General features: G+C 71.7%; 93 protein-coding genes. 42 read left to right on the top strand and 51 right to left on the bottom strand.

Features of this window, described 5'->3' with window-relative positions; translation table 11 throughout:
* Nucleotides 1-107: 107 nt before the first annotated feature.
* Nucleotides 108-1,223: an alanine dehydrogenase gene (gene ald, locus ACFO60_RS16335; protein WP_380841132.1), complete on the bottom strand. Its 1,116-nt coding sequence runs from the start codon at nucleotides 1,221-1,223 to the stop codon at nucleotides 108-110.
* A 466-nt stretch (nucleotides 1,224-1,689) separates the two neighbouring features.
* Between ald and ACFO60_RS16330 the strand changes: the two genes are divergently transcribed.
* Complete coding sequence (locus ACFO60_RS16330; RefSeq protein WP_380841131.1) at nucleotides 1,690-3,096, top strand: excalibur calcium-binding domain-containing protein; 1,407 nt, start codon at nucleotides 1,690-1,692, stop codon at nucleotides 3,094-3,096.
* 76 nt (nucleotides 3,097-3,172) lie between these two features.
* Here the strand turns inward: ACFO60_RS16330 and ACFO60_RS16325 are convergent, their stop codons facing one another.
* On the bottom strand, nucleotides 3,173-5,350 hold the full coding sequence (locus ACFO60_RS16325) for a molybdopterin cofactor-binding domain-containing protein (protein ID WP_380841201.1): 2,178 nt from the start codon (nucleotides 5,348-5,350) through the stop codon (nucleotides 3,173-3,175).
* Between the two features lie 184 nt (nucleotides 5,351-5,534).
* Between ACFO60_RS16325 and ACFO60_RS16320 the strand changes: the two genes are divergently transcribed.
* The 5 genes from ACFO60_RS16320 to ACFO60_RS16300 all read left to right on the top strand — a co-directional run bounded on the left by ACFO60_RS16320 (nucleotide 5,535) and on the right by ACFO60_RS16300 (nucleotide 12,267).
* Nucleotides 5,535-7,226 carry a PucR family transcriptional regulator gene (locus ACFO60_RS16320; protein WP_380841130.1) on the top strand — a complete coding sequence of 564 codons (1,692 nt, stop codon included), beginning with the start codon at nucleotides 5,535-5,537 and terminating at the stop codon, nucleotides 7,224-7,226.
* A gap of 210 nt (nucleotides 7,227-7,436) precedes the next feature.
* Nucleotides 7,437-8,741, top strand: coding sequence for a helix-turn-helix domain-containing protein (locus ACFO60_RS16315; RefSeq protein WP_380841129.1), 1,305 nt, complete (start codon nucleotides 7,437-7,439; stop codon nucleotides 8,739-8,741).
* Nucleotides 8,742-8,981: 240 nt separating this feature from the next.
* Nucleotides 8,982-9,593, top strand: a complete 612-nt coding sequence (locus ACFO60_RS16310; protein WP_380841128.1) for a copper resistance CopC family protein — start codon at nucleotides 8,982-8,984, stop codon at nucleotides 9,591-9,593.
* Nucleotides 9,590-11,578: a bifunctional copper resistance protein CopD/cytochrome c oxidase assembly protein gene (locus ACFO60_RS16305; RefSeq protein WP_380841127.1), complete on the top strand. Its 1,989-nt coding sequence runs from the start codon at nucleotides 9,590-9,592 to the stop codon at nucleotides 11,576-11,578. The genes ACFO60_RS16310 and ACFO60_RS16305 overlap by 4 nt, the downstream gene beginning before the upstream one ends.
* Before the next feature lie 311 nt (nucleotides 11,579-11,889).
* Nucleotides 11,890-12,267 carry a sensor histidine kinase gene (locus tag ACFO60_RS16300; RefSeq protein WP_380841126.1) on the top strand — a complete coding sequence of 126 codons (378 nt, stop codon included), beginning with the start codon at nucleotides 11,890-11,892 and terminating at the stop codon, nucleotides 12,265-12,267.
* A 57-nt stretch (nucleotides 12,268-12,324) separates the two neighbouring features.
* Here ACFO60_RS16300 and ACFO60_RS16295 read toward each other — a convergent pair whose 3' ends face one another.
* The 4 genes from ACFO60_RS16295 to ACFO60_RS16280 form a co-directional block, all read right to left on the bottom strand.
* Complete coding sequence (locus ACFO60_RS16295; RefSeq protein ID WP_380841125.1) at nucleotides 12,325-12,504, bottom strand: hypothetical protein; 180 nt, start codon at nucleotides 12,502-12,504, stop codon at nucleotides 12,325-12,327.
* A 199-nt stretch (nucleotides 12,505-12,703) separates the two neighbouring features.
* Nucleotides 12,704-13,210 carry a GNAT family N-acetyltransferase gene (locus tag ACFO60_RS16290; RefSeq protein WP_380841124.1) on the bottom strand — a complete coding sequence of 169 codons (507 nt, stop codon included), beginning with the start codon at nucleotides 13,208-13,210 and terminating at the stop codon, nucleotides 12,704-12,706.
* 97 nt (nucleotides 13,211-13,307) lie between these two features.
* A complete protein-coding gene (locus ACFO60_RS16285) occupies nucleotides 13,308-13,514 on the bottom strand; it encodes a DUF397 domain-containing protein (RefSeq protein ID WP_380841122.1) in 207 nt (68 codons plus the stop codon).
* Nucleotides 13,505-14,323, bottom strand: coding sequence for a helix-turn-helix domain-containing protein (locus tag ACFO60_RS16280; protein ID WP_380841121.1), 819 nt, complete (start codon nucleotides 14,321-14,323; stop codon nucleotides 13,505-13,507). Before ACFO60_RS16280 ends, ACFO60_RS16285 begins: the two co-directional genes overlap by 10 nt.
* Nucleotides 14,324-15,276: 953 nt before the next feature.
* Between ACFO60_RS16280 and ACFO60_RS16275 the strand changes: the two genes are divergently transcribed.
* Both ACFO60_RS16275 and ACFO60_RS16270 read left to right on the top strand, forming a co-directional pair.
* Nucleotides 15,277-16,266 (top strand): LuxR C-terminal-related transcriptional regulator, encoded by a 990-nt coding sequence (locus ACFO60_RS16275; RefSeq protein WP_380841120.1) that lies wholly within the window; start codon nucleotides 15,277-15,279, stop codon nucleotides 16,264-16,266.
* 330 nt (nucleotides 16,267-16,596) lie between these two features.
* Entirely contained in the window at nucleotides 16,597-17,130 is a 534-nt protein-coding gene (locus ACFO60_RS16270; RefSeq protein ID WP_380841119.1) for a hypothetical protein, read from the top strand.
* 88 nt (nucleotides 17,131-17,218) lie between these two features.
* On the opposite strand, the gene ACFO60_RS16265 is transcribed toward ACFO60_RS16270, so the two are convergent.
* Both ACFO60_RS16265 and ACFO60_RS16260 read right to left on the bottom strand, forming a co-directional pair.
* Nucleotides 17,219-18,919: a thiamine pyrophosphate-requiring protein gene (locus ACFO60_RS16265; protein WP_380841118.1), complete on the bottom strand. Its 1,701-nt coding sequence runs from the start codon at nucleotides 18,917-18,919 to the stop codon at nucleotides 17,219-17,221.
* 270 nt (nucleotides 18,920-19,189) lie between these two features.
* Nucleotides 19,190-19,828, bottom strand: a complete 639-nt coding sequence (locus ACFO60_RS16260; protein WP_380841117.1) for a DedA family protein — start codon at nucleotides 19,826-19,828, stop codon at nucleotides 19,190-19,192.
* A 304-nt stretch (nucleotides 19,829-20,132) separates the two neighbouring features.
* Here ACFO60_RS16260 and ACFO60_RS16255 point away from each other — a divergent pair, with 304 nt between their 5' ends.
* On the top strand, nucleotides 20,133-22,247 hold the full coding sequence (locus tag ACFO60_RS16255; RefSeq protein ID WP_380841115.1) for an alpha/beta hydrolase: 2,115 nt from the start codon (nucleotides 20,133-20,135) through the stop codon (nucleotides 22,245-22,247).
* An 83-nt stretch (nucleotides 22,248-22,330) separates the two neighbouring features.
* Here the strand turns inward: ACFO60_RS16255 and map are convergent, their stop codons facing one another.
* Entirely contained in the window at nucleotides 22,331-23,179 is an 849-nt protein-coding gene (gene map, locus ACFO60_RS16250) for a type I methionyl aminopeptidase (RefSeq protein WP_380841114.1), read from the bottom strand.
* Nucleotides 23,180-23,286: 107 nt separating this feature from the next.
* Here map and ACFO60_RS16245 point away from each other — a divergent pair, with 107 nt between their 5' ends.
* The gene (locus ACFO60_RS16245) at nucleotides 23,287-23,469 is read left to right on the top strand and encodes a hypothetical protein (protein ID WP_380841113.1); all 183 of its coding nucleotides are present in this window, start codon (nucleotides 23,287-23,289) and stop codon (nucleotides 23,467-23,469) included.
* On the opposite strand, the gene ACFO60_RS16240 is transcribed toward ACFO60_RS16245, so the two are convergent.
* Nucleotides 23,466-23,726, bottom strand: a complete 261-nt coding sequence (locus ACFO60_RS16240; protein WP_380841112.1) for a CBU_0592 family membrane protein — start codon at nucleotides 23,724-23,726, stop codon at nucleotides 23,466-23,468. The genes ACFO60_RS16245 and ACFO60_RS16240 overlap by 4 nt on opposite strands.
* Before the next feature lie 381 nt (nucleotides 23,727-24,107).
* Nucleotides 24,108-24,692, bottom strand: a complete 585-nt coding sequence (locus ACFO60_RS16235; protein WP_380841111.1) for a hypothetical protein — start codon at nucleotides 24,690-24,692, stop codon at nucleotides 24,108-24,110.
* A 98-nt stretch (nucleotides 24,693-24,790) separates the two neighbouring features.
* On the opposite strand from ACFO60_RS16235, the gene npdG reads away from it, so the two are divergent.
* Nucleotides 24,791-25,462 (top strand): NADPH-dependent F420 reductase, encoded by a 672-nt coding sequence (gene npdG / locus ACFO60_RS16230; protein ID WP_380841110.1) that lies wholly within the window; start codon nucleotides 24,791-24,793, stop codon nucleotides 25,460-25,462.
* A gap of 102 nt (nucleotides 25,463-25,564) precedes the next feature.
* Nucleotides 25,565-26,740, top strand: a complete 1,176-nt coding sequence (locus tag ACFO60_RS16225; protein WP_380841109.1) for a trans-sulfuration enzyme family protein — start codon at nucleotides 25,565-25,567, stop codon at nucleotides 26,738-26,740.
* A gap of 74 nt (nucleotides 26,741-26,814) precedes the next feature.
* On the opposite strand, the gene panB is transcribed toward ACFO60_RS16225, so the two are convergent.
* A complete protein-coding gene (gene panB, locus ACFO60_RS16220) occupies nucleotides 26,815-27,666 on the bottom strand; it encodes a 3-methyl-2-oxobutanoate hydroxymethyltransferase (protein WP_380841107.1) in 852 nt (283 codons plus the stop codon).
* Between the two features lie 408 nt (nucleotides 27,667-28,074).
* On the opposite strand from panB, the gene ACFO60_RS16215 reads away from it, so the two are divergent.
* Together ACFO60_RS16215 and ACFO60_RS16210 are read left to right on the top strand one after the other, a co-directional pair.
* Nucleotides 28,075-29,586, top strand: a complete 1,512-nt coding sequence (locus tag ACFO60_RS16215; protein ID WP_380841105.1) for an MFS transporter — start codon at nucleotides 28,075-28,077, stop codon at nucleotides 29,584-29,586.
* A 7-nt stretch (nucleotides 29,587-29,593) separates the two neighbouring features.
* Complete coding sequence (locus ACFO60_RS16210; protein ID WP_380841104.1) at nucleotides 29,594-30,199, top strand: TetR/AcrR family transcriptional regulator; 606 nt, start codon at nucleotides 29,594-29,596, stop codon at nucleotides 30,197-30,199.
* Between the two features lie 110 nt (nucleotides 30,200-30,309).
* On the opposite strand, the gene ACFO60_RS16205 is transcribed toward ACFO60_RS16210, so the two are convergent.
* Both ACFO60_RS16205 and ACFO60_RS16200 read right to left on the bottom strand, forming a co-directional pair.
* The gene (locus tag ACFO60_RS16205; protein WP_380841103.1) at nucleotides 30,310-32,100 is read right to left on the bottom strand and encodes an NAD+ synthase; all 1,791 of its coding nucleotides are present in this window, start codon (nucleotides 32,098-32,100) and stop codon (nucleotides 30,310-30,312) included.
* A 127-nt stretch (nucleotides 32,101-32,227) separates the two neighbouring features.
* Nucleotides 32,228-33,469 (bottom strand): MDR family MFS transporter, encoded by a 1,242-nt coding sequence (locus ACFO60_RS16200; RefSeq protein ID WP_380841102.1) that lies wholly within the window; start codon nucleotides 33,467-33,469, stop codon nucleotides 32,228-32,230.
* Nucleotides 33,470-33,613: 144 nt separating this feature from the next.
* On the opposite strand from ACFO60_RS16200, the gene ACFO60_RS16195 reads away from it, so the two are divergent.
* Entirely contained in the window at nucleotides 33,614-34,576 is a 963-nt protein-coding gene (locus tag ACFO60_RS16195; protein ID WP_380841101.1) for an ArsR/SmtB family transcription factor, read from the top strand.
* A 251-nt stretch (nucleotides 34,577-34,827) separates the two neighbouring features.
* Here ACFO60_RS16195 and ACFO60_RS16190 read toward each other — a convergent pair whose 3' ends face one another.
* Nucleotides 34,828-36,405, bottom strand: coding sequence for an expansin EXLX1 family cellulose-binding protein (locus ACFO60_RS16190; protein WP_380841100.1), 1,578 nt, complete (start codon nucleotides 36,403-36,405; stop codon nucleotides 34,828-34,830).
* Between the two features lie 480 nt (nucleotides 36,406-36,885).
* On the opposite strand from ACFO60_RS16190, the gene glnA (ACFO60_RS16185) reads away from it, so the two are divergent.
* Nucleotides 36,886-38,247, top strand: coding sequence for a type I glutamate--ammonia ligase (gene glnA / locus ACFO60_RS16185; RefSeq protein ID WP_380841099.1), 1,362 nt, complete (start codon nucleotides 36,886-36,888; stop codon nucleotides 38,245-38,247).
* A 209-nt stretch (nucleotides 38,248-38,456) separates the two neighbouring features.
* Here the strand turns inward: glnA (ACFO60_RS16185) and ACFO60_RS16180 are convergent, their stop codons facing one another.
* A complete protein-coding gene (locus ACFO60_RS16180; RefSeq protein WP_380841098.1) occupies nucleotides 38,457-39,011 on the bottom strand; it encodes a mycothiol transferase in 555 nt (184 codons plus the stop codon).
* Nucleotides 39,012-39,395: 384 nt separating this feature from the next.
* On the opposite strand from ACFO60_RS16180, the gene ACFO60_RS16175 reads away from it, so the two are divergent.
* On the top strand, nucleotides 39,396-40,130 hold the full coding sequence (locus ACFO60_RS16175) for a hotdog fold domain-containing protein (protein ID WP_380841097.1): 735 nt from the start codon (nucleotides 39,396-39,398) through the stop codon (nucleotides 40,128-40,130).
* Nucleotides 40,131-40,170: 40 nt separating this feature from the next.
* Here the strand turns inward: ACFO60_RS16175 and ACFO60_RS16170 are convergent, their stop codons facing one another.
* The 9 genes from ACFO60_RS16170 to ACFO60_RS16130 all read right to left on the bottom strand — a co-directional run bounded on the left by ACFO60_RS16170 (nucleotide 40,171) and on the right by ACFO60_RS16130 (nucleotide 59,375).
* A complete protein-coding gene (locus ACFO60_RS16170) occupies nucleotides 40,171-42,252 on the bottom strand; it encodes a TRAFAC clade GTPase domain-containing protein (protein WP_380841096.1) in 2,082 nt (693 codons plus the stop codon).
* A 49-nt stretch (nucleotides 42,253-42,301) separates the two neighbouring features.
* Nucleotides 42,302-44,689 carry a GAP1-N2 domain-containing protein gene (locus ACFO60_RS16165; protein WP_380841095.1) on the bottom strand — a complete coding sequence of 796 codons (2,388 nt, stop codon included), beginning with the start codon at nucleotides 44,687-44,689 and terminating at the stop codon, nucleotides 42,302-42,304.
* A 93-nt stretch (nucleotides 44,690-44,782) separates the two neighbouring features.
* Nucleotides 44,783-45,952 carry a TRAFAC clade GTPase domain-containing protein gene (locus tag ACFO60_RS16160; protein WP_380841200.1) on the bottom strand — a complete coding sequence of 390 codons (1,170 nt, stop codon included), beginning with the start codon at nucleotides 45,950-45,952 and terminating at the stop codon, nucleotides 44,783-44,785.
* Nucleotides 45,953-45,959: 7 nt separating this feature from the next.
* Nucleotides 45,960-48,662, bottom strand: a complete 2,703-nt coding sequence (locus ACFO60_RS16155; protein WP_380841094.1) for a fibronectin type III domain-containing protein — start codon at nucleotides 48,660-48,662, stop codon at nucleotides 45,960-45,962.
* 12 nt (nucleotides 48,663-48,674) lie between these two features.
* Entirely contained in the window at nucleotides 48,675-50,258 is a 1,584-nt protein-coding gene (locus ACFO60_RS16150) for an Hsp70 family protein (RefSeq protein WP_380841093.1), read from the bottom strand.
* 3 nt (nucleotides 50,259-50,261) lie between these two features.
* A complete protein-coding gene (locus ACFO60_RS16145; protein ID WP_380841092.1) occupies nucleotides 50,262-51,206 on the bottom strand; it encodes a nucleotide exchange factor GrpE in 945 nt (314 codons plus the stop codon).
* Nucleotides 51,207-51,458: 252 nt separating this feature from the next.
* Complete coding sequence (locus ACFO60_RS16140; protein ID WP_380841091.1) at nucleotides 51,459-56,516, bottom strand: DNA repair ATPase; 5,058 nt, start codon at nucleotides 56,514-56,516, stop codon at nucleotides 51,459-51,461.
* 11 nt (nucleotides 56,517-56,527) lie between these two features.
* The gene (locus ACFO60_RS16135; RefSeq protein WP_380841090.1) at nucleotides 56,528-58,627 is read right to left on the bottom strand and encodes an SPFH domain-containing protein; all 2,100 of its coding nucleotides are present in this window, start codon (nucleotides 58,625-58,627) and stop codon (nucleotides 56,528-56,530) included.
* Between the two features lie 10 nt (nucleotides 58,628-58,637).
* The gene (locus ACFO60_RS16130; protein ID WP_380841089.1) at nucleotides 58,638-59,375 is read right to left on the bottom strand and encodes a hypothetical protein; all 738 of its coding nucleotides are present in this window, start codon (nucleotides 59,373-59,375) and stop codon (nucleotides 58,638-58,640) included.
* A 111-nt stretch (nucleotides 59,376-59,486) separates the two neighbouring features.
* Here ACFO60_RS16130 and ACFO60_RS16125 point away from each other — a divergent pair, with 111 nt between their 5' ends.
* From ACFO60_RS16125 to ACFO60_RS16110, 4 genes are all read left to right on the top strand, one after another.
* Nucleotides 59,487-60,278 (top strand): type 1 glutamine amidotransferase, encoded by a 792-nt coding sequence (locus tag ACFO60_RS16125; RefSeq protein WP_380841087.1) that lies wholly within the window; start codon nucleotides 59,487-59,489, stop codon nucleotides 60,276-60,278.
* A gap of 65 nt (nucleotides 60,279-60,343) precedes the next feature.
* Nucleotides 60,344-63,316 carry a bifunctional [glutamine synthetase] adenylyltransferase/[glutamine synthetase]-adenylyl-L-tyrosine phosphorylase gene (locus tag ACFO60_RS16120; protein ID WP_380841198.1) on the top strand — a complete coding sequence of 991 codons (2,973 nt, stop codon included), beginning with the start codon at nucleotides 60,344-60,346 and terminating at the stop codon, nucleotides 63,314-63,316.
* Between the two features lie 211 nt (nucleotides 63,317-63,527).
* Complete coding sequence (locus ACFO60_RS16115; RefSeq protein WP_380841086.1) at nucleotides 63,528-64,547, top strand: hypothetical protein; 1,020 nt, start codon at nucleotides 63,528-63,530, stop codon at nucleotides 64,545-64,547.
* 157 nt (nucleotides 64,548-64,704) lie between these two features.
* Entirely contained in the window at nucleotides 64,705-65,757 is a 1,053-nt protein-coding gene (locus ACFO60_RS16110) for a polysaccharide deacetylase family protein (protein WP_380841084.1), read from the top strand.
* A gap of 4 nt (nucleotides 65,758-65,761) precedes the next feature.
* Here the strand turns inward: ACFO60_RS16110 and ACFO60_RS16105 are convergent, their stop codons facing one another.
* Nucleotides 65,762-65,944, bottom strand: coding sequence for a hypothetical protein (locus tag ACFO60_RS16105; protein ID WP_380841083.1), 183 nt, complete (start codon nucleotides 65,942-65,944; stop codon nucleotides 65,762-65,764).
* Nucleotides 65,945-66,221: 277 nt separating this feature from the next.
* On the opposite strand from ACFO60_RS16105, the gene ACFO60_RS16100 reads away from it, so the two are divergent.
* Nucleotides 66,222-66,389, top strand: coding sequence for a hypothetical protein (locus tag ACFO60_RS16100; protein ID WP_380841082.1), 168 nt, complete (start codon nucleotides 66,222-66,224; stop codon nucleotides 66,387-66,389).
* Nucleotides 66,390-66,403: 14 nt separating this feature from the next.
* Here ACFO60_RS16100 and ACFO60_RS16095 read toward each other — a convergent pair whose 3' ends face one another.
* The 4 genes from ACFO60_RS16095 to glnA (ACFO60_RS16080) all read right to left on the bottom strand — a co-directional run bounded on the left by ACFO60_RS16095 (nucleotide 66,404) and on the right by glnA (ACFO60_RS16080) (nucleotide 71,911).
* Nucleotides 66,404-67,237 (bottom strand): helix-turn-helix transcriptional regulator, encoded by an 834-nt coding sequence (locus ACFO60_RS16095; protein ID WP_380841081.1) that lies wholly within the window; start codon nucleotides 67,235-67,237, stop codon nucleotides 66,404-66,406.
* An 85-nt stretch (nucleotides 67,238-67,322) separates the two neighbouring features.
* Nucleotides 67,323-68,252 (bottom strand): SDR family oxidoreductase, encoded by a 930-nt coding sequence (locus ACFO60_RS16090; RefSeq protein ID WP_380841080.1) that lies wholly within the window; start codon nucleotides 68,250-68,252, stop codon nucleotides 67,323-67,325.
* Between the two features lie 199 nt (nucleotides 68,253-68,451).
* Complete coding sequence (locus ACFO60_RS16085) at nucleotides 68,452-70,188, bottom strand: hypothetical protein (protein WP_380841079.1); 1,737 nt, start codon at nucleotides 70,186-70,188, stop codon at nucleotides 68,452-68,454.
* A gap of 298 nt (nucleotides 70,189-70,486) precedes the next feature.
* Nucleotides 70,487-71,911: a type I glutamate--ammonia ligase gene (gene glnA, locus ACFO60_RS16080; RefSeq protein ID WP_380841078.1), complete on the bottom strand. Its 1,425-nt coding sequence runs from the start codon at nucleotides 71,909-71,911 to the stop codon at nucleotides 70,487-70,489.
* Nucleotides 71,912-72,056: 145 nt separating this feature from the next.
* Between glnA (ACFO60_RS16080) and ACFO60_RS16075 the strand changes: the two genes are divergently transcribed.
* The gene (locus ACFO60_RS16075) at nucleotides 72,057-72,515 is read left to right on the top strand and encodes an RDD family protein (RefSeq protein ID WP_380841077.1); all 459 of its coding nucleotides are present in this window, start codon (nucleotides 72,057-72,059) and stop codon (nucleotides 72,513-72,515) included.
* Nucleotides 72,516-72,581: 66 nt separating this feature from the next.
* Here the strand turns inward: ACFO60_RS16075 and ACFO60_RS16070 are convergent, their stop codons facing one another.
* From ACFO60_RS16070 to ACFO60_RS16020, 11 genes are all read right to left on the bottom strand, one after another.
* Entirely contained in the window at nucleotides 72,582-73,388 is an 807-nt protein-coding gene (locus ACFO60_RS16070) for a class I SAM-dependent methyltransferase (RefSeq protein WP_380841075.1), read from the bottom strand.
* On the bottom strand, nucleotides 73,385-74,065 hold the full coding sequence (locus ACFO60_RS16065; protein WP_380841073.1) for a DUF4191 domain-containing protein: 681 nt from the start codon (nucleotides 74,063-74,065) through the stop codon (nucleotides 73,385-73,387). The genes ACFO60_RS16070 and ACFO60_RS16065 overlap by 4 nt, the downstream gene beginning before the upstream one ends.
* Nucleotides 74,066-74,399: 334 nt before the next feature.
* A complete protein-coding gene (lipA, locus tag ACFO60_RS16060; RefSeq protein ID WP_380841072.1) occupies nucleotides 74,400-75,329 on the bottom strand; it encodes a lipoyl synthase in 930 nt (309 codons plus the stop codon).
* A gap of 86 nt (nucleotides 75,330-75,415) precedes the next feature.
* On the bottom strand, nucleotides 75,416-76,111 hold the full coding sequence (gene lipB, locus ACFO60_RS16055; protein WP_380841197.1) for a lipoyl(octanoyl) transferase LipB: 696 nt from the start codon (nucleotides 76,109-76,111) through the stop codon (nucleotides 75,416-75,418).
* Nucleotides 76,112-76,178: 67 nt separating this feature from the next.
* A complete protein-coding gene (locus tag ACFO60_RS16050; protein ID WP_380841071.1) occupies nucleotides 76,179-76,916 on the bottom strand; it encodes a Type 1 glutamine amidotransferase-like domain-containing protein in 738 nt (245 codons plus the stop codon).
* Between the two features lie 101 nt (nucleotides 76,917-77,017).
* Nucleotides 77,018-77,995 (bottom strand): epimerase, encoded by a 978-nt coding sequence (locus ACFO60_RS16045; protein ID WP_380841069.1) that lies wholly within the window; start codon nucleotides 77,993-77,995, stop codon nucleotides 77,018-77,020.
* Nucleotides 77,996-78,121: 126 nt separating this feature from the next.
* Nucleotides 78,122-79,609 (bottom strand): 2-oxoglutarate dehydrogenase, E2 component, dihydrolipoamide succinyltransferase, encoded by a 1,488-nt coding sequence (gene sucB, locus ACFO60_RS16040; protein ID WP_380841068.1) that lies wholly within the window; start codon nucleotides 79,607-79,609, stop codon nucleotides 78,122-78,124.
* A gap of 33 nt (nucleotides 79,610-79,642) precedes the next feature.
* The gene (lpdA, locus tag ACFO60_RS16035; RefSeq protein ID WP_380841067.1) at nucleotides 79,643-81,022 is read right to left on the bottom strand and encodes a dihydrolipoyl dehydrogenase; all 1,380 of its coding nucleotides are present in this window, start codon (nucleotides 81,020-81,022) and stop codon (nucleotides 79,643-79,645) included.
* 167 nt (nucleotides 81,023-81,189) lie between these two features.
* Nucleotides 81,190-82,728 carry a leucyl aminopeptidase gene (locus ACFO60_RS16030; protein ID WP_380841066.1) on the bottom strand — a complete coding sequence of 513 codons (1,539 nt, stop codon included), beginning with the start codon at nucleotides 82,726-82,728 and terminating at the stop codon, nucleotides 81,190-81,192.
* A 117-nt stretch (nucleotides 82,729-82,845) separates the two neighbouring features.
* The gene (locus tag ACFO60_RS16025; RefSeq protein WP_380841065.1) at nucleotides 82,846-83,613 is read right to left on the bottom strand and encodes an adenosylcobinamide-GDP ribazoletransferase; all 768 of its coding nucleotides are present in this window, start codon (nucleotides 83,611-83,613) and stop codon (nucleotides 82,846-82,848) included.
* A 26-nt stretch (nucleotides 83,614-83,639) separates the two neighbouring features.
* Nucleotides 83,640-84,743, bottom strand: a complete 1,104-nt coding sequence (locus tag ACFO60_RS16020; protein WP_380841064.1) for a bifunctional adenosylcobinamide kinase/adenosylcobinamide-phosphate guanylyltransferase — start codon at nucleotides 84,741-84,743, stop codon at nucleotides 83,640-83,642.
* A 259-nt stretch (nucleotides 84,744-85,002) separates the two neighbouring features.
* On the opposite strand from ACFO60_RS16020, the gene ACFO60_RS16015 reads away from it, so the two are divergent.
* Nucleotides 85,003-85,209 (top strand): hypothetical protein, encoded by a 207-nt coding sequence (locus ACFO60_RS16015; RefSeq protein ID WP_380841063.1) that lies wholly within the window; start codon nucleotides 85,003-85,005, stop codon nucleotides 85,207-85,209.
* Between the two features lie 131 nt (nucleotides 85,210-85,340).
* On the opposite strand, the gene ACFO60_RS16010 is transcribed toward ACFO60_RS16015, so the two are convergent.
* Complete coding sequence (locus tag ACFO60_RS16010; RefSeq protein WP_380841062.1) at nucleotides 85,341-86,345, bottom strand: aldo/keto reductase family protein; 1,005 nt, start codon at nucleotides 86,343-86,345, stop codon at nucleotides 85,341-85,343.
* Nucleotides 86,346-86,659: 314 nt separating this feature from the next.
* Here ACFO60_RS16010 and ACFO60_RS16005 point away from each other — a divergent pair, with 314 nt between their 5' ends.
* Nucleotides 86,660-87,589, top strand: coding sequence for an SMI1/KNR4 family protein (locus tag ACFO60_RS16005; protein ID WP_380841061.1), 930 nt, complete (start codon nucleotides 86,660-86,662; stop codon nucleotides 87,587-87,589).
* A 401-nt stretch (nucleotides 87,590-87,990) separates the two neighbouring features.
* On the opposite strand, the gene ACFO60_RS16000 is transcribed toward ACFO60_RS16005, so the two are convergent.
* Nucleotides 87,991-88,614, bottom strand: coding sequence for a DUF3043 domain-containing protein (locus ACFO60_RS16000; protein WP_380841060.1), 624 nt, complete (start codon nucleotides 88,612-88,614; stop codon nucleotides 87,991-87,993).
* Nucleotides 88,615-88,847: 233 nt separating this feature from the next.
* Between ACFO60_RS16000 and ACFO60_RS15995 the strand changes: the two genes are divergently transcribed.
* From ACFO60_RS15995 to ACFO60_RS15965, 7 genes are all read left to right on the top strand, one after another.
* Complete coding sequence (locus ACFO60_RS15995) at nucleotides 88,848-89,669, top strand: PspA/IM30 family protein (RefSeq protein WP_380841058.1); 822 nt, start codon at nucleotides 88,848-88,850, stop codon at nucleotides 89,667-89,669.
* Nucleotides 89,666-89,944 carry a PspA-associated protein PspAA gene (gene pspAA / locus ACFO60_RS15990; RefSeq protein ID WP_380841057.1) on the top strand — a complete coding sequence of 93 codons (279 nt, stop codon included), beginning with the start codon at nucleotides 89,666-89,668 and terminating at the stop codon, nucleotides 89,942-89,944. Before ACFO60_RS15995 ends, pspAA begins: the two co-directional genes overlap by 4 nt.
* Nucleotides 89,945-89,953: 9 nt before the next feature.
* Nucleotides 89,954-90,862, top strand: a complete 909-nt coding sequence (gene htpX, locus ACFO60_RS15985; protein WP_380841056.1) for a zinc metalloprotease HtpX — start codon at nucleotides 89,954-89,956, stop codon at nucleotides 90,860-90,862.
* A 4-nt stretch (nucleotides 90,863-90,866) separates the two neighbouring features.
* Nucleotides 90,867-91,427, top strand: a complete 561-nt coding sequence (gene pspAB, locus ACFO60_RS15980; protein WP_380841055.1) for a PspA-associated protein PspAB — start codon at nucleotides 90,867-90,869, stop codon at nucleotides 91,425-91,427.
* A 138-nt stretch (nucleotides 91,428-91,565) separates the two neighbouring features.
* The gene (locus tag ACFO60_RS15975; RefSeq protein WP_380841054.1) at nucleotides 91,566-93,371 is read left to right on the top strand and encodes a phosphatidylglycerol lysyltransferase domain-containing protein; all 1,806 of its coding nucleotides are present in this window, start codon (nucleotides 91,566-91,568) and stop codon (nucleotides 93,369-93,371) included.
* 111 nt (nucleotides 93,372-93,482) lie between these two features.
* On the top strand, nucleotides 93,483-95,807 hold the full coding sequence (locus tag ACFO60_RS15970; RefSeq protein WP_380841053.1) for a protein kinase domain-containing protein: 2,325 nt from the start codon (nucleotides 93,483-93,485) through the stop codon (nucleotides 95,805-95,807).
* 72 nt (nucleotides 95,808-95,879) lie between these two features.
* Nucleotides 95,880-96,617: an SIMPL domain-containing protein gene (locus tag ACFO60_RS15965; protein ID WP_380841052.1), complete on the top strand. Its 738-nt coding sequence runs from the start codon at nucleotides 95,880-95,882 to the stop codon at nucleotides 96,615-96,617.
* An 81-nt stretch (nucleotides 96,618-96,698) separates the two neighbouring features.
* Here ACFO60_RS15965 and nadA read toward each other — a convergent pair whose 3' ends face one another.
* Entirely contained in the window at nucleotides 96,699-97,883 is a 1,185-nt protein-coding gene (gene nadA, locus ACFO60_RS15960) for a quinolinate synthase NadA (RefSeq protein ID WP_380841051.1), read from the bottom strand.
* Nucleotides 97,884-98,089: 206 nt separating this feature from the next.
* On the opposite strand from nadA, the gene erpA reads away from it, so the two are divergent.
* Both erpA and ACFO60_RS15950 read left to right on the top strand, forming a co-directional pair.
* Nucleotides 98,090-98,443: an iron-sulfur cluster insertion protein ErpA gene (gene erpA, locus ACFO60_RS15955; protein WP_380841050.1), complete on the top strand. Its 354-nt coding sequence runs from the start codon at nucleotides 98,090-98,092 to the stop codon at nucleotides 98,441-98,443.
* A 367-nt stretch (nucleotides 98,444-98,810) separates the two neighbouring features.
* Nucleotides 98,811-99,797, top strand: coding sequence for a carbohydrate kinase family protein (locus ACFO60_RS15950; RefSeq protein WP_380841049.1), 987 nt, complete (start codon nucleotides 98,811-98,813; stop codon nucleotides 99,795-99,797).
* Nucleotides 99,798-99,885: 88 nt separating this feature from the next.
* Here the strand turns inward: ACFO60_RS15950 and ACFO60_RS15945 are convergent, their stop codons facing one another.
* Nucleotides 99,886-100,158: a sulfurtransferase TusA family protein gene (locus ACFO60_RS15945; RefSeq protein ID WP_380841048.1), complete on the bottom strand. Its 273-nt coding sequence runs from the start codon at nucleotides 100,156-100,158 to the stop codon at nucleotides 99,886-99,888.
* Between the two features lie 92 nt (nucleotides 100,159-100,250).
* The gene (locus ACFO60_RS15940; RefSeq protein WP_380841047.1) at nucleotides 100,251-101,387 is read right to left on the bottom strand and encodes a cysteine desulfurase family protein; all 1,137 of its coding nucleotides are present in this window, start codon (nucleotides 101,385-101,387) and stop codon (nucleotides 100,251-100,253) included.
* A gap of 248 nt (nucleotides 101,388-101,635) precedes the next feature.
* Here ACFO60_RS15940 and ctaC point away from each other — a divergent pair, with 248 nt between their 5' ends.
* The 4 genes from ctaC (at nucleotide 101,636) to ACFO60_RS15920 (ending at nucleotide 105,955) form a co-directional block, all read left to right on the top strand.
* Nucleotides 101,636-102,391: an aa3-type cytochrome oxidase subunit II gene (gene ctaC, locus ACFO60_RS15935; protein WP_380841045.1), complete on the top strand. Its 756-nt coding sequence runs from the start codon at nucleotides 101,636-101,638 to the stop codon at nucleotides 102,389-102,391.
* Nucleotides 102,388-104,058, top strand: a complete 1,671-nt coding sequence (gene ctaD / locus ACFO60_RS15930; protein WP_380841044.1) for an aa3-type cytochrome oxidase subunit I — start codon at nucleotides 102,388-102,390, stop codon at nucleotides 104,056-104,058. Before ctaC ends, ctaD begins: the two co-directional genes overlap by 4 nt.
* Nucleotides 104,055-104,450 carry a cytochrome c oxidase subunit 4 gene (locus ACFO60_RS15925; protein ID WP_380841043.1) on the top strand — a complete coding sequence of 132 codons (396 nt, stop codon included), beginning with the start codon at nucleotides 104,055-104,057 and terminating at the stop codon, nucleotides 104,448-104,450. Before ctaD ends, ACFO60_RS15925 begins: the two co-directional genes overlap by 4 nt.
* 221 nt (nucleotides 104,451-104,671) lie before the next feature.
* Nucleotides 104,672-105,955 (top strand): L,D-transpeptidase, encoded by a 1,284-nt coding sequence (locus ACFO60_RS15920; RefSeq protein ID WP_380841042.1) that lies wholly within the window; start codon nucleotides 104,672-104,674, stop codon nucleotides 105,953-105,955.
* A 90-nt stretch (nucleotides 105,956-106,045) separates the two neighbouring features.
* On the opposite strand, the gene qcrB is transcribed toward ACFO60_RS15920, so the two are convergent.
* Genes qcrB through ctaE form a run of 4 tightly spaced genes read right to left on the bottom strand, consistent with a single transcriptional unit; the run spans nucleotide 106,046 to nucleotide 110,241 of the window.
* Nucleotides 106,046-107,707, bottom strand: coding sequence for a cytochrome bc1 complex cytochrome b subunit (qcrB, locus tag ACFO60_RS15915; RefSeq protein ID WP_380841041.1), 1,662 nt, complete (start codon nucleotides 107,705-107,707; stop codon nucleotides 106,046-106,048).
* Nucleotides 107,704-108,777, bottom strand: a complete 1,074-nt coding sequence (gene qcrA / locus ACFO60_RS15910; protein WP_380841040.1) for a cytochrome bc1 complex Rieske iron-sulfur subunit — start codon at nucleotides 108,775-108,777, stop codon at nucleotides 107,704-107,706. Before qcrA ends, qcrB begins: the two co-directional genes overlap by 4 nt.
* Nucleotides 108,770-109,600, bottom strand: a complete 831-nt coding sequence (gene qcrC / locus ACFO60_RS15905) for a cytochrome bc1 complex diheme cytochrome c subunit (RefSeq protein ID WP_380841038.1) — start codon at nucleotides 109,598-109,600, stop codon at nucleotides 108,770-108,772. Before qcrC ends, qcrA begins: the two co-directional genes overlap by 8 nt.
* A gap of 17 nt (nucleotides 109,601-109,617) precedes the next feature.
* A complete protein-coding gene (gene ctaE / locus ACFO60_RS15900) occupies nucleotides 109,618-110,241 on the bottom strand; it encodes an aa3-type cytochrome oxidase subunit III (protein ID WP_380841037.1) in 624 nt (207 codons plus the stop codon).
* 183 nt (nucleotides 110,242-110,424) lie between these two features.
* Between ctaE and ACFO60_RS15895 the strand changes: the two genes are divergently transcribed.
* From ACFO60_RS15895 to abc-f, 4 genes are all read left to right on the top strand, one after another.
* Nucleotides 110,425-110,823 carry a hypothetical protein gene (locus ACFO60_RS15895; RefSeq protein WP_380841196.1) on the top strand — a complete coding sequence of 133 codons (399 nt, stop codon included), beginning with the start codon at nucleotides 110,425-110,427 and terminating at the stop codon, nucleotides 110,821-110,823.
* Between the two features lie 96 nt (nucleotides 110,824-110,919).
* Nucleotides 110,920-111,993 (top strand): anthranilate phosphoribosyltransferase, encoded by a 1,074-nt coding sequence (trpD, locus tag ACFO60_RS15890; protein WP_380841036.1) that lies wholly within the window; start codon nucleotides 110,920-110,922, stop codon nucleotides 111,991-111,993.
* A gap of 2 nt (nucleotides 111,994-111,995) precedes the next feature.
* Nucleotides 111,996-112,283 (top strand): Lrp/AsnC family transcriptional regulator, encoded by a 288-nt coding sequence (locus ACFO60_RS15885; RefSeq protein ID WP_380841035.1) that lies wholly within the window; start codon nucleotides 111,996-111,998, stop codon nucleotides 112,281-112,283.
* Nucleotides 112,284-112,580: 297 nt separating this feature from the next.
* Nucleotides 112,581-114,209, top strand: coding sequence for a ribosomal protection-like ABC-F family protein (gene abc-f, locus ACFO60_RS15880; protein ID WP_380841034.1), 1,629 nt, complete (start codon nucleotides 112,581-112,583; stop codon nucleotides 114,207-114,209).
* A 133-nt stretch (nucleotides 114,210-114,342) separates the two neighbouring features.
* Here the strand turns inward: abc-f and pip are convergent, their stop codons facing one another.
* Nucleotides 114,343-115,326, bottom strand: a complete 984-nt coding sequence (pip, locus tag ACFO60_RS15875; protein WP_380841033.1) for a prolyl aminopeptidase — start codon at nucleotides 115,324-115,326, stop codon at nucleotides 114,343-114,345.
* Between the last annotated feature and the right edge of the window lie 17 nt (nucleotides 115,327-115,343).

Here is a 115,343-nt window from a genome sequence, read left to right as displayed (position 1 = left end):
CGGCCGGCCCGGGGCGGCGGAACCCCTCGTCCTCCGGCCTGGAGCGGCGGAACGCCTCGTCTCCCGGCCTGCCCGGAGCGGCGCCGCGCCCGCTCCGGGCGAGGTGGTCATTGCAGGACGCCGTCAGGGTCCACCGCCTCCATCGCGTGGGCCTCGCCGACCGGCCGGCTGGTGAGGATGCCCGCATGGGCGTTGAGCCCCAGAGCCAGCGCGGGATCGTCCCGCAGCGCCTCGCGCCAGCCCTTGTCGGCGATCGCCAGGGCGTACGGGAGGGTGACGTTGGTCAGCGCGTACGTCGAGGTGTGCGGCACCGCCCCCGGCATGTTGGCCACGCAGTAGAACACCGAGTCGTGCACCCGGTAGGTCGGATGCGCGTGGGTGGTCGGCCGGGAGTCCTCGAACGCCCCGCCCTGGTCGATCGAGATGTCCACCAGCACCGACCCCTCCTTCATCCGCGCCACCATCTCGTTGGTCACCAGCTTGGGCGCCTTGGCTCCCGGGATCAGTACCGCGCCGATCACCAGATCGGCGCCAAGGACGGCGCGCTCGATCTCGTAGGTGTTGGAGGCGACCGTCTGCAGATGCCCCCGGTAGATGGTGTCGATCTGGCGGAGCCGGTCGATGTTCTTGTCCAGAAGCAGGACCTCGGCCTGCATCCCGAGCGCGATCGTGGCGGCGTTGATGCCGGTCACCCCCGCGCCCAGCACCACCACCTTGGCGGGATAGACCCCCGGGACGCCGCCCATGAGCACGCCCCTCCCGCCGCCCTGCCGCATCAGGTGGTAGGCGCCGACCTGCGGCGCCAGGCGTCCCGCGACCTCCGACATGGGCGCGAGCAGGGGTAGCGCGCCGTTCGCCGTCTGCACGGTCTCGTAGGCGATGCCGGTGACCCCCGCCTCCACCATCGCCAGCGTGAGCTTCCTGGACGCCGCCAGGTGGAGGTAGGTGAACAGGACCTGGCCCTGGCGCATGAGGGGGTATTCCGAGGCGATGGGCTCCTTGACCTTGAGGATCATGTCGCCCTCCTGCCAGATCTCCTCCGCCGAGCCGAGGATCTCCGCGCCCGCCGCCTGGAAGTCCTCGTCGGGGATCGAGGAGCCGGCGCCCGCGCCTCTCTCGACGAACACCTGGTGGCCGTGGCGGGTCAGTTCGTTGGCCCCCGCCGGGGTGAGGGCGACACGGTGCTCATGGTCTTTCACCTCTCGGGGTATTCCGACCTTCATGAGATCCTCCTTCGACCCGGGGCGGCGGATCGCCCTCTCGTCATCCGTTGGTCTTCCGTGACCGGCTTCCTCGTTCCGCGTCCGACTGTCGTGGGGGGCTTCGCCTGATCGCGCCGGCCGCCTCGCCGACCGGCCCCTGTGGCGCCGGTGCGCCGCGACCGGCTCGCGTGTCATCTGATCGGGAAAGCACTGCCCGGGAGCGCCTTCGGCTCACCCGGGCCCGCCTGCCCGCCGCCGGCCGGCCATGATCCCGCCGCCGGGGCCCCGGACGCCCGGATCGGGACCGATCCAGACATCTGGGCGAATTGTCAGGTTATCTTCAGCCTAGGGCCCTCTCCTTGGACGCTCATCCTGCGGTTAGCTCGTACGCGCGAGCCTCGATAGGCTCGGCCGAGCGATGTCGGTCACCGACCATCAAGGGCGGACGCCTCGTCCTTGAGAGCGGGGTGATGTCAAAGGGGTGAGGATGCGCAACCGTCCGGCGGCCGGCGATCATGGTGATCCGGCCGGCGTGCTGCCCGGTCTCGCCGATCCACCTCCGGCCGACCCCGGAGAACCGTTCCTGATCATGGACGACTCCCGGCACGCGATGGACGAACCGGAGCAGCCGCCTCTCACGCGGGCGATCTCGCCGGAGGACGTTCCGCCCGCGGGCGAGGGCGATCCGCCGCCGGGCTCGGGGGGCGCTCCCCCTGGCGCGGAACCGCCGCCCGCCCCCGGCGGTCCGCCGCCGGGCCCCCCGCGGGCCGGGCGCGGCACGACCATCGCGCTGATCGCCGGGCTGTTCGTGGCGGTCGTCGTCACCGGCGTCCTCGGCACGATCGCCGTGCTGATGACCCGCGAGCCCAACCTGCCGCTCGGCGCCGATCCTCCTCGCCGGCTCGCCACCCCGATCCACTTCGCCCCCGTGACGGGGGTGCGCGCCGCTCCGTGCCCGGGCGCCGAGGCCGTGCTCGACGACGCCGGGACGACGTGTTACCAGGTCGCCCGGGGTGTCACCGTCACGTCGGTGGTCAAGGTCGCGACCGTGCCCGACCAGGACGGCACCTACTCCGTGCGCATCGTGACGGCGCCCGACAGCCGCGGCAAGCTGGCCGCGCTCATCGAGGACACGATCAACCAGCAGCTCGCCGTCGTGGTGGACGACAAGGTCGTCACGGCTCCCCGGGTGGCCCAGCCCATGACCGAGGACAGCCTCAGCATCGCGGGCCTGTCCAAGGAGATCGCGGAGGCGCTCGTGTCCCGCCTGCTCGGCACCGGGGGCCCCATTCCGTCCGCGTCCGCCACCGCTCCTGCCGGCGCCTGCCCCTCCACCCCGCCCCCCGGCGCCACGGCCGATCCCGGCACCGGCACCACCGGCAACCCCGGAACGGGCACGACCGGCGATCCCGGGACGGGCACGACGGGCGGCACGGGCACAGGCGGCGCCACGGTGAACCCCGGCACCGGCGGGACGATCGGCGGCCCGAACACCGGAGCGCCCGGCGGCTCGGCCGACTGCCCGCCCACCGCGGGAGCTCCGGCGGGTGTGCCCAGCGCCCCCGCCTCGCAGCCGGGCTCCATGCCCCTCGTCCCGCCGGCCACGACGCCCACCCAGGCCGCCGCGACGCCCACTCAGGCTGCCGCGACGCACACCCCCGGAGCCGCGCCCCGCACCTCATCGGCAGGTCAGGGCGCCGGCGTTCCCAGCGCCTCCGCGACCGGCGTGTCCGCACGCGACCCCCGGCGCACTCCCGACCCGCGCTTCTCGAGCTGCAAGCAGGCCCACGCCGCCAACTACGGGCCGTACACCAAGGGGGTCCACCCCGAGTACGACTGGTACGTCGACGGCGACCACGACGGCGTGGCCTGCGAACGCGGCGACATCACCTGACCCGCCTCGCGAGAGGCCTCTGACCGCCGGCCGGCGGCGCGGCCCCTCCCGTCCCCGCCTCGGCGGAACGGGACGGTCAGGGGGTGGATGGGGCGAGTGCTATGTCCTGGGGTCTGATGGGGACGCGGGGGAGGGTGAGGCCGGTGGCGGCGCGGACGGCGGCGGCGATGGCCGGGGTCGACGACAGGGTGGGCGGCTCGCCGGCGCCGCGCAGGCCGTACGGCGCCGCCGGATCGGCGTTCTCCATGATCGACAGCTTCATGGGCGGCATGTCGAGGATCGTGGGGATCAGGTAGTCGGTGAACGACGGGTTGAGCACGCGGCCGTCGCGGACCTGGATCTCCTCCATGAGGGCCAGCCCCAGCCCCTGCGCGGAGCCCCCGTGGATCTGCCCTTCGAGCGCGGGCGGATTCAGGATCTTCCCGACGTCCTGCACGGCGGCCAGCTCGACGACCTTGACCAGGCCGAGGTCCACGTCCACGTCCACGACGGCTCGGTGCACGCACAGCGCGAGCTGGGTGTGGGAGTCGCCCTGCCCGGTGACCGGGTCCATCGGATAGGTCGGCAGGTGGCGGTACTCCCGGGTCTCCTCGACCGGCCCGTGCTCGCGCAGCAGCTCCGCAAGCGCGAGATCGGGGCGCTCCGCGCGCAGCGCGGCGAGGCGCTCGCGCACGGCCTCGCACGCGGTCTTGACCGCGCCGCCGGTCACGTACGACTGCCGGGACGCCGAGCTGGAGCCGGCCGATCCGACCGAGGTGTCGGCCGGGGCGACGGTCACCCGCCGGATGCCGAACTCCGCCAGCTCGGTGCGGGCGATCTGCGCCTGCAGGGTGACCAGGCCCTGCCCGACCTCGGCGGCGGCGGTGCGGACGAGGACGTGCGGCTCGTCGCCGAGCAGCTCGACCCTGACGCGGGCCGTCGAGTAGTCGTCGAACCCCTCGGAGAAGCAGATGTTCTTGATGCCGACGCCGTATCCGACTCCGCGGCGCACACCCTCGCCGTGCGTCGTCTGGGCGACCCCGCCCGGCAGCGACCGCAGGTCGTATGAGCCCGGCGCGCCCGGCAGCGGCATGGCGGCCAGCTCGCGCAGCATGTCGGCGAGCGGAGCCGGGGAGTCGATCACCTGGCCGGTCGCCAGCCGCGACCCCTGCGAGACGGCGTTGCGCAGGCGGATCTCCACCGGGCCGAGCCCGCACGCCTCGGCGAGCCGGTCCATCTGCGACTCGTAGGCGTAACACGCCTGGACCGCGCCGAAGCCGCGCATCGCCCCGCAGGGCGGGTTGTTGGTGTACGCGCCGTAGGCGTCGATCGCGATGTTGGGCACCTCGTACGGCCCGACGCCGAGCGAGGCCGCGTTGCCGACGACGGCGAGGGAGGACGAGCAGTACGCCCCGCCGTCCAGCACGATCTCGGCCTTGACGTAGACGAGCTTGCCTTCGCGGGTGGCGCCGTGCTCGTACCGCATGCGCGCGGGATGCCGGTGGACGTGGCCGAAGAACGACTCCTCACGGCCATAGACGATCTTCACAGGCCTGCCGGTGCGCAGGGCGAGCATGCTCGCGTGGATCTGCATGGACAGGTCCTCGCGGGCGCCGAACGCGCCGCCGACCCCCGCCAGCGTCAGCCGCACCTTGTCCTTGGGGAGGGCGAGGCAGGGGGCGATCTGGCCCTGGTCGGCGTGCAGCCACTGCGTGGCGACGAACAGGTCGACGCCGCCGTCCTCGGCGGGGACGGCCATGCCCGACTCTGGACCGAGGAACGCCTGGTCCTGCATCCCGACCTCGTACTCGCCGGTGACCACGACGTCCGCCGACGGCGGGATGCTCCCCACCCGCACCGGCTGGTGGCGGACCACGTTGCCGCCGGGCAGGACATGCGGGCAGGCGGGGTCGAACAGCGCGCGGCGCGCGTCGGTGACGGCCTCGCGCGGCTCGTACGCGACGACGATGGCCGCCGCCGCCCGCCGCGCGGTCTCCGGGTGGTCGGCGGCCACGATGGCGACCGGTTCGCCCTGGTAGCGCACCTGGTCGATGGCCAGCACCGGCTGATCCTTGTGCTCCAGGCCGTAGAACCGCTCGCCGGGGACGTCCTCGTGGGTGAGCACGGCGTGCACGCCCGGCATCGCGAGGGCGGGGCCGACGTCGACGGAGCGGATCCACGCGGAGGGGTGCGGGCTGCGCAGGGTGGCGCCCCACAGCATGTCCGCCAGATACAGGTCGGAGGAGTAGGCGAACTCCCCGGTCACCTTCAGCATGCCGTCCGGCCGGGTGGCGCCGGTGCCGACGCCTTCCTCGACGTTGCTTCCGCGAGCGGTCTGGGTCACACCGGCAGTACATCAGCCCAGTTCAGAGGTTCCAATGGGCGCGGCCGTGAAACGCCGGGGCCCGGCCGGGCGATGAGTTGGAGGTTCATCCAAATCGAGTGGTTAGCCTTGATAAGTGCGTATACGTGATCTTATTGCGGTGGACGGCCTGCGCCTCACCCTCCTGTCGCACCAGAGCCATCTGGACCGGCGGTTCACCGGCGCGCACATCACCGACCTGCCAGAACCCGGACGCTACCTGTCCGGGGGAGAGCTCGTGCTCACCGGGTTGACCTGGCGCCACGGCCCGGGGGACTCCGCGCGGTTCGTCGAAGCCCTGGCCAAAGCCGGGGTGGCCGCCCTGGCCGCGGGGCGGGCGCTGCTCGGCCACGTGCCCGGCGACCTGGTCGAGGCGTGCCGCGAACACGACCTTCCCCTGCTGGACGTGCCCGAGGAGGTGTCCTTCCGCGCGCTGACCGAGGTCGTCGAGGTGCGTCTGGGCATCGGCGGGGCCGCCGACCTGCGGGGGGCGCTCGGCCGACACCGCCGCATCGTCGCGGCCGTCGCCGAGGGCACCGGGCTGGACGAGCTGTTCGCGGTGATCGTCCAGGAGCTCGGGATCACCGGCGCGGTGGTCTCGGCGAGCGGCGCGGTCGTCGCGGGACGGCTGGAGGGCGACCTTCCCGGCCTGCTCGCCCGCGAGTACCTGTCGGCGCCGCGCCTGCCCCATCTGGTGCGCACTCCGCGGGGGCCGTTCACGCTGTTCGCCGTCGACCGGTCGCACCGGGCGGCCGGCTGGGCGCTGGTCCTCGGGTCCGACCTGCTCGACCGCGCCGACACCGGGTTCGAGCTCGCGGCCTGCGTCGCCCTGCAGCGCGGCCGCACCGAGGAGGGCCGCAGGGTGGAGCGGCGGCTGGCCGAGGAGCTGATCGGGCTGGCCATCGCCGGATCGGGGAGCGAGCCGGAGCTGGCGGCCGGCCTGCGCACGTGCGGCATCGATCCGGAGGAGCCGTACGCGGTGGTGACGGCGGCCGTCCTCCGGCCCGGGGCCACAGACGGGCCCGACCCCGCCACACTGGGCGGCCAGGTGCTGGAGGAGCTGCTCGACCGGCGGGTCGTCGCGGCCCGGGGGGCGGACGGGGCCATCGCCCTCGTGCCGCTGCGGATCATGGCGGCCGGCGGGCGGTCCGCGACGGCCGATCTGGACGCGGAAGCGGCCCTGGACCGGGGCTCGGAGGTGCTGTCCGACCCCGAACATGAGCCAGGAGTCAGGTCCGCTGCCAAATCGATGCACATTCATCCGCAAGTGCGGGCGCAAGTGCATGGGCAAATGCACTTACATGTGCAAACATTGGTACACGCGTTGAGGGAACGCGTGACGGCCCTCTCGGACGGGATGCCGAGAGCGCAGGTGACCATCGGCGTCAGCGCCTGGCTCACCGGGGCCATGGGCATCCGGGGTGGTGCCGAGGAGGCCGGTCACGCACGGCGCCTTGCCGAGGCGCGAGGTGGAGGGGTGGTGACCAGTGACGAGATCTACACGCACGCCTTGTTGCTCGCCACGGTGCCGGCCGAGGTGCGCAGGTCCTTCTCCGACCGCCTCCTCGTGCCGCTGTTCGCTTACGATCGGCGGCACCGGTCGGAGCTGGTCCGTACGCTCGACGTCTTCCTTGAATGCGCGGGGTCATGGAACATGTGCGCAGAGCGGCTGCACGTGCACGTGAACACGGTGCGCTACCGCATCCGGCGGGTCGAGCAGCTCACCGGGCGAGATCTCGGGTCCATGCCAGACAGGGTGGATTTCTTTCTGGCACTACGTGCGAGCTGAGGGGCGGTTCGGAAGATCAAATGGAATTCAGCAGCAGAGAATGCCTGCCGGCGCACTGTCCGAAGCCGAGGTTCCGGTGATTGCCGTACCATTGCCCGACACACTAAAGATGGCCGAGAAGGCCGCGGTCAGAGCGATAAGCGCAAGGCGGCGGCGTCGCATGGTTGACTCCTGTCGGTGGCGGATTGTCGGGGCTTACATCTTGAAGGGATGCCGGTGAGCGGTCAAGATCTTATTGGACAGCGAATCAGAACGACCCGCCGCCAGCGGGGTCTTTCCCAGGCGCAATTGGCACATCCCGAACTCTCGGACAGTTATGTGTCACTGATCGAGAGTGGAAAGCGTACGCCCACGGCGGCCGTTCTGGAACTGCTCGCGGCCAAGCTCGAGTGCTCCCTAACGTACCTGATCAATGGCGTCACGGCCGAACAGATGCAAGATCTTGAGCTGCGTCTGGGCTATGCGAGCATGGCGCTCAACAACGGCGAGGTCGCCGAGGCACGGCGCCGTTACGCAGAGTTGCTGGAGGACGGCAGCCTCGTCGGGCTGCGCTCGCTGATGCAGCAGGCCGAGTTCGGCTACGCCCTCGCCAGCGAGGCGTGCGGCGACCTCCGTGACGCCATCGACGTGCTTCTCCGCCTGCGCGAGTCCGCCGGCGACAGCCTGCCCGCCGATCAGTCCATCGCCCTGGCGCTCGCCCTGTCGCGCTGCTACCGCGAGCACGGCGACCTCGGCGAGGCGGTGCAGGTCGCCGAGGAGATCCTGCTCGGCCCCACTCGGCCGATCTGGACCGACGAACTGGTGGAGCTCGGCGCCACCCTCCTCGCCGCCTACATCATCCGGTGGGACCTGCTCCGGGCCCAGCAGTTCGCCGCGGAACTGCTCTCCGCCGCCGAGGTGCTCGGCACCCCCAGGGCGACCGTCGCCGCCTGCTGGAACGCCGCCGAGGTCGCCGAACTGGTCGGCCGCGGCGACGAGGCGCTCTTCCTGGTCGAGCGCGCCCTGGCCGTGCAGTCGGAGACCGGAGACCAGCGCAACCTGGTGCGGCTGCGCGGGGAGTACGCCATCCTGATGCTGCGGGCGCGTCCGGAGGCGGCCGTCACCAGCCGCGACCTGCTGCTGCGCGCCGAGCGTGAGATGGCCGAGTCCTCCGCGGGCGCGGTCACCATGGCCTGGGCGTACATCTACCTGGCCAAGGCCGAGATGCTGCTCGGCAATGCCCAGAAGGCCGTCGCGTACGGCCGCCAGGCCAAGGACCTTCTGGTCGGCGACCGCGCCCCCGCGCTCCTCACCGACGCGCGTCTGGTGCTGGCCAGCGCCCTGCTGCAGGTTCACGAGACGACCGAGGCCGTCGCCGAGTTGGAGGCGGTGGAACAGTCGCTCGAGCATGCCCCCGCCTCGCCGAGCGCCGCCGAGGGCTGGCTGGCCGCGGCCACGATGCTGGAGCAGCTCGACGACGGCGGTGAGGCCAGCGTGGCCGCCTACCAGCGTGCTCTCACCAGCGTCGGCCTCTGACAGGTCGCCCGCCTCCGCTCCGCCCGGCGACGACGCCTGACCCGCCACCCGTCCCCGGCACCCGTCTCAGCGCCCCCGGACCGCCCCGGTCCGGGGGCGCCGGCATGTCCCGCCGGCGACGATCCGCCGGTACGCGGAACCAGTGCGCACGGCGGGCGGGGCGCGCACCGTGCCACGGTTTTCCATAGGCGGCGACGCGCGGTGAGGACTGGGCTCTCACATGAGTAGCCTTAGGGTGCTATGAGGACTTCCCCGCTCGCCGCCGCGATGGCATTCCTGGTCGCCGTCGTCTTGGGCACGGCCTTCGCCGCCCCCGCGCTGGCCCACACGGCGCTCAAGAGCAGCAACCCCGCAAAGGGAGCTACGGTCAAGGGCCTCGATTCGGTGAAGCTGACCTTCACCGAGACCGTGCGATTCCCGGTGGTGCTCGTCCGCGACGCCGCCGGGCAGAAGCACCAGGACGGCAAGCCCAAGCTGGACGGCCCGACGGTCACCCAGAAGATCTCCGGCCCGCTGCCCTCCGGGAAGTACACCATCGCCTGGCGCGTGGTCTCCGACGACGGCCATCCGATCGAAGGCGAGATCCCCTTCACGGTGAAGGCCCCCGAGGCGAGCGCGTCCCCGGGCGCGTCCTCACCGGCGGACGCTCCGTCCTCCTCCTCGCAGCCGCCCGCGACCTCGGCCGCGCCGGGCGGGGGAGCCGCCGAGAGCGCGCAGCCCGGCACTTCCGCAAGCCCGGTGTCGCAGGAGGACGGCCAGGGCGGCGGCATGCCCGCCTGGGTGTGGATCGTCATCTTCGGCCTGGCCGGCGTCGGCATCGGCATGGCCCTCACCCTCCGGAAGAAGTCGTGAGCAAGACCCTTCGCTTCGCGGTCGCGGGGGCGTGCGCGGCGCTCGGCGCGCTGGTCGTCGCCATGGTCGTGGGCGGCGCGGCCACGCCGCGCGTGATCCCCGGCCTGCCCGACGAGGGCACGCTGACCCGCTGGGCGCTGCCGGCGTCCAAGCTCACCATGGACGCGGCGGGCCTGCTGAGCGTCGGGCTGCTGCTGTTGGCCGCGGCCCTGCTCCCGAGCGACAAGGGCCTGCTCGGCAAGCCCGCCCTGACGTATGTCAGGGCCGCCTCGTGGACGGGCCTTCTGTGGGCCGCGGCCGCGGCGTCCACCCTGGTCTTCAGCCTCTCCGAGACCTTGGGCAGCCCCGTCGGCGACGTCCTCGGCGGCGACGAGCTGACCAGCTACGCCAGCCAGGTCCCGCAGGGCATCGCCCTGACCCTCGTCGTGCTGTTCGGCACGGCCATCGCCCTGTTCTCACGGGGTGCGATCACCGCCGGCGCGGCCGGCGGCCTGCTCGTCCTCGCCCTGGCGACGCTGATGCCGCCGGCGCTCACCGGCCACTCCGCCTCCGCGCCCAACCACAGCCTCGCCACGACCAGCGTCGCCCTGCACCTGCTGGTGCTCGCCCCGTGGGTGGGCGGGCTCCTGCTGCTGTGCGTGCACGCCCTGCGGCACGCCCCCCATCTCGACCTGGCCGCGCGGCGCTTCTCCCGCATGGCGCTGTGGTGCTTCATCGGCGTGGGCCTGTCCGGCCTGTTCAGCATGCTGAGCAGGCTGACGTCGATCGGCGACCTGTTCACCACCTCCTACGGCCTGATCGTCCTGGCCAAGACCGCCGCCTTCGCCGCGCTCGGGGTGATCGGCCGCGGGCACCGCGGCCGCACGCTGTCCGACCTCACCGCCGGGCGGCCGGGCGCCTTCACCCGGCTCGCCACCGCCGAGGGCATGATCATGCTGGTGGCGGTCGGCCTCGCGGTCGCGCTCTCGCGCACCGCCCCGCCGCCGCTCGACCTGCCCGTCGACCGTGCCTTCGAGCTGCTGGGCTACCTCGTCCCGCCGCCGATCTCCGTGGCCAACCTCGCCACGCTGTGGTGGTTCGACCTGTTCTTCGCGATGGTCGCCGCGCTGCTGGCCGGTCTCTACGGCGCGGGCGTCGTCCGGCTGGCCCGGCGCGGAGACCACTGGCCCGTCGGCCGCACGATCAGCTGGGGCGCCGGCGTGCTGCTGCTCGTCCTCGCGACCCAGAGCGGCATCGCGCGCTACGCCCCCGTGCTGTTCAGCGTGCACATGACCGAGCACATGATCCTTTCGATGCTCGTGCCCATCTTCCTGGTGCTCGGCGCCCCCGTCACCATGGCCCTGCGGGCCCTGAAGCCCGCCGCGCGGCGCGGCGACCGGGGCCCGCGCGAGTGGATTACCGTCATCCTGCACAGCAGGTTCGTCAAGGTGGTCACCCACCCGGCCATCGCCACGGCCCTGTTCATCGTGTCCACCTATGCCCTCTACTTCACGCCGCTGTTCGCCGCGGCCATGGAGGAGCACCTCGGGCACATCGCGATGACCGTCCACTTCCTGATCACCGGTTCCCTGTTCTTCTGGGTGATCATCGGGGTCGATCCGGCGCCGACCAAGCTGCCCTACGTCGGGCGGCTTCTGCTGCTCTTCGTCACCATGCCGTTCCACGCCTTCTTCGGCATCGCGCTCATGAACATGGGCACCCCGCTCGCCGGCGAGTGGTACGACCAGCTCGGCCGCACCTGGGGGGACTCCGGTCTCGCCGACCAGAGCACGGGCGGGGCCATCGCCTGGGCCTTCGGTGAGATTCCCACCCTGATCGTGCTCATCGCCCTCGCCTTCCAGTGGTACCGCGACGACCAGCGCACGGCCAGGCGGGCCGACCGCCGTGCCGACGCGCGTGCCGCCAAGGTGGGCGGCACCGGCGACGCCGAGCTGGACGCCTACAACGACTATCTCGCCCGGCTGGACCAGACCGGCCGCGAATGACCGTTCGCGGCAACTCGGCGACAGGTAGTGAGAAAGAAAAGGTCAGCCGCCTCCGCCGACGCGCCGTGACCTACCTGCGGGTAGCGTGGCATCAAGGAGTTCGGGCATAGACATCTTGGGCGGGCTCGCGGCAGACCTGCCTCCCAGGGTGGTCTCGCCTCCACTCCGAGGCGATTTTCTCAACCGCTCTTCAAGCACGCGCCGGTAGCGTCTCGTCGTCCCGTCGGCGGTGACGCGGTGGGGCCGGGATCACGCAGCCCTGAGCGGTGCGCGGCCCAGAAGGGTTGGGGGAGTTGTACGAAGAGTTGCGCATGCGCGGAAAGCGAAGTCTGGCGCGGGCGATCGAGGACTATCTGACGGAATGGTCGGAGCGCACAGGGATCACCGTCGAGGTATGGGCCATGCCCAAAGACGGGGTGAACGGGCCGGTGGCCGACGCCGTCTACGCCGTCGTGCTGGAGGCGCTGGCCAACGTCGAGCTGCACAGCGGAGCCCACACGCTGTCCATCGCGCTCACCACAGGGTCCGGCGGCCTGCGGCTGACCATCAGCGACAACGGCATCGGCTTCCCGCCAGGGAGCACCGGCCGCGGCACGGACACGATGAAGCGGCGGTTCAGTGAGGTCGGCGGCACTCTTACGATCAACAGCGTCGTCGGCGAGGGCACGACCGTGAGCGGCCACATCTGAGGGCCGCCGGAGACCGGGGCGGGGGCCGCGGCCAAGGACGTCCGCCGCGATCGGCGCTCAGGGGGCCGTGATGGGGAAGGCACCCGAGGCGCCGGTGGAATGCGAGATGTTGAGCTGGAGCTCCACGGCGTCCACCGGATCCGCCTTCGCCGTGAAGACGACGCCGGCCAGCGCGCCGATGAGCGCGATGAGGCTCAGGACCGGGGTGTGACCAGGTGTCCTCCGTGCGTCCGCCATCCACTTCTCCTTCCGTGCCGGGTGCGTTCCGCGGCACGGCGCCGGCTATGAGCCGGTGCCGCCGCCGCCCGGAGATACGTGGCACGGCGCCCGATCGTTCGACCCGTGTCGCACCGGCCGCGTCGGGCGGTGAGCGGCGCCGGTTCGGCGTGGTGCCCGGTGAAGCGCTTTCCGGTCGGCGGCGGGAAGGCGGCCGCGGTCAGAGGTCGCGGCGCATGCACACCCGGGGCCAGCGGTCCAGGCCGTGCGCGCGTTCGCGCCGGCGCAGGTCACGCAGCCCCGGGGTCAGCTCGGCGTCGTCCAGGCACCAGAACCCGCACCGCTCGTAGTAGGGGGCGTTCCATGGCACGCGGGTGAAGGTGATCAGAGTGAGGGCGGGGAGGCCTTCCGCCTTGGCGTACGCGGCGGCGTGGTCGATGAGCGAGCGTCCCATGCCGCGGCGGGCCGAGGCGGGATGCACCGAGACCTGGTCCAGGTGGAGGTTGTCGTCGATCACGTCGGCGAGGAGGTAGGCGACCGGCCGATCGCCGGCGTCGGCCTTGACCCATGCGCGCCCGGCGCGCTGGTAGCCGGCCAGGACGTCGACGGAGAGGGGTTCGTCCTCGGCGACCGGTGACATGCCCAGGTCGTGGAAGGATCGCCCGGCGGCGCGCTCGATCTCCTGCAGGAGGGGAAGCTCGTCAAGGGCGGCCATACGGATGCTCATCGGCTCATTCTCGCCGCCGTGGCCGCTGGTGAACAGTGTTTATGTGCCGCCCCCGCGCTCCGCGGACGCCGCCCGCGAGAGCGGTTCGCGTCTGCGGTCAGACGGTGATGGGGCCGGTCTTGAGGATGTGCACGAACGCGGACCACTCGCCGCAGGCGATGACGAGGGGAAGACCGTCGGGGTTCTTGGAGTCGCGGACCGCGATCGCGTGTTCGGCCGTCAGGTTGCTCGCCACTTCGACGCAATGGCCGCCGTTGTCACCAGACCACGAGGATTTGCGCCATAAGGCCTGACTCAGGTCCATTTGTCTACCGCTTCCTTGATGACTTTGAGCGAGAGGGACTGGGGGTACGCCTCCGCCCTGATGGCGTCGTAGCGAGCGGTGAGTGATGCGATCGCTTTTCGATCGCCCATCGTGCGTCCGTCCGGTACGGAATCCACATATACCGTATATGGAGTGCCGTGCTGTTCGGCTATAACAAATCCGGCAAGCAAACCGGGGATGGCCTCGGCGTCGAACGGAACGATCTGGATCGTCACCCGCGGATGCTCGGCCATTTCGACAAGGTGCAGCATCTGATCACGCATCACTTCCTTGCCGCCGATCGGCCGCCGGAGAACTCCCTCGTCCATCAGGCTGAGGATCAACGGCGGATTCTCCTTTGACAGGATGTTCTTGCGCTGCATCCTGCCGATCACCCGCTCCTCGACCTTTTCCGGCGTGCTGTCCGGCGCGCGGCCGAAGATGCGACGCGCATATGGCTCGGTCTGGAAGATCCCCGGAACGAGCAGCGGGTCCCAGGTTTGTATTGCCGTCGCCCGGCGCTCCTCGAAGGTGAAACTGCGGAAATGGTCGGCGACCGGCGGCGGTGGCGGCCAGCCTTCCAGATGGAGGGCCTGGAACACGCCTTCCAGGCCGAAGGCCTGATCACAGCGCTTGGCGAAGTCTTCGCCGGGGGTGCGCTTGAGGTTCTCCACCGCTCCGACGAGGCTGCCGGAGAAGCCCACCCGCCGGCCGAGCTGCCCCTGGGTGAGGCCGGCCAGTATGCGGTGGCGCTGGAGTTCGTAGGCGAAACGGGCGCGTGCGGATTCCTCGGGGTTGATTTTTGTCATATGTGGCATTTGAAGCATCCTCTCCATTTTGGGGGTGGTGACATGGGGCGACCACCGTTCCACGGACATCGTGGCGTCGGTGTGTAGTTAATCGGATACTCAAGGTAATGGATGGTGAGTGCCGCGGGAAGGCGGAATCCCTATAGCGCGCTCCGTCGCCTGGCGATGCGCGGGGAAACTCGTGCGGCGCCTAAGCGGACCGGCGGTCATAACCGCTCGGCATGGACGGGCCTTTCCGGGGAGCCCGCACGGCGAACTCATGCCGTTGTGATCCCCGGGCACGGCCGGCGTGGCGGAGGCCCGCGGATTCCATGGTCGTCCGGGCCGATTTCACTTATGGATCAGGCGTCATGCCGCGCCGGTTTCCACAGATTTGGCACAGATAATGTGCTGTGGTGTAGAACCTTGGGGCGCCCTCTGCGGTCCGCCATTCGCGGCAATATGGGTGCGAACGCCGGGCGGGCGCGCGCGGACGGCGCGCGCCTGAACGTGATTCGGTGCGTCCGCGCGGAGTCCGGGACATGCGAGCGGGGCCGGTTCGGTCCGCGACCCGGCCGCGTCCGCGCGGGGCTCGGCGGGCGGCGTGTCGCGTGGGCGGGCGCGCCCCGGCCGCGGTCATGGCCGTGACGCGTTCTCCACGGCGCGTCGCCGTTCTTGACTCCGGATCCCGGAATTGCAGTCAGGGGCGTGCGCCGCCGCTGTTTCGGGCGCCTCGCCACTTCCCGGGGCCCTCTTATAACGAAGCGGCATCGACCGAGGTCGCAGGCTTGTACGGCATCGTAAGACGTGTTCTCTGTCCGGGTATGGGAGTGCAAAGGATCACTTAATGGCACCAATCCCAATGAAATGATGGCAAGACGGACGTCAGTCAGTAAGGCTCGACAACTACGTCCTGATTTTGCGCGGGACGTGAGTCCATGGACGCCGAGCTGGTCAAAGGAGGACGAGTGTCGGTGGCTCGTTCGGACTCCGGGTTCTCGCCGGACGTCGCGGCGGCGCTGAACCAGGCTGACCGGGGAATTCGCATGCGGATGGGCAACCATCACGCGCTCTTCGACTACTGGCGCTTCGCCATGAGCACCATTTGCAGCGTGGACGCCTTCTATGTGGGGTTCTACCGGGAGGGGCGCAGGATCGTCTACCCGTACACCTACGACGACACGATCGCCGTCAAGAGGTACATGCCTCCCGAGGTCTTCGGGTACGGGCCGACGGGGCAGGCCGCGTGGATTCTGAAGCACAGGCGCCCGTACACCTACGACAGCGACGGGGGCATGCTCCTGCACCACGGCGTCGCCTTCGGTGACGAGCAGCGGACGTCGGCCGACGCCATCACGATCCCCATGTTCGGCACGCGCGACGGTGAGCAGGTGGTGATCGGCCTCGCGTCCATCCAGACGTACAAGAGCCACGCCTACACCGATGAGCACGTGCGGGCCTTCGAGTGGACGGCGCGGTCGGTGGCGACCGTGCTCAGGCGCGAACGGGAGGACGAGCTCAACCGGGAGGAACTGGCCGTCCCGGCGCACCGTTCGGAGAACGACCAGCCCTCGGTCGTCGAGGTGGTGCAGGACGTCGCGGCCATCCTCGCCGACCTGCACACCAAGATCTGCGACATCGAGGAGGCCGTCCCCATCGGGGAACAGGGCCTGGTGCGTCTGGTCAGAGAGCTGCGCTATCAATGTGAGCGGGGAATGACCGAGACCATGGACATCATCGCGCGGCCGTCGGTCCACGCGGAGAACCTGCTCAACTCGCTCTCGTCCAAGGAGCGGGAGATCGCCTTGCTGATCGCCCGCGGCGGCATGACGAACAAGGAGATCGCCGCCAGGATTTTCGTCACCGAGTCCACCATCAAAGGGCACGTATCCCGCATATTGCGCAAGCTCGGCGTCGAGCAGCGGTCGGGCATCGCGGCGAAGCTGCAGCAATTCTTCGACTAGTTTCCCTGTCCCCGGCGAAGAACGCCCTGCCTCGCCCGCTCCCGCCGCGGGCGGCTCGCGGGGGATTCGCCGGGCTGCTGCCGGCCATTGTGGTCACCCATTGTTCACGCGGCTTCACTCAGCGAGCCCGGGCAGTACTTAGTACTGCGGGACCCTCCCGGAAAACCCGTCCCGGTGGGTGGCGCTATGTGCGATCGGTGCGGATATCGTCCTTATGTCAAGAGGGAGGGGTTTGTCGGTACCTGGCGGCATTCCGGCCGTCGACACGGGGGGAGACGGGTCGACGTCGCCGGTAGTACCGGCAGAGGCGAGGAGCAGGCTATGGAGGGGTTGACCATCGCCATCCTCGGGATCACGCTGCTGTCCGGAGTCGTCTATTCGTGGATGAACCGCCGGGCGAACGACGCGCTCGTGTCGCTCGCCGGCGATTTTCCGCTGACTCCGGAGGAGGCCGCTCAGATCGCGATGGAGGCTGGTCTGACATGGCGGGAGAGGGCGACCGGTAGGACTGTGCCCGTGATGCGCAGTGGGAACGTGCTGAAGGTGGAGATCGGATGCAGGGCAGGGGTGATGTCGTTCGAGGTCCGCGAGACGCCGACGGGTAGCCGGGTCACCGGCCGGGCCGAGGAGGTCACGGTCGTCCGGATGCCGGAGCTGGGAGGGCTCGGCGTGTCGTCGACGAACGTGCTGTACATGAGGGCGGGAATGCCGAGAAACCCCGCACGGCTGCTCCGGCGGCGCGAGCGGGTGTTCCTCGCGCTCGCGTACGAGGCGCGCTACGGCGGCCTGGCCGTCGGCGCCGGCGAGCGCGGACAGTGGGTGGACGCCGGTCGCGGCCGGTGCGAGGCACTGCCGCAACCCTGAAAGAGCGCGCGGGTCCTTCCCGTCGCCGGGTGGGCGGCGACGGGGAGGACCCGCGTCGACCGGTCGCCGCCCAGCCGGCGGCAGCGGGTCAGTCTCGGACGATGTGGACGTCCACCACAGCAGACCGGCCCGCCTCGACGGCCTCGAGACCACGCCGGAGGGCGGGCAGGAGGTCCGCCCGGTCGGTGACGGTCTCCCCGTGCGCGTGGCAGGCACGGGCGACGGCCGCGAAGTCGGGCGGCGCGCTGAAGCGCGTCCCCTCGGCGTCTCCGCGCGTCGCCGACACCCCTTCGGGGAACAGCTCGAAGACCGGCAGCCTGCTGGCGCGGTAGCCGTCGTTGTTCAGCACGACGGCCATGATGGGCGCGCCCGCCTCGGCCGCCAGGCACAGCGCCGCCGTCGGCACGCCGAACATGAAGCTGCCGTCTCCCACCACGGTGACCACCCGGCGCCCCGGCGAGGCCAGGCTGACGCCGACCGCCCCTCCGAGTCCCCAGCCCAGGCCGGGGGACCCGGTGCCGTACATGCTGGCGGCCTCGGTGCGGCTGAGGTTCTCGTGCAGCGCGCGGGCGTTGGTGACCGATTCCTCGATGACCAGGTCATCGGCGCGCAGCACCGCGCTCAGCGCGGTGACGACCTCGGCCCCGGTCATCGGCCCCGTCCCGGGCTCGGCCTCGGCGGCGCCGGCGCCGCTCGCGGCCGGCGACGGGACCGCCGCGTCCGTCGCGGGCGCGCTGTGGCCCATCTCCTCCAGCCGGTCGGCGATCTGCCCCAGGGCCGTGGCGCCGTCGGCGGTCACCGCGACGTCCACCGGGAAGGTCCACATCGGCATGTCGGTCTTGAGAGGGTCGAGATCGATGTGGACGACGGTCGCGCCGTCCCGGGGGTGGGTGAACCTCGGGATCCACGGCACGTCCGCGTCCACGGCGATGATCAGATCCGATTCCTCGACGGCGCGCTGGGCGTCCGCCGCCGACAGCAGGTTCATCGGATGCGACGTCGAGATGTTGACGCAGCCGCTCTCGGCGAGGTCGACGACCCGGACCCCCAGGTCCGCCAGGCGCGTGACCGCGTGGAACCCTTCAGGCTTGCGGCCGACCTTCGCCGTGATGAGCAGCGGACGTTCGGCGCCCGCCACCCGCTCGGCGATCCAGCGCACGGTCTCGGGGGCGGCCGCGGGCGGGAGGGGGACGGCGTAGCCGGTGGTGCGTCCCAGGTCGGCCGCGGGCGGGTCCATGAGGACATCCCGGGACACCATGAGGTAGGAGGGACCGGGCACGCCGCCCGTCGCCACCTGCACCGCGCGGCCGATGGCCCGGGCCAGCATGCTCGGACGGGTGATCTCCGTGACCCACTTGGCGTACCCGCGGACGGTTCCCGCCTGGTCGGCGACGTCCTGCTGCCAGTGGATGGTGTGGGAACGCCCGCCGGGTGCGCCGGGCTCCTCCGCGTACGGCGTCTTGCCCGCGATGACGACCACTCCGGCCCGGTCGCGCAGCATGTTGTGCATCATGGCGCCGAGGTTCTGCGTGCCGACGTCCACGTGGACGAACACCGCCTGCGGACGGCGGGTCACCTGCCAGTAGCCGTGCGCCGCGGCCAGCGCGACCGACTCGAACGAGCAGATGATGACCTTGGGGGTGGGCGCGCCCGCCTTGGCCAGCGTGGCGATCGCCTCCTGCAGAGGAGCGGAGTCCGTGCCGGGGTTGAGGAAGAGGTGCTCGACACCGTGCTCGGCGAGCAGCCACAGCAGGTGCTCGGCGGTGGTCGCCGGCTGGAAGTCGTCCACGCGGTATCTCCTGACATAACTGACATAGGGGCATTTATCGCGTTCAATCTGCGTCGCCTGTCGAGCGTAGAAGATCGGCGCCCGCGTCGTCTCCCTCCCCGTCTCGGGAATCGAGCCGGAGAGGCGCTGCGAGCATGCGGCGGCTGTACCCGCTCACCACCGGAGTGGTGACGCGGCGCGTGAGACGGATCGGCTCCGATGCGGCCGTTGTCCGCACCCGGCGGCGGCGCGACGGTGATCGGCGGCCCCCTGCCGATCACGCGCCGCCGGTCAGCGGGAGACGTTCCTGCCCTTGTCCCGTCTCTCCGAGAGCCGCACGGCCACGAACGTCACCACGGCCAGCACGACGGCTCCCAGCACGACCTTCGACAAGATGCCCGCATAGCGTTCGACCAGCGACCAGCTCTCACCCAACTGGTATCCGGCCAGGACGAAGACCGAGTTCCAGATGAGGCTTCCCAAGGTGGTGAAGGTGACGAAGGTGGGGAGTGACATCCGCTCCACCCCGGCGGGCACCGAGATCAGGCTCCGGAAGATCGGGATCATCCTCCCGAAGAACACCGTCTTCGCCCCATGCTTGAGGAACCACGCCTCGGCCTTCTCGACGTCGGCCGCCTTCACCAGGGGCAGGCGCGAGGCGATCGCCAGCATGCGCTTTCGCCCGAGTGCGGCCCCGACGCCGTACAGCGACAGTGCGCCGATCACCGAGCCGAGCGTGGTCCAGAGCAGCGCGTCGAAAAGGCTCATCTCCCCCCTGCTCGCGGTGAACCCGGCGAGCGGCAGGATCACCTCGCTCGGCAGCGGGGGGAAGAGATTCTCCAGCGCGATGGCCAGGCCGGCACCCGGAGCTCCAAGTTGCTCCATCATCTTGATCGCCCATCCGGCGACTCCGTCAACGGTCGTGTCCATGACCAACACGCTATTCAAGATCGGGCATTTCGTGACATCGGCATCGACATCGTCGGGCGGTGGACGGGACACCGCGGGCGCGCCCTGTGGAAAACCGCCTCCCGAAGCCCCCTCTCTCCTTCTGTTAGAGGCGTTGTCCACAGGGCAGAGGTCGGCCTGCTCATCGCGGAGATCAGGTCTTTAGTCTCAAGGACACGATTCGAGGGGCCCGGCCGGATACGGCAGGGGTGACGGGTCGTGTCGAGCCAGTCGGATGGGGTGGACAAGTGGTGATCGCGTGTTGCTCGGCCGCTGGAGGGGGCCGATGAGCCGGCCGTTCAGCGGCGCCGCGCGCCTGACGTGGCGCTGGCCGGTGATGGGCGTCGCGCTGCTCGCGATGGCACCCGCCCTGTGGGTCACAGCGACGAGCCCGCGTGCCGCGGCGGCCGCCCGCGGAGAGCCCGCGGTGGAGGAGGGGGCCTGTCCGGTGCCCGTGCCGCCGGGTACGCGCTGCGGCTTCCTCGTGGTGCCCGAGCGCAGGGACGTGGCGGGCAGCCGGAAGATCCGCGTGGGGTACGCCGTCCACCGCTCCACGGCGGCCGACCGCAAGCCCGATCCCGTCGTCTACACCAGTGGCGGTCCCGCTTCGGCGTCGATCCAGCTCACCGGCCGGCTGACCGATCTGCCCCTCGGCCGCGACCGTGATGTCGTCGTGCTGGAGCAGCGCGGCAGCCGTTGGTCGCGGCCTCGCCTCGACTGCCCCGAGATCGCCCGGGCCCTCCTCGACACCTTGGGCATGCCCGGCGGGCCCGACGACCCGGCTGAACGCAGGCGCATGGCCTCCGGCGCCGTCGCCTGCCGTGACCGGCTCACCGGGCAGGGCGTCGACCTGCGCGGCTACGTGACCTCCGAGATCGCCGCCGACGTCGTCGACCTGCGGCACGCGCTGGGATACGACCGCTGGAACCTGTTCGGCGTCAGCTATTCGACCCGCTCCATGCTCGCGGCGGCCCGGGCCGACCCTCAGGGCACGCGGTCGGTCGTCCTCGATTCCTTCCTCCCGCCGCTGACCCGCCGGTACGACGAGGCGGCCGCCGATCTCGCGAGCTCTCTGCAGTCGCTCGCCCGCCAATGGCCGGGGCTGCCCAGGCGCTTCGCGGCGATGGTCCGGCGTCTGAACGAGCGGCCGGCGGAGGTCCGCACGACCGATCCGCTCAACGGCCGCCCGTTCACCGCCCGGCTGACCGGCGACGACGTGGCCACCATCCTGGGCGAGGCGATGCACGAGGTGGACGTCCTCCCGGTCGTGCCCGCGCTCGTGGACGCGGTGGCAGGCGGCGACGACCGCCCGTTGCGGGTGCTGGCCGACCAGGCCGGCGGTGAGCTGGTGTCACGCGACTTCGGTCTCTTCTACGCGGTCATGTGCCAGGACGAGGCCCCCTTCAACGGCTTCCCGGGCGAAGCGCGCCCGCGCCTGTTCACGGTCGTGGCCGACAAGGCGGTCTGCGACGCCTGGGGCCTGCCCGCCTCCACGTCCGCGACCGCCACACGGGGCGCGGCACCGCGACAGCCCGCCGGCCCTCCTCCCGCCCCGCCGGTCACCGCGACCGATACTCCGGTGCCGTCTCCGTCGGCCGCCGCGACCGGTGCTTCCGCGGCGTCTCCGTCGGTCACCGCGACCGGTGCTCCGGCGCAGTCTCCGTCGGCCGCCGCGACGGGTGCTCCGGTGCCGTCTCCGCCCGCTGTCGCCGGCGGCGGCGACGCTGCGGGCGCGGGGGGATCCGCGAGCATGCCGGTGCTGGTGGTGGGGGGTCAGTACGATCCCGCGACGCCGGTCGCGAAGGCCAGGGCCGCGGCGCAGGCGCTGCCCGGCGCGCGGTTCGTCGAGTTCGCGGGAGTCGGGCACGCCGTCTTCCTGTCGAGCCGGTGCGGGCGGCAGACCATCTCGGCGTTCGTGGCCGACCCTTCCGCGGCGGCGCCCTGCGATCCACGCAAGGCTTCCTACCAGATCTGGCGTCCGGGGGACTTCCACGTCACCTCGGTCGTCCAACGGCTGAGCACGGGCGCCTGGTGGCTGCTCATCCCCTTCGCGCTGTTCCTCGTGACGTCGATCGGTCAGCTCGCGGCGGGGTCGCGGGCGCTGGTCAGGCAGAGCGCCGCCGGCAGGGTCTCCTCGGTCGTGGCCCTCACGACGGTCGCCGGCTTCGCCGGGGTCACCTTCACCTTGCTGACCGTGGTCGGCCTCTACGGCGCCGCGGTGACCAACGAGACCGCGCTCGGCGTCGGCGTCCCCTCGGCCGTCCTGTGGTACGGCACCGTGGCCGCGATGTCGGCCGCGCTGAGCGTGGCGGCGCTGCTCCGCAGCCGCCTCCACTGGCAGACCGCCGCGCCGGTTGCCGCCGCCGTCACCTTGCTCCTGTGGTGGTTCCTGTACCTGTGACCATCACCGGGGCCCGCTCTCGCCCGAGTGGCCACATGGCCTGATGGCCTGATGGCCTGTTCGTACGGAGGACAGGGGCGGCGTCAGGGGAGAGTGAGGATCTCGCTGCCGGTGTCGGTGACCACGATCGTGTGCTCGAACTGGGCGGTGCGCTTGCGGTCTTTGGTGACGGCGGTCCAGCCGTCGGGCCACAGGTCGTACTCGATGGTGCCCAGGGTGAGCATGGGCTCGATGGTGAAGGTCATGCCGGGCACCAGCGCGACCGACAACGACGGGTCGTCATAGTGGGGGACGATCAGACCGGAGTGGAAGGAGGTCGAGATGCCGTGCCCGGTGAAGTCGCGCACTACGCCATAGCCGAAGCGCTTGGCGTACGCCGAGATCACCCGTCCGACGATATTGAGCTGGCGCCCCGGGGCCACGGCCTTGATCGCCCGCATCATCGCCTCGCGCGTGCGCTCGACCAGCAGGCGCGACTCCTCGTCCACCTCGCCCACCAGGTAGGTCGCGTCGGTGTCGCCGTGCACGCCACCGATGTAGGCGGTGATGTCGATGTTGACGATGTCGCCGTCGTTGAGGACGGTGTCGTCGGGGATGCCATGGCAGATCACCTCGTTGATCGAGGTGCACAGCGACTTGGGATAGCCGCGGTAGCCGAGCGTCGAGGGGTAGGCGTCGTGGTCGCAGAGGAACTCGTGCCCGATGCGGTCGAGTTCGTCGGTGGTCACGCCGGGAGCGATGTGCCGGCCGACCTCCTCCAGCGCCTGGGCGGCGATGCGCCCGGCGACGCGCATGCGCTCGATCGTCTCGGGCGTCTGCACGTCGGACTCACCCCGGCGGGGCGTCTTTCGGCCGACATACTCCGGGCGCTCGATGTGGGCGGGGACCTTGCGGGTGGGCGAGAGCCGTCCTGGCTGGAGCAGTGTCGTCATGCGCCAAGTCTAGTTCGGCGGCAAGCGGGCAGGATCTGCCTGACGACGAGCGCGTCTGACGTTCTGCGGGCATCGTCATAGGTCATCCGGTGAGGCAAGGAGGGCACATGAGCGCCGACCAGTGGTGGTTCTGCCTGAAGCACATGGCGGTCGAGCCGGACGAGGGTTGTCCGAACAAGGACCGCATGGGGCCCTACGCGACGCGTGAGGAGGCGGCGGCGGCGCTGCAGACGGCCGCCGCGCGCAACAAGAGCTGGCAGGCCGCCGACAAAGAGTGGGACGGAGACTAGACCTGGCGCTTCCAAGGCCGCGCGACCACGAGCCGCCAGACGGCGAGGATGCCGATGCCGCACCAGACGAGGTTGAGCAGGGCCGACGGCCATGCGAGATGAGCGGCAGAGTTGATCATCAAGGCGATCGCTCCGCCGAGGTTGAGCAACTGGTAGGCGAGGCTGTCGCCGGACATCTTCCGCATCGACAGCATGGCGTACGCGTAGAGCAGCACCCCGGCGCCCAGCATGCCCAGGATGTCGATCAGTTGCGGCACCGCCTCATGCCCCAGGGGGAACCGTGGGCCGCCAGGAAGGCGACGAACACCACGAGAGATGGCGACATCCAGAGATTTCAGGCGTGGGTGAATGCGGTGCCAATCGGTTCCCCCTTTGTGGACGTGCCGGCGGTCAGCGACGGGGCGAGCCACGCACAGCGGCCACGGCGTCTCCCCAGTTCACACCGCCTAGCCGGTGCTGTCCGCCAGGCTACCTCGCCGCCGGCCGCCCTCGCGGCGCGCCTTGGCCGGGGATGCGACCTGGAGGAGCAGGCTTCAGAAGCGAGCGGAACCGCGTCCTCTCCAGACATACGTTTTGCTCCCCATGTCCGCTGACCGCGTCTCTCGCCGGGAGGAATGGCCGCTCGCGGAGCCGTGGGCTCAGTCGGAGACGCGGGGACCGGTGATGCGCTCGGCGAGGCGGGCCAGACGGTCGATCAGCCTGCCGCTCGAGCGCTGCCCTTCTCCCGCGGCCATGCTGACCAGATGCTGCGCGGCGTCGAAGGTGAACAGCCCGTCCTGGAAGGGCACGGCGAGCGCGTCATGGGCGAGGCCTTCCAGCTCGGGGTCGCCGCCGTCCAGGGCGAGGATCGTCGCACCCGTGCGCCGGGCGTCGTCGACGCGTTCGAGCAGCGGCACGGGCGCCTTGTCCTCGGCGACGACGAACAGGGTCTCGCCCCGGCGCGCGGCCTCGATGCGGTCGATGCCGACGGCGAGGTGGGGCGCGGCGTCCGGAGGCGGCGACCAGCGCACCAGAGTGGGAGCGAGCTGCGCGAGCCCGGACATGCGCGCCTCGTCGTCGAGGTGGGCGGCGAGGTGCCACGGCTCGACGCGCGGGGTGCCGACCAGCAGCAGCCCGCCGGGCGTGCGGGTCGAGCGGAGAGAGGCTCCGAGCTCCCGGGTGCGCTCGACCCAGCGGGTCGTGGAGAGCACCTCGCGCAGGAAGGCCACCGACGCAGCGTCCATGGCCACCATGGTGCATCATCGCCCCCGCCGCCGTCCCGGATACGAACACCTGGCATGATCGGAAGAGTCGTGCGCGCAACGAGGAGATCAGCCACATCATGAGCGATGTACTACCGGACGTCGGCGGCCTGTCGGTGGGGATCCTCGGTGGCACCGGGGACCAGGGCAAGGGCCTCGCCCGCCGGTTCGCCCTGGCGGGACACTCCGTCCTGATCGGGTCGCGCAGCGCCGCCCGAGCCCAGGAGGCCGCCGACAGCCTCGGCGCCGGGCTCCCGGTCCGCGGCGCGGACAACGCGAGCGTCGCCGCGGAGGCCGACGTCGTCATCGTGGCGGTGCCGTGGGACGGGCACCGGTCCATCCTCGCGTCACTGAGCGCGGAGCTGACAGGCAAGATCGTCGTCGACTGCGTCAACCCGCTGGGGTTCGACAAGCAGGGGGCCTTCGCCCTGGACGTCGAGGAGGGCAGCGCCGCGCAGCAGGCCGCGGCGGTCCTGCCCGGCAGCCGCGTCGTCGCCGCCTTCCACCACATCTCGGCCGTGCTGCTGCTCGACCCGGCCGTGGCCGAGATCGATCTCGACGTGCTGGTGCTCGGCGACGACCGCGAGGCGACCGACACGGTGCAGGCGCTGGCGTCGCGCATCCCCGGCGCGCGCGGCGTGTACGGAGGGCGGTTGCGCAACGCCCGGCAGATCGAGGCGTTGACGGCCAACCTCATCTCGATCAACCGCCGCTACAAGGCCCACGCGGGCCTGCGCGTCACCGACGTCTGAGTCGCCGCGTCTCGCTCGCCCGGCCGGGATATCCGGTGTCAAGCAGGACGAACGTGGCATCGGATCTGACAAAGCGGGGCATTTGCGTTCATTCTTGACAGCATGAGCTCCTTGCATCCGGAAACCCGTGCCGTCCACCTGCCCAGTCCGCCGTTGAACGGCAGCACGCCGATCGCGGTGCCGCTGTACCAGACCTCGGGGTTCGTCTTCGACGATCCCGCCGTCTTCGCCGACGGCATGGGCCGCCCCGACGGCGCCTTCGTGTACGGGCGCCTGAGCAATCCCACCGTGCGCGCCTTGGAGGACGCCGTCGCCGACCTGGAGGGCGGCGTCGCGGCCGTGACCGCGGGCTCCGGCATGGGAGCGATCAATACCGTGCTGTTCGGGCTGGTCCGGTCCGGTGACCATGTGATCGCCCAGGCGGCCCTGTACGGCGCCACCGCCGCCGCGCTCACCGATCTTGAGAATCGGTTCGGCGTCTCGGTGACCTATGTCCCGCAGGACGACCCGGCGGCGGCGCGCGAGGCGGTCCGGCCGGAGACCAAGCTGCTGTACCTGGAGAGCATCGCCAACCCGATGACCCAGGTGGCCGACCTGCCCGGCATGTGCGCCGTGGCCCGCGAGGCGGGGCTGATCTCGGTGGTAGACAACACCTTCGCCTCGCCGGTGCTGTGCCGGCCGCTGGAGCACGGCGCCGACATCGTCGTCCACTCCATGACGAAGTACTTGAGCGGGCACAGCGACGTGCTGGGCGGGATCGCCGTCTTCGCCGACGACGCGCTCCACCGGAAGGTCTGGGCATACGCCAACACGCTGGGCGCGACCCTCGATCCCTTCGCCGCCTGGCTGACCCTGCGGGGCATGCAGACCCTCCCGCTGCGCATGGCCCGCCACTGCGACAACACCCGCCTGCTCGCGACCCGGCTGGCCGGGCATCCGGCCGTCGACGCCGTCCACTGGCCGGGCCTGTCCTCGCATCCGTCGTTCGGCCTGGCGGCCAAGCTGCTGCCCGACTTCGGGGCCGTGTTCTCCTTCGACCTCGCCGGCGGCCGCGCGGCCGGCGAGAGGTTCATGAGCTCGGTGCGGCTGGCGCTGCTCGCCCCCTCGCTCGGCGGCGTCGAGACGCTGATCCTGCATCCGGCCACGACCTCGCACCGCTCGCTGACGGCGGAGGAACTGGCGCGGTCGGGCATCAGCGAGGGCACCGTGCGCGTGGCGGTCGGCATCGAGCACCCCGAGGACCTGTGGGCCGACTTCGTCCAGGCCCTCGAAGCGTGAGACCCGCCGGCTCCGCGGCGTCCGGCCGGGGACCGTACCCGGCCGGGCGAGCCGGGTACGGGTGAGCCGGAAGGTCAGCGGTAGCTGTGCTCGGGGGCGGGGAAGACCCCGGAGACGACCTCGTCGGCGAACGCGCGGACCGCGTGGTCCATCTCGCCGGCCAGGTCGAAGTACTTCTTGACGAACTTCGCCGGCCGCTGGGTGAGACCCATGAGGTCCTGCCAGACGAGCACCTGGGCGTCGCACGACGGGCCCGCGCCGATGCCGATGGTGGGGATCGACAGGGCCGCGGTCACCCGCGCGGCCAGGTCGGCCGGGACGCATTCGAGCACGACGGCGAACGCGCCCGCGTGCTCCAGCGCCTTGGCGTCGGCCATCAGCTCCTCGCCGGACTCGCCGCGTCCCTGAACGCGGTATCCGCCGAACGCGTTGACCGACTGCGGGGTCAGGCCGAGGTGGGCCATCACCGGAATGCCGGCCGAGACCAGCGTCTCGACCTGGGGGAGCACCCGGCGGCCGCCCTCGAGCTTGACCGCGTGGGCGCCGGCCTCCTTGAGGAACCGCGCCGCGGATTCCAGGGCCTGCTGCGGAGACGACTGGTAGGAGCCGAACGGCAGGTCGGCGACCACCATCGCGCGCGAGGACCCGCGGACGACCGCCGCCGTGAGCGGGATCAGGTCGTCGACGGAGACGGGAAGCGTCGAGTCGTAGCCGTAGACCACCATCGCGGCCGAGTCGCCCACCAGCATGACGGGAATGCCGGCTTCGTCGAACACTCTTGCGGTCATCGCGTCGTAGGCGGTGACCATCGGCCACTTCTCGCCGCGCTCCTTGGCGGCCGAGATGTCGCGGACGGTCACCCTGCGCCCGGCTTGGCCGCCATAAAGCGTGGTCGGCGAGCCGGCAATGCGTGACGTAGAGGACATCGTAGATCCCTCCAAGCCTCGAGGCGCCCTTGTGGCGTCCCCGGACGGTCAGATCATCGCATGTCTGACCACCATGGCAACACCCGGGGAGACCCCCCTCATCCCCCCACCTCGGGCCGCCTGCCCCGTATCCGTACAGGACGTTCCCGGCGTGCCCCGGCGGAGCGTTCCGGCATCTCAGGAGGTCGCCTCGGCCCGGGAGCAGCGCTTCGCGACCTGTCCCCGCGGGCCGTGGGGCGAGGGCTTTCCGGCGCCCGGGTATCGAAACGAGACGGTTGCGTATCGAATCTAGAAGCGCTACGGTTGCGTAGCGAAACTCGATCGTATCGAAATGTATGACAGGTATTCCTGGGGGAAGAAGTGGAACAACCGACAGGTCACCCACGTCGGTGGCAGATCCTCGGCGTCATGGTGTTCAGCCTGCTGGCGATCGTTCTGGACAACACGATCCTGAACGTCGCGCTCAAGGTCATCTCCGACCCGGTAGGGGGCCTCGGCGCGACGCAGAGCGAGCTCGAGTGGGCCATCAACTCCTACACGCTGGTCTTCGCCGGCCTGCTGTTCACCTTCGGCGTGCTGGGTGACCGTTTCGGGCGCAAGCGCATGCTGCAGATCGGCATGGTGCTGTTCGGCCTGGCGTCACTGGCGAGCGCCTACTCGCAGGATCCGACGCAACTGATCTTCGCGAGGGCCGCGATGGGCCTCGGCGGCGCCGCCGTCATGCCGGCCACGCTGGCGATCATCTCCAGCGTCTTCGCTCCGCAGGAGCGCGCCAAGGCGATCGGCATCTGGGCCGGCGGCGTCGGGCTGGCCATCGCCATCGGCCCGATCACCGGCGGACTGCTGCTCGAGCACTTCTGGTGGGGCTCGGTGTTCCTGATCAACGTGCCGGTGGTGCTCATCAGCTCGGTGCTGATCGCCATCCTGGTGCCCGAATCGAAGAACCCCGACAAGGCCCAGCTCGACCCGGTCGGCGTGCTGCTGTCGATCATCGGCCTGGTCGGCGTCGTCTACGGCATCATCAAGGGCGGCGAACTCGGCACCGTCACCAGCCCCGAGGTGTGGGCGCCCGGCCTCGCCGGCGTCGCGGTGCTGGCCGCCTTCGTCTGGCACGAGCGCAGGACGGCCCATCCGGCCTTCGACGTGCGTTACTTCGCCATCCCCAGGTTCTCCACGGCCGTCGCCAGCGTCGGCCTGGTGTTCTTCGCGATGATGGGCGTGATGTTCTTCCTGGCGTTCTACCTGCAGATCGTCAGGGGATACAGCCCGTTGCAGGCCGGCGCTCTCGTGCTCCCGTTCGCGGCGGCGCAGCTGATCTTCTCGCCGCTCAGCGCCCAGATGGTCCGCAGGTTCGGCGGCAAGGTCGTCGCCACCGTCAGCCTGGTCGTCGTGGCGGGCGCCCTGGCGGGCTACGCCTTCCTGCAGGTCGACACCCCGATCTGGATGTTCGAGGTGCTCGGCTTCATCCAGGGCGCTGCCATGGCGAACATCAACCCGCCGGCCACCGAGGCCGTCATGTCCTCCCTGCCCCGCGAGAAGGCCGGCGTCGGCTCGGCGATGACCAACACGGTCCGGCAGGTGGGCGGCGCGCTCGGCGTCGCCATCCTCGGCTCGCTGCTGTCGGCCAGCTACCGCGACAACATGGCCGGATCGCTGTCGGCGCTGCCGCCGGACGTGCGGCACGCGGCCGGCGAGTCGATCACGGCCACCATCGGCGTCGCCCAGTCGCTCGGCCCCAACGGCGCCGCGCTCATCGAGCCGGCCAAGCGGGCGTTCGTGGACGGCATGCACGTGACCGCGATCTGCGGCGCGGTCGTCGCCCTCATCGGCGCCGCGGTGGTCGCCAAGTGGCTCCCCGGGAAGAACGCCGCCACCACCCCAGTGGCTCGACCGGAAAGCAAGGAAGCGGCAGTAGTGTGATCTGACCATGGCGACTGAGCAGACGGGGACGGTGCGCACGCCCGGCCGTCCCCGAAGCGAGAAGGCGGAGAAGGCGATCATCGATGCCGCGATCGACATGATCGCCGAAGGCACCGGTGTCGCCGAGCTGTCCATCGAGGCGATCGCCGGACGGGCCGGGGTCGGCAAGACCACCATCTACCGGCGCTGGTCCAACAAAGAGGAACTCGTCGTCGACGCGCTCGCCAGCCTGAAGGCTCCGATACCGGAGCTGCCGGGCTGGTCGGTGCGCGACGACGTCATCCGCTATCTGTCGGTGATGCAGCAGGAGAGCCGCCACCCGCGAACCCGCTGCATCATGAACATCGCGCTGAGCGAGTCCGAGCGGTTCCCGCACCTGGCCGAGCGTTTCCGCGAGATCGTGATACGGCCCAGGCGGGAGGTCCTGCGGGCGGTCCTCCAGCGGGGTGTCGCGTCCGGTGAACTGCGCTCAGACGTGGACGTCGAGGTGACGATGGCGGCGCTCTCCGGAGCGATGATGTTCTTCACCAAGTGGCGCGACAACGACGACGAGCTTCCCGCCGACCTCGCCGAACGCATCACCGACCTCATCCTCTCGGGCCTGCACGCCTGAGAGGAGCCCCTGGCCCCGCCCTCCTTGACATCCCGCCCCGCACTCCTGAGAGCATTCGGTCCGCATTTCCGAGAGCGTCTGACCCGCGCTTTCGAGAGCACCTGGCGGGCTCAGGAATCGGCCGTCTCGCGCCAGCGGTTGGTGATGGGGAGGCGGCGATCACGGCCGAAGTTCTTCGGAGTGATCTTGGGGCCCGGGGGATACTGCCGGCGCTTGTACTCGGCGAGGTCGACCAGCCGGATGATCCTGGCCACCAGCTCGGGGTCGTGCCCGGCGGCGACCAGCTCGCCCTTGCCCATGTCGTGCTCGACGTAGTCGGCGAGCAGCCGGTCGAGCACGTCATAGGGCGGCAGGGAATCGGTGTCCCGCTGACCGGGACGCAGCTCGGCGCTCGGCTCCTTGGTGATGGAGTTCTCGGGGATGGGCGGCGCGTCGAAGCGGTGCAGCAGCTCGCTCTCGCGGCCGGCCTGCGCGTTACGCCATCTCGACAGCTGCCACACCGTCGTCTTGAGCACATCCTTGATCGGGGCGAAACCGCCCGCCGAGTCGCCGTAGAGCGTGGAGTAGCCGGTGGCCAGCTCGCTCTTGTTGCCCGTGGTCAGCACCAGGTGGCCGTGCTCGTTGGACAGGCCCATCAGCAGCATGCCCCGCACGCGCGCCTGGAGGTTCTCGGCGGCCAGGCCGCTGAGGTCGATCTGCTTCTCGAAGGCGTCGACGATGTCCTCGATCGGGACGAGGCGGGAGTTCAGCCCCTGCCGCTCGACGAGGTCGCGCGCGTCGCTCACCGAGTGGTCGGAGGAGTGCCGTGACGGCATCAGCACGACGTGGACCCGCTCGGGGCCGACGGCGTCGGCGGCGATGGTGGCGGTCAGCGCCGAGTCGATGCCCCCGGACAGACCGAGGATGACCGATCGGAAGCCGTTCTTGGTGAAGTAGTCGCGCACACCGAGGACCAGCGCGGAGTAGACCTCCTCCAGATCGTCCAGGTGAGGGGCGACCGCCGGCGGCTCGGGCGTGTAGGCGGGCAGCGGGTCGTCCGACAGCCGCAGCCGCTCGACCGTGATCGTGGTGCCGTCACCGGCGTCCACAGGGAAGGACCCGAAGGTGGCGAGCGGATCGGCGAGCGGCAGCTCAAGGTCGGTGACCAGGAGTTCCTCGCGGAACTGGCCCGCTCGCGCGACCAGCTCGCCCGCCGCGTCCACCACGATGGAGTCGCCGTCGAAGATCAGCTCATCCTGGCCGCCGACCTGGTTGGCGTAGGCCAGGGCGCACCCGGCCTCCCGCGCGCGGTTCACGCACAGCGACAGCCGCACGTCGTCCTTCTCTCGCTCGTACGGCGAGGCGTTGGGGACCACGAGCAGGCCGGCGCCCGCCCGCGCGACCGCGGCGACCGGGCCGCCGTCCTGCCACAGGTCTTCGCAGACGGCGATCGCCACGTCCACGCCGTGCAGCCGGAAGATCGGCAGCCGGTCACCGCGGATGAAATAGCGGTATTCGTCGAAGACGCCGTAGTTGGGCAGGTGGTGCTTGGCGGTCTTGGTGACGACGCGGCCACGGTGGAGCAGCGCGGCGGCGTCCAGCGGCGCGCCCTTCGGCTGCCCGGCGCGCGGTGTGACCCCTGAACGGTCGACGTACCCGACGACCACCGGCAGCTCGCCGAGGCCCTCGTCGGCCAGCCGCGCGGCGGCCGCCGAGAGCGTCGCGATGGAGGCGTCGACGAAGGACGTGCGCAGCACGAGGTCCTCGACGGGATAACCGGTCAGGAACATCTCGGTGAACACGACCAGATGCGCGCCGCGATCTGCGGATCGCCGCGTCCACTCGACGAGTTTGCCGGCGTTGGCGGAAAGATCGCCCACCGACGGGTTGGTCTGGGCGAGGGCTATTCGCAGTTGAGGCACGGTCCCCACTTTACGTGTGGCGGCACCGCGGCGAATGAGCCGGACCGCCCCCTGTGGACGGCCGTGCGCGCCGCGCGCGCCGGGCCGATCCGCGCCCGGGGACAGGTTCCCGGGCCGCGGTCCTGAACTAGGTTCCGGCGGGCCGGGCCGCGGCGACGTCCGCGACGGCGGCGACGGCGGCGCGGCGGCGGATGGCCGGGCCGATCGCCAGCTGCCCGATCGCGGCCAGCAGTCCGAGCGCTCCGACCGTGATCCACAGCGCGGCCTGGCCGATGGTCAGCAGACGGGTGCCGATCAGCGGGGCCAGCAGCCCGCCGGCCGACCAGGCGAATCCGGCAAGGCCGCTGTAGCGCCCGCGCAGATGCGGCGGAGCCAGCATCGCGACGACCGTGCCCGCCATGCCCGCGGTGATCACCTCGCCCAGCGTCCAGATCGCGACGGTGACCGCGTACCCGGCGGGGGTCGAGACGAAGGCCGTGAGCGCGAACCCGAGCGCGCACACCGCCATGCCCAGCGCCAGCGTCCCGCTGACGTCGCGCTTGGCCAGCCAGTGCCCGACCAGCGGCTGGACCACCACGATGAGCAGGCCGTTCACCGCCATCGCGAACCCGTACGCGGAGGCCGGGAGCCCCGAGGCGGTGACCGCCAGGGGCAGCGTCGTGTACGCCTGGAGGTACACGAACGTGTACAGCAGGGTCAGGGCGACATAGGTCACCATCAGCCGGTCCTTCAGCACGTCGCCGAAGCCGCCGCCCTCCCGCGTCCTGCGCGGCCGGGTCTCGGGCACGGCCCGCCACACCAGCACGCCGAAGATCAGCGAGGTGATCGCGTCGATCCAGAACAGCCACACGAAACCCGACCTGACCAGCATGCCGCCCGCGACCATCGCCACCGCGAAGCCGAGGTTGATCGCCCAGAAGATCAGCCCGAACGCGCGCGGCCGGTCGTGCGCCGGGATCAGGTCGGCGATCAGTGCCTGGGAGGCCGGGCGGTAGGCGTCCACGACGACGCCCAGCACCGCCATCGCGGCGATGATCGCCGGCAGCGAGGTGCTGTAGCCAAGGGCGATCATGGTGAACGCCGTGGCCACCATGCCGCCGGTCAGCGTCGCGCGCCGGCCCACGTGGTCGGCCAGCCAGCCCGCGACGAGCTGCGACATCAGGGAGCCGATGCCGAAGACCGCCAGCACCATGCCGGCCGCGGCGAGGGACAGCCCGCGGGACTGGGTCAGATAGATGCCGATGAAGGGCTCGACCATGGTGCCGAGCCGGTTGATGAAGGTGCCGCCGAAGAGCACCCAGAAGGCACGGGGAAACCCGCCGATCCTCGATCGGAGGAGGGACGGCTTGTCGACGATAACGCTGGTCACGCCACCAACCTTTGGACATCGTCCGCCGGCCGTGCCAATCTTTTAGCCGGCGCTAAAACATCGCGGGGAAGATCGGACGCCAAGGGGCGCGGCCCCGCGCGGGCACGTGGCCGGCGCTGGACATCGGTGAAGGGCGGGGGCCCGGTGGGCGTGGAGTGGCGGTTCGAGGCCGACGACCTGGCCCGTCTGCGGTTCGCCTTCTCGCCGCTCTGGGAGCTCGTCGCCAGTTTGCGCGTCCTGCGCGCCCCCGCGCGCCACTCGGTGCACCTCCCGTGGCTGCGTGCCGTCGTGCCGCGCCTCGGCGACCTCGACCTGTCCGAGCTGTTCGCCCTGGCGCCCACCTACGGCTACATCGCCGACTTCCTCACCCCGCCGCCGGACACGCCGCTCCCCGACTTCGCCGCCGAGCTGGCCCGCGTGCGGGACACGCCGGCCGGCAATGCCGCGGAGGAGGCCGCACGGGTCCGGACCCCCGACGAGGGCGCCATCGGCCGGTTCCAGGCAGACCCGGCGGCCGGGGTCCGGCGGGTGGCCGACACCCTCGCCGCGTACTGGGAGATCGCCATGGCCGAGTTCTGGCCGCGCGTGTACGGGCTGCTGGAGGCCGACCTCATGTGGCGCACCCGGCGGCTGACCGCGGGAGGGGCCCAGCAGTTGTTCGCCGACCTGCACCCCTCGGTCCGGTGGGAGGGCGACCGGCTCATCACCGCCCGCCACTGGTGTCACACCGGCGCCCTGGGCGGGGACGGCCTGCTCCTGGTGCCGAGCGCCTTCCGCTGGCCCGACACCGCCATCATCACCGAGCCCTACCAGCCGATGCTCGTCTACCCGGCGCGCGGGGTCGGCACGCTGTGGGAGGCGGGGCCGCCCCCGGCGCCCGGCGCGCTGGCGGCGCTCATCGGCAAGACCCGCGCCCAGCTGCTGCTCTCACTGCGCCACCCCGCCTCGACCACGGCCCTTGCCAGGCGGATGTCCCTCACACCCGGCGCGGTCTCACAGCATCTGTCGGTCCTCAGCGCCAGCGGCCTGGTCGTGCGCAGGCGCCTCGGACGAGAAGTGCTCTACCGCCGCACCCCCACCGGCGACACTCTCGCCAGCGCCCCCTGACCGGGTGCGGCGGGGTCTAGGCCGCCGCCCGGGACGAAACCGGGTTCCCCCGAAGACGCCACCGAAGCGACCGCGACGATGGCTGGAGCGGCCTCGCCACCGCCCCTGACCGGTGGCGCGGCGGGGTCCGGGCCGCTGCCCGGACGAAACCGGGAGTTCGCCCGGGGACACCGCCGAAGCGACCGCGACGAGAGCGGCTCGGCTGGAGGACGGGAGCGACCTCCAGCCGAAGGCGGGGGATCAGCAGAAGCTCAGCAGAAGAAGGGGCGGACGGAGGGGAGGGCGGTGAGCGGGGCGCGGCCGGCCGCGGGACTCGAGCCGCCGGGGTAGACGTCGAGGGTGCCCCGGGCGGCGCCGTTCTCGCGCCCCGGCCCGTCGGCCACGGCCCGTGAGGACTCTCCGCCGTCGCCGGGCATCCCCCCGGAGGCCGTGCCGCCGGGCCGCCCGGCGGCTCCGGCGATGGGCGCCGTACCGCCCGGGCGAGGATCCGCCGGACGGGCGCCCGGGGGCCCGGGGGCATCAGAGGAGGCGTCCGGCCGGGGACCGCCGCCGGAGGTTCCCTCCGGAGAGGGTCTCACCCCTGGGCCGGGGAGGCCCCCCGGGCGGACCTCCTCGGTTTCTCCGTTTCGGGTCCCCCCGTTCGGGGCCGAGCCGTGCGAGGTCGAGCCGTTCGCCGTCGTTCCGTTTCCGGGCGTCCGCCCCCCGGGCGCACCGCTCCCCGTCGTGCCGTCACCAGGAGGGACGTTCGCGGTCGTGCCGTCCTCCGGGCGGGCGCGATCGGCGGGGACGCCGGCGGACGGCCCGCCGGTGTCCCCGCCGCCGCCATGCCGGGACCCCGCCCCGGACGGCCCTGGGCCGCCGGAAGGGGCGAAGGCGCCCCGCGGCGGGACCGCGGCGGACGACGAGGCGTCGCCACCCTCGTGAGATGGCCCGCCCGCCCTGCGCGCGGGCATGTTGCCCGCCGTGCGCCGCGCCGCGGCCCCCCACGTGGACGGAGCGGGGGAGGAGGACGACGGGGCGTACAGCCGGCGCGTGGTGCGCTGCAGGCCGCCGGGCGACAGGTGGATGCCGGTCGCGACCAGCCGCTGCCCGTACACGTCGGTGATGCGGACGCTGTACGGGCCGGCCCCCGCCCCGTCGCCGGCCACCCAATAGTTGTCGGACGCGCGGGACAGGTCGCGCCAGAGGCCGCCGCGGAGGATCTGCAGCCGGCGCAGGGGGTTGCCGTGGTCGACGGCCTGGATGGCCAGCCAGTCGGCGGAGGACCCCCGCTTGAGGCGGAAGGCGACGGGCCTGGCGACCTCGGGATTGCGCACCCGGTGATAGTCGACCGGCACGACGCCGTGGCCGGGAGCGGCGATGCGGGCGAACGCGGGGCGGCTGAGGTCGAGCTCTCCGGCCGCGCACGACCGGCACTCGTCGACGACCTGGACGCGGACGATGCCGCGCGGGCCGGTGACGTCGAGATACGCCCCGCAGGCCGCCGAGCCGGCGTACTCCGCGGGGGAGACCGCGGCGACAAGGTCGCCCTGCACGGCCCCAGTGAGCGAGCAGTCGCCGCTGAGCGTGCGCAGCAGGCCCGCCGGCCGGTCGGGGCCCGGCGCCGCGGCGGCGCAGGCGGCGTTGCGGCCGGCCTGGGCGCCGAGCGCCACCATCGTGAGCGCGCTGCCCATCGCCAGCGCCCACATCAGCCGCTGCCAGCCCGCCGCCCGCGGGAGACGCGGCGCGTCGTGCCGCGTCGCCCTCGCCTTCTCATGGGCGGCCTTCACCCAGGGCCGTGGCCGTCGTCTCAGGGGCGCGGGCCTGGCGTGCCGCCGATCCGCCTCCATGTGCGCTCTCCTCGCCGGAAGTCGGGCCTTGACGAATGCGGAACGGCACCATGCTGTCACATTAAGCAACCGCCGGCTGCTCTTGTCTCGTGTCCGGTGTGGAATGCCGATCGCAGGGCATTCGGTGACCGAGATGCGCGAAGCCCATCGAGGGTGGACGCGGCGCCGACTCCACAGGTGGAGTCGCGAGGCGTCGAGAAGGCCCGAAGGCGGGCGCGAGCAGGTGCGGGAGGTGAAGCGGGCAGGTGGTGGCCCGCCGGAGGCATTGGGCCGAAGATGGTCTGAGGCGTCCGAAGGCGTCCGGATGGATGGAGAACGGCGGGAGGTGCCGGCGTCGCTCCTCACTACGGACCCGCGTAACGTGTGCGAAACACCAAGCGGGCAGACTGGTAGATGACCAGACATGTCTTCCGCCGATTCAGAGACTGGCTCAGCGAGACGACGATGGTGTCCGAACACCGTCCGGCAGAAGGGGATGCCTTGGACCGCCAGCAGGAATTCGTGCTCCGTACGCTCGAAGAACGCGACATCCGGTTCATCCGGCTGTGGTTCACCGACGTGCTCGGGTTCCTCAAATCCGTGGCGATCGCCCCCGCCGAGCTCGAAGGCGCGTTCGCCGAAGGCATCGGCTTCGACGGGTCGGCGATCGAGGGCTTCGCCCGCGTGTACGAGTCGGACATGCTCGCCAAGCCCGACCCGTCGACGTTCCAGATCCTGCCGTGGCGCAGCGAGACGCCGGGCGCCGCCCGCATGTTCTGCGACATCCTCATGCCGGACGGCTCGCCCTCGCACGCCGATCCTCGCTGGGTGCTCAAGCGCACGCTGGCCAAGGCGGCCGACATGGGCTTCACCTTCTACACCCATCCCGAGGTGGAGTTCTTCCTCCTCAAGGAGCGGCCGGAGGGAGGGCAGAAGCCGGTGCCGAACGACTCCGGCGGCTACTTCGACCACACCCCGCACAGCTCCGGCCATGACTTCCGCCGCAACGCGATCATGATGCTGGAGGCCATGGGCATCTCGGTGGAGTTCAGCCACCACGAGGGCGCCCCGGGCCAGCAGGAGATCGACCTGCGGTACGCCGACGCGCTGACGACCGCCGACAACATCATGACCTTCCGGCTGGTCATGAAGGAGGTCGCCCTCGAGCAGGGCATCTGGGCGTCGTTCATGCCCAAGCCCTTCACCGACCATCCCGGCTCCGGCATGCACACCCACATGTCGCTGTTCGAAGGCGACCGCAACGCCTTCTACGAGCCGGGCGCCGACTACCAGCTCTCCAAGATCGGCCGGTCCTTCATCGGCGGCCTGCTGCGGCACGCCGCCGAGATCACCGCCGTCTGCAACCAGTGGGTCAACTCCTACAAGCGGTTGTGGGGCGGGGCCGAGGCGATCGCCGGGCTCGGGGGAGAGGCGCCGAGCTACATCAGCTGGGGGCACAACAACCGCTCCGCGCTCGTGCGCGTCCCCATGTACAAGCCGCACAAGGGCAACTCCACCCGGGTCGAGTTCCGCTCGCTGGACTCCGCGTGCAACCCCTACCTGGCGTACGCGGTGATCCTCGCCGCAGGCCTGAAGGGCATCGAGGGCGGCTACGAGATGCCGCCCGGCGCCGAGGACGACGTGTGGGCGCTGACCAGCGCCGAGCGTCGCGCCCTCGGCATCGAGCCGCTGCCGCAGAGCCTGGACGAGGCCATCACTACCATGGAGCGCAGCGAACTGGTCGCCGAGACCCTGGGCGAGCACGTCTTCGACTATTTTCTGCGCAACAAGCGCGCCGAGTGGCACGAGTACCGCCGCCAGGTCACCGAGTTCGAACTCGGCCGCTACCTGCCGGTCCTGTAAACGCGGTTCAGGGACGATTCGTCGTCGGACACGAGGCACAGGGCGCTGGGCCGGGGCGAACGCCCGGCCCAGCGCCTTTCCTCGGCCCTGGCCGTCCGTCCGTGGCTTCTCGTGAGGGACGGCCTGTTCCGGCTCTCATCCGGCCGGCCCCCTCTCGCGGCCACTTGAGCACCCGCTTCGGGCATGCCGACGTGATCGACGACCGGGGCTCAGCTCACCGGGTGCCAGCCGGGGGGAGGGTCCTCGCCTGTCCGGCCGTCGACCGCCTCTCGCAGGAGGTCGGCGTGGCCGGTGTGCCTGCCGTACTCCTCGATCAGGTCGCAGACCAGGCGGCGCAGGCTGGCGTGCCGCCCGTCCGGAGTCGAGATGTGAGCGAGCTGGTCGAGGCCGCCGCCGGTCAGGGCGGTCTCGAGCGTGGCGCGCGAACGGGCCACGGCGTCGTCCCAGAGCCGGTACAGGTGCTCGGGGCTGTCGGTGTCGGCGGAGGTGAACGGCCAGTCGTCGCCGCCCTCCCAGTCCTCCTCCCACGGTGAGCCGAGCGGCTTGCCCTGGAACTTGAGGTCGAACATGTGGTCTTCCACCACGGCCAGGTGCTTGAGGAGGCGGCCGAGGGTGAGCGTTGAGGCGCCGACGCGGGTCCGCAGCCCGTCCTTGTCCAGGCCGTCGGCCTTCCAGCGGAAGGTGGTGCGCAGTCGCTCGAGCGCGCCCAGCAGGTGCGCGGTCTCGTCGCCGGCCAGTGGCGGTTCCCAAGGAGCATCGGTCATGACGTAACCGTGGCACAGGCGGGCTCGGACCCGCCATCGGCCTGGAGCGCAGCAGTGGCAGATCGCCGATCCCGTTGGACGCCCGGGCGAGCGTGAGATGCGATCGCCGCTGGAATGGCCTGGTCAACCTGGAATGGCGTCGTGGTCGTGGCTGTTGGGGTGGTCGTACCGCTTCTGCCGCGAGGGTCGGCGGCTCGGCCGGCGGTGGTGGGCCTGCCCGCCGACCGCCCTTTCGAGCGTCATGCCGCCGTTACTCCCGGCTAACGGCCCCGTCACCGTCACCTGGTGCAATGGTGATCAAGCTCTACAGATAAAATCTGACGGCATCTAACGGAATTTACGGTCTATTGCTCCTGTTGGGAGCAGCATGGGGGGTGCTACCGCATGACAACGACGTCCGCAGGTGTGCAGACCGCGCTCACCGTACCGGCGCGCTTCCGCGGTCCCGAGGGCACCGCGAACGGCGGCTGGGCGGCGGGCACACTGGCGGCGACCCTCGCGGGCATGCCGGACTGCGCGCACGCGCTGGAGGTCACCCTCCACCGGCCGATCCCCCTGGACACCGAGCTCGCCATCGGCCACATGGCCAACTCCGCGTCGCTCTACCACGACGGCGGGCTGCTCGCCGAGGCCATCCCCGTGGCGCTGGACGTGACGCCGCCCCCGTTCGTGCCCTTCACGGACGCGGCCCGCGCCGAGGCGGGGTTCGCCGGTCTGACCGGTCACCACCCGGTGCCCGGCTGCTTCGTCTGCGGCCTGCGCGACCCGGGCGACGGACTGCGGATCTTCCCCGGCCCGGTCGACGGCACGGACCTGGTCGCGGCCGGCTGGCGGGTGCCGGTGACGGTGACGGACGACGACGGCATCGTCCCCGACGCCCTGGTGTGGGCGGCGCTGGACTGCCCGTCCGGCTGGGCGAACGCCGACGCCGGAGGTCCGGGCCTGCTCGGGCGCATCACGGCGCAGGTCTTCCGGCGCGTGTACCCGAACGGCACCTACTCGGTCGTGGCACGCTCCACGGGCCGGGAAGGACGCAAGCTCTTCGGTGAGAGCGCGGTGTACGAAGTCGACGGCACCCTCGTGGCCGCGGCCAAGGCCACCTGGATCATCCCCGCCTGACCGGCCCGGCATTCCGCCTGACTTGCCCGGGACGCGGGGGTCAGAGGGGCAGGGCCATGCGGATCAGCGAGATGGCCCAGACGACCAGCAGGGCCAGGACGCCCGCGCCGAGCAGGGTGGAGGCGCCGAAGACCGACCAGCGCAGCAGCCGGTAGGTCAGCGGCACGCGGTCCTCGGCGCCTCTGCTCGGCGCCCACGGCCCGCGCAGGTCGGCCGTCGTCAGCTCGGCCTCCTCCTCCGTGCCGGGGCCGCCCTCCGGGTCCGCGTCGTCCCTGGTGTCCGCGTCGCTCTTGATGTCCGCGTCGTCGCCGGCATCCGGGGCCGTGGGGCCGCTGCGGGCGTTCCGCGCGGCCGGCGGGCGGTCGTCGTCGCGGTCGCCGGGCCTCTCGAGGAGGTCCGTGGCGCGGGCGCGGGAACGCCGTTCGGCGTGGCCGGCGTCCCCGTTCAGGGAGTTCTCGCCGGTCGCGGGCGGCTCACCGGCCAGGAGGGGGCCGGTGCTCCCGGCGGAGCCCCTCTCAGCCCCGGGACCCGGGGCGGCGGCGGGCGGGTGCTCGTCGCCCGCGGGCTGAGAGCCGTTCAGGGGAAGGTCGATCAGCCACGCCAGCAGCTCGGCGATGGCGGCCTCGTCGGCCGGGAGGCCCGAGGCCAGGTAGCGCACCTCGGCGGCCGTCCTCGCCAGGTCGCGGACCATGTTGCCCAGGCCGACGCCGTCGAACCACTCCGGCAGCCGGTCGGCGTCATGGCCGACGGCCGTCGCGTGCAGCAGGTCCACTTTGGTGACGACCACGGCGACGCGTTTCTGCCGCCCGCCGTCGGCCCGGGCGGCCAGTTCGTTCCTGACCCGCTGGAAGGTGTCGGAAGGATCCTCGGGCGACAACACGACGCCGGCGCGCTGGAGGGCGTGCCGCTCGGCGTCCGAGAGGCCGTGCTGCACCAGCGGCAGGGCGAACGGGTCCACGACGATCAGCATCGCCTCGCCGTGCGCCAGGTAGCTCATCGCCTCCACCTGCGTGGCGCCGGTGAACCCCTCTCCTGAGGGATCGAACAGGTACAGGATGCGGTTGCCGCTGCGGGTGCGGGAGCCGGGCAGGGTGACGTCCACCATGGTCGCCGACGGGGCGCGTGTCGTGGTCTTGGACACCTTGCCGAGCCGCAGTTCCCGGCGCAGGCGCGAGAACGCGATCTCGTCGCCCTCCACCACGAAGCCCGCCCGGCCCTGCGCGTCCTTCACCACCCGGTGCAGCGCGTTGATCGCCAGCACCATGAACGTCGTCTTGCCCGCGTCGGGCCCGCCGATGAAGGGCAGTGGCTCGATGCGCGCCCTGCCGATGCGGGGCGGCAGCGCGCGCCCGCATTCGGGGCAGTACGCCGGGAGCCGGAAGCGGCCGAGGACGATGGCGGTGGGCAGCCGGGTGCCGCACCGGCACACGTGCCGGAAGACGCCGTCGCGGTTCGGCCGCAGGTGCCGGTGCCGCCGTCCGCAGGTGGGGCAGGCGTATTCGGGCAGGCTGATGCGCGCGTAGCACTGGGGGTGCGGGCAGGTCTGCAGGATCCGCCGCACCCGCATGAAGACCGTCTCCACGCCGAGCAGCAGCAGCAGGCAGGCCAGCCACAGCACCAGCCCCGCCACCGCCACCAGCGCGTACGCGGCGGTGAGCGCCGCCGCGACGGCGGCCAGCGGGATCGCCGCCGCGGCGACGCCCACGACCAGGCCGAGCCAGATGGGGAAGACGAAGAAGCCCTGCACGTTGCTCATCAGCCGCCGGGTGACGGCGGCGACCGCGAGCCGTGCGGCCTGCCCCATGGCCGGGACGGCCGAACGCTGGGTCCGCCACCAGTCGAGCGCGACCTGGCCGAACAGATAGTGGCGGTAGGCGGGGTCCCGTTCCTCCTGCGGAGCGCCCGGGCTCGCCTTCACCTCGGGGGTTCCGGCGGCGACGGGGGAGGCCCCGCGTGCCGTGACCGGCAGCAGCACCCGCCCGGCGCGCAGGAAGTAGTGGCCGAGACCGGCCAGGGTGGCGGCGGCCAGAGTGAGCGCGGCGACGACCGGGAAGCCGTACAGGAGGCCGAAGTACATGCACACGGCCCACAGGGCGATCAGGAAGACGACGACGACCGGCATCAGCCCGCCCTCGCTTCCCGGCCACCCGGGTTCACCGCCGTGCGGGCGTTCATCGGGATTCCCGCTGCCATGGACGGCCGCGCCGGCCCTTCGCCATGTCCTTGAGCGCGGCGGCCAGCTCGGGGTCGTGCTTGAAGCGCGACTCCGCCGAACCGAACAGCGACCAGCTGTTGAGCTGCGCTCTCGCCCAGGCGTCCAGCTCGGGCACCGTCGTGTCGGCCAGGTGCAGCCGCACGGCGATCTCGAGCAGGGCCGCCTGATCGTCCCTGGTCCTGCGCGCGTCCATCCAGCAGCGTGCGAGGCCGGCCCGGGCGAGGGCGGGCAGCTGCTTGACGACCTCCGCCCGGAACCGCGGATCGCGCTCGGCCACGGCCCGGGCGGCGCAGGCGAGGCCCTCCTCCAGCAGTTCCTCGTCGGCCTCGGGCCGCAGGTCCTCGAGCCGGCGCAGCACCGCCGCGGCGCGCGCCGGGTCGGCGGCGTCCCGGACACCGGCCACCAGCAGCACCACCTCGGCGTCCGCGGCGGGGTATCCGGGCACGGTGTCCCGCACCAGCTCGGCCAGTCGTACCGCGTCCGGGCCTTCGACGCCTCCGGCGAGGAACGTGCGCGCGGGCAGGTCGCTGAGACGGGACGACCGCCCCATGGCGGCGCCGAGCCTGTGCACGAGTGCCGCGCATTCGGCATGGCCGGGCGGTTCCTCCCACACCGACAGGACCGCCGCGTCGAGTACCCCCGCGTCCGGTTCCGCCGCGCCGGACCTGCCGGCATCCGGCTCCCCGGCGGGCGCCTCCCCGGCGGCAGCGGCGGCGTGAGCGGCGGCGGGCGAGGCAGGTCGGGCGCCGGACGCGAAGGCGGTCGCCGCGGCCAGATGCAGATCGATCAGCTTGACGGTGGCCTCGACGCGGGCGACGCGCTCTCGCCGCACCCGCGCCAGGATCACCGCCGTCCCGGTGAGCGGCGCGGACGACAGGTCGCGCGAGGCCAGCCGGTCGCACACGTCGTCGGTCAGCATCCGGTCGCGCACCGCCGGGGACGACTCCTCCAGGCCGAGGAGCGTGCCGGCGAGCACGGCCTCCCGCATGTCCGGCGGTGTCCGGTCGAGCAGCGGCCCGAGGTCGCCGGTGCCGTCCCGGGCGACGGCACGGGCCGCGGCGGCGAGGTGGGCCTCCTCGACGGGCGCGCCGACCGCGCCGGCCGTGGCGGCGAGCCGCGCGAGCCCGTCCATGTCGCGCACGGCCGCGAGCGCCCGGGCGGCCTCCTCGCGTAGCGTCTCGCGGGTCCGCGGCCACGCCGGGGGCGCGGGGGGCGGCAGCGCGGGGTCGCGCAGGGCGAGGACGGCGCAGCGGGCGGCGCACAGTTCGGCGGTCTCGGCGGGCGCGAGAGCTCGTGCGGCCGCGGCCAGCTCGTAGTCCATCCGGTCGCACACGCGCCCGAGGTCGGTCCACAACCACTCGGGAAGGTCCGCCGAGAGCATGCGCGCGATGGCCGCCTGCTCCTCGGAGGTCACGCTGTCGTCGCCGCGGCAGAACGCCAGCAGGGCCGCGCTGGTCTCGGGCTGGAAATCGCCGGCCTCGTCCATGCCGCCCGCGGAACGCAGCTCGCCGATGGCGTCGATGCCCGCCAGGTCCAGGCGCCGCCAGCAGTCGGCGACCGTACGGGCGAAGCGGCCGAGCGGGACGCCCGCCGCCGGCGGCGGGTCCTCCAGCCGGACGACGGCGGCGTCGATGTCGGAGGGCAGCCAGACGTCGGGCGTCGTCCCGACGATGAGCTGCGGCGCCGCGCCCGGATCCGCGCTGTAGGTGCAGAACGGCAGCCGCGCGGCCACCTGCCACGGCAGCGAGTAGGAGATCACGCCGATCCAGCGCACGATCTCCTCCACGTCGGCGCACACCAGCACCACGCGCCCGTGGCCCTGTGAGAGCGCCCTGACCACGGTCTGCAGCAGCGAGCCGAGCCGCGCGTAGGCGTTCTCGCCGCCGGCGGCGAGCCAGGAGGCCAGCGACTCGGGGTCGACCTGGTCGCCCGGCGGCAGGTCGGCGAGCGCGGGCAGGGGAGCGCCGGCGGGCGCGGGCAGGTCGGACCACAGGGCGGCCCGCCAGAACTCGACCGGCCGCACGCCCGTCAGCTCGTCGGGCTCGGCGACGACGGCATGGCCGAGGTAGTTGCCGTACCGGCCGGAGTAGTCCTGCCCGAGGTAGACGCACCGGGTGAGGACGCACTGGGCGCCGACCGGCCCGTAGGCCAGCGCGACGGGCAGGCCGGCGACCTCCGCGGGGGTGGGGGCGAGCGGCGCGCCGGGCGGCGGCCGGTAGGACAGGTAGGGCGCGACCTTGCCGGTCAGGCCGGGCGGCAGTCCCGGCGACTCGGCGACGAACTGGAACCCCGCCCGTCCGGCGGGCCCCGCCTCAGCCGAGGTGTAGTGCAACTGCCATGCCATCACCGCCCACCCCCTCTCGCCGTCGAGCCCTCTCGCGTGTCGAGGGGGCGGAGGGCGGCCGGGGGCGGGGGAGCCCGGGGGAGGGCGGGCTGGTCATCGGCGGACTCCGGCGAGCATGCCGAAGCGGTGCAGAAGCCATAGCAGCGGGTCTTCGACGCGGTAGGGGCGGATGCCGCCGGGGCCGACCGCGTCGGCGCCGGGCACCCCGCCGAGGGCGGACAGGCCGAACAGGGCGAAGTCGATGAAGTGCTGGCGCAGGTAGCGGTCGACCATGCCGGCCTGCCACTCGTCCAGCAGCGCCCTGATCTGCTCGTGGACGGCCTCGCGGTCGTCCAGGTCGAGCGTGCCGGACGGGGTGCGGGCCCGGTGCAGGGCCGACTGGGCGTCCATGTCCTCCTGCAGCGCGTCGATCTTGCTCAGCGCCACCGCCACCGGCACCTTGAGCCGCCCGGACCCCGCGCGGTCGCGCAGCAGTTCGGTGACCCGGCTGATGACGTTGATCGGGTCGCTGTCGGGGTCGCCCGCGTTGACGCCGCTCCTGGCCGCGGCGATGCCGCTGAGCGACGCCTTCGCCCCCGGCAGCTCCAGCGGGTCCACGAGGAAGACGATCGCGTCGGCGGCGTTGAGGTAGCGCAGGTGGGTCTCGGTGGACTCGCGGCTGCGGAGGTCCTCACCGGCGGTGTCGAAGAGCACGAGCGTCAGCGACATCGTCTTGGAACGCAGCCGTCCGGGGACGGTGCGGGTGAGCAGGTACACCAGCGGGTCGCGGGGCTCGGTGGCCGCCGGCCGCGTGGTGGCGAGCAGCCGCTGCTCGCCGTACAGCGGGCGGGCGAAGTCCTGCTTGTAGCGGGCGATCGTGCGGTCGTCGCAGGCGACCAGCGAGGAGTCCAGCTCGGCTCCGACCCGGTTGGTCAGCTCATGCAGCAGCACGGCGATGTAGGTGCTCTTGCCCGACCCCTTCGCCCCGACCAGGGCGACGATCTTCCCGGGGTTCGCGCAGTACTCGGCGGGCAGGCGGTTGTGGCACTCGGGGCACACCCGCCACCCGGTGGAGCGGGTGCACCGCGGGCAGTCGGCCCGGCGTCCCGGCCTGCGCACGGAGAACACCGGGGGCAGCGACGCGGCGGCGGGCGAGCCGAGGTAGTCGGCGAGGGTCTCGTCCAGCACCGCCTCGCATCCGCCGCCGCGGCCGGACCTGCCCGCGCAGCGGAACGCGATGCGGTTGCGATCGAGCCGCGCGAAGCAGAACGGGCAGGTGATCACCAAGGGGTCATCCCACCTTCATCCGCCGGACCGGCGGGTCGATCAGGGTGACCTCGCCACCGGGGCCGGCGAAGACCGAGGCGTCCCCGTCGGCGAAGGCCGGGCCGGGCTCGTCGTCGCCGAACCCGCCGGCGCCGAACGACGGGCCGGGCCCGTGAACGGGATGGAAGCCGGTGGCCGGCGTGTCGCCGTAGGAGCCCCGCGCACGGGCGACCTCGACGGCGCCCTCGGCGAAGCAGCGCAGCCAGTAGGGCTTGGCCTGCCGCGGGGCGGCGACGACGAGGCGGGCGGGGATCTCCAGGTCGTTCCAGTCGTCCAGCAGGATGCCGTCGTCGGCGGACTTGGGCTGGACGTGCCCGGGTTTGAGCACCAGCGCCAGGCGGCGCAGGCGCACGGGCCGGTCGGCGGTGACCTCGACCACCAGCGAGCGCCGCCACGCGGGCCCCTGCTGGCTGAGGTCGTACCGCACCGGGACGCGGCCCGGCAGCCGCAGGCTGACGGCGGCGCCGCGCACCCGCTCGCCGCGCACCATGGAGGTGGGGGCGACCTCGACGGTGACCGGCTCGCCCTCGGGGACGTCCAGCCGCACCCCGCCCTGAGCCCGGTAGGCGGCCGAGTTGACGATCATGCTGCGGCCGTTCCAGCGCACCTCGACCTCGGGCACGTCCGGCGGCCACACGAAGCCGACGTACACCGTGACGCCGCGGCGCTGGGCGGTCAGCCGGGCCGGGGGGGCCAGGTTCACGTGCTCGATGTGCGCGCCGACCGTGGCGAGCTCGCCGGACACGGTGACCGCCAGCAGCACGCCCTGGCCGCCGCCGGGGCGGATGGACTGGCCGTCCCTGGTGGGCGCGGTCGGGATCGCGCGGGTGGCGGCGCGCAGCTCGGCCAGCGACAGGGTGGTGCCCATCGGCCAGGGCGGCGTCGCGTCGAGTCCGACGATCTCAAGGGCGCCGGTCGCGAGCTCCTCGTAGTGGACGAGGAACGTGCCCGGGGCCGACGGGTCGGGCCGCAGGGTGAAGTCGGCGACCGGCCGGGGCCGTCCGAGAGGCGTCATCGTGCGCCGGACGCCGGGCGTGACGACCTCGCCGTCCGGATCGGCGTACACGGCGCAGACGGTGTAGCTGTAGCTGGTGCCGTTGGCGACGTCCCGGTCGCGGAACCCGGTGTCGCCGGCGGGCACCGGGCGCCCGTCCCGGGTGACGATCACCCGCGTGGCCTCGGCCGGCCGGGTCCAGCGGCCGGACACCACCCCGTCGCCCGCGGTCAGCCGCAGGTCGGCGGGTTCCGGCCGGACGACCACCGAGGCGGCGAGCGCGGGCATGGCGACGGCCTCGTCCCTGCGGGCCACCACCCAGTAGGTGACCGGGGTGTTGACCGGCGGCCCGTCGTCGCGCGCGGAGGGCCGGTCGGCCGTCGCCAGCAGGATGCCGTCCCGGTAGACGTCGTAGACGATGCGGCCGGCCCGCGACGGCGAGGGCTGCCAGACCAGGCTCACCCCTTCGCCCTGGACGGCGGCGCGCACGGCCCGCGCCGGATGGGGGGCCAGCCGGGCGAGCAGCTCGGTGGCGCCGGGCAGGTCGGGCACGCGCTGCAGGGCGTCGCGCAGCGCGAGCCAGGCGTCGTCGGAGTCGAGGGCGGCCCGCGCCCGGTCTCTGAGCCGGACGGCCTGCGCGAGCCGGGCCCGCACCTCGGTGGCCAGCTCGGCGGCCTCGCCGGCGAGCGCGCCCGGCTCCAGCGCCTCGGCGAAGTCGGCCGCCGCGTGGATCTCGCCCGCGTCGACCAGTTCGCGCAGCCGCGTCGCCGCGCCGCCGCCGAGCCCGCCCTCGCCGCGGACCGCGAAGATCAGCCTTCGGGCGTCCCCGGCGTCCAGGTCGAGCTCGGTCGTGGCGTGGCGCAGCAGCGTGTCGTCGTAGGGGTGCTCGCGGACCCGTTCGCGCAGGCGGGCGACGATGTCGTAGCGGATGAGCGCCGCGGGGTCGGGGGAGTTGCGCAGGGCGGCCAGCACCGTGTCGGCGCTGATCGTCCACGGCCCGCGGGTGCGGGCGGCCCAGTGGCGCCCCACCTCGGCGATGGCGTCGGGCACCGAGCCGCCGCCTTCGACGGCGAACCCGCCGAGCACCCGCATCTCGGCGCACCGGTCGCCGAACAGGAACCGGCCCAGGTGGGGCGCGCCGAGCACCTCCAGCGCCTCGCGCACCTTGGCGAACCCCGGGTAGGGGGCGGCGTCGGGCAGCGCGTCGGGCTCGCGGACCTCGATCGACCGTTCGGCGGCCAGCCGGACGGCCTCCTCCTGGCTGACGCCGCTGGAGCGGGCGATGGTGGACAGCAGCGCGGGGGAGAGCATGCGAAGCCGGCCCGCGGCGTCCTCCAGCCGTCCGCCGGCCCCCGCCAGCCTGCGCGCCGCCCTGCGCTCGGAGTCGCCGAGCGCCTCGCGCAACGGCGTGAGGTCGCCCTCGGCGGCGGCCGAGAAGATCGGGGAGAACCGGGCGTGGTCGGCCTCCAGCCGGTCGGCCAGCCGCTTGTACTTGAGCATGCCGCGGGCCCGCCGCCAGCACTGGCGCACCTGCCGGACGGTGTCGGCGACCTGCGCGGCCGTCATCGCCTCGCTGAGCTGGTAGCGGACGCGCAGGTCCTCCGGCGGGAGCCCGCCGGCCTCGCGGGCGGGCTCCAGCACCTCCCGGGTGTAACGCTGCTCGTCGAACGCCATACGACCGCCTGGCTAGCTGACCTGGACGCGGGACAGGGCGGCCCGGGACTCGGCGACGTCCTCCTCGGACATGCCGCCGATCTGGATGCGGAGCTCGAGCTCTTCGCCGGTCTCGCGCTCGCGGGCGGTGACCTGCAGCAGCCCGGAGCCGTCCAGGGCGAAGGTGACCTCGATCGGCCACCCGGCCGGCTTGCCCTTGGGGATCTTCAGCACGCCCTCGGCGATGAGGCCGTTGTCCTCGACCTCCTCGGACTCGGCGGTGCCGGCCTGCTCCATGACCTCGATGGTGACCCCGGTCTGCCCGGCGTCGATGGTGTAGAAGTCCTGCGTGACGCCGGAGGGGAGCGCGTCGTTGGCGTGGACGAGGTGCTCGACGCTGCGGCGCCTGCTCTCTTTGTCGGTGACGATGATGCCGAAGGCGCGCGAGGCGACCGTCTTGATCGTGCGCCCGGCGATCTGCTCCTGCTGCTCGGCGCTCAGCCCCGCCCGCTCGGCGATCTCTTGGGCCTTGGCCGGCTCGCCGGCCCGCATCAGGCGCCGGTAGGTCTCTTCGAAGGCGAAGAGCGCGGCGCCCTTGGCGACGGCAAGGTCGGGGTCCTGCAGGCGCGGGGTGAGCTGGAACTCCTTCTGCAGCGCCTCGGTGACCGCGGGCATCTTGGTGGAGCCGCCGACCAGCACCAGGTGGTCGTAGGCGCGCACCCCCTTGGCCGCGGCGGTCTCCATGGTGCGCCGGGTGATCTCGATGGTGCGGTCGAGCAGGTCGCGGGTGAGCTCTTCGAAGGCCTCGCGGGTCAGCTCGACCGTGCTGACCCTGCCCTCGTGCATGACGCGGACGACGTGGTGGGCGCGGGTGGACAGCGTCTTCTTCAGGTCTTCGGCGTCGCGGCGCAGCTGCTGCTCGGAGTGCTTGTCCAGCAGCGGGTCGCCGGCGCCCGGGTGTTCGGCGCCGAAGCGCTCGGCCAGGTGCTCGGCCAGCCGGTCGTCCCAGTCGGCGCCGCCGAGCTCGTGGTCGCCGTCGGTGCAGACGACCTCGATGTCCCCGCCCTGGATGCGCATCACGGTGGTGTCGAAGGTGCCGCCGCCGAGGTCGTACACCAGGATCGTGCGGTCGGTGTCGGGGTTGAGCACGCCGTAGGTGATCGCCGCGGCGATCGGCTCGGAGATGATGTCGATGACGTTGAGGCCGGCGATCTGCCCGGCCTTCCTGGTGGCGTCGCGCTCGGCCGCGCCGAAGTAGGCCGGGACGGTGATGACGACGTCCTCGACCGTCTCGCCCGTCGCGGTGGCGGCGTCGTCGGCCAGCTTGCGCAGGACGAACGCGGAGATCTCTTCGGGGGTGTAGGGCCTGCCGTGCCTGACACGGGGGGTGTCCTGGCCCATGTCGCGCTTGATGCGGCTGACGACGAGGTCGGGGTGCAGGACCGCGCTGTCCTTGGCGGTGGCGCCGACGACGACGTTGCCGGGGGATTCGAAGAAGACCACCGAGGGCGTGGTGTCGCTGCCCTCCATGTTGCGCAGCACCGTGGGACGCCCGACGTCGTCGACATAGGCGATGCACGAATACGTCGTACCGAGGTCTATCCCGTGAACAGCCATCGCCTACTCGCTCCCCTTCTCCGTGCCGCCGCCCGCGCGTCCGGCGGTGCCGTTCGCCCCGTCGCGCGCATTGCCGGCCTTGCCGTCGTTTCGGTTGCCCCGCTGCTGCCCCGGGCCGTCCCCGTTGCCCGCTTTATCTGGCTTTTTCGGTTTCTTCGTATTTTCGGGTTTCTCCTGCTCGGCCACCCCGGGGTCCGCCCCGGCGTCCCCGCCCGCCTCCGCCCTGGCGTCCGTCGTCTCCGCGGCGCCGGCCTCCGCCCTGACGCCCGCGCCCGCCTTCAGGCCCGCGTCCGCCTCCGGACCCGCGTCCGCCTTGACGGCCGCGTCGGTCTCCGCCTTCACGGCCGTGTCCGTGCCGTCGCCCGGTGCGGTGGCGCGCCCGACGACCACCGACGCCTTGCGCAGCACCCGTTCGCCCGTCGTGAACGCCTCGCTCAGCACCTCGACGACCGTCCCGTCGGCCTCCTCGGCCACCGGGCTGGTGCCGGCCGGCCGGTGGAGGGCCGGGTCGTAGGCGTCGCCCGCCCTGACGCCGGCGCGCTCGGCGCCCGTGCGCCCGAGCACCTCGGCGACCTCCTCGGCGATGGCCGAGAAGAGCGGCCCCGCCAGCTCGGCGGGCGGGTGGGCCGGCCCTCGCCAGCGGGCCGCCTCGCGCGCCACGGTGTCGTGCAGGCGATACAGGCGGGCCCTGACCGGGGTCAGCGCCTCCTGCAGCAGCCCGTGGCGCAGCTGCTGGTTCTCGGCGTGCAGGCGGTCGATGACCTGCTCCCGGTGTGCCGCCCGCTCGTGTTCGCGCCCGGCGGCCTCGATGAGGGCGGCGACCCGGCGGGTGAGCTCTTCGACCTGGCGCGAGAGCTCCCTGGCGGCGTCGGGCCGTCCCTCGGAGGGCGCGGAGGGCGTCGCGCCGTCTGCGGCGGGCTCGCGCGGCTCTTCGGGGGGAGGCGCCATCTATCTCCTCGCGGCGGAATATGCATTCCTGACGTCAGTAACTCTAGGCCACCGAAGACCCCGCCCGGTAGAGATTCGTCTGTCCGATAATGAGCTATATGTCGGACTGATCGACACCGTGGAGGTGGGCTTTCGGAGGCAAGACCTGCACCGTATATACATCCTCCTCGGCTTGGCATAGGGAATTCTCGGTTGGATATGACTTAGATCCCATAGGTCCCATTAGTTACGTACATTCCGTGCCGGGCGATGTCAGCCGAGATCGTCGGCGGTCAGGAGGCGGGCCGCCCGCTCGATGGCGGACTCCACGGCGCCGACCCGGTCGGCGAGCAGGCCGACCGCGCCGACCGCCCTGGACACCGGGTCGCCCTCCTCGCCGCCCAGAGCCGCCGCGCGCACGTGGCCGGCCTTCACCTCGGCCCACCGCCTCGCCTGCTCGGGCGTCATCGTCCCGCGCAGCTCGGCCAGCTTCAGCAGGTTCGCCTCCGCCGCGCCCGCGAGGGTCTGCGCCTCGCCCAGGTAGTGATCGTCGATCACCGCGTCCAGTTCGGCGTCGTTCATCACCGGCACGACGCGCTCGGCCAGCTTGTTCATGTTCCGGTAGGAGCCCTGCAGCCGGAACGGCGGCTCGGTCCGCGACGCGTCGGACTGCGAGGCCGAGGCGATGTACGCCTGGTTGGCGGCCAGGACGACCTGCCGCACCCGCAGCAGCTTGCGCAGCACGGAGGTGATCTGGTCCAGCTCCGCGGCGGAGTAGGGATGGGCGAGCCGGTCCGGCCGCACCGCCTGGCCGCCCCTCGCCAGGTCCAGCAGCGACGCGAGGTCGTCCCCGTCCCTGGCCGCGAGCGGGGCGAGGACGGGGTTGGAGGTGAGCGCGTTCTCGATGTAGCTGAGCGCGAACAGCTCCTCCCGCCCCGACAGGACGTCGCCGAGGTTCCACACGTCCGCGCGGTTGGCCAGCATGTCGGGGATGCGGAACCGCCCGCCCGACTCGGTGTAGGGGTTGCCCGCCATGCAGACCGCGAACCGCTTGCCGCGCAGGTCATAGGTGCGGGCGGCGCCGTCCCACACCCCCTCCATCCGCCGCTGGGCGTCGCACAGCGAGATGAACCGCTGCAGCAGCTCCGGAGAGGTGTGCTGGATGTCGTCCAGGTAGAGCAGGACGTTGCTGCCCATCTCCAGCGCGAAGGAGATCTTCTCCACCTCGCGCCGGGCGGTCGCGTCCGGCGCCCGCGCGGGATCGAGCGAGGTGACGCCGCTGCCCAGGGCCGGCCCGTCGACCTTCACGAAGACCAGCCCCAGCCTGCTCGCCACGTACTCCATCAGGGTCGTCTTCCCGTACCCGGGCGGGGAGATCAGCAGCAGCAACCCCATCTGGTCGGTGCGCCGCGTCTCGCCGGCGGCGCCGAGCTGCTTGGCGAGGTTGGCGCCGATCAGCGGCAGGTAGACCTCGTCCAGCAGCCGGTTGCGCACGAACGCGCTCATCACCTTGGGCTCGTACTCGCTCAGCCGCAGCCGCGCCCGCTCGCGCGCCACCAGCTCCTCCCGCCGCCGCTGGTAGGCGCGGAAGGCGGGCACGCGCTCCAGGCGGAAGCGCCGGGTGCGGGCCATGAACTCGTCGATCCGAAGGCGCAGGCGCCGCCCGACGACGCGGGGATGGGTCCCGAGCAGCCCTTCGACGGTCGCCGCGAGCACGGCCGAGGAGTCGTGGCGCCGCAGCGCGTCGCCGCAGAGCTCGATCGCCACCGCCTCCGCCGGCTCGTCCTCGGCCGGCTCGTCCTCGGCCGGCTCGTCCTCGGCCGGCTCGTCCTCGGCCGGCTCGTCCTCGGCCGGCTCGTCCTCGGCCGGCTCGTGCGCGGCCGCGGCGGGCAGCGCGCCGAGCCACGCGCGGACGAGCTGGTGCCTGGCGGCCAGGTCGTCGCCGAGCGCGCGCACGTCGTCCTCGAACCGGCGGCAGGCCGGGGACTCCGGCCCGCCGAGGGCCGCGCGGAACCGGGCGAGCAGGGCGCGGGCCCCCGCGCCCGTGACGAACCCGTCCCGCGCCTCTGCCAGCTCCTCGAACAGGTACTCGGCGGCCACGCCGAGGTCGGCGTCCCCGGCGATCGGCCCGGTTCGGCGGAAGAAGCCGGCCATGGCGTCCGCCAGTTCGGCGCACAGCTCCCCGGCCGCCCGCGAAGGCCCCGCCGCGCCGAAGGCGGCCCGGGCGCGGGCGAGCGACCCCGCGCGCGTCGACCAGGCGCCCCTGGACGCCTCGTCGGCGCCGAACGCCCAGAACAGCTGGGCCGCCGCCCGCTCCCGCGGCGGATGGCGCAGCAGCCCCGCGTCCGCGCGCAGGCGGAGCAGGACCGCGAGGATCGCCGCCGCGTCGTGGTCGTGCACGCCGCGCTCGTACCCCTCGTCGAGGCGCGACGCGGCCACCCGGCGCACCACGGCGAGCAGCCCGCCCTCGGTGACCGCCGCCGTGCGCAGCGCCTCCGGCGACAGCCCCTCCCGGCCGGCCTCGGCGTCGGCGAGGATCGACGCGGCCAGGTGCTCGGCCCGGTACACCTGGGGCGTCTCGGACACGAGCGTCTGGTCCCAGAACGGGCGGGTGGCCGCGAAGTCCTCGTCCCGCACGGGGGAGAGGTAGTCGGTGCCGGTGATGGCGAAGGCCGGCGCCCCGTCGTGCGGGACCAGCGTGAGGTCGAACGGCCGGGTGTCGACCGAGAACCGGTGCGCGCCCAGCCTGATCGTCCTGCCGTCCGCGCCGTACAGGTCGAGACGGTCGCGCAGCGCGCGTCCGGCCTCCTGGCGGGCGGCCTTGAGCCGCCCGTCGAGCTCCTCGGCGCGCACCGGGTCGCCGAGCGCCCGCAGGTCGGCGGACACGGCGCGCAGCTTGGCGACCATCGGGTCGGCGGCGAAGTAGGCGTTCACCTCGTCCAGGGACGCCAGAGCGGCGGCCCGGCGGCGCACGCCCGCGAGGATCCGCCCGGACGACGCGGCCAGGCGGCCGGCCTTGCGGGTCCGCTCGTCCAGCAGCGCGTGCCTGCGCGAGGTGAACGCCTCGACGACCTCCTCCCGCTTGGCGGTGAGCCGGGCCAGGAAGTCGTCGAACTCGCCGAAACGCGACTCCAGCGTCTCCAGCCGCAGCAGCAGCCGGCCGAGCTGCTCGTCGCACCGCTCTGGGGTGTCCGCCATCGCGATCGCCCCGGTGGCGGCCTGGCCGAGCAGCGAGAACTCCGCCGCGAACCGCGCCCGGCCCTCGGCGGCGAGCAACTCGGAGCGCCGTCCGGTCAGGACGGCCCGTGCGCGGTTGACCCCGGCGAGCACCTCGCCGATGCGCTCCAGGATCGCCGTGCGGACCGTGGCGTCGGCGATGTCCAGGCCGCCGACGACCTCGGTGAGGACCTCCAGCCCTTCCGCCTGATCGTCGAGCCGCCGCCCGATGGGCGCCGCGCCCGCCGCGGTGGCGACCGTGCCCGCCTCGGCGGCCAGCCGCTCGACGTCGGCGTGGTAGCCGGCGAAGGCGTCCTCGCCCCGCAGGAACTCGACGGCCCTGCCCGCCGCCGCGTCCAGCTCGTCCGCGAGTCCCGCCGCCAGCTCGTCCGCCCTGGCCTGGTCGGCGTAACGCATCTCGCGGACGGTGACCAGACGGCCCCGCGCCTGGCGCAGCTCCGCCAGTCGCGCCACCCACTCGCCGGCCGTGCCCGGCGCCTCGCCGCGCAGGCGCCGCACCATGGAGGCGACGCGCCCGGCGGCCTCCTCCAGCGTGGCGGCGGCCCGCTCGGTGAGCGCGCGCACCTGCTCGAACTCCTCCAGCGCCTGCCCGGCCGCCGTGCGCACCGCGGCGAGCGGGGTGCGCAGGTCGCCGAGCTCGGCGTCGCCGAGCCAGTGGTAGTGGTCCGCCATCCGCTCGCAGGCGGCGACGAGCGCCTCGAAGACGGCCGCGGACGGGCTCGTCCCGCCGGCCATGCGGCTGATCGACAGCGCGTCGGAGATGCCCCGCACCAGATCGGCGTTGCCCACCCGCTCCAGGGGGCCGGTGCCGGCCGGGCGCACGGCGGCGTGGGCGTCCGACTGGTAGGGCGTCCGCCACACCTGCATCGGATGGACCCGCGACGGCTCACCGGACACCTCGCGGAACACCACGAGCGTGCCGTCCTCGAACAGCGAGTAACCGTGGCAGGTGATCGGGCCGGCGACCTCCTTGCGGATCAGGTTGTACGGCAGCAGCAGGCTCCGGCCCTCGGCGCGGGCGTGGAAGACGAACAGCACGTCCTCGCCGTTGGGGGAGCGCACCTCCCGCTCGTACTCGAGGCCGGCCACGTCGGCGTCGAAGGTCTTGGTGACGCCGGTGGCCAGGTGGTACCCGCCGGGGAAGATGATCCCCTGGTCCTCGGGCAGGCGGCGGCAGGCCTGCCCGATGCCGTCCAGGCGGGCCACCGCCCGCGTCCTGGTGTCGTACACCAGGTGCCGCCACCGCTCCTCCTTGTACGGCCGGACGCGCAGCAGAATCAGCGGCCCGACCCTGGCGTGCTGAACATCGGCGTCGGCCAGACTCTGCAGCGGCTCGTCGACGGGCTCGCGGTAGATGCCCTCGCCCGTCTCGGTGTTGTCCTCCACCTTGATCGTCAGATCGCCGCCGACGGTCTCGACGAACACCTCCCCGCCGATGGAGATGTGCGGATGGCGTCCGGGGACGTGGTCGTCCCGCGTCGTCGCGGTCCAGGCGAAGTCGTGCGAGGCGGGCAGGACGTCGTCGCGCTCGCCGCGGTCGTCCAGGTAGGAGACCGCGCCGTCGGGGGCGAGGCTCCAGCGCAGCACGCGCACGTCCTGCGTGCGCGGGCCCGTCTGGAAGACCGCCAGCAGCCTGCCCTCCGCCTGCCGCAGCCGCAGCAGGCGGGTCTCCCGGTAGTAGCGGTACAGCTCGGCGAAGTCGCGCCGGAAGCGGGGGTCGTCGAGCAGCCCGGCAAGGCCCTGCGCGCCCGCGTCCTCGAAGCGGAACGCCTCGCCCTCGCGCACGAACCGGTGCAGGGAGAAGACGTCCTCGACCGCGGTCTCCGGACGCATCCCGACGAACACGTTGTAGCCGAACAGCATGAGCCCGCCGACGGCGACGATGTCGCGCGGCACGCAGTTGTTGCGCGTGCGGATGCGCTCGGCGCCGGCCAGGCGCAGCTCCGCGCCGCCGAAGACGCCGAGGCGCTCGGTGTTGAGCGCCTCGGCCCGCCGGCCAAGTTCGGCAGCCTGCTCCGCCAGCCGGGTGCGCAGAACCTCGTAGGCGCCCGCGTCCAGGGTGGCGTCCTGCGGGCCGGTGAGAAGGCCGGTCACGGGGGCCGCCGTCACTTCTCTGCGCCGGCCGCGCCCGCGGCGACGGCCGGTGAGACCGCGCCCGTCACGACGGCGGCCGCCGCGTCCGCCGCGCCCGTTCCCGCCGTGCCCGCGGCGGTGAGGGCGGACAGGGGCGCCTCGGCGACGCCGAGCCGGCGCGCGGCGTCCAGCAGCGCCCGCAGCTGCCCGCTGTCCGGGCCGCCCGCCTTGATCAGCCGCATGAGCAGCGCCGAGATGGTCAGGTTCTTCACGTCCGAGGAGCTGAACGCGCCGAGCATCCGGGTGAGGTCCTCGGGGAAGCTGGAGGTCCCCGCAAGCCACGGTCCGGCCAGCTTCTTGGCCACCTCCGAGTGCTCGACGAAGCCGTCCACGCTCTTGCCCATGGCGATGGAGCCCATCAGCCGGTCGAAGAACATCCCGTCACCGCCGACGATGTCGATGTCGGCCTTCTCCAGCCCGGCGGCGAGCACGATGGCCTGCGACTCGGCGATGGAGCGCTGGGCGTCCAGCGCGGCGATCCGCAGCTCCTTCTCCGCGTCCAGCCGCAGGCGGTACTCCTCGTGGGCGCGGCTGGCGTCGTTCAGCGCGGCCATCGCCTCGGCCTTCTCCTTCAGGCCCTCGGCCTCCGACTTCAGCCTCTCGCCGACCGCCGTGGCGGCCACGAGGGTCTTCTCGCGCTCGACGGCCGCCTCGGCGAGGCCGACCTTCTCGATGGCCGCGGCGTCCCGCTCGCGCACCTGCACTCCGGCCAGGCCGGCCGCGGCGGCCTCGGCCTGGACGCCCTCGGCCAGGCGGATCTTGGCCCTGGCCTCGAACTCGGCGGCCTGCTGGCGCGCCTCGGCCAGCACCAGTTCCTCGCGCGCCCTGTGCCGGGCCGCCGCCTCGGCCGCCTCGGCGGCCTTGATGTCCTTGACCAGGCCCTCCTGCGCCTCGGCCTCGGCCTGGATCACCACGGTCTGGCGCACCCGCTCGGCCTCCTCGACCGCGCGCAGGCGCTTGATGATCTCCTCCTGCTCGGCGACGGTCTTCTCGACCGCGACGCGCTCGCGGATGATCTCCGCCATGGCCCGCTTCTCGGTCTCCAGCTCCTTGTCCTTGGACATCGAGGAAAGCTGGGTCTCGCGCTCGCGGGCGATGACCTCCAGCTGGCGGTCCTTCTCGATGCGTTCGGTCTCGATCGCGATGACGCGCTCGCGGTTCTTCTCGGCCACCGCGACCTCCCTGGCCAGGTTCTCCCGCTGGACGCCGAGCTGCTCGTCGGTGCGGATGTCGGCCGCGCGGGACTTCAGCCGCTCTTCGGCCTGCACCCGGGCGATCTCGGCCTCCTCACGGGCCCGCATCGTCTGGACCTCGCGCTTCTGCTTGCTCTCCGCGTCCGCCTGCCGCCGCTCCAGCTCCAAGATCGCTTCCCGCGCGTCGACGTTCTGGCGGGTGATCTCCTTCTCCTCGTGGCGCTGGAACTCGTTGGTGCGGACGTGCTCGATGGCGGTCAGTTCGGTGATCTTGCGGATGCCCTGGGCGTCGAGGATGTTGGCCGGGTCCAGTGCGGCCATGGGCGTCTGCTCGAGGAAGTCGATGGCGGCGTCCTCGAGGCTGTAGCCGTTCAGGTCGGTGCCGATGACCTGGATGATCTGGTCGCGGAACTCGTCGCGCTGGGTGTAGAGGTCGACGAAGTCGAGTTGCTTGCCGACGGTCTTCAGCGCCTCGGAGAACTTGGCGCTGAACAGCTCCTGGAGCGTCGCCTGGAAACTGGCCCGGGCGGTGCCGATGGCCTGCGCCACCCTCACCACGTCCTCGGCGGTCTTGTTGACCCGTACGAAGAAGGTGATGCGGATGTCGGCGCGGATGTTGTCCCGGCAGATCAGGCCCTCCTGGCCCGACCGCTCGATCTCGATGGTCTTGACCGAGATGTCCATCACCTCGGCCTTGTGCAGGACGGGCAGCACGACGGCGCCGGTGAAGGTGACGTCGACCGTCTTGACCTTGGAGATGATCAGCGCCTTGCCCTGTTCCACCTTGCGGAACAGGCGGGTGAAGACGAGCAGCGTGGTGAGCACGATGAGCAGGACCACGGCGAGCAGCACGCCGAAGCCGGTGGAGATGACGTCCAATTGGGGTCCTTTACCTGATGGGGGCGTCAGGCTCGAGTTCCGCGTCGTAGGGGGTGACCCAGAAGAACTCGCCGTCCGCGTCGTAGGCGAAGATCAGGGCGGTGTCGCCCGAGCGCAGCGCTCGCTCATGCCCGGCTGCGCTCTCGTCTCCGGCAGGCGGCTCGAACCCGTTCCCGCCGCGGGGGGCGGACTCGGCGACGAGCCCTTCCCGCGGCGCGTGGCTCGGCCACTGCGTCTGCCTGACCTGGATGACGGCGGAGGAGCCATCGGAGGCCCTGACCTCGGCCTGGCCGAAATCGGAGCTCACGCGGCCCGTGCGGATGACACACGTCCTGCCCACGAAGTCGTCGCGGGAGGGCGATCGATGAACGGCGAAGACCCGGCGCAGGGGCGCCACCAGCACGCGGGTGACGAGCCACGCCGAGAGCGACGCCCCGACGAGGACGGCCGTCCTGGCGGCGACGGACGGAACGCCGAGCAGCGCCGTGCCGGCGAGGCTCGCGAACCACGCGACGGCGAGGAGCAGGGAGACCGTCACGGTCGCCGGCACCCCGCCGAGACCGAGCGCGGACAGCGCTCCGGCGCCATGACCCGCCTCGCCCGCGTCCCCGGCGTCGAGCATGTCGATCCCGGCGCTCCCCAGCAGGACCAGGATCCAGTAGCCGACGGTGACCACCAGCGGGAAACTGAACAGCACGGTGGGAAAACCCAACGCCGTGCGGACGAACTCCCCCATCGTCTGACGCATTCCCCTCGTTTTCCGGCCCCGTTTCGATCAACGAACCGGCCCTGCGAAAGTTCCCCCTTTTCCGGTGTTCACCGGGGAAGACCGGCAGATTCGGACACTCATAATTGAGACATGACAAACCGGATTGTGGTCGTCGAGCACGAGGCCGAGGCCGGCCTCGGATTCTTCGCCGGATGGCTGGCCGGCGCGGGCATGACCTGCGAGATCGCCCGGCCGTACCTGGGCGGCGAGTTGCCCGCCCTCGGCGCCGGACCGTCCGGGGAGCCCCCCGCCGACGGCCTGATCGTCCTCGGCGGCGCGCCCTCGGCCTGGGACGACGAGGGATCCCCGTGGCTGCCGGCCACCCGCGAGCTGATCAGGCGGGCGGTCGAGGCGTCGCTGCCCACCCTCGGCATCTGCCTCGGCGCCCAGTTGATGGCCCTGGCCTGCGGGGGAGAGGTCCGGCCTGGCGCGGCCGGGCTCGAGGTCGGGCTGGGCGAGGTGTCGATCCTGCCGCAGGCCGCCGGCGACCCGCTGTTCGGCGGGCTGCCGCTCACCGCGCGAGCGGTGCAGTACCACCAGGACGCCGTCACCGTCCTGCCGCCCGGCGCGGTCCCGATGGCCACGGGCGCCGCCTACCCCAACCAGGGGTTCCGCCTCGGCGACCGGGCCTGGGCCGTACAGTTCCACCCTGAGGCCTCCCCCGAGATCTTCGTGTCCTGGACCGGGCCGAACGCCGCGGAACTGGCCGGGGCCGGGTACGACGCCGCGCGCCTGGACGCCGAGGTCACCGCCGCCGGGCAGGAGCTGGCGGCGACGTGGCGGCCCTTCGCCGAGGCCTTCGCCGCCGTCGTCCGGGGCGGACCCGCGGCCGGCGCCGCCCGGGCACCCATGTCCATTCACGGTGACCGGGCGATTACGTAGCGAAACCACTAACGACGAGGCGGTGAGGAAGCGGCTACTTTGAGCATGTGACCGCCGAGTCCCGTATGCAGACCACAGCAGGGCGCCTCGCCGGGCTGGGCTTCGCCGACGGAGCCCAGGCCGAGCGGCTCCTCGACGAGCTCGGACCCGAGGCCGTGGGAGATCTCGATCTGCTCGCGGCCCTGGTCGGAGCCGCCGATCCCGACCTCGCCCTCACCTCGCTCAACCGCCTCGCCGAGCGCGACCCGAGCGTCCTCGGCGCACTGCGCGCCGACCCTGGCCTGCGATCGCGGCTGATCTGCGTCTTCGGCCTGTCGGCCGCGCTCGGAGACCACGTCGTCCGCCACCCCGGGCACTGGAAGCTCCTGGAAGGCGACCAGGCCGTCCAGCGCGCGCCCCGGCAGCAGATGCGCGCCGAGCTGCTGGAGGCGGTCGGCGCCGACCCGCGCGAGGCCGAGCCGTGCGCCCCGCACGGCGGCACCGACACGATGTCGGCCCTGCGCGTCGCCTACCGCGGCAGGCTCCTGCACCTGGCCGCGCGCGACATCACCGGCGCGGCCTCGCTCTCCGAGATCACCTCCGAGCTGTCCGACCTGGCCACCGGCGCCCTGGAGGCCGGTCTCGCCATCGCCAGGGCCGAGGTCCCCGAGAGCGCCGACGTGCGGCTCGCCGTCGTCGGCATGGGCAAGTGCGGCGCCCGCGAGCTCAACTACATCAGCGACGTGGACGTCATCTTCGTGGCCGAGCCGCGGGACGGCGTCGACGAGACCAAGGCGCTCCAGGCCGCCACCCGGCTCGCGCAGGGCATGATGCGCGCCTGCTCCGCCAGCACCCCCGAGGGCTCCCTGTGGGAGGTCGACGCCGCGCTGCGGCCCGAGGGCAAGGCCGGGCCGCTGGTCCGCACCCTGGCGAGCCACCTGACCTACTACCGGCGGTGGGCCAAGACCTGGGAGTTCCAGGCGCTGCTCAAGGCGCGCCCGGTCGCCGGAGACCTCGAACTCGGCGGCGAGTACGTCGCCGCGGTGAACGAGCTGGTCTGGCACTCCGCCGCTCGCGAGAACTTCGTCGAGGACGTCCAGGCCATGCGCCGCAGGGTCGAGGCCCACGTCCGCGCCGGTGAGGCCGACCGGCAGATCAAGCTGGGCCCCGGCGGCCTGCGCGACATCGAGTTCGCCGTCCAGCTGCTCCAGCTCGTGCACGGCCGTCACGACGGGCTGCTGCGCCGCCGCGCCACCATGCCCGCGCTCGCCGCGCTCTCGCGGGGCGGCTACGTCGGCAGGGACGACGCCAAGGCCCTGGCCGAGGCGTACACCTTCCTGCGGCAGGTGGAGCACCTGCTGCAGCTCCACCGCCTGCGCCGCACGCACATCGTCCCCGAGAACGTCACCGACCTGCGCCGCATCGGCCGCGGCCTCGGCATGACCGTCGACCCGGTGGGGGAGTTCACCACCCGCTGGAGACGCCACGCCATGGAGGCCCGCCGGCTGCACGAGAAGCTCTTCTACCGGCCGCTGCTGCAGGCCGTCGCCCGGCTGCCCGGGGACGAGACCCGCCTGTCGGCCGCCGCCGCCTCGGCCAGGCTTTGCGCGCTCGGCTACGCCGACCCCGACGGGGCTCTGCGGCACATCGCCGCCCTGACCAGCGGCGTCTCGCGGCGGGCGGCGATCCAGCGCACCCTGCTCCCGGTCATGCTCGGCTGGTTCGCCGACGCCCCCGACCCCGACGCCGGCCTGCTCGGCTTCCGCCAGATCAGCGACAAGCTCGGCACCTCCCCGTGGTACCTGCGCCTGCTGCGCGACGAGACGGCGGTCGCCGAGCGCCTGGCCCGCCTGCTCGGCACCAGCCGCTACGCCACCGGCCTGATGCTGCACTCCCCGGACGCCGTCGCGATGCTCGGCTCCGACGGAGAGCTCGTGCCGCGTCAGAAGGAGTCCATCGCCGGCGAGGCCGCCGCCTCCGTGCGGCGCCACTCCCAGGACGCCGAGACCGCCGTCGTCTCGGTCCGCGCGCTGCGCCGCCGCGAACTGCTGCGCACCGCCGTGGCCGGGCTGGTCGGCCGCATCGACATAGAGGAGGTCGGCCAGGCGCTCTCCGAGCTCAACGACGTCACCATCCAGGCGGCGCTGGACACCGCGATCCACAAGGTCACGCTGGAGCGGCGCGGCGAGTTCCCCACCCGCTTCGCCGTGATCGCGATGGGCCGGCTCGGCGGCTACGAATGCTCCTACGGCAGCGACGCCGACGTGATGTTCGTCCACTCGCCGGTCGAGGGCGCCGACGAGAAGGCCGCCGCCGACGCGGCCCACGCGGTCGCCAACGAGCTGCGCCGCCTGCTCGCCCGTCCCGCGCCCGACCCGCCGCTGCTGATCGACCCCGACCTGCGCCCGGAGGGCCGCCAGGGCCCGCTCGTGCGCACGCTGTCCTCCTATGCCGCCTACTACCGGCGGTGGTCCTCGACCTGGGAGTCCCAGGCGCTGCTGCGCGCCCGGTTCTCGGCCGGTGACCCGCAGCTGGGCGAGGCGTTCATCCAGCTCATCGAACCGCTTCGCTACCCGCCCGACGGCATCGGCGAGACGGCCGTGCGCGAGATCCGGCGGCTCAAGGCGCGCATGGAGGCCGAGCGGCTGCCCCGGGGCGCCGACCCCCTGCTGCACACCAAGCTGGGCAGGGGAGGGCTGTCGGACGTCGAGTGGCTCGCGCAGCTCATCCAGCTCAGGCACGCCTACGAGGTCCCCGAGCTGCGCACCACCCGCACACTGGAGGCCCTGCGCGCCGCCGTCGGCGCCGGGCTGCTGGCCTGCACCGACGAAGAGGTGGTCGCCGAGGCGTGGCGCTTCGCCTCCCAGATCCGCGACGCCATCATGCTCGTGCGGGGCCGGGCCGGCGACAGCATCCCGGTCGACGTGCGCGAGCGCATGCTGATCTCCCGCGCCCTCGGCTACGCCCCCGACGGCTCGGAGGACTTCGTCGAGGACTACCTGCGCACCACGCGCCGGGCACGGGTGGTCGCCGAGCGCGTCTTCTACGGAGGCGCCTGACCCAGGCCCCGGCCGGCGCTGCGGCCGGCCGCTCGGGGGACGGCCGATCTCGCCGGGCCACGTCTCGGCGCGCCGTGGCGAAGGTGCCTGCGCCGCATGACCTTAATGAGTACCTTTGTTGGCGTCTGCTTGACCCCGCCCCCCGTGGAGGAATGGTCGTGCCCCCATCAGGCTTCCTCACAGCCCCGTGGGGCCGGGCCGGTGACGCGCCGTGAACTCGGTCTACATCGACCTCGCCATCGGGCTGGTCCTGGCGTTCCTGCTGTTCTCGCTGCTGCTCAGCGGGGTGAACGAGGGCCTGGTGCGGCTGCTGGGCATCCGCAGCAAGTTCCTGTGGGCCTACCTCAAGGACACCCTGGACGGGGACAAGGGCAAGAAGTCGATCCCCGGCACGATCGCCGAGGTGTTCTCGAGCCTGCCGTTCCGGCGTGACGAGCGTCCGGCGTACAGCGCCAAGCCGCCGCCGGTGGAGAGCGCGGCGACCAGCTGGACGGGCCTGCTGTACGAGCGGCTCCGCGAGATCGACCACGGCAAGGACGGCAAGACGAGCATCGCCTCCATCCCGCCCGGCCGTTTCGCCATGGCGATGATGGAGATCGTCACCGGCGAGGGCGGCGTTCCGGCCATGCTCGCCAAGCTGGAGGCCGGCGGCAGCCCTCTGTACCGGCCGCTGCAGGGCGCCTGGGACACCGCCCACGGCGACCTCGACGCCTTCCGCAAGGCCGTCGAGCAGTGGTTCGACGGCGAGATGAGCCGCCTCACCATGCTCTACCGCCGCTACGTCCGCTGGGTGCTCGCCGTGCTCGGCCTGGTGCTCACGCTGCTGTTCAGCATGGACTCCCTGGAGTACGGCAGGGCGATCCTCACCGACAACGCCATACGGGCCCAGGTCGCGGCCACGGCCGACGGGGGAGCCCAGTCGCTGCGGTCCCTGCGCGAGAAGTGTCCCGACCACCCCGCCGACCCCTACGCCTGCGTGACCGAGGTGCTGTCGGCCCCGGCGTTCGTCCAGATGGTGGGCCACGCCCCGGTGTCGGTGCGCGTGCCCGACGGGGGCAGCCCCAAGTGGTCCTGGAACGGCGGCGAGTGGCTCCAGCGCCTGATCAGCCCGGGTCACTGGCCGGGCTTCCTGGTCACCTTCTTCGCCCTGCTGTTCGGCGCCCCGTTCTGGTGGGACATCCTGCGCCGGCTCACCGGCATCCGCGTGCGGGCAGGGGAGACCGGCAAGTAGAAGCGCCTGGCGCGGCGCCCCGGCATGCCGTCCGGAATGTCATCTTGCAGGTTCGATATCGTCACTTTAGGCATTCGCTCGACTGCGATGCGTGTTGAGATCGTGATCCGGGGGGTAGGAGAGACGTATCTCATTGATCGGGTCGGTTGGGGGGACCATGGGGCGGTTCCGGGCAGGTCATGTCGGGGTGCTGTCGCTGGGCGTCGTGGCGCTGGCCGCGTGCGGGCAGGGGGAGTCCAAGGTCGTCGCGCAGCCGGCCGCATCCCACAAGCAGGCCGGGCCTGCCTCCGCGCAGGAGGCGCGCAAGGCCGCGCTGGCCACGGCGGCCAAGGTGAAGGCGAACGAGCTGGGACAGATCCCGGTGATCATGTATCACCGCGTGGTCGCCAAGCCGTCCGTCACCGACGACCGCACGCCGCAGCAGTTCCGCGCCGAGCTGGAACGGCTGGCCAAGGACGGCTATGTCCCGATCACGGCCAAGGAGTTCGCCACCGGGAAGATCTCCATCCCGGCGGGCCGCCACCCGGTCGTGCTGACCTTCGACGACTCGTCGCCCTCGCAGCTCACCCTGGACGGCGCGGGGAAGCCCAAGCCGGACACCGCCGTCGCCATCCTGCAGGACGTCGCCCGGCAGCACCCGGGCTTCCGGCCGGTCGCCACCTTCTATGTCATCAAGGACATGTTCGGCACCTTCGGGCCCGAGGCGCAGGCGCAGACGCTCGGCTGGCTGCGCGACAACGGCTTCGACATCGGCAACCACACGCGCGACCACCTCAACCTGCGCGGCAGGTCCAAGCAGCAGGTCACCGACCAGATCGCCGCGGGCCACAAGCTGGTCACCTCGCTGATCAAGGACGCCCCGGTCACGCTCGCCCTGCCGTACGGCAACCAGCCGAGCACCAAGGACTGGGCGATGCACGGGGACGCCGCAGGCGTGAAGTACGACTACGCGGGCGTCTTCCTGGCCGGGTACACCCCCGCCGCCTCGCCCTTCAGCAAGGACTTCGACCCGCTCGGCATCCCGCGCATCCGGGCCATGGACAAGGTCGGCGACTGCGCCCGGTTCTGCTCGACGGCCTGGCTCGACTGGCTGAACGCCCACCCGGAGGACCGCTATACCTCCGACGGCGACATCAAGACCGTCGCCTTCCCCAAGTTCAAGGCGCCGTATGTGGCTCAGCGCTTCAACAGGTACACGCTGCCGTACTGATCACTCAGTGCATGTCGAGGGCCATGAGGACGACGAGCCCGATCAGGTGCGAGACGACCACGAACACGATCAGGAAGATGAAGACGAACTTCGCCGGCCCGTGCTCGAAGTGCTGCCCCTCTTTGAGCGGGGGCAGGTGAGCCCGGCGATCGGCGATGCGCTCTTCGAGTGGCTTACGACCGAACAATGCGCTGCCTTCCTGTCTTTCGGGCGGTCGTTCTCGGCCGCCCGGAAATCACAACGTCAGGAACCCGGCGAGGCTTCCTGAGGGCAGGCTCTGGCGGGCTGAGCGGAGATGACGCGAGTTTATCTCCGCCTTGCCCCGGTCTCCGATCCGGGAGCCGCAGGGCGGGAGCCCGGCGACCAGGGCGGCTGGACGGCGACCCTGGACGCGACATATCGTGAGAACGAGTACGCCGCACGACAAGACGTCCATGAGTCTCGTTTCACGGGAGGGACCTTCCATGTCGCACACCCCCAAGAGCACCGGGAGCGCGCTGCGCGAGCTGCTGCGGGCGGTGGCTCAGCTCTCCTCTGCCGTCTCCTCCGGCGTCATCGGCAAGCCCACCGCCCCCGGCCCCGTCGTCGACATCCGTGACGGCAAGGGCCACGACCCCCGCCGCCGCCGGTAGCCGGGCCCGGAAGGTCAGACGCGCTGGCGCTCCAGCTCCGCGAGGAGCTGGAGCTTCTCCTCGCTCTCGCTGCCGGGGGCGGCGGTGTAGACCAGCAGCGTCTGGGACTGGTCGGGGTCGACCAGCGTCTGACAGTGCAGTTCGAGCAACCCGAGCCGCGGGTGCCGCACGCGCTTTCGCGCGCAGTGCGGACCGAGCACCGGGTGCTCCCGCCAGATCGCGGCGAACCGCGGGCTGGTCACCAGCAGCGCCTCGACGATCGCCGCCGCCCGCGAGCCTTGGCCGTCCCGCGTGTACGCGCCGTGCAGGGCGGCGGCGATGAGGCGGTCGTGCACCGGCAGGTCCTCCTCCGGATGGAGGCTCCGCGCGGCCGGGTCGGTGAACCAGCGGTAGTACAGGCTGCGCGCCATCCCCGTATGGGCGGTCTCGTCACCCAGCAGCGCGACGGCGAGCCGGGTCTGCCGCAGCGTCTCACCCAGACCGCTCACCACCTGAGCAGGGGTGTCCTCCAGCCGGTCCAGGATGCGCGTCATCCCCGGGTTGACCCGGTCGCCGCCCAGGACCCGCCGCGGCGCCGCGTGCCCCGCCAGCCGGAACAGATGGTCACGCTCTTCGGCGGACAGGCGCAGCCCGCGGGCGATCGCGGTGAGCATCTGCTCGGACGGGTTGGGCCCGCGCCGCTGTTCGAGCCGGCTGTAGTAGTCGGCGGACATGCCGCTCAGCGCGGCGACCTCCTCGCGGCGCAGCCCCCCGGTGCGCCGCCGCGGCCCGCGCGGCAGGCCGACCTCCTCGGGTTGCCGCGCCTCCCGCCGGGTGCGCAGGAAGTCGGCGAGCCGGTCCCGGTCCATGAACGAAACACCCCCCGCGGTGCCCCGTGCACCTACCTCCCGCAACCACCTCCACGCTGCGAGTATTTCGTCCCCCGCCACGCCGTCAGGCGCCGAACCCGACGTGGGCCAGGCGTTCGGAGAGATCCCACAGCCGTGCCGCGGCGGCCTGGTCACGCGCCGGCCTGTAGACGGCCAGCTCGGTCGGGTCGCCGGTGAACTGGCCGAACCCGTCCGGGCCGTAGAACCGGCCACCCTGCGCCTCCGGGCTGGTCGCGGCGTACAAGGCGGGCAGCAGTCCCCTGTCCACACCCTGCACGAACAGGCCCCAGCGGGCGAGCCGCCGCATGATCGCGTCATGGTGGGAGGGACGCTCGCGCCCCATGTTCGGGCCGGAGGCGTAGAGGTTGGTCAGGGTCGTGCCCGGGTGCGCGACGTTGCTGACGATGCCCCAGCCGCCCGCCCTGGCCCGCCGGTCGAGCTCCAGGCCGAACAGCAGGTTGGCCAGCTTCGACTGGTTGTAGGCGCGCACAGGGGAGTACTTCCGCTCGCCCTGGGGGTCCGCCCAGTCGATCGAGCCGTATCGGGCCGCGCTGCTGGACATGGTGGTGACCCGGGCACGCCCGGCGCGCAGCAGCGGCAGGATGCGCCCCACCAGCGCCACGTGGCCGATGTGGTTCGTGCCGAACTGCAACTCCAGGCCGTCGGCCGTGACCTGCCGGGTGGGCGGCGTCATGACACCCGCGTTGTTGATCAGTATGCCGACCGGCCGTCCCTCGGCGATCAGCTTGTCGGCCAGCGCCGTCACCGACGCGAGCGAGGCCAGATCGAGCTCGCCGAGGGACACGGCGGCGCCGGGGGCCGCCGCCCGGATTCGGGTGAGGGCGGCCTCGCCCTTGACGGGATCGCGGACCGGCAGCACCAGGTCGGCGCCCGCGCGGGCCAGGCGCACGGCCAGCCCCAGGCCGAGGCCGTCGCTCGCGCCGGTCACCACGGCCAGCGTGCCGGTCAGATCGGGTACGGATACGTCTTTCATGAAAACCCCCTGGTCAGCGGCTCTTCTCACCGCTCACCCAAGGCTCCCAGGCACCCCCGCACGGATCCATGCCCGACATATCCACGGATCGCCGATCCCTGGATACGCGCCACCGTTTCGCGCCGCTTCTCGTGCCGATGTGCCCCTGGGGGTGCCCTGTGCGCCCAGGTTTCGCTTCCACCACCGTCGCCGGCCCAGCTCACCTCTTCAGCTCAAGCCTCTTCTCCGACGCGCCCGGGAACACGACGACCAGGTGCTCCTCCCCCGCGTCGCCGACCCGCACGTGGACACGGAGCCGGTAGTGGCCCTTCCCGGCGATCGCCAGGTTGGGCATCGGGGCTCCCGCGCCCACTTCACCGCCGTCCCTCTCCGGCACGGTGAGCCGGCCGCTTCTGCTGACGATCGGCACCTCGCTGACCTGATCCCACCCGGCGATCCGCTGTGGCGGCGCGGTGCGGAAGGCCTTCACGGTGAGGCACACATCACTGACGTCGTCGACGTGCCCGACGAGCGCCGCGCTGCCGGCCACCCCGATGAGGGACCTGTCGTCGTAGACCTTGTTCGTCGCCTGCTCCGCCGCCTCGTCGGCCGCTTGGTCGTCGGGGTCGTGGACCAGATAGCCGGGATCGCCGTCGACGAACAGGAAATAGTTGGCCGTGGCCTGGACGACCCCCTTCGTCCGGGGCCACGGGTCGCGGCACTCGGCGTTCTTCTCGGCGACGTAGGCGGTGTTCGCCTCCTCCGTCTGCGTGGCCGACCGCAGCAGCTCGGGATGGGTCGCGCCGACGACCTCCGGGCAGACGTAGACCAGGTCCCACGGGTCCGCGCCCCAGGTGGACCGCGCGCTCCCGGCCCGCTTCAGAATGGTCTGCTGCTCTTGGCGGTCCGTGGTGCGGCACAGCGCCCGCCCGTACGCCAGGATCTCCTGGTTCGACAGACTGTCGGGGAACATCGGCGGGACCCCGCCCTCTGTGCTCCGCGCCCGGCACAGGAACGCGGCGTCGCGTTCGGCGGGTTTCAGGTCGCCGAAGGCGGGCCGGTCATAGCAGTCCATCGACCAGCCGGTGTAGGTGAGGCGCGGGGTCTGCTCCGGGTGGATCAGTGCGATGAGCGGCAGTACGGCCACGGCCGCCACCGCGACGCGGATCACGCGCCGCCGTGCGGGCGGAAGTTCCGCCGGGCGGCCCTCGGCGGGCAGTTCACGGGCGGTCGCCGCCATCCACACGGTGCCGACGAGCCCCGCCGCGTCCACCAAGACCAGCACCGCCAGATCGCCGCTGGAGATCGCCTGCACCATGACCAGCACCCCCAGATCGCCGCTGGAGACACCTCCGAAGACGAGGTTGAGCAGGATCACCAGCGCGTTCACGCCCAGCGACGACCACCCCGCGATCTGCGTGCCGAGGCTCCACCGGCCGTCGCGCCGCTGCCCGAGGACCGTGACGATGGTCGCCGCCGCTCCACTCAGCAATCCCGGTGCGAGGATGCCGACCGGTCCAAGCTCTGGGAGGTCGAGTTGGTCGAGCAGTTCGTTGGCCATCCCGGCCAGCTCGACCGCGAACATCACGCCGGCCGCCGCGCGCAGCAGACGGGACCGCCAGCGGATGACGAGCAGGAAGAGGACGTCGATCGCGGTCCAGAGCGCGAGCTGGAACGCCGCGTCGACCGGGCCGGGGAGCAGCGCGATCGGATACCACAGCACCAGGGTGTACGCCACCGCCAGATACAGCAGCCGGCGCAGCGCCTTCTCCCGGCGGTCCAGCGGTCCCGGCGCGGGCGTACGCAGGATCAGCCACAGGAGCGCGACCTTCACCACGGTGGCCACGATCAGCACCACGGTCGTCGAGGTGTCCAACCCGCCGCGCTCGTAGAGCCCCGCATAGGCCGGCGGCGACCATTCGACGGCCACCCAGAGCCAGGCGTCGCTGAACACCAAGCCCGCGACCGCCGCCGCAAGAACCAGACCTACTGCTCCAAGCCTGATCACGCGCCATAAACCATCCGAAGGCATGAAACGCGATCTTAGCGCGACACCGCCGCACAGACCCCGATGTCATCCCGGTCCGCGGCTACCGGGACTCGCCGGTGGAAGAGGGAATTGGCGCATGCGAAAGGCCGTCGAGCATGCCCTCCGCGGGAGGGCACGCTCGACGGCTTTTCGGGATGCCCGAGTGCCCTGAATGTGCCCTGACGGATCAACCGTCAGGGCTTCTTCAGGTCAGGAGCCCGACGGCTCACACGTCGTAGTAGAGCTCGAACTCGTGCGGGTGCGGGCGCAGGCGGATCGGGTCGATCTCGTTCTCGCGCTTGTAGGCGATCCACGTCTCGATGAGGTCGGGCGTGAACACGCCGCCCTCGAGCAGGAACTCGTGGTCGGCCTCAAGTGCCGCCAGGACCTCGCCGAGCGACCCGGGGACCTGCGGGACCTGGCCGGCCTCCTCCGGAGGAAGCTCGTAGAGGTCCTTGTCGACCGGCTGCGGCGGCTCGATCTTGTTGCGGATGCCGTCGAGGCCCGCCATGAGCTGCGCGGCGAACGCGAAGTACGGGTTGCACGACGGGTCGGGCACGCGGAACTCGATGCGCTTGGCCTTCGGGTTCGACCCGGTGATCGGGATGCGGATGCAGGCCGAGCGGTTGCGCTGGGAGTACACCAGGTTGACCGGCGCCTCGTACCCGGGCACCAGGCGGTGGTAGGAGTTCACCGTCGGGTTGGTGAAGGCCAGCAGCGCCGGGGCGTGCTTGAGCAGGCCGCCGATGTAGTAACGGGCGGTGTCCGACAGGCCCGCGTAGCCGACCTCGTCGTAGAAGAGCGGCTCGCCGTCCTTCCAGAGCGACTGGTGGCAGTGCATGCCGGAGCCGTTGTCCCCGAAGATCGGCTTGGGCATGAAGGTGACCGTGTGACCGTACTCGACCGCGGTGCTCTTGATGATGTACTTGTACAGCATCAGGTTGTCGGCGGTCTTGAGCAGCGTGCCGAACCTGAAGTCGATCTCGGCCTGGCCGGCGGTGCCCACCTCGTGGTGCTGCATCTCGGTCTCGATGCCGGCGTCGATCAGGCGGCGGACCATCTCGGAGCGCAGGTCGGTGAAGTGGTCCATCGGCGGGACCGGGAAGTAGCCGCCCTTGTAGCGCGGCTTGTACCCGAGGTTGCCGCCCTCCTGGGCCTTGCCGGTGTTCCAGGCGCCTTCGATGGAGTCGATGTGGTAGTAGCTCTCGCTCGCGCTGCTCGAGAAGCGCACATCGTCGAAGATGTAGAACTCGGCCTCGGGACCGAAGTACACCGTGTCGGCGATGCCGGTGCCCTTGAGGTACTCCTCGGCCTTACGGGCGACGTTGCGCGGGTCGCGGCTGTAGGCCTCACCGGTCAGCGGGTCGTGGACGAAAAAGTTGATATTGAGCGTCTTGTGCTGACGGAACGGGTCCACGACGGCCGTCGACGGGTCGGGCAGCAGGAGCATGTCCGACTCGTGAATGGCCTGGAACCCGCGGATCGACGAGCCGTCGAACATGAGGCCGTCGGTGAAGACGCTGGCGCCGAAGTTCTCCACAGGGAAGGTGAAGTGGTGCGTCGTGCCCGGCAGGTCGGTGAACCTGACATCGACGAACTGCACCCCTTCGTCCCTTATGAACTTCAGGACGTCGTCGGCGGAGCTGAACATCCAACCTCCCAGGGGCACGGGCTTGCAGACTTGAAAGTAGGCCTGTGCCGTTTCCACCCCATGTCTCGTTTGTTTCACGGATGTTAAGCAGATGGGGGGGTATGCCGCCGGAGGCACCTAGGCGGCTCCCGGCTATCTTACCTGCATGGGCAAGCAACCTCGCTGGACGCAGACGTGGATCGGCGGCACCCGCGCCGCCGGCGTCGACCTGGGGTATCCGGGCGAACGGCTCGGCTTTCCCAGGGCGGGCAGCGGGTCGGTCTCGGGGTTCGGGCGGCGCCTCGGCGCGATCACCGTCGACTGGCTCATCTGCACCTGGGCGATCGCCGGGGGCCTGCTGCGGGCCGACCCGCGCGGCGCCACCTGGGTGGGCCTGGCCGTGTTCGCCGTCGAGTACATCCTGCTGGTGGGCACCATCGGCATGACCTTCGGCATGCGGCTGTTCGGCGTCAGGGTCGCCACCCTGGACGGCGGACGGCCGGCGTTCGGCTCGGTCGTGCTGCGCACCCTGCTGCTGTGCCTGGTCATCCCGGCCGTCGTCTGGGACCGCGACCAGCGCGGCCTGCACGACCGCGCCGCCCGCACCGTGGTCGTCCGCCTCTGATCTCCGCGGCTCTCCCGCCGCGCCCGCGGGGCGTTCACGTCCGAGCGCGGCGGGCGGCAGGGGGGCTCAGAGTTGCCGGCGGCAGGAGAAGATCGCCGTGCCCGGCAGCAGCCGGCCGCGCAGCGGGCTCCAGCCGCCCCACTCGCGCTCGTGCCCGTCCGGCCACTCGGGCTCCACCAGCGACGTCAGCGTGAGCCCCGACGCCACGATGGCGCCCACCCAGTCGCCCAGCGTGCGGTGGTGCTCGACGTAGGTCGGCTCGCCGTTCTCGTCCTGCTCCACGTACGGCAAGCGGTCGAAGTACGAACGGTCGGAGGTCAGCCCGCCCGGGCCAGGGTCGTCCGGGAACGCCCAGCGCACCGGGTGGCTGACCGAGAACACGAAAAGCCCGCCCGGCCGCAGCACCCGGCGGATCTCGGCCAGGACGGCGCGGGCGTCGGCGACGAAGGGCAGCGCGCCGAACGCCGAGCAGGCCAGATCGAACGACTCGGAGACGAAGGGGATGCGGCCCGCGTCGGCCTGGACCACGGGAACGCGCGTGCCGAGCTCCACGTCGATGCGGCGGGAGTGCTGCAGTTGGCGGTGGGACAGGTCGAACGCGGCCACCTCGGCGCCGTGCCCGGCGAGCCACCGGCCGCACTGACCGGCTCCGCACCCGACCTCGAGCACCCGCCTGCCGCGCACGTCGCCCAGCAGGCGCGCGTCGGCCTCGTCCAGCCCCTCGGGGCACCAGACGAAACCGTCGTCGCGCAGGAAGCCGCCGTGCTCGGCCTGGTACTCGTCGGCCGCGGAATCCCACCAGTGGCGGCTGGCCCGCGTGCTCGGCGCGTCGCCGAGCACGCGCCGGGCGACCGGAGCGGGGCCCGCCGTCACCGCATCTTGCCGCGGGGCATGCGGGCGCCCTTCGGCATCGGGCCCTTCGGCACCGGCAGCGTCTGCGGAAGCGCCTTGAGGCGGTAGTTGACCTCGGAGACCGCTTCCTTCTTCAGGTTGCGGGGGAGCTTCATCAGGTGGCGCTGGAGCTTTTTGATGGGCACCTGACCGTCGCCGTCACCGCACTGGATGTCGTACACCGGCACGTCGATGGCCACGCGCTGAACGCGCTTCTTCTCGGCGACCAGCATGCGCTGCACCCGCGGGCCGGGCCCCTCGGACACAAGGACGATGCCGGGGTAGCCGACGGCCCGGTGCACCACATCTTGGTCGCGGGTGACCGCGACGGCGGGGGTGACCTGCCAGTTGCCGCGCATGCTCTGCAGGATCGCCGCGGCCGCCCCCGGCTGCCCGTCGAGCATGGAGTACTGCGCCCGCTGCGCGAGCTGCCCGAACACCAGCAGGCCCACCGTCAGCGCGACCATCACGCCGAGGATGATGAGCTGCCAGAGCAGGCCGGTGACGAGCCCGACGACGATGAAGACGACCAGCGTGGCGAGCGCCGACGCGTAGACGATCGGCATCCCCTTGGGGTTCGCCTTCTTGATGATCTGAGCGACCATGCGGAGCTGCTTTATGCGCCCCGGGCGCTCTGAGTCTGCGGGCTTGTTCGCCATGGTTGAAGGATACAAATGCAAGGGTGAAGAAAGGAAAACGTGACCTGATGGCCGGTCAGACCGTGACCCTCGGCGTCGCGACCGGTCATCGCCCGGGCACGCCGAGCGACCGGCGCGCGGCCGGGGCCGCGATCGGTGCGAGGCGGGGGCCGATACCGGGCCGCCGGGCCGGCCCTTCGCGCACGTCGCCGGCCTCGCGGGATTCGGGCGGGGCGCCGCCCTATGGCGGCGCGGCCGAAGAACGGCCCAAGGTGGCGCGGCGCGGCCCGCTGACGCCCTACGGCGGCGCGGCCATCGGCCGGCCGCCGGGGGAGGGTCTCGAAAGGGAGCGGGGTCAGGCGGTCTGCCGTGCCTCGACGGCCTGCTTGTACAGGCGCCCGGCGCGGTAGGACGAGCGGACGAGCGGGCCGGACATGACCCCGGAGAAGCCGATCTCCTCGGCCTGCGCCTGCAGCTCGACGAACTCCTCGGGCTTGACCCAGCGGTCGACCGGGTGGTGCCGCGGCGTCGGGCGGAGGTACTGCGTGATGGTGAGCAGGTCGCAACCGGCCTCGTGCAGGTCGCGCATCGCCTGGACGATCTCTTCGCGCTCTTCGCCCATGCCGAGGATGAGGTTGGACTTGGTCACCAGGCCCGCCTCGTGGGCCATCGTGATGACCTGCAGGGAGCGCTCGTAACGGAACGCCGGGCGGATGCGCTTGAAGATGCGCGGCACGGTCTCGATGTTGTGCGCGAACACCTCGGGCCGGCTTCCGAAGACCTCTTCGAGCTGGTCGCGGTGGCCGTTGAAGTCGGGCACCAGCAGCTCGACGCCGCACCCGGGGATCACGGCGTGGATCTGCCGCGCGGTCTCGGCGTACAGCCACGCGCCGCCGTCGGGCAGGTCGTCGCGGGCGACGCCGGTGACGGTGGCGTACCGCAGGCCCATCTGCGCCACCGACTCGGCGACCCGGCGGGGCTCGTCGGTGTCGTACTCGGCGGGCTTGCCGGTGTCGATCTGGCAGAAGTCACACCGCCGCGTGCACTGGTCGCCGCCGATGAGGAAGGTCGCCTCGCGGTCCTCCCAGCACTCGGAGATGTTGGGACAGCCGGCCTCCTGGCACACCGTATGCAGACCCTGATCTTTGACGAGCGATCGGATCTCGTTGAACGTGGGCCCGTTGTGGAGCCTGGTCTTGATCCACGGGGGCTTGCGTTCGATGGGGGTCTGGCTGTTGCGCACCTCTAGGCGGAGGAGCTTTCGGCCTTCAGGAGCTACGGTCACGTCTCCAAGCTTACGACTCCGCCCGCACCGCACGGTCACAGGGTCATCCGACGAATTCGTGCTCGCGAGCCCGGTGGAGGAAGCGGTCAGAGACGGCCGGAGAGCAGGTCTTCCTCCTGGACGTCGAGCCCTTCGACGCCCAGGGCCTCGGCCAGGCGCTTCTCGGCGAAGGGGAGAACCTCGTCCACGGTGATGCGCCGCCCGGTCTCGGCCGACAGCGAGGTGACCCCGGCGTCGCGGATGCCGCACGGGATGATGCGGTTGAACCAGCTCGGGTCGTTGGCGCAGTTGAGCGCGTATCCGTGCATGGTGACGCCCTTGGCCACCCGGATGCCGATGGCGCCGAGCTTGCGGTCGGGCAGGCCGCTCGCGGGGTCGCCCGCGACCCAGACGCCGCTGCGCCCCTCGACGCGCCCGCCCACCACGCCGAAGTCGGCGCAGATCTGGATCAGCGCCTCCTCCAGCAGCCGGACGTAGGCGATCACGTCGATCGACTCGGTCAGCCGGACGATCGGATAGCCGACGAGCTGGCCGGGCCCGTGCCAGGTGATCTTCCCGCCGCGGTCGACGTCGATGACCGGCGTGCCGTCTGACGGGCGCTCCTCGGGCCGGGTGCGCTTGCCGGCGGTGTAGACGGGGGCGTGCTCCAGCAGCAGGCAGGTGTCGGGGATCAGCCCGGCCACCCGGCGGGCGTGGACCTCGCGCTGGAGCTCCCACGCCTGCTCGTAGGGGACGTCCACCCCGAGCCGGACGAGCGCGAGCCTGCCGGCCCCGCCGCCCATGGTGCTCTTCTGCCTGGTCTGGTCGGCGCGCTCAGTCACGGTGCCACCTTAACGCGAGGTCACGCGCTCAGGTGGTCAGCAGGCGGGGCTCGACGCGGACTTCCTTGACGCCACCGTCGCCGTCGCGCTCGATGCGGTAGGCGTAGCCCCGCGGATTCACGGTGACGGCCTGGATGAACTCGCGTCCGACGTAGTGCAGGCCCACGCCCTCGTCGGCGGCGTAGCCGTCCGGCAGTTCGCCCGAGGCGATCGACTCGTGGAGCAGGGCGCGGCGCTGGGGGTCGGAGTTGTAGTGGACTCCGCAGGAGTAGGGGAGGAGGCCGAGGCCCTCGGCCCACGGCCGCAGGACGGGCCCGAAGGAGTCGGTGTTGCCGCCCACGTGCCAGCACAGCGCCCCCGCGCTCTGGCCCGCGAGGACCACGCCGGCCCGCCAGGCCTCCTCCATCGCCTCGTCGAGGCCGTGCAGCCGCCACAGCGCGGCGAGGTTGGCGACGCTGCCGCCGCTGACGTAGACGGCGTCCTGCTCCAGGAGCCACTCGCGGGGGTCGTCGACGTTCGGCATGGGGAACAGCGCGAGGTGGCTGACCTCGACGTCGAAGGAGCGGAACGCGCCGTACATCTTCAGCAGCCACTCGGCGTCGTCGCCCGTGGCGGTGGCGAGCAGCCCGAGCTTCGGGCGGTCCTGGCCGGTCAGGTCGAGCGCGTAACGGAGCAGGCCGGAGGGTTCCATGGTGCCGAGGCGCGACGCCGGGACGAACGAGCCGCCGCCTATGGCGAGGATGTGGGACTGGCCGAGCCTGCTCATGATCTCTCCTGCTGCCTCTGGGGAGGGCGAAGAGGAACCCCGCCTCGAAGGCTCGGGGGCCGGGACGCGGCTCACCCTCCCGTTTTCACCGGACCGGCACCCTAGAGTATGGCGGCCAGTGCGTCGTCGAGACGCGGATGCGCGAACCGGTACCCCATCTCCAGCAGGCGGCGGGGGAGCACACGCTGGCCGATGAGCACCCCCTCGTCGGCGAGGTCGCCGAGAGCGGCCCGAAGCGCGAACCCCGGCACCGCCACCGGCATGGTCGGGCGGTGCAGCGCGCGGCCGAGGGCCCTGGTGAACTCGGCGTTGGTGACGGGCGTCGGAGCGGTGAGGTTCACCGGCCCCGACACCTCGGGCTCGGCGATGATGTGCTTGATGGCGCCCACCCAGTCGTCGACGGCGATCCACGAGACGTACTGCCGGCCGGACCCCAGGGGCGCGCCGAGGCCGAGCCTGAACACCGGGAGCATCTTGCCGAGGTAGCCGCCCTCGCGGCTGAGCACATGCCCGGTGCGCAGCCGCACGACCCGGACGCCGGCCTCCTCGGCGGGCGCGACCTCGGCCTCCCAGGCGAGCACGAGCTCGGCGAGCCACTGCCCGTGCGCCCGGGCCTCGGCTCTCTGAGATGGGCCGGGCGCGGTCTCTTCGGACGCGGCCTCGGGCTTCAGGGGACGCCAGTGCGCCGGGGGCTCGAAGGACTCCTCGACGGGGTGCTCGCCGGTGTCGCCGTAGAAGCCGATGGCGGAGCCGCTGAGCCAGACGGCGGGCCTGCGCTCAAGCCCCGCGATGGTGACGGCGAGGGTGCGCGTGCTGTCGACGCGGCTGGCGACCAGCTCGCGCCGGTGCTCGGGCGTCCACCGCCGGTCGGCGATGCCCGCCCCCGCGAGGTGGACGACGGCCTCCGCGCCCTCCAGCACAGAGGGGGCGAGAATGCCCTCACGCGGATCCCAGAACGCCTCGTCCGGCGCGGCGGGCGTGCGGCGGACGAGCCTGACGACCGGCCGGCCCTCGTCGCGCAGGGCGCGGACCAGGGCCGAACCGAGGAGCCCGGACGAGCCGGTGATCACGACTGCCATGGGATCACCCTACGTCCGCGCGGCCCCCCGGCCCAGGCTGCCCCGCCTCACCGCCGCGTGTCAGACCGGCCGGCGGCCGGACCACGAGGTGGTCCGGCCGCGGCGGGTCGGGTCGGATCGGGCCGGTCAGCCCAGGCCGAGCTGGTTCTCGAAGCGGCCCTCCTCGAGGCGGCGCTTGACGGTGGTCAGGAAGCGGGCGGCGTCCGCGCCGTCGACCAGGCGGTGGTCGTAGGTCAGCGCCAGGTAGACCATCGAGCGGACCGCGATGACCTCGCCGTCGGGGGTGTCCAGGACGACCGGGCGCTTGACGACGGTGCCGGTGCCGAGGATGGCGACCTGCGGCTGGTTGATGATCGGCGTGTCGAACAGCGCGCCGCGGCTGCCGGTGTTGGTCAGCGTGAACGTGCCGCCGGACAGCTCGTCCGGGCTCACCTTGTTGGTGCGGGTGCGCTCGGCCAGGTCGGCGATCTTGCGGGCGAGACCGGCGATGTTGAGGTCGCCGGCGTCCTTGATGACGGCGGAGGCGAGGCCGCGCTCGGCGTCGACCGCGAACGCCAGGTGCTCGTGGTCGTAGTAGGTGACCTCGTTGGTCTCGCTGTTGATGACCGCGTTGAGCTTGGGGTGCTGCTTGAGCGCCTCGACGGTCGCCAGCGCGAAGAACGGCATGAAGCTGAGCTTCACGCCCTCACGGCGCTGGAAGTCGGCCTTCGCCCGGTCGCGCAGCCGCGCGATCTTGGTGACGTCGACCTCGACGACCGAGGTGAGCTGCGCGGAGGTCTGCAGCGACTCCATCGTGCGCTTGGCGATGGTCTGCCGCATGCGCGACATCTTCTCGGTGCGGCCGCGCAGCGTGGTGTCGGCCTGGACCGGCTCGGGCGCCGCGGCGGCGACCGGCGCCGGGGCGGCGGCCTGCGGGGCCTGCGCCTGTGCCGGGGCCTGCGCGGCCTGGGCCTGCGCCTGCGCGGCCTGCTCGCGCTGGACGCGCGCGGCCTCGAGGACGTCCTGCTTGCGGATGCGGCCGCCGACACCGGTGCCGGTCAGGGCGTCGAGGTCGACGCCGTGCTCGGTGGCGAGCTTGCGCACCAGCGGGGTGACGTACGGGCTGTCGCCGGTGACGGGAGCCGCGGGCGCGATCGGCGACGGCGCCGCGGTGGCGGCCGGGGCCTGCTGCGGGGCCGGGCGCGGCGGAGCCTGGGGCGCCTGGGGCGCGGGCTGCGGCGCGGGCGGCTGCGGGATGGAGGAGACCGGGGCCTGCTGGGGGGCCGGCTCGGGTGCCTTGACCGGCTCGGGCTCGGGCTCGGGTTCGGGCTGCGGCTCGGGCTCGGGCTCGGCCTGCGGCTCGGCCTGCGCGGGAGCGGCGGCGCCGCCCGCGGCGCCGTTCTGGTCGATGACGGCGAGTTCGGCGCCGACCTCGACGGTCTCGTCCTCAGCGACGACGATCTTGGTGAGCACGCCCGAGGACGGAGACGGGATCTCGGTGTCGACCTTGTCGGTCGAGACTTCGAGCAATGGCTCGTCGGTCTCGACGTGGTCCCCTTCCTTCTTCAACCAGCGGGTGACGGTGCCCTCGGTCACGCTTTCGCCGAGCTGGGGCATGGTTACGGAAACCGGCATGGTGTCGTCTTCTCTCGCGTTTCCTGTGAGGGCTTAGTTGTGTACGTGCAGGGGCTTGCCGGCAAGGGCGAGCATCGCCTCGCCGACGGCCTCGGACTGGGTCGGGTGAGCGTGGATGAGCTGGGCCACCTCGGAGGGCAGGGCCTCCCAGTTGTAGATGAGCTGCCCTTCTGTCACGAGTTCACCCATGCGCTTGCCGACCATGTGCACCCCGAGCACGGGGCCGTCCTTCTGGGAGATGATCTTGACAGCGCCCTGCGTGCCGATGATCTGGCTCTTGGGGTTGCCGCCGAGGTCGTAGACCAGCTCGGTGATCTCGTAGCCGCGCTCCTTGGCGACGGCGGAGGTGATGCCGACCGAGGCGACCTCGGGGTCGGAGTAGGTGATGCGGGGCACGCCCGCGTAGTCGATCGGCACGGGGGAAAGCCCGGCGATGTGCTCGGCGACCAGGATGCCCTCGGCGAAGCCGGCGTGCGCGAGCTGCAGGGTGGGGATCAGGTCGCCGACGGCGTACACGCCGGGCACGCTGGTCTGGCAGAACTCGTTCACCACGACGGTGCCGCGCTCGACGGTGACGCCGGCCTCCTCGAAGCCCATGCCCGAGCTGACGGCCCCGCGGCCGACGGCCACCAGCAGCAGCTCGGCCTCGAAGGTCTTGCCGCCCTCCAGCGTCACGACGACGCCGGTGTCGGTGGTCTTGACGCTCTCGAAGCGGGTGCCCAGCTCGTACTTGATGCCCCTGCGCCGGAAGGCGCGCTCGAGCAGCTTGGAGCTGGACTCCTCCTCCAGCGGGAGCAGGTGGGGCAGCGCCTCGACGATCGTGACCTCGGAGCCGAACGACTTCCAGACGGAGGCGAACTCGACGCCGATGACGCCGCCGCCGAGGACGATCACCGAGGACGGCACGCGGTCGAGCTTGAGCGCGTGGTCGCTGGTGATGACGCGCTCGCCGTCGATCTCAAGGCCGGGGAGCGACCTCGGCACCGACCCGGTCGCGAGCACGATGTTGTGGCCCTCGACGACCTGGTCGCCCACGGCGATGCGGTTGGGGCCCTGCAGACGGCCCTCACCCTCGATGATCGTGACGCCCCTGCTCTTGAGCAGGCCCTGCACGCCCTTCCAGGCGCGGTTGACGATCTTGTCCTTGAAGGCGTGGACGCCCGGCATCTCGACGCCCTCGAAGTGGGCCTTGACGCCGACGCTCGTGGCCTCGCGGGTCTCGTCGGCGACCTCCGCCGCGTGCAGGAGCGCCTTGGTGGGGATGCAACCCCGGTGCAGGCACGTGCCGCCGATCTTGTCCTTCTCGATCAGCGCGACGCTCTTGCCCAGCTCTGCCGCCCGTAGGGCGCAGGCGTACCCGCCGCTGCCGCCACCCAGGACGACGATGTCGAAGGGGCCGCTGCCATCAGCCACTGGAAAGCTCCTTGTCGGAATCGGTGGGCCTCACCGGCCGGTCATGCCCGCACTCGCGGCGCGCCCGGCCTGCCCAACAGCATCTTTTCACTTGTCTCGTGTGTTCGTGACGCGCTCGGCCGCCGGTGTGGACCGGCGGCGGCGCGCTTGTCAGCGTCCTGCGCTCATCATGCCTCGCGGCCGGCCTGGTGACGCTCGGCCAGCGCGACGAGGGTGCGCGTGATCATGCCGGTGCCGCCCTTGGGGATGTATCCGTAGGGCGCGTCCTTGTTGAAGGCGGGGCCGGCGATGTCGACGTGGGCCCAGCGCACGCCCTCGGGGACGAACTCGCGCAGGAAGATGCCGGCCGCGAGCATGCTGCCGGAGCGCTCGGGGTTGAGGTTGGCGATGTCGGCGATCGGGGAGTCCAGCCCCTTGCGCAGTTCGTCGGGCAGCGGCATGCCCCAGGCGGCCTCGCCCTGGGCGTTGGCCACCTCGACGACCTGCTCGCGCAGTTCGTCGTCGGAGGCCATGACGCCGCAGGTGCGCCATCCGAGGGCGACGATCTGCCCGCCGGTGAGGGTGGCGACGTCCACGATGAGGTCGGGGTCGTCCTCGCCGGCGCGGGCGATGCCGTCCACGAGCACCAGGCGCCCCTCGGCGTCGGTGTCGAGGACCTCGACGGTCTTGCCGGCATAGGTGTGGAGCACGTCGGAGGGGCGCTGGGCGCTGCCGCTCGGCATGTTCTCGGCCAGGCACAGGTAGCCGACGGCGTTGACCCGCAGGCCCAGCCGGGCGATGGCGAGCAGGGCGCCGAACACCGCGCCCGCGCCGCCCATGTCGGACTTCATCCAGGCCATGGAGGCGGACGGCTTGAGCGACAGGCCGCCGGAGTCGAAGGTGATGCCCTTGCCGACGAAGGCGACCGTCGTCTCGGCCTCGGGGTGGGCGTAGCCGAGGCGGACCAGCCGGGGCGGGTTCACCGAGCCCTGGCCGACGCCGACGATGCCGCCGTACCCGCCTTCCTTCAGGGCCGTCTCGTCGAGGACCTCGACCGACAGGCCCGCCTTGCTCGCGGTCTCCTCGGCGATCTCGGCGAAGCGCGCGGGGGACAGGTCGGACGGCGGGGTGTTGACCAGGTCGCGGACGAGCGTGACGGACTCCGCCAGCGTCGCGGCGCGGTTCACGGAGCCTTCGGCGCCGGGGGCGTCGCTCAGCACGGTGATCGCCTGCAGCGGCGCCTTGTGCTCGTCGCCCGTGCGGTAGCGGGTGAAGTCGTAGGCGCCGAGCAGCGCGCCCAGGGCGACGGCCTCGGCCTGCCCGGGGGTGGCGGCGGGCAGCGCGAAGGCGGCCCCGGCCGTGCCCGCGAGCGAGCGGGCGGCCGCGCCGGCCGCCCGGCGCAGCGTCTCAAGATCGTGGGCGCCGTCCTCGGCCGGAGCGTCACCGAGCCCGACGGCGACGATCACCGGTGCGGGCACGGCGCCGAACGAGGGGAACTTGGCGATCTCGCCGGCCTTGCCGGAGAACCCGAGCGCGTGGAGCGTAGGCGCGAGCCCGCCGGTGATGGCGGCGTCCAGGGCTTGCGCGCCGGGTGCCGGGCGGGGGCCGTCGGGCGAGGTATTGATGCCGACTACGAGGGCGTCGGTCTCGACCGATCCCGAGTCAGAGGCGTTGAGTCGCACTGTCGTCACGTGTGCCGATGCTAGCCGTGCTTCTCCAGTACGCATAAACGAGGGTTCATCCTATGAATATGTGAGCCCTCTTGGCCTGCTTGGTGCTGATATCGCTAGCATCACTGAACGGGTCCGGGCCGTGACGCCACGGGCCCCAGGTGAGAGGGCGGGTCAGAGGGCGGCGGCGCAGACGATGAGGGCGGCGGTGGCGGCGATCTCGACCAGGGCGCCCAGCACGTCCCCGGTGATCCCGCCGAGCCGCCGGGTGGCGTGCGCGCGCATCGCCCAGGCCGCGCCGAGGCCGGCCGCGACCGCGAGCGGGTAGATCAGCGGCCGGCCCGCGAGCAGCCCGAGCACGAGGGCCCCGGCGGCGGCCGCCGCCGTCGCGGTGATCGCCGTGCTCTGCCGCACCGTCCCGGCGACCATGGCCCCGAGGCCGCCGGGGCGGGCCGCCGGCACGCCGGCGACGCAGGCCCAGGTCACGGCCAGCCGCCCCGTGACGCAGGCGAGCACCAGCGCCGCGGGCCCCGCCTCGGCGGCGGCCGCGGCCTGCGTGAGCAGCGTGAAGACCAGCGTCACGACGCCGAAGGGGCCGATGTCCGACCGCTTCATGATGTCCAGCGCCTGGTCGGCGGGCCTGCCGCTGCCCAGGCCGTCGGCCAGGTCGGCGAGGCCGTCCAGGTGCAGGCCGCGGGTGAGCACGGCGAGCGAGCCCAGGCCGAGCGCGGCGGCGAGCAGCGGCGAGACGACCAGGATCGCGCCTGCCATGATCGCCGCGGCGGCCAGGCCGAGACCCAGGCCGATCAGCGGGGCCAGCGCCATGGCCCAGCCGGCGGTGACGCGGTCGGTGCGCGGCAGGCCGGCCGGCCAGACGGTGAACGTCCCGGCGGCCAGGCGCAGCCCGGCGGCGACGGGCTCCTCGGGGTCGGGTGCGGGCATGTCAGGGGACATATCAGCTGCCGCGGTCAGATGGGAAGGGGGACGACGCGGCCCGCGACGACGAACACGGCCTCCTCCGACTCCGCGGCCAGGCGCTGGTTCAGCCGGCCGAGCGCGTCGCGGAACACCCGCCCGCTGGCCGTCGCGGGGACGACGCTGAGGCCCACCTCGTCGCTGACCGCGACCACCTGGGCGCGGGTCTGCCGCCAGGCGGCCACCAGATCGTCGCAGCGCGCGGCGACCGCGTCCAGGGCCGTGCCGAAGCGGCCGGGCTTGCGGCCCCTCGGCCGGTCGTGGGCGGGGTCGTCCCAGGCCCCGCACGCGTCGAAGACCGCCGCGAGCCACGTGCCGATGCCGTCGATGAGCAGCGGGCCCGCCTCCGAGCGCAGCAGCGCCTCCAGTTCGGTGGTCTCGATGGTCGTCCAGTGCGGCGGGCGCCGCGCCCGGTGGGCGGCGACGCGGGCGAGCCAGTCGGCGTCCCGCCCGCCGGTCGGCCCGGTCGCGACATAGGCGACGTCGGGCTCGGCGATCAGCCGCAGCTCGGCCTCGGCGGACTTGCCCGAGCGGGCGCCGCCGAGCACCAGCACCCGCCCGGCGAGGGACGGGCGCGCGCGAGACGGCGTGCGCGTGTCGATGATCGTGCCGTCGTCGACCAGCCGGCCGCCCCAGAACCCGAGCCGGCGGCGCAGCTCGTCCTCCGAGGGGAGCCGGTGGTCCAGATGGATGGCCACCACCTGCGTCCGCGCGGTGACCAGGCCGCGCCTGCGCAGGTCGCCGAGCCGCTCGGGCCGGTCCAGCAGGTCGATGAGCACCAGGTCGTAGGCGTCCTCCGCCCAGCACGGCGAGGGCGCGCCGGACAGGTCGTCGGCGGAGACGGCGTACAGGACACGGCCGCGGTCGGGGCCGCTCACCGCGTAGCCGTCCGGCGTGACGGTCATCCGGTAGCCCTTGGGCATCGCCGCCGGGGGAACGAGGCGGAGTCCGGCGGGCGGCGCCAGCCGGACCACGTCGTCGAGCACCACGGCGGTGGGCAGGCGGTGGCCGGAGGACAGGCGACGGCAGGAGGCGCAGCCGCAGCCGGGCTCGGGCCAGCCGTACGGACCGGCGGTGCCGGAGAGCAGGACCTTCACTATGCCCTTGCCGCGGGGGCCGCTTCGGCCGCCGTCGCGATTCCGGGCCCGGCCGCGGGTGCCGGAGGACGGAACGTGGGCGGCATCGGTCGGCCTCCAATCTCGGCTGTCGCACGGTCGCGCAGGTTGTGCGCGGTTCTCCCGGCCCCCTGGCCTGTCTCGCCGCGCGCACGGCAAGATCTGCGGCAGACTCCAGGAGATAGGGTCTGCACAGCCTGGTGAGGGCATTGGGCAAACCCCACGAAAAGGAGCGTATGGCATGACTTGGCGCTGGCGTTATGAAAACGCTAACGGTGGTGAGGTTATGGACGGCCCGCTTCCGCGCGAGATCTTCCCGAGTCAGGCCGATGCCGAGTCATGGCTCGGAGAAAACTGGCGCACCTTGCTCGAATCAGGAGTAGAGCAGGTCACGCTGCTGGAAGACGACAAAGTCGAGTACGCCGGGATGTCCCTGCGTGTGGAGTGAGCGCAGGGCCCCTTGGCTTTCCTGATGTCCGTGTGACAAATGTTGTCAGAGTGAACGAAAACGCAAGGGGCCCGATAGGACGCCTTTACGGCCGTGCCTTCATGCCGGCCCGACCGCGGCGGCCGTGACCGCTACCGGCCCGGGCGGGTGGCCGGACTCTGGGTCTTGGCCGGATCACGCTCGACGATCGCCCCGAGCGCGGAGTCGATCTTGGCCATGACCTCGGCCTCGAGCTTGACCCCCGATGCCTTGACGTTGTCCACCACCTGCTCGGGCCGGGTGGCGCCGACGATGGCCGACGAGACGTTCGGGTTCTGCAGCACCCAGGCCACCGCGAGCTGCGCCATGGTGAGGCCGAGGTCGGCGGCGATGGGCTTGAGGTCCTGCACGCGCGTCAGCACCTCGTCTTCCATGAAGCGCGAGATGAAGTTCGACCCGGTCGGGTCGGTCGCCCGCGAACCGGCGGGCGGCGCCTGGCCCGGCTGGTACTTGCCGGTCAGGACGCCCTGCGCGATGGGCGACCAGACGATCTGCCCGACGCCCTCCTTCTCGCAGAGGGGCACGATCTCGGCCTCGATGACCCGCCACAGCATCGAGTACTGCGGCTGGTTGGAGATCAGCCGGTCGAACCCCATCTGGTCGGCGATCCTGAGCGCGTCGGCGATCTGCGAGGCGCTCCACTCGCTGACGCCGACGTACAGCACCTTGCCCTGCCGCACGAGGTCGTCGAAGGTCTTCAGCGTCTCTTCGAGCGGTGTCGTGTAGTCGTAGCGGTGCGCCTGGTAAAGGTCGACGTAGTCGGTCTGCAGGCGGCGGAGCGACCCGTGGATGCTCTCGGTGATGTGCTTGCGCGAGAGCCCCGAGTCGTTCGGCCCGCTGCCGGTGGGCCAGTAGACCTTCGTGAAGATCTCGACGGACTCGCGGCGCACGCCCTTCAGCGCGCGGCCGAGGACCTCCTCGGCCTTGGTCGCGGCGTAGACGTCGGCGGTGTCGAAGGTGGTGATCTCCGCGTCGAGGGCCGCGCGCACGCACTCCTTGGCGGAGTCCTCCTCGACCTGGGAACCGTGGGTGATCCAGTTGCCGTAGCTGATCTCGCTGACCTTGAGGCCGCTGCGGCCAAGATGGCGATATTGCATGTGAATGACCCTAACCGTTGCCTACCGTTGATCTGTTTGGGGGTAGTCTGCCCCGGGTGCGGCGGTTGATCACACGCGGGGTTGTACGGCGCGCGCTCACCGTGGCGGCCGTGGGCGCGGCCCTGATCATGGCGGCCGTCGCGCTGCGCGCCCTCGCACGCCGCCCCACCCCCGCCCCTCACTCGCCGGCGCCTCCGGCACCCCGCCGGGACACTCGACCGGCTCCGGTGCGCCGCGGCGCGGTTCGTCCTCCGGCTTCCTCAGGACCCGGCGAGGCACGGCCCTCGGCCGAACGGCGCAGGGGACGGTGGGCGGTGCCGGTCGCCGTCCTGTGCGTCGTCGTCGTGGCGGCCGGTCTCCTCGGCGCCCGTGCCGTGCGGGACGCGTCCTCGCCCGCCGTCGTGGCGGCCCCCTCGGCGCGCGCCGAGGCTCTCACTCCGGCAGGCCCTTCCCAGAGCGGGGTGGCCGGGCCGTCCGGCGTCGCCGCCCCGTCTCCGGACGTCACCGGCGGGCCGGCTCGGTCGCCGGCGACCGGGTGCCCTCCTGAGGGGAGCCGCGTCGAGGCGCGCCCGCTGGACCCCCGCGTGCTTCGCGCGGTGAACCACCAGTGGCGCCGTGTCGAAAGGTGGCTGAAGGCCAACGCTCCGGTGACCTACGCGGGACTGCGCCCTCCGGCGAGGGCGCGCACCATCGCGATCGCGGAAACCCAGACGGGCATGCCGTTCCCCGCCGCCCTGCGCGCCTCGCTGCTGCGTCACGACGGCTCGGGCGCGAAGGGGCCGGGGGGCGCGGAAGGCGCGGAAGGCGCGGAAGGCGCGGAAGGCGCGGTGCTGCCCGGGTGGCGGGCCTTCGGCGTACGGGAGATCCGCGACACCTGGCGGGCCCTGTGCGCCGCGTCCACGGACTCGCCGTCGGCGGCGGAGCGGTGGGACGGCCGGCTCATCCCCTTCGCCGCCTCCGCCGCGGAGCCGGCGGCCGCGGACGCGACGCCGGCGTCCCGTGCGCCCGGCGGCGGCACCGCGCCCGTTCCCACGGGCGCGACCGGCGGGACCGGGGTGATCGACCCCCGGCGCGGCGCCGTGGGGCGGTTCGGCGCCGCGGGCACGTCATTCGCCTCCGGCGTGCGCTGGACGTCGTTCTACGCGCTGCTCAGGGCGACGGCCCGGTCGCTGGAGACCGGACGCCCGGTGCGCGGCCTGCGCCCCGCGGTGACCGACGGCCGCCTGCACTGGACAAGCCGCTGACCGAGGGCGCGCCGGTGAGCCGTCCACGAGGCTCGGCGGCTTCTCGCCGTACGAGCGGCGCCGGTATCGCCGCACCTTCCTCCCGCCGTCGCGGCGCCCTGAAATGCTCCACACCGGAGCGGGAGAGCCGCCCGGCCAGCGAAGGTGGCGCTGTGCGGGGCGGGAGTCGTGGTCCCGCTGAGGGGCGGCACGGGAGCGGGGTCGGCGGCCGGGTGGACGCCGGTGGTCGCTGGGGCCGGGCTGGAATTGTGGTCCGCTGAGGAGTGGTGCGGGGGCCTGGGTGGACGTCGGTGGTCGCCCGGTTGGCCGGAGGGGGGCATGGGCGGCGCCGGCCTGCCGCCGCGTGCGGAGACCGGCCGAGGGCACGTCATGAGGCCTGCCGGTGAGATGGCAGGGCGGGGTCAGTTCTTGGGGGGGACGGGCTTGCCGCCGGGCAGGAGGGTCGGCGGAGGGAAGCGCAGGCGGCGGATCTGCATCGCGCGCATGGCGGCGTAGAAACCGACGCCCTTGAGGCTCTCGTCGGGCAACTGCTGCGCGACCTCCTTCCTCACCCGCTGGGACACCCACACGGCGCTCACCGCGACCACGATGATCATCGCCGGCCACAGGATGGTGATGGCGTAGGAGTACAGGGCCATGCCGGCCTGGCCGCCGAACATCGGGACCGTCCAGAGGATCACGAGCAGCAGCAGCGAGACGGGAAGGAAATACTGGCTGATCGTGCGGCGGGAGTCGACCCAGTCGCGGGCGAGTTTGCGCGCGGGCCCGCGGTCTCTGGCGGGCAGATAACGGTCATCTCCCTTCAACATGCCCTCGCGGGCGCGCGTCCGCTCGGCGGCCTGGCGCTCGCGCGCCTGCTTGTAGGCCTCTTTGCGGTTGCTGGGAGCGGTAACCGGCTGGCGGCGACGGCCTTCGGCCTCGCGGCGCTTGGGGGTTGGCCGGCCCTTTCCCGCGGTTTTGGCCTGCGTCTCTGAAGACGATGAGGGGCTGTCATCCGTGGGGGCCTGCGTGCGACGTCGGAACACGACGTCAGCCTACCGGGGGTGCAACTTAATGACGCCCTCGTGCGTTATGCGTAGGGTGGACCTACGCGACTTTGCCGCGATAATCGGGGGCTGACGTTGAGCGGGCAGCCTATGGAGTTGCGAGGCGGCGCGAGGGAGCATGGATGCCAGCGAAGCGAGCATACGGCCGGCGAGCGTCGCAGCGAGCGGGAGCATAGGCACAGCACTACCTAAGAAGGGGACGGCCAACGCGCATGAGCGTGATGAAGAGACTTTCCATGATCTTCAAGTCCAAGGCCAACAAGGCCCTGGACAAGATGGAGGATCCGCGCGAGACCCTCGACTATTCCTATCAGCGGCAGCTTGAGCTTCTGCAGAAGGTACGCCGGGGCGTGGCCGATGTCGCCACCTCGCGCAAGCGGGTGGAGCTGCAGATCAACCAGGTCCAGCAGCAGGCGAAGAAGCTTGAGGACCAGGGCCGCAAGGCGTTGAGCGTGGGGCGTGAAGACCTTGCGCGCGAGGCGCTGAGCCGGCGCTCCGGGCTGCAGACCCAGATCGCCGACCTGCAGGTGCAGCACAACAACCTGCAGGGCGAAGAGGAGAAGCTCACCCTCGCCAGCCAGCGTCTGCAGTCCAAGGTGGACTCCTTCCGCCACAAGAAGGAGACCATCAAGGCGACCTACACCGCCGCCGAGGCGCAGACCCGCATCAACGAGGCGTTCTCCGGCATCTCCGAAGAGATGGGCGATGTGGGCCTGGCGATCCAGCGGGCCGAGGACAAGACCGCCCAGATGCAGGCGCGCGCGGGCGCGATCGACGAGCTCCTGGCGAGCGGCGCCCTGGACGACTTCAGCGGCCAGCGCGGCGACGACATCCAGGCCGAGCTCGACCGCATGGGCGGCGGCACCGACGTCGAACTCGAACTCGCCCGTATGAAGGCCGAGCTGGGCCAGGGCCCGGCGCCGCGTGACGCGATCGAGGCCGGCCACCCGGGTCAGCAGCAGGCTCCGCCGCCGCAGCAGCAGCCCCAGTCGCAGCCGACCCAGCAGTACCGTCAGCCGGGGGAGGGCCTGTGATCGTCCGCATCATGGGCGAGGGCCAGGTCGAGGTCGCCGAGGGCGACATCGACGTGCTCAACTCGCTCGACAGTGAGCTCGAGGCCGCCATCGAGATCGATGACGAGGCACAGTTCCGCACCAAGCTGCACGCGCTGCTGGACAAGGTGCGCCAGATCGGCAAGCCGCTTCCCGACGACTCCCTCGAGCCCTCGGAACTGATTTTGCCGCCGGCCGACGCTTCGATCGATGAAGTAAGGGGCATGCTTGGCGATTCGGGACTTATCCCGGGATAGCTTGTTCATATGACACAAACCCGGTATGCCCCCGACCGGGGTCTGACGGTGCGCATGGTCACCACCATGTTCCTGCTGGGCCTGCTCTATGTCGTCTTCGTGGGCGTCCTGATCGCCCTGGGGGTCCAGGCGATCGTGGTGCTCGTCCTCGCCGGCGGCCTCCTGCTGGTCCAGTACTTCTTCTCCGACAAGATCGCGCTCTTCGCGATGCACGGGCGAGAGGTCACCCAGCAGGAGGCGCCGGAGCTGCACGGCCTGATCGACCGGCTGTGCGCCATGGGCGACGTGCCCAAGCCGCGGGTGGCGATCGCCGACACCGACGTGCCGAACGCCTTCGCCACCGGGCGCAACCAGAAGAACTCCGTGGTCTGCGTGACCACGGGCCTGCTCCGCCGGCTCGACCCGCTGGAACTGGAAGGCGTCATCGCCCACGAGATGTCCCACGTGGCCCACCGCGACGTCGCGGTGATGACCCTCGCCTCCTTCCTCGGGATTCTCGCGGGCCTCATGACCCGCTTCGCGCTCTACTCCGGGCTCGGGCGCGACCGGGGCAACAACAACGGCCCGCCGATCGGGCTCATCATCATGCTGGTCTCGATCGTGGTGTACGCGGTCAGCTTCCTGCTGACCCGGGCGCTGTCGCGCTACCGCGAACTGTCGGCCGACCGGGCCGGCGCCCTGCTCACCCAGCGGCCCTCGGCCCTGGCCAGCGCCCTTGTGAAGGTCACCGGCGAGATGTCCCGCATCCCGACGCGCGACCTGCGCGAGGCGCAGCCGTTCAACGCCTTCTTCTTCACCCCGGCGATCTCCGGGCGCGGCGGCGCGAGCCTGGCCACCCTGTTCGCCACCCACCCGCCGCTGGAGCGCCGGCTCGACCAGCTGAGCAAGATCGCCGCCCAGCTCGGCCGCGGGGCCTGAGCCGATGGGCTGGCTGGACGCGTTGCTCGGGCGCAGCAAGCCCGCCCCGCCGAACCTCGACGCGCTGTTCGCGCTGCCCTCCGCCGCGGTGACCCTGCAGGCGGCCACCGCCTTCGAGCCGACCGGCCTCGGCTCGGTGTGCTTCCGCTCCGCCGAGGGCGGGGCGTTCGTCACGCTCGAGCAGGACATCAAGGCGCTGCTCGGCGAGGTCGAGATCGAGCAGTCGCAGGACTCCTACGGCTACACCTGGCTGCTGGTGCGCCGCCCGGCCGACGACCTGAGCGCGCTGGTCACCGACCTGCACGGCGTCAACTCCTCGCTGGAGGGCGCGGGGTTCGGCCCGTCGCTGCTGTGCTCGCTCGTCACCTTCACCGATGCCTCGGGGCGGAGCCTGGCCGTCGTCTACCTGTACAAGCAGGGCACCTTCTATCCGTTCGCGCCGCTTTCGGGGCAGCGCAGGGACAACGCGCTGGAGCTCCAGGTTCGCGGGGCGATCTCCGGTGAGCTGCGCGTCGAGCCCGACCTGTCCCGCTGGTTTCCCCTCTGGGGCGCCCCCGGCCTGTGATCCATCCCCCGTCGCGTCTTTGCCGCTCGTCAAGGGGGCGTACGAAAACGATCACTCTGGTCGTTCCGCCCTTAGCCAGGCCAAACGCGGGGTATACCACCCCGCAGATCAGCCATCGCCGGGGGGAAACAGGTGGCAGTGACCGACCATGGCCGCGCTGGGGCGGCCGCTGAGACACACGCCGGGGAGCGCCTGCGCGCCGTCGTGCCGCGCGTGATGTCGGTGTGCATCGCCGTGGCCGCGGTCTACTCGGCCGTGATCGCGCTGGTCGCGCCGGTACGCAACCTGCTCAGGCCGGTCACCGGCCTCATCGAGATGGCGGTCTTCCCCGTCGAGCCGAACCTGGGCTACGCGGTGTTCCTCGGCATCCTCTCCGGAGCCCTGGCCCGGCACAAGCGCGCCGCGTACTGGGTGCTCGTCGCCTTCTTCTCACTGCTGGTGCTCGGCAACCTGGCCGTCGTGCTGTCGGCGTCGCTCATGCCCGACCTGGTGGAGGAGTTCGCCCTGATGGGGCAGGTCGTCGCCTCGGAGGTCAACCTCTCGGTGTCGGCCCTGGTGCTCGGCGTCCTGGCGGCGGCGCACGACCAGTTCTTCGCGCCGATGCGGCGGGCGTCGTTCCGCAAGGCGTTCCTCACGCTCGGCTCGCTGCTCGCGGTGTCCTTCGGCGTCGGGTACGCCCTGGTGACGCTGTTCCCCGGCACCCTGCAGGCCAAGGACCATCTGGCCTGGGCGCTGGAAAGGACGCTCGGCGGGGTGGTGACCCTCGACTTCTACCGGACGGGACGGCCGCCGTTCTGGGTGAACTCGGTCATCGGCCTGCTGGGCGCCGTCGCGGTGCTGGTCGCCTTCGCCGTGCTGTTCCGCTCCCAGCGGGCCAAGGCCGAACTGCCGCCCGAGAACGAAGAGCGCATCCGGGCTCTGCTGGCGGCATATGGCTCGCGCGACTCGCTCGGGTACTTCGCCACCAGGCGCGACCGGACGGCGATCTTCTCGCCGAGCCGCAAGGCGGCGATCTCCTACCGGGTGGTGGGCGGGGTCTGCCTGGCCGGCGGCGACCCCATCGGCGACGTCGAGGCCTGGGGCCCGGCCATCCGGGCGTGGCTGGACGAGGCGCGGCGCTACGGCTGGGCGCCCGCCGTCCTCGGGCCCAGCGAGGCCGCCGCCCACGCCTACGCGCGCGCCGGTCTGCGCGTCCTGGAACTGGGCGACGAGGCCGTCATCGAGGTCGCAGAGTTCGGACTGGAAGGCCGCGAGATGCGGGCGGTGCGGCAGGCGGTCAACAGGGTCAGGCGCGCGGGCTTCACGCTGCGCGTCCGGCGCCACGCGGAGGTGTCGGCCGAGGAGGGCCGGCACCTCATCGAGCGCGCCGTCGCCTGGCGCGACACCGAGACCGAACGGGGCTTCTCCATGGCCCTGTCCAGGCTCGGCGACCCCGCCGACGGCGAGTGCGTGCTGGTGGAGGCCAAGAACGCCGCCGGTGAGCCCGCGGCCCTGCTCTCGTTCGTACCGTGGGGCGACGACGGCCTGTCGCTGGACCTGATGCGGCGCGACCGCCACGCCGACAACGGGCTGATGGAGTTCATGGTCGCCGGGCTGATCGCCGAGGCGTCGGGGCTCGGCGTCAAGCACGTCTCGCTCAACTTCGCCATGTTCCGTTCGGTGTTCGAGGGCGGGGCGCGGCTCGGCGCCGGGCCGGTGCTGCGCCTGTGGCGGCGCGCGCTGGTGTTCTTCTCCCGCTGGTGGCAGCTGGAGTCGCTGTACCGGGCCAACGCCAAGTACCACCCGCGGTGGGTGCCCCGCTTCCTCGCCTACGACGACACGCGCGACCTGTTCAAGGTGGGGCTGGCCTCCGCGATCGCCGAGGGGTTCCTCACCGTGCCGAGCCTGCTCACCCTGCTGCGGCGCCGCGGCCACCAGGACGGCGGGCGGCCGGGTCAGAGCTGACCCGCCGCGGATCACGCTACGGGTACGGGTTGGTTCCGTAGGTAAAGATTGCGCCAAGTCCACGCCACAATGGGGTGCGTTAAGCCCATAAGTGGGGGGATGGAGGGCGCCATGTCGAACCCGGTGCCGTTACGGCCGGGGGACCCCGCCCGGGTCGGGGGCTACGAGCTCACCGGTCGGCTGGGGGAGGGGGGCCAGGGGGTCGTCTACCTCGGCCGCTCGCCGGCGGGCGCGGCGGTGGCGGTGAAGGTGCTCCGCTCCGACCTGACCCAGAACGAGGAGGCGCTCGCCAGGTTCGTCCGGGAGGTGTCCACCGCGGTCCGCGTGGCGACCTTCTGCACCGCGCAGGTGATCGAGACCGGGGTGGCCGACCATCGGCCGTTCATCGTCAGCGAGTTCATCGACGGCCCGACCCTCACCGACGTGGTCGAGCGGGACGGGCCCCGCCAGGGGGCCGCGCTCTACCGGCTGGCCATCGGCACGGTCACGGCGCTGGTCGCGATCCACCAGGCGGGGATCGTCCACCGCGACTTCAAGCCGTCCAACGTGCTGCTGGGCGCGGACGGCCCGCGGGTCATCGACTTCGGCATCGCCAAGGCGCTGGACAAGACCTCCACCCTGACCTCCATGGTCGTCGGCACGCCCGCCTACCTGACCCCCGAGCAGCTCGCGGGCGAGCAGGCCGGTCCGGCCGCCGACATGTTCGCGTGGGCGGGCACGATGGTGTTCGCCGCCACGGGCGAGGCGCCCTTCGGCGCCGACAGCCTCCCGGCCGTCTTCAACCGGATCATGAACGTCGAGCCCGACCTCGGCGCGCTGGACGAGCAACTGCGCGCCGTCGTGGCCGCCTGCCTGTCCAAGGACGCGGCCGCGCGTCCGGCCGCGGGCGAGGTGCTCATGCGCCTGCTGGGACACGGCGGCGCGGGGGCGGCGGCGCCGGCCGTGATCATGGCCGAGGGCACGGCCGTGGCCCAGGCCCCGCCCGCCCCCTCCTACGCTCCGCCGTTCAGGCAAGGCGCGGCGCCGCCGAACGCGGTGCCGCCGAACGCGGTGCCGCCGAACGCGGTGCCGCCGGGCTCGGCGGAGGGCCGGTGGGCGTACCCCGGCCAGGCCCGAGGGCCGGGACACGGGCTGCCCGCGCAGGCGTACCCGGGCCGGCCGCCGAGCTGGCAGCAGCCCGCGGGCGCCCCGCAGGGAGCGCCGTCGCACGCGGGCCCGCCGCCACCCTGGGCGGCCGGTCCCACCTCGCCGGGTCCAGGCGGTCCAGGCGGTCCAGGCGGTCCGGGCCGCGCCGAGGCGACCTCGCTCAGCGGGTCCGGCCCCCCGGGGGCAGGCGGGAAGGGCCGCGTGCCGCTGGTCGTGGCCGCCGCCGTCGCCGGGGCCCTCGTCCTGGGCGGCGCCGGATACCTGATCGCGCAGGCGGCCGCCGAGCCGGGCGGCCGCGTCGCCGGCGGCGCCACCCCCGGCCGCACCGGGGGCACCGGCGAGCCGGTCGGCCGCACCTCCGGGCAGGCCACGGCGCCGGCGGGGACGACGGCCTCCGCACCGCCCCCCGCCACCAGGACGGTCGCCCTGCCGGGCGGGGCCATCACCGTCCACGAGAACGACGACGACCCGATCAGGCTGACCTACTACAGCCTCGACAACGGCAAGCGGGTCTACATCCGCGAGTACGGCGTGAACTCCTTCGCCAAGAGCGGCAAGTACTTCGACTACACGGTCAGCGACGACGGCCGCCGGGCGGTCGGCACCGACACCCTCTACACCAAGGACGGCTACTCCACCGTCTCCCTCGTCGAGCGGGCGGGCGGCAGGCCCAAGGTGATCAGGATCGCCAAGGCGCCGGTGTACCCCACCTACCCGCAGTGGTCGCCCGACGGCACCAAGGCGCTGGTCACGCTGAACAAGGCGACCGGCGACACCAGCCAGGGATACGGCTACGCGATCATCGACCTGGCCGGGGGGAAGGCCGAGATCGTCCACGTGAAGGAGAAGGACGTCGGCCGCTGGAGCTACTTCTGGCGCGGCGACGGCAGGGCCGTCGGCACCTGGGCGCTGAACGGCGGCACCGAGCGCGTCAGGTTCTACGACCTCGGCGGCACCGTGCTGCAGACGCTGCTGGAGGTGGGAAGCCCGCTGACCGTGGAGGGCGACGACATGTCGCCTTCGGGGGACCACTTCCTCACCGCCTGCGCCGGCGGCCGCCGCCAGATCTGCGTGTGGAGCCTCGACGGCGAGGAGCGCGCCCGGTTCTCCTTCCCGACCGACCGGGTCATCGGCTGGTACGACGACGCGCACATCGCGGCCTGGCGCAAGAAGGGCGAGGGCTACGAGGCCGTGGTCGTCGACCTCGGGGGGAACGCCACGCGCGTGCTCGCGACGGCCGGCTCAGCGGACTACCAAAAACTGTTCCTGCGCTACACCAGGACCGGCTGAGGTTGGTCAAGTTCCGGCCGCGTCCGGGAAGGGCGCGCCGGAGCGGGGGCCGGGCGGTGATGCCATGTGCTCATGACCAAGTTCAGTGTGGCGCTGGCTGCCACGGCCTTCGTCTTCGCCGCAGCACAGGCGGCCCCCGCTCTGGCGGCCTCCGCCCCCGAGCCGGCCCCCGTCCAGTCTCCGGCGGCGCCCGCGCACCGCGTGCGCGCCGCCGCGGAGACGGTGGAGCTCTCCGTCGTCGGACGCGGGGTCGTCCAGGCCCCCTCGGACGTGATGCGGATCAACGTCGGCGTCGAGGTGCGCAGGGAGCGGGCGGGGGAGGCGTACGCGGCCGTCAAGGTGGCCGGGCTCAAACTGACCCGGGCGCTGCTGGCCGCCGGAGTGGCCGAGCAGGACGTGCGCACCAGCGACCTGTCGCTCGGCGCCGAGTACGACAAGTACCCCAAGGTCGTGGGGTACCGAGCCACCGAGGGCGCCGAGGCGCTCGTGCGCGACCTGTCCCGCGCGGACGCGGTGGTGGACGCGGTCGCGGGCGTGGGGGAGGAGGTGCGCCTGAACGGCATCTCGTTCGAGGTCTCGAAGGAGGCGGCGCTGGTGAAGGCCGCGCGCGCCGCGGCCTTCCGCGACGCGCAGCACAAGGCCCGTCAGTACGCCGTGTTGTCCGGGCGCCGGCTCGGCCGCGTGCTGAAGCTCGAAGAGGAGGGCGACTCGCCGCCCTCCCGCTTCGCGATGATGTCGGAGAAGGGTTCCATCAACCCCGGCCACGGCAGCGTCACCATCACCGTCCGCGTCGTCTACGAGCTCATCTGACCCCGCCACGGCTCCCCCCGCCGTCCTGGGAAGCAGCCGCACGACCGGAGGGCCGGGCCGGCGGCACGCCTTCCCGGCGTCCTAGGGGAGGGCGAGCATGCGGTCGAGGGCGACCTTGGCCCAGTGGGCGGTGTCGGCGTCGACGGTGATCTGGTTGACGACCTCGCCCTCGACGAGCGATTCCAGCGCCCACACCAGGTGCGGCAGGTCGATGCGGTTCATCGTCGAGCAGTAGCAGACCGTCCGGTCGAGGAAGGTCACCGTCTTGTCCGGATGCCGGGCGGCCAGCCGCTTGACCAGGTTCAGCTCGGTGCCGACGGCCCACGCGGACCCGGCGGGGGCCTGGTCGAGCATGGTGATGATGTACTCGGTGGACCCGACATAGTCGGCCTTGTTGACCACCTCGTGCTTGCACTCGGGGTGCACCAGCACGTTGACGCCGGGGATCCGCTCGCGTACCTCGTCCACGCACGACTCCGAGAAGCGGCCGTGCACCGAGCAGTGGCCCCGCCACAGGATCATCTTGGCGTCCCTGAGCTGCTGGTCGGTGAGGCCGCCGTTCGGGCGGTGCGGGTTGTAGACCACGCAGTCGGACAGGGACAGGCCCATGTCCAGGACGGCGGTGTTGCGGCCCAGGTGCTGGTCGGGCAGGAACAGCACCTTGCGCTCGCCGGCCTGCTTGTCCGGGCCCTCGGGACCCTGGTCGTAGGCCCAGGTGAGGGCGCGGCGGGCGTTTGAGGAGGTGCAGACGGCGCCGCCGTTGCGACCGCAGAACGCCTTGATGTCGGCCGAGGAGTTCATGTAGGTGATCGGCACGGTGACGTCGGCGATGCCGAGGTCGGTCAGGACCTCCCACGCCTCCTCGACCTGGTCGAAGGTCGCCATGTCCGCCATGGAGCAGCCGGCGGCCAGGTCGGGCAGCACCACGCGCTGGGAGTCGCCGGTCAGGATGTCGGCCGACTCGGCCATGAAGTGGACGCCGCAGAAGACGATGTACTCCGCGGAGGGCCGGGCGGCGGCCTCGCGGGCGAGCTTGAACGAGTCGCCGGTCACATCGGCGAACTGGATGACCTCGTCGCGCTGGTAGTGGTGCCCGAGCACGAAAAGCCGGTCGCCGAGCGCCGCCTTGGCCCTGACCGCGCGCGCGACCAGATCCGGGTCGGAGGCCGCGGGCAGCTCGCCGGGGCAGTCGACGCCGCGCTCGCTGTGGGTGTCGGCGCCCTGGCCGAGGACGAAGAGCGGAAGGCCGGTTTCGGTGGTCGTCACGGCTTACACCTCTTAAGGGGGCTTATCGTCTAGTTGACGACTAATGATGGCATACGCCAGGAGATGCACCGCGCAGAGGGGGTGAAGAGCGGACCGAACCCTGAGACAGGAATGTGTGGAGGTGCCCGGCTGTTGGTAGCGTCTGAGTGAGACCTCAGAACCAGGCCTCCGTCCCCGAGGGGCGTTGGCAGACGGGGAGTCAACAGATGACGGTTGAGAGCAGCGAGACCACGCAGCAGGGCCTTGTCCTGACCGACGCGGCCGCGTCCAAGGTGCGCACCCTGCTCGAGCAGCAGGGCGAAGAGGGCCTCCAGCTGCGCGTGGCGGTGCAGCCCGGTGGCTGCTCGGGCCTGCGTTACCAGCTCTTCTTCGATGACCGCTCGATGGACGGGGACGTCGTCTCCGACTTCGGCGGGGTCAGCGTCGTCACCGACCGCATGAGCGCGCCCTACCTCATGGGGGCCACGGTGGACTTCGTCGACACCATCGAGAAGCAGGGCTTCACGATCGACAACCCGAACGCCACAGGCTCCTGCGCCTGCGGCGACTCGTTCAACTAGATAGATCCGCCGGCGCCCCGCTCGAGCTTTCGCCGGGCGGGGTTCAGGCATGCCCGCGCCCACCCGCATCGCCATGTCGCCCGGCCGACACTGTTCGGTTGCCTCCGGGCGCCGGTCCCGCGCGGGCCGGGGGGCGCGGGATTCGGCGTGCGGACCGCTGTCGAACCGGTAGGGGTGTGCCAGGGTCCGCCGGGCTCCGCGGCAGGTCACGCGAGGGCGCGCAGTGACGTGGCGCGAGCGGCCGGAGGCGCGGGCCCGTGCTGCGCCCCGTGCGGAGATCGTCCACGAGCGGTTCACGACGCTGGGACGATTTCCGTGGCGTATTCTTGGCGGGCTCATCGAGGCTGACAACGAGGAGAGCGAGCCCGTGCGCATCGCCGTCACCGGATCCATCGCGACCGATCATCTGATGACCTTCCCGGGTAGCTTCGGGGACCAGCTCATCGCCGAGCAGCTCGACCGCGTGTCGCTGTCCTTCCTGGTCGATGACCTGCAGATCAGGCGCGGAGGCACCGCCGCCAACATCTGCTTCGGCATGGGGTGCCTCGGCCTTTCGCCGGTCCTCGTGGGCGCGGTCGGCGACGACTTCGCCGACTACCGCTCCTGGCTCACGCGCCACGGCGTCGACTGTGACTCGGTGCACGTCTCCGACCTGCACCACACGGCCCGCTTCCTGTGCACGACCGACGAGCACCACAACCAGATCGCCTCCTTCTACACCGGGGCGATGGCGGAGGCCCGGCTCATCGAGCTGCGGCCGGTCAGCGAGCGGGTCGGCGGGCTCGACCTGATCATGATCAGCCCGAACGACCCTGAGGCGATGCTCCGCCACACCGACGAGTGCCGTCAGCGCGGCATCCCCTTCGGCGCCGACATCTCCCAGCAGCTCGCCCGCATGGAAGGCGAGGAGATCCGCGCGCTGGTCGACGGCGCGGCCTACCTGTTCACCAACGACTACGAGAAGGCGCTCGTCGAGCAGAAGACCGGCTGGTCGGACGAAGAGGTGCTGTCCCGGGTCGGGGTGCGGGTGACCACCCTCGGCCCCAAGGGCGCCCGCATCGACCGCCAGGGCGAGCCGAGCGTGCACGTCCCCCCGACCCCCGAGATCCGCAAGGTCGACCCGACCGGCGTGGGCGACGCCTTCCGCGCGGGCTTCCTGTCCGGCCTGTCGTGGGACCTGTCGCTGGAGCGCTGCGGCCAGATCGGCAACCTCACCGCCACCTACGTCCTCGAGCACGTCGGCGGGCAGGAGTACCAGCTCGGCAAGGGCGCCTTCATCGAGCGGTTCACCGCCGCCTACGGCGCCGCCGCCGCGGCCGAGGTCGAGCCGCGCCTGGTGTGCCACTACGCCTGACCGCGCGCGCGTCACCCCCGGCCGCGTCACCCCGGCCGCGTCACCGTCCGTCGCGCCATCGGCCGCTCGCCCGCGGCCGGGCGCGCCGTCAGTAGTTGCGGCGCACGTGGATCGCCCAGCCGCCCTGCGGCAGCTCATAGGTGCCCACGTGGTGGTGCGACTTCAGCCGGCACCACGCCGGGACGTCCGTGAACGCGGCCGGGTCGTCGGCGAGGACGGCCACGGTCGCGTTGAGCGGCACCTGGTTGATCTGCTCGGCCAGCATGATGATCGGGATGGGGCACTTGCGCCCCAGGGCGTCGATCGTGAGCGCGGCCGAGGGCTGTGGCCCCCCGGCCGCCTGCTGCTGCGTGCCTGCCATCACCGATCCACCTTTGCCGTCGTCGCCGTCCCGGCGCGTTCCGCCGGGGCGGGCCCGCCGCGAGGGCTCGGGCCTCGTGTCGTGCCGCATCTCTACGACCTCACCCCCACGCTCTCGCGGACGCGCCGGACGATGCCCGGCAGGACGGCGAGGAACCGGTCGACGTCCGCGGCCGAGGCGCCCCTGGGCAGCGACACCCGGACGTTGCCGTGGGTGAGCACCCCCATCGCCTCCAACACGTGGGATGGACGTAGCGTACTCGCCGTGCACGAACTGCCGGACGATACGGCGAAGCCCGCCTTGTCCAGTTCGGCCAAGATCGCCTCACCCGGTACGTAAAGACACGAGAACGTCACGATATGGGGGGCTCGCAGCACCGGTTCGCCGACCACCTCGACGTCCGGCACGAGGCGTGGCACGGCCTGGCGTACGCGGTCCACCAGCGCCGAGAGCCGCGCGCTCTCCTGCTCGGCCTCGGCGACGGCGGCCCGCAGCGCGGCCACGGCGGCCACGGCGGCGGGCACGTTCTCGAAGCCCGGCACCCTGCCGCGCTCGCGCTCGTCCTCGGGCAGCGGCGAGCGCCAGCGGGTGCCCTTGCGGACGGCCAGCACCCCGACCCCGGCGGGGCCGCCCCACTTGTGCGCGCTGGCCGCCAGCACCGACCAGCCCGCCGGGACGGGAAGCCGCCCGAGCGTCTGGGCGGCGTCCACCAGCAGCGGCACCCCGGCCGCCCGGCACGCCTCGGCCGCCTCCGCGACCGGCTGGAGGGTGCCGACCTCGTGGTTGGCGGTCTGCAGGCAGGCCAGCGCCGTGCCCTCCGCCGCGACGGCCGCGCCGAACTCCGCCGGGTCCACCCGTCCCGTCATGCCGACGCCGACGAGCTCCACGGCGCCGCCCTCGCGCTCGTGCGCCGCGGCGGCGGCGAGGACGCTGGAGTGCTCGACGGCGCTCGCCACCACGCGCCGCCCGGCGCGGCGGCGGCCGAGCAGCGTCCCCAGTACCCCCAGATGGACCGCCTGCGTCCCGGAGGAGGTGAAGGAGACCTCGTCGGGCCGGGCGCCGATCACCTCGGCGGCCTCGGCGCGGGCGCGTTCGAGCAGGAGCCGTGCCTGCCGCGCCGCGCCGTACAGCCGGGCGGGATCGGCGCCGCCCGCGTCCAGGGCCGTGATCAGCGCCTTGCGGGCGGCGGGGTGCAGAGGCTCGGCCGAGGCCGCGTCGAAGTACGCCACGCGTTCATGCTCGCACCCGCGCGAAAGCCCGCCGCGACGGGGGAGCCGGGCGCGGCGCCCTTCCGTTCGCGGGGGCTGAGAAGGAGGGCGGCCCCTGTCCGCGCTAATGTGTCCCCCAGCGTGACGTGAGCCAACCAAGAGCGCGAACATCGTGAATCTGGTAACGACCGCCCAGGAGGGGGACTCTTGGGCTTTATCTGTGGGGTAGGCGATCCGTGAGTCCGACCCGCCGTACTAGACGGCGTCCGTTGGCCCGAAGGGTGCCGGGCGCCGCCGCCCTGGCGGCGCTGCTGGTTTCCCTGACGGCGTGTGGGGGCCCTGGCACGTGGGATCGTGCCGGCTTCCCCCAAGGCGTCACCAAAGAGGCCGGCATCATCCAGAGTCTCTGGAACGGTGCCTGGATCGCCTCCCTCGCCGTCGGTGTCGTCGTCTGGGGTTTGATCCTTTGGGCCTGCGCGTTCCACCGCAAGCGCAAGAACACCGGCGACGCCCTGCCGCCCCAGGTGCGTTACAACCTGCCGATCGAGATCCTGTACACCACGGTGCCGATCATCATGGTCGCGGTGTTCTTCTACTTCACCGCCCGTGACGAGACCACCATCACCGCGGTGTCGAAGAATCCCGACGTCAAGGTGCACGTCGAGGGCTTCCAGTGGAGCTGGCGCTTCACCAGCGAGTCCGGCGGCAAGACGGTCAGCGTCGTCGGCACCCCGGCCAAGCGGCCCGTGCTGGTGCTGCCGGTGAACAAGTCGGTCCAGTTCGACCTCACCTCGCCGGACGTGGCCCACTCGTTCTGGGTGCCCGCGTTCCTGTTCAAGCGCGACGTGATCCCGGGTGTGAAGAACGTCTTCGAGATCCACACCCTCGACAAGACCGGTGAGTTCGCCGGCCGCTGTGCCGAGCTGTGCGGCGTCGATCACAGCCGCATGCTCTTCACCGTGAAGCTCGTGCCCCAGGCCGAGTACGACCAGTACGTCAACAGCCAGGCGGGGAGTGCCCAGTGACCGCCATCAACGAGCCGATCGCCGGTACGGCCGTCCCGCGGCGCGCCCGCAAGGGAACCGTCATCGCCCGGTGGGCCTCGTCCACCGACCACAAGGTGATCGGCCACCTGTACCTCATCACCTCTTTCGTGTTCTTCCTCATCGGCGGCGTCATGGCTTTGATCATGCGCGCCGAGCTGGCCCAGCCGGGCCTCGAGTTCGTCAGCAACGAGCAGTTCAACCAGCTGTTCACCATGCACGGCACGATCATGCTGCTGATGTTCGCGACCCCGCTGTTCGCGGGCTTCGCCAACGAGCTCATGCCGCTGCAGATCGGCGCGCCGGACGTGGCGTTCCCGCGGCTGAACATGGTGAGCTACTGGCTCTACCTGTTCGGCAGCACCATCGCCGTCTCGGGCTTCTTCACCCCCGACGGCGCCGCCTCCTTCGGCTGGACGGCCTACGTCCCGCTGTCGGACGCCATCTCCTCCCCGGGCCTGGGCGGCGACCTGTGGATCATGGGTCTGTCGATGTCCGGCATCGGCACCATCCTGGGCGCGGTCAACTTCATCACCACGATCATCTGCATGCGCGCCCCGGGCATGACCATGTTCCGGATGCCGATCTTCACCTGGAACATCCTGCTCACCAGCATCCTGGTGCTGCTGGCCTTCCCGGTGCTGGCCGCCGCGCTGCTCGGCCTTGAGGCCGACCGCCACCTCGGGGCGCACATCTTCGACGCGGCCACCGGCGGCGCCATGCTGTGGCAGCACCTGTTCTGGTTCTTCGGGCACCCCGAGGTGTACATCATCGCGCTGCCGTTCTTCGGCATCATCACCGAGGTCCTGCCGGTCTTCAGCCGCAAGCCGATCTTCGGTTACATGAGCCTCATCGGCGCGACGATCGCCATCGCCGGCCTGTCGGCCGCGGTGTGGGCGCACCACATGTTCGTCACCGGCCAGGTGCTCCTGCCGTTCTTCTCGTTCATGACGTTCCTCATCGCGGTGCCCACCGGCGTGAAGTTCTTCAACTGGATCGGCACGATGTGGCGCGGGCACATCACCTTCGCCTCGCCGATGCTGTTCGCGGTGGGCTTCCTGGTGACGTTCCTGTTCGGCGGCCTGACCGGCATCATCCTGGCCTCGCCGCCGCTGGACTTCCAGGTGAGCGACTCCTACTTCGTGGTCGCCCACTTCCACTACGTCGTCTTCGGCACCGTCGTGTTCGCGATGTTCTCCGGCTTCTACTTCTGGTGGCCGAAGTTCACCGGCAGGATGCTCAACGACACCCTGGGCAAGTGGCACTTCTGGACGCTGTTCATCGGCTTCCACACCACCTTCCTGGTGCAGCACTGGCTCGGCGCCGAGGGCTTCCCCCGCCGCTACGCCGACTACTCGGTGGCCGACAACTTCACCGACCTCAACGTGATCTCCTCGGTGGGCGCGTTCATCCTGGGCGCCTCGACGCTGCCGTTCCTGTACAACGTGTGGCGGACCTGGCGTCACGGTGAGAAGGTCACCGTCGACGACCCGTGGGGCTTCGGCAACTCCCTCGAGTGGGCCACCTCGTGCCCGCCGCCGCGGCACAACTTCACCCGCCTGCCGCGCATCCGGTCCGAGCGTCCCGCGTTCGACCTCCACAACCCGCACCGGCTCGCTCCCAAGCAGGAACTGGAGGAGGTTCGATGAAGGTCCAAGGCTGGCTGTTCCTCCTCTGCGGCGTCTTCTTCGCCGCGGTCGACCTGGTCTACTGGTTCTGGTCCAAGGAACCCACCGGCACCACGGCGCTGGCCATCTCGGTCGGCCTGGCGCTGATGATCGGCTACTACCTGCTCTACACCGCGCGCCGCATCGGCGACCAGCCGGAGGACAGGAAGGACGCCGAGATCAGCGACGGCGCGGGCGAGCTGGGCTTCTTCAGCCCGTCGAGCTGGTGGCCGCTGTTCCTGTGCCTCGCGGTGGCGCTGATGACCGTGGGCTTCGTCATCGGCTGGTGGATGTTCATCATCGGGGTCTTCGCGGTGATCATGGCCACCATCGGCTTCGTCTTCCAGTACTACCGGGGTCACTTCACGCACTGACGACACGGCCCGGCGCGTCTTCTCCGGCGTGCCCCCGGCCCCGTCTTCGCACCCCTCTCGCCGCGCGGGCGGCCGACTGCTCTCCGTCAAGGAAGCGTCGGCCGCCCGCGCGGCTTTTTTGCTGGTCGTTTCGGCCTTTCTCCTTCAGGAGGGGTACACGACACGCTGTAACCGGGTAATAACTCACAAGGAGTGATCCATCGGAGCGGGGGAGACGTAACGTGAGACACGTCGAGATCCGGGTGGTCGCCATAGGGACGGGAGCGCTGGCCCTGCTGCTGGCAGCTGGTTGCGCGGGCTCCGGCAGTGAGAAAGGACAAGGTGCCTCTGGTTCACGGCAGGACGTGGCCGTGAACGTCTCTCCGGGCAACGGGGCGGCCCAGGTGGCCCCTGAGCTGCCCATCATGGTCGGAGCCGTCAACGGCGCTCTGAGGAGCGTCACGGTACGCGCCAAGACCGGCAACACCTTCATCGCGGGCGTGCTGAGCGCCGACCGCACCCAGTGGCGCAGCAAGCGCACGATGGCCCCCGGCGAGACCTACGAGGTCAGCGTCGTCGCCGTCGGCCCTTCGGGCGGTACCAAGCAGGTGACCAGCGAGTTCTCCACGCTGAAGGCCACACAGATGTTCGCGGTGGACAAGATCCTGCCGCACAAGGAGATCACCGGCCTCACCGTCGGCGTCGGCATGCCGATCATGCTGACCTTCGACCACGGCATCACCGACCGCGTGTCGGTCGAGCGCAACCTCCTGGTGCAGAGCGAGAAGCCGGTGGAGGGCGCCTGGCACTGGTTCGACGACAAGTCGGTCAGCTTCCGGCCCAAGCGCTGGTGGCCGGCCAACACGAAGGTGAAGCTGGTCGCGCAACTCGCCGGAGTGCGCGGAGGCCCCGGCATGTACGGCTCCCAGGACTACGTCCGTGAGTTCGAGATCGGGCGCTCCCAGATCAGCCACGCCGACACCTCCACCCACCAGATGACGGTCAAGCGCGGCGGCGAGGTCATCAGGACCATACCGCTCAGCGCGGGGGACGGCGGCAGCTGGAACCACTACACGACCAACGGCGTGCATCTGGCCATGTCGCGCGAGGACGTCACCACCATGACCTCCCCCGACGCCGGCCCCGGCAGCGCCGGCTACTACAGCCTCACGGTCTACGACACCGTGCGCATCTCCGACACCGGCGAGTACGTCCACGGCGCGCCCTGGTCGGTGGGTTCGCAGGGCAACTCCAACGTCAGCCACGGCTGCATCAACGTCAGCCCCTCGAACGCCAAGTGGTTCAAGGAGACCACTCTCATCGGCGACCCGATCATCGTGAGCGGCACGCCCCGCCAGCTCGACCCCGGCAACGGGTGGGGGCACTGGCAGGAGAGCTGGCCGCAGTGGCTGCGGTGGAGCGGGCTGCGGTCCGGCTTCACCACCGAGGCCCTGTCGGCCGTCCCGGTGTCCGACCACACGACCAAGAAGGCCGACGACACGACCAAGCGGCGCGTCACCTCCTGACGGGAGCGGACGTGAAAGGGCCCGGGCGCGTGACGCGCCCGGGCCCCTTCCTCGCCGGTTGCCGGTCTGAGCCGATCAGACGGCCGTCGTTCAGTGGCCGATCGACTTGGTGGTCTCGTCGTCGGTCCCGGCGCCCACCGCGGCGTGCGGGGCCCCGTGGCCGTCATGACCATTGTGGTGCCCGTCCAGCGAGATCGCCTCGGTGTCGGCCGAGTAGGTCTCGCTGAGCTTGGCGCGGAGCCTGCCGAGCGGGCCGCGCATCCCCTTCGGGGGGATGCCCTCGCCGTCCGAGGCGGCCTCGATGGCCGGGATGGACTTCTTGCCGCGCACGTGCGCCGCGATGTCCTCGGCCGGCGGGACGTGGACCTCGATGTACTCGCCGTGCGGCAGCCGCTTGATGACGCCGGACTCGACGCCGTGCGACAGCACGTCCTGGTCGTGGCGCTGCAGGCCGATGCACATGCGGTAGGTGATGAAGTACGCGATCGCCGGCCCGAGGAAGATCAGCACGCGGCCGACCTCCGTCGTGGTGTACAGCGAGATGTGGAACTTCGCCGAGATCCAGTCGTTGGCGCCCAGCAGCCACAGGATGCCGTAGAAGGCGATGGCGGCCATGCCGATCGAGGTGCGGTGCGGGTTGTTGCGGGGACGGTCGGCGACGTGGTGCTCGCTCTTGTCACCGGTGATCCACTGCTCGGCGAACGGATAGAGCGCCAGGCCCGTCATGATGATGCCCATCGGCAGCAGGGCGGGGATCAGCACGCTCAGCGGCAGGGTGTATCCCAGGAAGTTGATCTCCCACGACGGCATGAGCCGCAGCGAGCCTTCCAGGAAGCCCATGTAGAAGTCGGGCTGGGACCCCGCCGAGATGTCGGCCGGCGTGTACGGCCCGAACAGCCAGATCGGGTTGATCTGGGCGAACGTGCCGAGCAGCGCCACGACGCCGAAGGTGAACAGGAAGTACGCCCCGGACTTGGCCATGAACGACGGGTAGAACGGCGCGCCGACGACGTTCTTCTCGGTGCGGCCCTTGCCCGGCATCTGGGTGTGCTTCTGCACCCACATCAGGATCAGGTGGGCGGAGATCAGCGCCAGCAGGATGCCCGGGATCAGCAGGATGTGAATGCTGTAGAACCGCGAGATCACGTCGTGGCCCGGATACTCCCCGCCGAACAGGAAGTAGGTGATGTACGTGCCGACCAGCGGGATCGAGATGGCGACACCCTCGGTGATCCGCAGACCGGCGCCCGAGAGCAGGTCGTCGGGGAGGGAGTAGCCGGTCAGGCCCTCCAGCAGCGCCAGCGTGAGCAGCAGGACGCCGATGATCCAGTTGAGCTCGCGCGGCTTGCGGTACGCGCCGGTGAAGAACACCCGGAGCATGTGCACCATCATGCCCGCCACGAACAGCAGGGCCGCCCAGTGGTGGATCTGGCGCATGAGCAGGCCGCCGCGCACGTCGAAGCTGATGTGCAGCGAGGAGGCGTACGCCTCGGACATGCGGACGCCCACCAGCGGCGCGTACGCGCCGTTGTAGGTGACCTCACCCATGCTCGGCTTGAACCAGAACGTCAGGAACGTGCCGGTGAGCAGCAGGATGACGAACGAGTAAAGGGCGATCTCACCGAGCAGGAACGACCAGTGGTCAGGGAAGACCTTGCGCAGGTTGCGCTTGAGGAAGTTCCCCGCGCCGATGCGCTCGTCGATGAAGTTCGCGGGTCCCGCTATGGCCTTGGGAGTCTCGTCCAGGCTCATGCCTTCCCCCTGACTTCGGCTTCGGCGTCTCCGCGCTCCCAGAAGCTGGGGCCGACCGGGACGTTGAAGTCGCTCTGTGCGATGAGGTACCCCTCGCCGTCGACAGCGATCGGCAGCTGGGGCAGGGGACGGGCCGCGGGGCCGAAGATGACCTTCGCTCCGTCGGCCGCGTCGAAGGTGGACTGGTGGCAGGGGCAGAGGATGTGGTGCGTCGTCTGCTCGTACAGTGCCGCAGGGCAGCCCACGTGCGTACAGATTTTAGAGTACGCAACGATGCCGTCGTGGGTCCAATTGAGGTTGGTGCCCGGCTTGAGGTCCTCAGGCCTGAACTTGATCAGGATGAGCGTGGCCTTGGCCAGGGCGTTGAGGTCTTCCTCGTGGCCCTCGGGCACCACCGACAGGATGCCGCCGGGGGAGTTGAAGTCGGCGGCGCGGATCGGCTGCTTGGTGCCCTCGACCATCAGGCGCAGCCCCTTCTTCCACACGGTGTGCCGCAGGCTCGTCCCCGGGAGGGGGCCGAGGTCCTTCAGCAGCACCAGCGGCAGGAGGCCCAGCGGGGCGGCGGCCAGCAGGAGCGTGCGGCGCAGCAGCTTGTGCTTGACGAAGCCGCTCTCGTTGGCGCCCTGCAGGAAGGTCGCGCCGACGTTGTCGCGGACCTCGGGCGCCGACACCATCGGGTGGCGTTGCTGCACCAGGTTGTACTTCGGCATGATCTGCCGGACCCAGACCACGATGCCGGACGCCAGCGACAGCAGGGCGACGGTCAGCGAGGCTCCGAGCGCGAAGTTCGAGGTCTGCGTCTTGTCGATGGTGCCGACCTGGAAGACCACGTAGGCGACGATGAACACGATCGCCGCGAGGAAGGACACCACGAAGAACAGCGCGACGACGCGCTCGGCCTTGCGGGCCTTGGCGGGGTCGGGGTAGATCACCCCCTCGTCCACGATCTCCTCGTGGGCGCTGGGCGGCGCGCCGAGCGCGGACGCCTCACCCCCGGGCGCGGGCGTGCCGATGACGCGCCTCGGTACGCGGTCCTCGGCCTGCTGGGTGTCGTTGGGGATCTCAGTCATGGTTGGCCTGACGCTTCTTCGCGGTGATCCAGATGGCGGCGAGGGCGAGGAGGCTGATGCCGACGACCCAGCCGACCAGGCCCTCGGTCACCGGGCCGATGCGGCCGAGACCGCTGCCGCCCGGGTCGGGCTGCTGACGGACGCTGACGATGTAGGCGATCATGTCCCGCTTCTCCTCGGGCGTGATCGTGCTGTCGTTGAAGACCGGCATCGCCTGCGGGCCCGTGGCCATCGCCTCGTAGATCTGCGTGGGAGTGGCGGGGTTCAGCGGAGGGGCGTACTTGCCGTAGGTCAGGCCGCCGCCCGAGCCGACGAAGTTGTGGCACTGGATGCAGTTCGCCCGGAACAGCTCGCCGCCCTTCGCGGGGTCGCCCTTGGCCGGGTCGACCGACTCCAGGGAAGGCTTGGTCGGGCCGCCGCCCAGCGACTGGACGTACGCGGCCAGCTGCCGGATGGTGTCCTGGTTCACCCAGTCCGGCGGGCGCTTGCGCGGCGCCTGGGGGCCGGGGTCGGCGAACGGCATGCGGCCGCTGGACACCTGGAAGTCCACGGCGGCCGCGCCGACGCCGACGAGGCTCGGGCCCGATGCACCGCCGGACGAGTACGACCCTTCGCCGTTCAGGCCGTGGCAGCTCGCGCAGTGCGCCGCGAAAAGATCCTTGCCCGCGGCCACGTCGTCCGCCTTGCCGGAGGCGATCGCCGCGTCAGCTCGGTCTCCTCCGGGCGCCACCAGGGCGTAGACCCCTCCGAGGAGACTCAGGGCAAGGAGGAGGACGGCGTATCGCGCGAGTGGATGCCGCCTCCGTGCGGTGATCGAGTTCACCGATATCCTCGTTCCGATCATTTGATGATGTAGATGGTCGCGAAGAGGCCGATCCAGACGACGTCGACGAAGTGCCAGTAGTAGGACACGACGATCGCGCTGGTGGCCTGCTCATGGGTGAAGCGCTTCGCGGCGTACGTGCGTCCCAGCATGAACAGGAACGCGATCAGACCACCGGTCACGTGCAGGCCGTGGAAGCCCGTGGTCAGGTAGAAGACCGAACCGTAGGCGTTGGAGGACAGGGTCACGCCCTCTTCCACGAGGTTGTGGTACTCGTACAGCTGGCCCCCGACGAACCACGCGCCCATGAGGAAGCTGATGATGTACCAGAACCGGAGCTTCCTGACCTGACCCTTCTCAGCGGCCCACACGCCGAGCTGGCACGTCACACTCGACAGCACCAGGACGATCGTGTTGACCAGCGCGTACGGGATGTCCAGGTGGACGCCTTCAGGCAGCGTGGGCCAGGGCTTGCCCTGGCCGAGGCTGACCGACCGGATGGTGAAGTACATCGCGAACAGCGCCGCGAAGAACATGAGCTCAGAGGACAGCCAGACGATCGTCCCGACCTGGACCAGATTCGGCCGGCGGGACGGTGCTGCTGTCGTCGTAATTGCGGATGCTGTCGCCACGCCCGACATTATTGCGGCTGTAGAGGTCGGGTCGCCGCACGACCCCCCGGTAAGGCCACCTCAGGCCCAACGAACCAGACATACGGCTGGAACGGCGCTAAGTGTGACTGGTCTGGGTTTCCGTCGCCGGGGACAGGTAGCATCCGTGGTGACCATACCTCGTCCCAACCGATAGTGAGCGCGACCGTGAGCATGAGGGTTCTCGTCTACAGCGACGACGCAAGCACCCGCGAGAAGGTGCGGCTGGCGATCGGGCGGCGTCCCGCCGCCGACGTGCCCCTCGTCGAGGTCGTCGAGTGCGCCACGCAGCCGGCGGTCATCAAGCACCTCGACTCCGGCGAGATCGACGTCGCGGTGCTCGACGGCGAGGCCGTCCCCGCGGGCGGCATGGGCATCAGCCGCCAGGCCAAGGACGAGGTGTACGACTGCCCGCCGATCTGCCTGATCATCGCGCGCCGCGACGACCGCTGGCTCGCCGACTGGTCCCGCGCCGACGCCGTCGTGGCGCAGCCGATCGACCCGATGGCGCTCGCCGAGGCCGTCGCCGGTCTGCTGCGAAGCCGCTCGGCCTCCCGCATCACCTCTCACTGAGCGTCGCCTCCCACCCGAGCGTCACAGATCAACGGGGACACATCTCACTGAGAGTCACCTCCCATCGAGCATCACCTCCCACCGACCGGAGACTCCATGGACGCGCGCACCACGTGGCCCGCGCTGCTCACGGCCCTGCTCGCCCGCGAGCATCTGACCGCCGACGAGACCGCCTGGGCCATGGGCGAGATCATGTCGGGCGCCGCGACGCAAGCACAGATCGCCGCCTTCGCCACGGCCCTGCGGGCCAAGGGAGAGACGGTCGCCGAGGTGGTCGGGCTCTCGCGCACCATGCTCGAGGTCGCCACTCCGTTGTCGGTCGACGGTCCGACGGTCGACGTCGTGGGCACCGGCGGTGACCGCACCCACACCGTGAACATCTCCACCATGGCGGCGATCGTCGCGGCGGGCGCGGGCGCGCGGGTCGTCAAGCACGGCAACCGCTCGGCCTCGTCCTCCGTCGGCGCCGCCGACGTCCTCGAACACCTCGGGGTCGTCCTCGACCTGCCGCCGGAGCTCACGGCGAGGACGGCCGTCGAGGCGGGCATCGCGTTCTGCTTCGCGCCGGTCTACCACCCGGCGCTGCGGTTCGCCGGCCCGGTGCGCAAAGAGATCGGCATTCCCACCTTCTTTAACTTCCTCGGCCCGCTCGCCAACCCGGCCCGCCCGACCGCGCAGGCCATCGGCGTCTACGACGCGCGCATGCTGCCGGTCGTCGCCGGGGTCTTCGCCGAGCGCGGCGTGTCGGCCCTGGTGTTCCGGGGCGACGACGGGCTCGACGAGCTGTCCACGGCCACCACCTCCACCGTGTGGGTGGTCAGGGACGGCACCGCCGTCGAGGCCGCCTTCGACCCGCTCGACATCGGAGTCGCCCGCTCGGAGCCCGGCGCCCTGCGCGGGGGCGACGTCGAGTTCAACGCGCGCGCCGTCCACGAGCTGCTGGACGGCAAGACCGGCCCGGTGCGCGACGCCGTGCTGCTCAACGCCGCCGCCGCCCTGGTCAGCCTCGAGGCCGGCGACGCCTCCCTCGATCCCGGCCCTCCCGGCGAGGCTTTGGTGGCCGCGATGAGCAGGGCCTACGCCCGTGCCGCCGAGGCCGTCGACTCCGGCCGCGCCGCCGAGACCCTCACCCGCTGGGTACAGATCAGCCGCTCCTACAGAAGGTCCTGACTATGATCACCGCGATCGTGCACATCAAGGCGGAGGTCGACCGGATCCCCGAGGTCGCCCAGACGATCGCCGATCTCGACCGGGTCAGCGAGGTGTACTCGATCACCGGGGACTACGACCTGGTGGCGATGGTCCGGGTGGCCGCGTACGAGGAGATCGCAGAGGTGATCCCCGGGCGCATCAACAAGGTGGCCGGCGTCCTCGCCACCGAGACCCACCTCGCCTTCCGCACCTACTCCAGGCACGACCTCGACGCGGCCTTCTCCATCGGTTTCGCCGAGGCCGACTGACCGCGTCGCGCGAGTGCGGGACGAGCGCCGGCTCGTGACGTGCGGAGACTCGTGACGTGCGGAGACTCGCCGCGACGGGGAGCGGCGGATCGACTGCTATAGTGCAGGGCACTGTACGCCGGACCAAGGAGACCAGACGTGGCAGGTGACGACGACATCTCCGGGTGATACCGGAGGTCGCGGCCACCGGCAGGCGCGCTTCGAGCGCAGCCGCCGTGGTCGTTCTCGTCGTCCCCCGAACCCGTCCCTGCCGGGCGGCCGCGGCGCGCGCCCGCAGCACACGCAAGGTCTTCTCGCATGTCCGATACGTTCATCATCTGCTCGAACCTCTCTTTCTCCTGGCCTGACGACACCCCCGTCTTCCAGGACCTCTCCTTCACCGTGGGCGGCGGCCGCACGGGCCTCGTCGCGCCGAACGGCGCCGGAAAGAGCACGCTGCTCAAGCTGATCGCCGGTGAGCACCGTCCCGCCCGCGGCTCGGTGTCCGTCGAAGGGGTGCTCGGCCATCTCCCGCAGAGCCTGCCCCTCGCCGGAGACCTGACCGTGGCCGAGGTCCTCGGCGTCGCCTCGATCATCGAGGCGCTGGACGCCATCGAGGCCGGCGACGCGAGCGAGGAGCACTTCACCACGATCGGAAACGACTGGGACATCGAAGAGCGCACCCGTGCCCAGCTGGACCGGCTCGGCCTCGGGGACGTCTCCCTCGCCCGCCGCCTGCACACCATGAGCGGAGGCCAGGTCGTCTCCCTCGGGCTGGCGGCGCAGCTGCTGAAGCGGCCCGACGTGCTGCTGCTGGACGAGCCGACCAACAACCTCGATCTCGACGCGCGGCGCAAGCTCTACGACGTGCTGGAGGACTGGAACGGCTGCCTGCTGCTGGTCAGCCACGACCGGGAACTGCTCGACCGCATGGACCGCATCGCCGAGCTCGACCAGGGCGAGGTCCGCTTCCATGGCGGGAACTTCACCGCGTACGAGGAGGCCGTCCGCGCCGCGCGCGGGGTCGCCGAGAAGAACATCAGGAACGCCGAGCAGGAGGTCAAGCGGGAGAAGCGCGAGATGCAGCAGGCCCGCGAGCGGGCGGCGCGCCGGGCGAGCAACGCCTCCCGCAACCTCAAGAACGCCGGGCTGCCGAAGATCTTCGCCGGGACGCTCAAGCGGAACGCCCAGGAGTCCGCGGGCAAGGCGAACGAGACGCACGCCGCGCGGGTGAGCGACGCCAAGGCCCGGCTCGACGAGGCGAGCCGCGCCCTGCGCGACGAACAGAAGATCGCACTGCACCTACCCGGCACCAACGTCCCCGCCGGACGCACGATCTTCGAGGGCGAACGGATGCAGGTCCGCTTCGGTGAGCGGGCCCTGTTCGCCGGGGAAGGCGCCGACCTGGTGATCCGCGGCCCCGAGCGCATCGCGCTGACCGGCCCGAACGGCGCGGGCAAGTCCACCCTGCTGCGCCTGATCGGCGGCGAGCTGGAGCCGGAGGGCGGCCTGGCCAAGCCGGCGGACGGCCGCGTCGCCTATCTGTCCCAGCGGCTGGACCTGCTCGACCTCGACCGCACCGTGGCCGAGAGCCTGGCCGCGTCCGCGCCGGCCATGCCGGAGGCGGAGCGGATGAACCTGCTCGCCCGCTTCCTGTTCCGCGGCTCCCGCGCGCACCTGCCCGTCAGGGTGCTGTCCGGCGGCGAGCGGCTGCGCGCCACCCTGGCCTGCGTCCTGTACGCCGAACCGGCGCCCCAGTTGCTGCTGCTGGACGAGCCGACCAACAACCTCGACCTGGTCAGCGTCGGCCAGTTGGAGAGCGCGCTCGACGCCTACGAAGGCGCGTTCGTGGTCGTCAGCCACGACGAGCGCTTCCTCGCCGAGATCAAGGTGACCCGCCGGCTGCGCCTCACCGGCGGCCGCCTGCTGGGCTCCGAGGCGGACTGAGGTAGCGGCGGGCGGTCGCCCAGGGCCGGCGTGACCGGGCGGAGCGTGAAGATCTGCCCGGTCACGCCCGCGAGATCCGGACATGAGCCCCGGAGCCGACGCGGACGCGACACGCGGCATGGCGGTCCAGGGCCTATTCGGCACTGGCGGGACGAGCGGACGGCCGGAGGAAGCGGTCGGTGGCCTCGACGAGCAGGCGGCGGATGCCGGGCTCCGAACCGCCGTGGCCCGCGTCCTCCACGATGTGGAACTCCGCCTCGGGCCAGGCCTGGTGAAGATCCCAGGCCTGGTCCGGCGGCGTCTTGACGTCGTAGCGGCCGTTCACGATGACCGCCGGGATGTGCCGGACGCGGTCGACGCCCGCCAGCAGTCCCTCCGGAGGGAGGAAGCCGCCGTTGCTGATGTAGTGGTGCGTGATGCGGGCGAACGCCAGCACCGTGGCGTCTTCCAGGTCGGGCGGCGCCACCGGCAGCAGGGTGTTGGCCGAGAGCTCCCACGCCATCCAGGCGCGGGCCGCGGGGATGTGCACCGAAGGGTCCGGATCGGTGATGCGGCGGCCGTAGGCGGCGACGAGGTCGTCCTGCTCGCTGGCGGGGATCGCCGCGCGGAACGCCGCCCACTCGGCGGGGAACAGGTGGGCCGCGCCCGCCGGGGTGAACCCCCAGGCCTCGTCGGACGGGCGGACCAGCCAGATGCCGCGCAGCACGAGCTCGGTGACCCGCTCGGGGTGGGCCTGGGCGTAGGCCAGGCCCAGGGTGCTGCCCCAGCTGCCGCCGAAGACGAGCCAGCGCTCGATCCCCAGGCGCTCGCGCAGCCGCTCGATGTCGGCGACCAGGTGCGGGGTGGTGTTGTTCTCCAGCGACACCTTCGGGTCGCCGGCGGGCGGCAGGCTGCGGCCGCAGTTGCGCTGGTCGAACAGCACGACGCGGTAGCCGGACGGGTCGAAGAACCGCCGACTGTCGGGGAGGAGGCCGCCGCCGGGGCCGCCGTGCAGGAACACCGCGGGCTTGCCCTCGGGGTTCCCGCACTCCTCCCAGTAGATCTCGTCACCGTCGCCCACGGCGAGCATCCCCGACGTGTACGGCTCGATCGGAGGATGCCAGTCGATTTCGCTCATGTGCCCTTCCTAACCGA

This window comes from Sphaerisporangium dianthi, assembly GCF_042654065.1.
Classification (GTDB): domain Bacteria; phylum Actinomycetota; class Actinomycetes; order Streptosporangiales; family Streptosporangiaceae; genus Sphaerisporangium; species Sphaerisporangium dianthi.
This window is presented reverse-complemented; position numbering and strand designations above follow the sequence as displayed.

Coding starts and splice junctions, on each gene's coding strand:
- ACFO60_RS16025 (WP_380841065.1), bottom strand. CDS start 83,613: ATGCCCGCACCCGACCCCGAGGAGCCCGTCGCCGCCGGGCTGCGCCTG.
- ACFO60_RS16330 (WP_380841131.1), top strand. CDS start 1,690: ATGCGCAACCGTCCGGCGGCCGGCGATCATGGTGATCCGGCCGGCGTG.
- ACFO60_RS16150 (WP_380841093.1), bottom strand. CDS start 50,258: ATGGCTGTTCACGGGATAGACCTCGGTACGACGTATTCGTGCATCGCC.
- glnA (WP_380841078.1), bottom strand. CDS start 71,911: ATGTTCAGCTCCGCCGACGACGTCCTGAAGTTCATAAGGGACGAAGGG.
- ACFO60_RS16300 (WP_380841126.1), top strand. CDS start 11,890: ATGCGCGGAAAGCGAAGTCTGGCGCGGGCGATCGAGGACTATCTGACG.
- ACFO60_RS16130 (WP_380841089.1), bottom strand. CDS start 59,375: ATGCGTCAGACGATGGGGGAGTTCGTCCGCACGGCGTTGGGTTTTCCC.
- qcrA (WP_380841040.1), bottom strand. CDS start 108,777: ATGACTGAGATCCCCAACGACACCCAGCAGGCCGAGGACCGCGTACCG.
- ACFO60_RS16260 (WP_380841117.1), bottom strand. CDS start 19,828: ATGGACACGACCGTTGACGGAGTCGCCGGATGGGCGATCAAGATGATG.
- ACFO60_RS16045 (WP_380841069.1), bottom strand. CDS start 77,995: ATGGCAGTCGTGATCACCGGCTCGTCCGGGCTCCTCGGTTCGGCCCTG.
- ACFO60_RS16010 (WP_380841062.1), bottom strand. CDS start 86,345: ATGCAATATCGCCATCTTGGCCGCAGCGGCCTCAAGGTCAGCGAGATC.
- ACFO60_RS15885 (WP_380841035.1), top strand. CDS start 111,996: ATGATCACCGCGATCGTGCACATCAAGGCGGAGGTCGACCGGATCCCC.
- ACFO60_RS16325 (WP_380841201.1), bottom strand. CDS start 5,350: ATGCTGAAGGTGACCGGGGAGTTCGCCTACTCCTCCGACCTGTATCTG.
- panB (WP_380841107.1), bottom strand. CDS start 27,666: ATGTCCTCTACGTCACGCATTGCCGGCTCGCCGACCACGCTTTATGGC.
- ACFO60_RS16125 (WP_380841087.1), top strand. CDS start 59,487: ATGACAAACCGGATTGTGGTCGTCGAGCACGAGGCCGAGGCCGGCCTC.
- ACFO60_RS15995 (WP_380841058.1), top strand. CDS start 88,848: ATGAGCGTGATGAAGAGACTTTCCATGATCTTCAAGTCCAAGGCCAAC.
- ACFO60_RS16180 (WP_380841098.1), bottom strand. CDS start 39,011: ATGACCGATGCTCCTTGGGAACCGCCACTGGCCGGCGACGAGACCGCG.
- trpD (WP_380841036.1), top strand. CDS start 110,920: ATGGACGCGCGCACCACGTGGCCCGCGCTGCTCACGGCCCTGCTCGCC.
- sucB (WP_380841068.1), bottom strand. CDS start 79,609: ATGCCGGTTTCCGTAACCATGCCCCAGCTCGGCGAAAGCGTGACCGAG.
- ACFO60_RS15970 (WP_380841053.1), top strand. CDS start 93,483: ATGTCGAACCCGGTGCCGTTACGGCCGGGGGACCCCGCCCGGGTCGGG.
- ACFO60_RS15965 (WP_380841052.1), top strand. CDS start 95,880: ATGACCAAGTTCAGTGTGGCGCTGGCTGCCACGGCCTTCGTCTTCGCC.
- ACFO60_RS16165 (WP_380841095.1), bottom strand. CDS start 44,689: ATGGCATGGCAGTTGCACTACACCTCGGCTGAGGCGGGGCCCGCCGGA.
- ACFO60_RS16075 (WP_380841077.1), top strand. CDS start 72,057: ATGGGCAAGCAACCTCGCTGGACGCAGACGTGGATCGGCGGCACCCGC.
- ACFO60_RS16280 (WP_380841121.1), bottom strand. CDS start 14,323: ATGACAAAAATCAACCCCGAGGAATCCGCACGCGCCCGTTTCGCCTAC.
- ACFO60_RS16210 (WP_380841104.1), top strand. CDS start 29,594: ATGGCGACTGAGCAGACGGGGACGGTGCGCACGCCCGGCCGTCCCCGA.
- ACFO60_RS15945 (WP_380841048.1), bottom strand. CDS start 100,158: ATGGCAGGCACGCAGCAGCAGGCGGCCGGGGGGCCACAGCCCTCGGCC.
- ACFO60_RS16310 (WP_380841128.1), top strand. CDS start 8,982: ATGAGGACTTCCCCGCTCGCCGCCGCGATGGCATTCCTGGTCGCCGTC.
- ACFO60_RS16015 (WP_380841063.1), top strand. CDS start 85,003: ATGACTTGGCGCTGGCGTTATGAAAACGCTAACGGTGGTGAGGTTATG.
- ACFO60_RS16095 (WP_380841081.1), bottom strand. CDS start 67,237: ATGGACCGGGACCGGCTCGCCGACTTCCTGCGCACCCGGCGGGAGGCG.
- pip (WP_380841033.1), bottom strand. CDS start 115,326: ATGAGCGAAATCGACTGGCATCCTCCGATCGAGCCGTACACGTCGGGG.
- ACFO60_RS15895 (WP_380841196.1), top strand. CDS start 110,425: ATGAGGGTTCTCGTCTACAGCGACGACGCAAGCACCCGCGAGAAGGTG.
- ACFO60_RS16245 (WP_380841113.1), top strand. CDS start 23,287: ATGAGCGCCGACCAGTGGTGGTTCTGCCTGAAGCACATGGCGGTCGAG.
- pspAB (WP_380841055.1), top strand. CDS start 90,867: ATGGGCTGGCTGGACGCGTTGCTCGGGCGCAGCAAGCCCGCCCCGCCG.
- erpA (WP_380841050.1), top strand. CDS start 98,090: ATGACGGTTGAGAGCAGCGAGACCACGCAGCAGGGCCTTGTCCTGACC.
- ACFO60_RS16100 (WP_380841082.1), top strand. CDS start 66,222: ATGTCGCACACCCCCAAGAGCACCGGGAGCGCGCTGCGCGAGCTGCTG.
- ACFO60_RS16175 (WP_380841097.1), top strand. CDS start 39,396: ATGACAACGACGTCCGCAGGTGTGCAGACCGCGCTCACCGTACCGGCG.
- ACFO60_RS16190 (WP_380841100.1), bottom strand. CDS start 36,405: ATGGAGGCGGATCGGCGGCACGCCAGGCCCGCGCCCCTGAGACGACGG.
- ACFO60_RS16110 (WP_380841084.1), top strand. CDS start 64,705: ATGGGGCGGTTCCGGGCAGGTCATGTCGGGGTGCTGTCGCTGGGCGTC.
- ACFO60_RS16290 (WP_380841124.1), bottom strand. CDS start 13,210: ATGAGCATCCGTATGGCCGCCCTTGACGAGCTTCCCCTCCTGCAGGAG.
- ACFO60_RS16120 (WP_380841198.1), top strand. CDS start 60,344: ATGCAGACCACAGCAGGGCGCCTCGCCGGGCTGGGCTTCGCCGACGGA.
- ACFO60_RS15925 (WP_380841043.1), top strand. CDS start 104,055: ATGAAGGTCCAAGGCTGGCTGTTCCTCCTCTGCGGCGTCTTCTTCGCC.
- abc-f (WP_380841034.1), top strand. CDS start 112,581: ATGTCCGATACGTTCATCATCTGCTCGAACCTCTCTTTCTCCTGGCCT.
- ACFO60_RS16315 (WP_380841129.1), top strand. CDS start 7,437: ATGCCGGTGAGCGGTCAAGATCTTATTGGACAGCGAATCAGAACGACC.
- ACFO60_RS16295 (WP_380841125.1), bottom strand. CDS start 12,504: ATGGCGGACGCACGGAGGACACCTGGTCACACCCCGGTCCTGAGCCTC.
- ctaE (WP_380841037.1), bottom strand. CDS start 110,241: ATGTCGGGCGTGGCGACAGCATCCGCAATTACGACGACAGCAGCACCG.
- ACFO60_RS16285 (WP_380841122.1), bottom strand. CDS start 13,514: ATGGACCTGAGTCAGGCCTTATGGCGCAAATCCTCGTGGTCTGGTGAC.
- lipB (WP_380841197.1), bottom strand. CDS start 76,111: ATGGGCGGCGGGGCCGGCAGGCTCGCGCTCGTCCGGCTCGGGGTGGAC.
- ACFO60_RS16255 (WP_380841115.1), top strand. CDS start 20,133: ATGAGCCGGCCGTTCAGCGGCGCCGCGCGCCTGACGTGGCGCTGGCCG.
- ACFO60_RS16065 (WP_380841073.1), bottom strand. CDS start 74,065: ATGGCGAACAAGCCCGCAGACTCAGAGCGCCCGGGGCGCATAAAGCAG.
- ald (WP_380841132.1), bottom strand. CDS start 1,223: ATGAAGGTCGGAATACCCCGAGAGGTGAAAGACCATGAGCACCGTGTC.
- ACFO60_RS16170 (WP_380841096.1), bottom strand. CDS start 42,252: ATGCCGGTCGTCGTCGTCTTCCTGATCGCCCTGTGGGCCGTGTGCATG.
- ACFO60_RS16215 (WP_380841105.1), top strand. CDS start 28,075: ATGGTGTTCAGCCTGCTGGCGATCGTTCTGGACAACACGATCCTGAAC.
- npdG (WP_380841110.1), top strand. CDS start 24,791: ATGAGCGATGTACTACCGGACGTCGGCGGCCTGTCGGTGGGGATCCTC.
- ACFO60_RS16145 (WP_380841092.1), bottom strand. CDS start 51,206: ATGGCGCCTCCCCCCGAAGAGCCGCGCGAGCCCGCCGCAGACGGCGCG.
- ACFO60_RS16030 (WP_380841066.1), bottom strand. CDS start 82,728: ATGCGTACTGGAGAAGCACGGCTAGCATCGGCACACGTGACGACAGTG.
- qcrB (WP_380841041.1), bottom strand. CDS start 107,707: ATGAGCCTGGACGAGACTCCCAAGGCCATAGCGGGACCCGCGAACTTC.
- ACFO60_RS16235 (WP_380841111.1), bottom strand. CDS start 24,692: ATGGACGCTGCGTCGGTGGCCTTCCTGCGCGAGGTGCTCTCCACGACC.
- ACFO60_RS16090 (WP_380841080.1), bottom strand. CDS start 68,252: ATGAAAGACGTATCCGTACCCGATCTGACCGGCACGCTGGCCGTGGTG.
- htpX (WP_380841056.1), top strand. CDS start 89,954: ATGACACAAACCCGGTATGCCCCCGACCGGGGTCTGACGGTGCGCATG.
- ACFO60_RS16225 (WP_380841109.1), top strand. CDS start 25,565: ATGAGCTCCTTGCATCCGGAAACCCGTGCCGTCCACCTGCCCAGTCCG.
- ACFO60_RS16050 (WP_380841071.1), bottom strand. CDS start 76,916: ATGAGCAGGCTCGGCCAGTCCCACATCCTCGCCATAGGCGGCGGCTCG.
- ACFO60_RS16155 (WP_380841094.1), bottom strand. CDS start 48,662: ATGGCGTTCGACGAGCAGCGTTACACCCGGGAGGTGCTGGAGCCCGCC.
- map (WP_380841114.1), bottom strand. CDS start 23,179: ATGACGACACTGCTCCAGCCAGGACGGCTCTCGCCCACCCGCAAGGTC.